The following is a 90,651-nucleotide window of genomic DNA, read 5'->3' as shown; positions in this document are numbered from 1 at the left end:
TCTGCTGGAAGGTTGTAATGAATGGCCGTAGTGATGCTATCCGGTTTCCACAGATACGAATAAGGAGGTGTTCCGAGAGAAACGTCTATGATGGCCGCTCCTCGTCCCTGTCCGCAGGTGTCGGTATAATAGCGACCTTCCCTTGTAATTCCTTCTTCTTGTAAACTCCATCTTTCCGTATATACTTGACCACCCTTTTCCAGTTCCATACCAGCTCCTCGCTCCCTATGTGGCCGTGATAGCCATCTTTTCACAGAGTGTAATGTGTTGAAAAGCATTCCGACCACTGCTCCACCGTCAGGTCATCCAACCTACTGTTGTAATACCACATGCTTCGGTGAAGCGATACCACGCTACAGGCTCGTATGATCATGACCAAGGATTCATCGAACAGATACTATGTACCATCCTGCGCCTCGACTTTTTCAAGCGGCTTTTTCAACAGTTCGTGATCAAGGCCATACTCAATCTTCATCCGCTTCAAACGTGCGTCCTCCTCCAATATGGCCTTGAGCTCATCAAGCTGCTGTGTGACCATGCCCCGTATTCTTGTACGAGTTGTGTTTGTTTTGCAGGTATCATTGCCTTAAAAATTTTATCCTCAGTAATTACTTTTAGGCTATGCGTAAGCTACTCATTTTGTCGTTCGTTCTGATTGGACTTCAGTTAGAGACCGTAAGTGCTGCGAACCGCAGTACGGAGCAGATAGCCACCTTCTGTAAGGTGTGGGGATTTCTCAAGTATTATCATCCTGCGGTTGCCCACGGTAAGTTCGATTGGGACCGTGAGTTCATGGACCGGGTAGAACAGGTCGCTAAACTTCAAGACAAGGCTGAAGTGAGCGCATTCTATTCTGAATGGATAGGAAGCCTTGGAACTGTGAAGGATTGCCGCAAGTGTGTGAATGACCTTCCAGATAGTTGCAAACGGAATCTTGATATTGACTGGATAACAGATACAGCACTTTTTTCCAACGACCTGATTCAGGTTCTGACCCATATACGTGATAACCGAAACCAAGGAAGGAATCGATATGTGAGCAAGACGCCTCTTATCGGAAACACATCTTACCGTAGGGAAAAACCTTACAAGGACTCGGTTTATCCCATTAAGGCGATGCGGTTGTTGTCTCTTGTCCGGTACTGGAATGTCATCAACTATTTCTATCCCTACAAGTATCTGATGGATGTGCCATGGGATAGCACCTTGACCTATATGATTCCTAAGTTCCGCGATGCGGCTAATGTGATGGACTATCATTTAGCCTTATGGGAACTAACTGGTCGCATAAATGATAGCCATGCATTTTTTGATACGCCATACGCGAGCAAATACATTGGTTATCAAACTCCACCATTTACCTATAAAGTGTATGATGACAGGGTTGTGGTCAATGGAGTTTATAATGATTCCCTGACTCAATTGAATGGCATTCAATTGGGAGACGAGATAACCGATTGGGATGGGAAGCCTATTGCTGATCTTATTCTCGCAAGGAGTCGTTATGTGGCTGCTTCAAACCATGCGATAGTACTGCGAGAGATGTATGATCTACTTGATGGCAATACCGATTCTGTTGAAGTCATCATTGAACGGGAAGGTGTCCAAATACGAAAAAGGGTGGCCAGGTATTTCTATAATGATCTTCATTATGACTGGCGAAAGGAGGACGAAAGTAAAGGCGATCTCTATAATGTGCTTGAAGGGAACATTGGGTATATGAATCTTGGCAAACTCAAATTCTGGCAGGTGAATCATGTGTTCCGTAAGCTAAAGGATACCAAAGCTTTGGTGATTGATGTGAGAAATTATCCGATGGGTACAATGAGCGGAATTTCTCGGCATTTGAATACGGAGCGGTTGCCGTTTGCCTTCTTCACAATTCCAAATTTGAAATATCCAGGCGCATTTCGCTATACAAAGTCTGATCTAACTGGACATCATAATAAACATCCATACAAGGGAAAGGTCATTTTGCTTTTCAATGAGGAAACGCAGAGCCATGGAGAGTTTACGCTCATGGCTTTGCAAACTGCACCGAGTGTGGTCGGTGTCGGAAGTCAGACCGCAGGAGCGGATGGCAATGTCTCTTGGGTGAATTTCCCAGGCAATTACAGAGCCTACTTTACAGGATTGGGCGTGTACTATCCCGATGGTCGAGAGACCCAGCGCATAGGTATTGTGCCTGATGTTGTCGTCAATCCCACGCCAAAAGGAATCCGAGATGGTAGAGATGAGATTCTGGAAAAAGCCTTGGAACTATTGAAGGAGGAATAACAGGTGAGGTCAGCAAAAGAAATATGCCTGTTTAGGGAAAAATTGGTGGGTGAAAATCATCATGATTTTTCCTGTTCAAAAAACAAACCTCAATCCGCCAGTAGAATACCCGCCAGTTGCTTTACCAGCAGTTCGGCATTCTTGGCGTTGTACTTGGCTTGACTGTAGCTGTTCTGGGCGTTCAGCATGTTCACCTGCGCAGTACGGAAATCGATAGAGCTGATCTGTCCCTGCTGGTACATCTCGTTGCTGCGGTCGAAGTTACGCTGCGTAGTGGCCAGATTGGCCTGCTGCGCCTCCATTACAAACAGCGCATTCTGGTAGGTGGAGTAGGCGTTAAGCACATTCAGCTGCACCGTTGTGGCGGTCTGTTCCTGCTGTATCTTCTGCGTTTCCAACGCGATCTTGGCGTTCTGCATCTTGGTCTTGGTGGTACCACCGTCAAAGATGTTCCAGCTCAGGCTCAGCCCAGCCTGCGGACCGTACGTGGTGCTTCCCGTCAAAAACGCCCCGTTCGGGTTCTTGGAACCCTGATAGGCGTAGGCCGCATTGGCCGATAGGGAAGGAAACCACCCTGCGCGACTGGCCTTGATGGCATATTCGCTGTTCTTCAGTTGGCTCTTGGTCTGCTCTATCTGCACGTTGCGCTCCAGCGCCTTGGCCGTCAGTTCCTCCTTGGTCAGTGCCATGGCAAAGACCACGTTGGTATCTACGGAAAAATCCGTTTCCAGCGCGCGACCCATGATGAGATTGAGGTTGCGTTTGGCATTCTCCAATTGCTGCATGCTATTAAGCAGGTTGATGCTGTCGTTGTTCACGTCCACCTCCGAGTTGAGGATGTCGAGCTGGGTACCCTGTCCGTATTCGAGGTTGTAGCGGGCACGTTCCATCCGCTTGCGCGAAACTTCCAATGCACTTTTGAGGATACGCACATTCTCGCTCAACTGCGCAATGTCGAAATAGGAGCTGGAGAGTTGCAGCATGGTGTTCTCAATGATCTGCTGCGCCTGTAGATCGGTAAGGTGGTGCTTCTCCTTCATTTGTCTGTAGTTGTACATACGCCCCAATCCGTTGAAGATGACATAATTGACACCCGCAGAAGCATTGTAGCTGTAAGCATCGGTGGGCTTGTAGGTACGGTCGCCCTGCACGGTCTGGTTGGTACCCGCGTTGTAGGTCACCGTTCCGCCACCCGATGCGGAGGCCGTGGGCAGAAAGCCGCTGTTGTAAATGCTGGCGTTGTTCTCTGCCGTTTCCACGCTTTTCTGCGCCACCTGAATGTCGTAGTTGTGCTCCAAGGCCAACTTCATGGCATCATCGCGTGTAAGCAGCTCTTGGGCGAATAAGCCCGATGTGAACATGGTCAGAAACATCCACACCACGGCCAAACGTTTGTTCAAGATTCCAAGTTCAATGTTCAAGGTCTTTGTCATGTTTTAGAGGTCATACTTCTCCGATTCCATTTCCTGAATGGCGGGTTCAACATCTTCCTTAGTGGGCTTTTCTCCTTCCCACAGCCAGGACAAATAGACCTTGGCCGAGTTGGTGACCGATAGCAGCATAGGCAGCATGATGAGTGTAAGTACCGTGGCAATGGCAATGCCGTACGCCACCGAAATAGCCATGGGAATTAGGAACTGCGCTTGGCGGCTTTTTTCGAGAATGAGCGGTGCCAGACCTGCTACAGTGGTTACCGAGGTAAGGAAGATGGCACGGAAACGCGAACGCCCAGCATCCAGCACGGCCTCGTCAAATGACATGCCTTCCTTGAGGGCCGCATTCAGCTTGCTGATGAGCACCAGCCCATCATTTACCATGATGCCGATAAGGGCAATGATGCCGAGGAAGGAAAGCACGTTCACAGGAAAACCGTGGATGTAATGACCCCATGCCACACCGATAAGACTGAACGGCACCATCAAGATGAGCAGCAACGGCTGCGCATAGCTTCGGAAGGTGAATGCAATGATCACGTAGATCATGAAGATGATGACGGGGAAGACCTTTCCTGCAGAGCCCGTCACCTTGCTCGCTTCGCGGTTCTGGCCTTCGTAGAGTGCAGAAACGGTCGGGTATTTGGCTTTCAGTTCAGGCATCACGGTCTGTTGGATATCCTCCAGTACGGCCGTGGCACTTTCCTTCGGATTCTTGAGGTCGGCCTCCACTTTTATCTCGCGTTTTCCGTCCAAGTGATTGATGCTGATCTCGCCACGTTCGATGGAGTAATCGGCAATTTCGCTCAGCGGCACGCGCTCTCCCGATTTCGACACAATGCGCATGTCGTCAAGGTCTTTGATGGAAGAGCGGCCTTCGCGTCCATAGCGCACCCACACGATCACCTCATCCTGTCCGCGTTGGAAACGCTGTACCTGCAATCCGTTGAAACCAGCACGTACCTGCGCGATCACATCGTTCAGTGAAAAGCCCATCACATACGCCTTGTCTTTCAGTTCTAAGCGGATCTCTTTGATACCTGCGGGGTCATTGTCGCTGATGTCGCGCAGCAGGGTGTTTTCGGCAAGTCGTTCTTTCAGTTCCGCCTTGGCCGCTTTCAGTTCGCTAATGTTATAGCTGAGCAACGATACCGAAACGGGCTTACCTCCAAAACTGCTTCCCGCATCGAATATCACTGATTCCGCCAACGGGAATTGCCCCGCCTTCTGCGCAATGGCACTTGCAATATCCGAAGAGGCGAAGTCGCGTTCCTCACCAGGCAGCAGGTTCACTTTCACAGAGCCGTTGGCTGTTCCAGGACCGATGCGCTTGATCACGTTCTCCACCACCTGTTTGTTGCCCGTCTGTTTGGCGGTGTATTCCTCATTGATGTCCCACGCCACATTCTCGATCACGGTCAGTACCGAATCGGTGATGTCGGGATTCGTTCCCTGTGGCATTTTTACGGTCACGTTCACCTGATCGGAAGTGATGACAGGGAAGAAGGTGCCTTTGATGATTCCGCCCTTGAACGCCCCGATGGTGATGGCGAACAGCGCGATCATAATAGCAAAACCGATGGGTTTGTACCGCATAAAAAATCGCAGCACCGGCATGTAGGTCTTGTCGCGCATCAGGTCCATGGCACGTTCGGCCTGTGCATTGAACCAGTAAGTTTTCTGATCGGGCGAAAGTGCTTTGGAATGCGCCACGTGTGCCGGAAGGATGATGATAGCCTCTACCATCGAGAAGCTCAACGTAAGAATGACCACGGTCGAAACTTCCCCGAAGAATTCTCCGATCCTGCCGTCCAGAAAGAAGAAGGTTGAGAAGGCCACGAGCGTGGTAAGGATGGCCGAAACAATGGCCGGAAGCACTTCCATCGTACCATCAATGGCCGCGCGTATGCGGTCTTTTCCCAGTTCGTGGTGGTGGTATATGTTCTCCGCGATCACAATACCGTCATCCACCAGAATACCCAGTACAATGATCATCCCGAAGAGTGAGAGTACATTGATGGTGATGTGGAAATACGTGGCAAGCATAAACATGCCAAGGAACGACATGGGAATGCCGAACGCTACCCAGGCGGCCAACCGCGGACGTAGGAACAAAGACAGGAAGAAAACGACCAAAAGGAGACCACCTGCACCGTTCTTCAGTAACAGTTCCGTACGCTGGATGATGATCTCCGAACGGTTACTGGTCACGTTCAGTTGCACATTATCGTGTAGCTCATTGAACTCATCGCAGTACTCGATTACCTTATTGGCGCCAAGCACAAGGTCTTCATTGTTCGTGGTGTTCAGTTCCACCTGTATGGCGGGTTGTCCATCGTAATAGATCCTGTCGGGTGTCTCCGACCACGTATCCTGTACATGCGCCACGTCCATCAGTCGGATAATGGCCCCGGATGCATCTGTCTTCAGAATGATGTTGTCCAGCTCATTGGCATAGTACGAACGGGCGTTCACGCGTATCAGGTAATCTTCCGCCTCAGTTTTGATGGAGCCTCCCGTTACCAGCAGGTTATTGCTCGCCACCGCCATCGACACTTCTGAGAAGGTGAGTTCATACGCCCGCAACTTGTCCTCATCTACTGATACCACCAGTTCCTCATCGGGGAAACCCGTAAGCGTAAGCTGCGAGATGCCGTCAATGTTGCGCAGATCGGTCTCCACTTCGCGTGCAATGGATTTCAGGGTCTTGAGGGTGATGTTCTCTCCCGTTACAACAAATTCGATCGCCTTGTTCAGGTTTTCCTGCTTGGCCACTACGGGCGGCTCCATCTCGCTTGGGAAGGAGGGAACCTTGTCCACAGCATTCTTCACATCGGCCAGCAGCACATCAATGTCGTAGCCTTTTTCGGCCTCCACGGTAATGACTGCCGTGTTTTCTGAAGATGCGGATGTGAAACGGTCAATGCCTACCAGTCCGCGCAAGTTGTCCTCAATTTTTAGCACCACGCCTTCCTCCATCTCCTGAGGTGAGGCGCCTGGGTAGGCGATGGTGATGGTGACCACCTTGGAGTCCTGCAGCGGGAAGAAACTCGACTTCAGTGACAGCAGGCCTGCGATACCGAGAAATGCGAACATGAGTATGGTCACGTTCACCGCAACCGGATACTTGATGAAGTGGGAGATGATTCCTTTCAAAACGGGAGATGGTTCAGAGTTAATTGTTCAAAGTGTACCGTTGCCTTAGTTGCCAAAAATGGTGATGCGCATGCCCGGATAAGCTCCCGGAGGCATCTTGGTCAGCACTTGGTCACCATCGGCCAGACCGGAAACGACCACGGTCTTCTCGTTGTAGTACTGTGGCTGTACCTCCTTCTGCACCAATAGCGAATCGTTGGCCACATACACTTGCCCGTCATCGAACAGCACACTTCTGTCTATCTCAAATGCATTCTGAATGTGAGTGGCGTCTATCTGCGCTTCTAAGAACATGCCTTCCTCAAGCCCGTTTCCGCTCACTTCAATGTAAATGTTCACCGTTTGCGTTCCGGCATTTACCATGCTATTGATGCGGGACACGCGTCCTTTCCACTTTTCGGTGGAGTGTGTGCTGGTCAGCTTTACACTTTCGCCCACTTTCATGAACTCCAGCATCGAAACAGGCACGGGCGTTTCCATCTCATAGACACTTGGGTCGATGAAGGAGCCAAGCTTCTGACCCGGACGGATCAATGTTCCCGTGTTGACGAGCGCTTCCGTCAGTACACCATCGTACGGTGCATAGATGTCGTATTTGGCCAAGGTCAGTTCCGCATTCTTCACATTATAGTAGGTGGAGTAGATGTTGCGGCCCGTGATGAACATGCGCTCCTTGTCATCGGCAGGTTCGGGCAGTTCGACCACAGGCTTGTTCACATTGAAATTGCGTGAGTACGCCTCCCATTTTGCAAAGCTGTTCGGATAATCGAGTTTCAGATCGGCCAAGGCCGCTGTTATCAGGTTCTGCAGGCTGCTTTTCTGTGCTTTGAGGCTGGCGCGGAAAACCTCACCGTCTATCTGCACCAAGCGCGCGCCTTTGTCAAAGCGTTCGCCTGCTTTGAAATTGCCATCCGAATCGAGCATAATGCCCTGCACTTCAGCATACAGTTCAATGCGGTTCTTGGCAGTCAGTTTTCCAGTTGCCGTCAGACGAATGGGCACATCACCGTTTGCAACCGTAGTAGTAAAAACGGTGGTGATGTGCTTCTCTTTTTTCTTCTCAGGTGGCTTTTTACTGTCGGCCAGTTTTCCCGAGAGGGCAAAGCCCCCAACAAGGATGAGAACGGTTACAAGTGTGATGATGATTTTTCTTACCATTTCTATTTGTTGCTGCTGCAACTATTTACGTGTTTTCCTATGTTCTCTTGAATCTGTTTCATTACGCGTATCACAGCTTCCCTATCTTCTTCAGACACCCCTTCTTGAATCTCTTGAATGATTGACAACACCTTAGGTGCAATTTCGTTCAAAACCTTTTCACCATTTTTTGTGAGGTGTACCAGATTGACCCTTTTGTCTTCTGAAGAAGCTATTCTGGCAACCAGATTTTTCTTCTCCATTCCGCTCAAAAGCCTTGTCAGACTTGTCTTGTCGCGTTCTGTGAGGAAAGCCAGGTCGTTCTGAGGAAGCGGCCCGTCTCTTCGCAACACCTTCATCAGTACCAACTGCTGACGGGTAAGATTTATACCCACTTCGCTCAGTTTGGAGGAAATGAAATGGTCCATGCTTTTCATGGTCTTGCCCACCCATGGAACAATGGTCTGGTCAAGCAGAAGAGGTATTTTTGAATCTGACATTTCGGGGCAAAAGTAGTCTAATAGTTGAATATGCAACTAATTAAATGTTAAAACATTGAAATTGTTCGTCCGACCCGCTTTTTGCACAGGTGGTTGCATACCTTCGCAGCAATAAAATGAGTAAGAAAGACCCGTACGCAGCCCTTCGATTTCCGCAGTTCCGAATTTTCATGGCGTTGCGTTTCGGACTGGTTCTGGCGTGGGCGATGCAGTTCGTTGTGGTAGAGTGGGAGGTCTATCGGTTGACGAAAGATCCGCTTTCGCTCGGTTTCATCGGGTTGATGGAAGTAATGCCCGCCATGTCACTTGCCCTGTATGCCGGTCATATTGTGGACCGCTCAGAAAAACGCAATTTGTTGGTCAAAGGATTGCTGGCATTTCTGAGTATCAGTTCTGGACTCTTCCTCCTTACATGGCCTTGGTTCGCGGAGCATTTTCAAACACAGACGTTGATCTGGGGCATTTACGGACTTGTGTTCTTGGGTGGCTTTGTCCGTTCGTTCATCGGGCCTACCATTTTCTCACTTTTCTCATTGCTTGTTCCGAAAGAGGTTTACCCGAATGGAGCCACATGGAGTAGCATGGCATGGCAATCCGGAGCGGTTGCTGGACCCGCCATCGGTGGGCTTGCCATCGGTTTCATGGGGGTGCATTGGTCCATGCTCATCATTGTAGGAATTGTGCTCATTTCTTTGCTCTTGCTGCTACGGATTCCGCCTCAGGATGTGAAGAACAAGGACAGCAAAGAACCTGTAGGACATAGTTTGAAAGAGGGGATCCGCTTCGTTTTCCGCACCAAGGAGATTCTGGGCGCCATCACGCTCGATATGTTTGCCGTACTGTTTGGTGGAGCTGTGGCGCTGCTTCCCGTCTTTGCGCAGGATATTCTGAAAGTTGGTTCGGTCGGTTTCGGTTTTTTGAGGGCCGCGCCAGCGGTCGGCTCATTTCTCATCATGTTGGTGGTGGCGTATTTTCCGCTCAACAGAAACGCAGGAAAGAAGCTATTGGCGGCTATTTTCGGTTTCGGGGCGTGCATCATCGTCTTCGGACTGTCGGAGATTTATTGGGTCTCTCTGTTGGCACTCTTCCTAAGTGGCGTTACGGATGGAGTAAGTGTGGTGGTGCGGCAGACCATACTGCAACTCTACACGCCCGATCACATGCGCGGCCGTGTGGCTTCGGTCAACTCCATGTTTGTTGGTTCGAGCAATGAACTCGGTGCGTTTGAGAGTGGGCTTACCGCACGATTGTTCGGAACGGTGAATGCCGTTGTTCTCGGAGGAACCATCACACTACTAACGGTTATTGGAACGGGCGTACTTATTCCAAGTCTCCGCAACTTGGATTTCAACGAACTGCTGGATTCCGAAAAGGAGTCCTAATTGTACAGGAGAATGTAGGCATTGAGCGAAGTGGCCACCAGCAGCCACGCAAAGTAGGGAACTACGAAAAGCACTTTCCATGAGAGCTCTTGCAAGTAACCAATGAGAAAATAGCCGACAAGTAGCGTTAAACTCATTATGATGACAAGCCCTGGTGCAACATAATGAAGTGCAAAGAACACGGGGTTCCAAAATACGTTGAGCACCCATTGAATCCCGAAGAGAATCAGGAGGTTCCGCTTGTTCTTAACATGTTCCCAAGCAAGCGTCATGTAAATGGTGAAACAGAGCATGATGGTGGTCCAAGCAGCACCGAAAACCCATCCCGGTGGAGTCCAAGGAGCCTTGTTCAAGGAGAGATACCAATCTCCGGTCACCTCACCGTTCATCAGGAGACCTCCGAGAAGCAGCGCTCCGAAATTCAGTACCAGAAATAAAATGACCCTCCGTATCATCTGTGCTTAAACACAAGAAATTGGCTATTGTTCTTCAAGGATTTTCTTCAGATTCTCTAACCCTTGGTTGAAATCGTCCCCAATGGCCTTGTCAAAATCCGTGGCAACCAACATCAGGTTCATTGGGTATTCCATTCGGCCCCGGAATGACCAAGTAACTTCCGTCCGCTCATCACCCACACTTTCTGTAGACAGCGATGCGAAGTTTGTCGCTTGCCAAGGTTCGAGGAAGCGCAGCTCGAAATCCACCTTTTCACCGTCAATGATGGCCGTGATCTCCTGTTCCCCTTTTCCAACATCCGGATTTTGACTTTCCCATGCCGAAATGAACCCAACCGTTGCATCCGTTCCTGAGAATGTCTTTTTCATGTTCGGATCCATCTGCCCCCACTTGCTGAAATTGTCCTGATTTCGAAGGTGCTTGAGGTAATCGAACACTTGCTCTTTAGGTCGTTCAATAATGATGGAGCGTTCAACAGAAAAGTCTTTCTGCACAAATAGTGCGGTAATGGCAGGAATGGCAATAAGCACAACGACTGCAATAAGGATGTATTTAAGGGCTTTCATGCATGAAAATTAGCACATCTCACCTTACTGTGCTGCACATAGGTCAAATAATGTTTCACAAGTATATTCGTGCGATGATCGGTCTTCAACAACTGAGCTCGCGGCAGCAGGGATTCTTAGCGCTGGCAGTTCTTTTTGTCATCAATCTTATTTCGGGGATCATTGCCGTTACCAATACTCCGATCGGGTTGGATGAGCCATTCTCAATTTTTCATGCACAGGCTTCTGTCGGAGAGATCATTGCCGAACTGCAAAAAGGCAACAATCCACCGCTTTACGAGATGGTACTGCACTATTGGATCGATCTCTTCGGAATCGGTCAGGTCTCGGTACGAATGCCTTCGCTCATCTTCAGCATCTTGACCGTTTTCGGGGTCTTTTATCTTATTCGGCTCATTGCTGATGTATGGAATGCACTGTCTGTGGCGATCATGTATTCGCTCTGCAATTACTTCATTTATATATCGCACGAGGCGAGGGCTTATGCGCTCTTCTGGTTTCTGATGGTTCTCTCATTCAACCTTGTTCTACGGTTGATGAGGTCGGAGAATTTGAGGCCCGTGAGTTTGGTACTCGCGTTGGCGGTGGTCAACATTTTGATGCTTTACACGCATTATTTCGCCATTCCCATTGTGTTGATGCAGTTTGCCGTCATCAGTTTCATGTATGGAAGACCGTTTGCCCGACTGAAATGGTTGCTGTTGGCGTTTGGGGTTCAATTCGTTGGCTTCATTCCATCTCTAAGCGTATTTGTAGGTCGGTTTTCCGATTCTGCCTCCAACGGAACTTGGATAAAGCCCGTGGAAAATCTCGGCCACTTGCATGAGGTCATCTTCTGGTTCTCGAACAGTCAAGAGTGGCTTTATGCCATTTTACTGGCGCTTCTGTATGGTGCTGTTTTCAAGTGGTCGCTGGTGGAATTGAGGTCGATTCTCTTTAGAACAATAGTTCAAGTGGTGATACTCGTTCTGTTCGTGGTCGGGCTTTCATTCTTTATACCGATGCCTTTCATTTGGCATGTAACGGCCTGGAAGCCCTTCACCTTCATCTTCATCGGATTACTTGCTTTATTGGTTGCCATGTTGTTTTTCCTGTCGTATCGCAAGTATCCGATGCGGTCTCTCTTTCTGATCATGTTTGTGGTTCCGTGGCTTTCGATGTTTGCGGTTTCGTTCGTGGTTCCGGTATTCATCGACAGATACATTCTTTTCATTGCCCCGTTCTTCTTCGCAACATTGTTCGTGGCTGTCAATTATCTTTTCGGAAAAAGAACGTTTTACGTACAGTTGCTGCTCATCGGTGGAATGCTTGCTGCGACATCGCCTTCATTCACGTTTCATCCGAACTTGAACAGTTTGATGGCTTTGGTAAAAGAGAACAAGCAAGCGGAGACCACGGTCATTCTCAATCCTGCATATTTCGATGTGACCTTCGCTTATTACTACGACCAAGAGATATTTAAGGATTACCGGGATATCTCAGAACGGCTACGTTCCAAGAATATTTACAGCGTGTATGATGCGAACGGACTTCCCGAAAAAATGGGAAATAGCGTTGTATTGGTTGATGCTTACGGTTCCGAATTCTTTCCCGAAAACGGTATTCGGGAACAGCTCGAAGACGAATACGAATTAGAGAAAGAAGAACGTCTTCCTTCGGGAATGTGGGTTTACGTTTACCACCGGATCAATGCGCAAAATCTGCCGTAAGCGTGTAATTGATCTGGGTGGCGGTATCGCGCTGAGCGTAACTCAATCGCATCAGGTCTTCGCTGATCTTCAACAGATCATAGGTGATGGTGTCTTCTTCCACCCAAACGGTGATCATATCCTCAGATGCAGATAGCAGCCAGTTTCCCTGCTTGGTCTGCGGGTCGCTTGGGTGTTCCTTCAGCGCGCCCTCATCAGAAATGTAGGTGCCGTCCGTTCGGAAGCGCAGAATATTGTCCTTGTCGTAATCGTACAGCTGGCTGTAATAATCGGTAATGGCCACGTTATTCACAATAATGGCCGGGTCGATCGTCAACGCGGTCATGTGCCAATCAGCATCGGTCAGCATTTCATTCACGGTAGGGTCTTTCTTGCATGATTGCAGCGCAAGGGTAAAACCCAGTACGGTCAAAGCGAGTTTTTTCATGATATGAGGATTTAAAACGGTTCGAGGTGATCTGCTACCAAATATCATCAAAATCCACCGTGACCCGTGCCGTTTTCGGATGTGCCTGGCAAGTGAGAACCAATCCTGACTCCACTTCTTTGTCGGTGAGCGAATAGTTGAGTTCCATGGAGACTTCGCCTTCTTTGACGCGGGCCAAACACGTGCAGCAAACACCTCCTTTGCAGGAATAAGGCACGTCCAGCCCTTGGCTGTCGGCAGCATCCAAAATGGTCATGTGGCCAGGTTCCATTTCAAAATTGAACTCGTCTCCGTCCATCACTACCGTGATGTGGCTTTTAACCGATTCGGTGCTTTCTTCCTCTACCACCTGTGCAAAACCTGATGTCGGATTTGGCGTTCCGAACAGTTCGTAATGGATCTTCTCTTCCTCCACGCCTTTTTCGGTCAGTACACTCTTAGCTGCATGGATGATCTGTTCGGGCCCGCAGAGGTAGAAACCATCCACTTGCGTTGGGTCGAAAAGCACTTCGCTGTATTTGCGGATCTTGTCCTCATCGATCCGCCCACGGAAAAAATCTGAACCCATTTCCTCCTTGCTCATCACGTAGTGGATCTCCAGCCTATCGGGGAAACGGTTCTTCAACGCGTTTATCTCATCAAAATAGATGATGGTGCTGGCGTAACGGTTTCCGTAAAAACAGGTGAATTTGCTTTTGGGCTCGGTTTCAAGCACGTGCTTCATCATGCTGATGATGGGCGTAACGCCACTTCCAGCACAAAAGGCCATGTAATGTTTCTGGTTTGCGGCTTCCGTTTGAATGATGAACCGTCCTCTTGGCGCAAGCGTATCCAGTACATCCCCGACTTTCAGCTCGCGATTGGCGAATGTGCTGAAACGGCCGTCAGGCACTTCCTTCACGCCTACGCGCAATTCTCCTTCGCCTGGTGAAGAACTGATGGAGTAGGAGCGTTTCAATTCCTCGCCATTGATGGTCTGTTTGAACATGACGTACTGCCCTGGAATGAACTTGAATTCCTCTTCCAGTTCTTTCGGAATACGCAGCTTGATGGAGACCGCTTCTTCGGTTTCGCGCTTAATGTCAACAACTTCTAATGGGTGGAAATGAGCCATGTGCGATATTTGGGGCGAAAATAAGGCTATTCATTCCTATTGATTCAATGATCACGGTCATAACGCGCTTCTTCAACCTCGCCATCATCTTCATTTTCACAGCGATTTTCGCTGGAAAAGTTTGGGCGCAAGAGGACGTTGACACCATCTACACCGAAATCCGTTCTTACGGAACAAGCTGTTTTACTGTTCAGCGGGGAGATGTGGCGCTGCTCACCGATCCGTTCATCAGCAACCCGTCTGCCACGCAGGTCATGTTCGGTAGAGTGCAGACAGACCAGGACTACGTGGACCTATATGTCAATACAGGAACCTTTCGCAAGGTGAAAATGGTCATCGCAGGCCATTCGCACTACGACCACCTGATGGATCTGCCGTTCCTCTCCAAGTATCTTCCCAAAGAAACGCCCGTTGTGCTCAACGAAACGGGAAAGCATATTCTCTCGTGGTACAACTTGCCGCAACCGCTTATAGTGGCCAACGATAGTTTGGGCTCGGCAGAGAAGGAAGGGAAATGGATCTATGATGCAGATAGTACGCTGCGCGTGATGGCGCTCCAAAGCCAACATCCACCACATTTTGCAGGCATCAATCTGATGAACAAGCGCTACACCGAAGATGTGCGCACAGAACCCGTGATGATGAAAGACTGGCAGGAAGGTAAAACGATGGCCTTTTTGGTCGATTGGTTGGAAGGCGATTCCATTACGTATCGCATCTACTTTTCAGGTTCGCTGGCCAAAGCACCTTTTGGCATGTTCCCGAAAAAACTGTTGGACGAGCACCCCGTGGATGACCTTTTCATCAGCGCAGCCTTGTTCGATGATTTCGAGAAAGCACCCAAACCCATCATCGACCTCTGCAAGCCCAAGCGGGTCATCCTCATGCATTGGGAAAACTTCTTCCGCTCCAAGGAAAAAGAGGTGAAAGCCTTGAACGAAAAGGAATTGGAGGAACTGATAACGCGACTGCAAAAGGAGTACGGAAACCGCATCACCATCATCAAACCCGAACCGCTCAACTATTATTAGTGTGGCGTGTTTGGATTGAAACGGATAATGACCGCGGTCAATGTCCGATGTTGATTATTGACTAAACTTGTTCACAAATTCAAAAGCATGGCCCAAGAAAAAGACCTGCAAAAGATCTTTGATGAGAAGATCGAGAAAGAGATAAAGATCGAGCCGAAGGATTGGATGCCAGATGAGTATCGCAAGAATCTCATCCGCCAGATGGCGCAACATGCCCATTCCGAAGTGGTGGGAATGCTTCCTGAAGGAAATTGGATCACGCGTGCTCCAAGTCTGCGAAGAAAAGTAGCACTATTGGCCAAGATACAGGATGAGGCAGGTCACGGACTGTATCTCTATAGCGCGGCAGAAACGTTGGGTAAGGATCGCGAAACAATGGTTCAGGAACTTCTTTCAGGAAAGGCCAAATACAGCAGTATTTTCAATTACCCAGCATTGACGTGGGCCGACATCGGTGCCATTGGTTGGTTGGTGGATGGCGCGGCCATTGTCAACCAGATCATGTTGCAGAAGACCAGTTATGGCCCGTACTCTCGCGGTATGATCCGTATCTGTAAGGAGGAAAGTTTCCATCAGCGCCAAGGATATGAGATTCTGCTCACGCTTTGCCGCGGAACGGAAGAGCAGAAAGCCATGGCGCAGGATGCGCTGAACCGTTTCTGGTGGCCAAGTCTGATGATGTTCGGACCTTCTGATAAAGACTCCGCCCATTCTGCACAGAGCATGGCGTGGAAGATCAAGCGGATGGGCAATGACGACCTCCGTCAGAAGTTCATCGATCAAACGGTTCCCCAGGCAGATTTCCTTGGATTGACCATTCCCGACCCTGAATTGAAGTGGAACGAGGAGAAGCAATCGTACGATTGGGGCGAGATCGACTGGACGGAATTCTACAATGTGATCAAAGGCAACGGCCCATGCAATAAGGAACGATTGGCGGCACGACAGGCAGCGTATGATAACGGTGCTTGGGTTCGCGAAGCAGCCACAGCCTACGCCAAAAAGAAAGCAGAACGAAAAGCGAAAGACGCAGCGTAAATCAGCCCCTCCTAACCTCCCCAAAGGGGAGGAATTCCCCCTCCTTTGGAGGGGTCAGGGGAGGCCAAATTGAACTAAATGGAAAGAAAAGACTGGCCTCTTTGGGAGGTATTCGTAAGAAGCAAGGCAGGATTGAGCCATAAGCATGCAGGAAGCCTTCATGCCCCAGATGCAGAAATGGCCATCAGCAACGCCAGAGATGTGTACACACGTAGAAATGAAGGCGTAAGCATTTGGGTGGTTGAAAGCAAGTACATCCACAGTACGCAGGAATCGGATGTGGAATCGATGTTCGATCCGAATGAGGATAAGATCTATCGCCACCCGACATTCTATGATATTCCAGACGAAGTAGGCCACATCTGATATGCAGCAGAAAGAAGCATTGTTCAATTACCTGCTGCGCTTGGCAGATAACGCAGCGATTCTCGGTCACCGATTGAGCGAGTGGTGTGGCCACGGACCCGAATTGGAGGAAGACATCGCCATCATCAACACGGCTTTGGATCTTTTGGGGCATGCACGTTCGTTGTACAGCTACGCTGGAGAAGTGGAAGGAAAGGGCCGAGACGAGGATGATCTCGCCTATTTGCGCATTGAAAGAGAATACCGAAACGCGCTTATCTGCGAACTTCCGAACGGACATTACGGAGACACCATTGCACGGCAATTTCTGTTCGACCAGTTCAATTATCTATTGTTCTCCGAATTGGTGAACTCAACGGACGAAACTGTTGCAGCGATTGCGGCCAAGGCCATCAAAGAGATTCGTTATCACTTGCGCAGAAGCACCGAATGGACGCTTCGATTGGGCGATGGAACGGAAGAGAGTCACAACCGCATCCAGCAATCATTCCATGATGTTTGGATGTACACAGGCGATCTTTTTGTACAGGATGAAAGCGACAAAGCTGTGATTGAAGCAGGCATCGGCCCAGACCTTGAGAAGATCTACCCTGCATGGCAGGAAAAGGTGAAAGAAGTCTTAACAGAAGCTACGCTCGAAATGCCAGAAAATGGCTGGATGCAGAGCGGAAGCAAGCAAGGAAGACACACGGAACATTTCGGTTACGTTCTCGCTGAATTGCAATACATGCAGCGGGCATATCCCGGTTGTGAGTGGTAAAGCCCCTCCTGACCTCCCCAAAAGGGAGGAATGGCGGCTGTCAATTCCTCCTTTAAAAGGAGGTGCCGAGGAACGGCCGATGCTGAGCCTGTAGAAATATGGCGGAGGATTGATTTTATCACCATGAACGAAAAAGAACTTTGGAATCTACTCGATGAAGTGATGGACCCTGAAATCCCGGTTCTCAGTCTGGTGGATCTTGGTGTGGTTCGCGAAGCCAAAATCGTCAACGGAAACCCAGAGATCATCATCACACCGACCTATTCTGGTTGTCCGGCCATGAAGGTAATGGAAGAAGATATTGAAGCAGTTCTGCAAGGTGCTGGTTTCGATGAGTACAGGATAAAAACGGTGCTTTCTCCTGCTTGGACAACCGATTGGATCTCTGAAAAGGGAAGGAAGGCACTTCAGGAATACGGCATCGCACCGCCAGAGCAGGCCACGTCAGACAAGAACGTGCTTCTCAGCCATCCGAAAGAAGTGACCTGCCCGCATTGCGGATCGCGCCAAACAAAAATGTTGAGCCAATTTGGCTCAACACCTTGCAAAGCATTGTATCAATGCAACGACTGCAAAGAGCCGTTTGATTATTTCAAGTGCATTTGAGGCTTATTTGCTCAGCCACACTTTTACAAAGCTACCTTCTTCCTGAATGAAAACGGCCTTACTGAGGTCGTAAGAGTGCGTCACTTTCCCCCTTGTAAAGGTCAATGTGTGATCACCTTCAATCGTCATTGTGCTGATCCAGTTACCAACATACTTGTATTCCCAACCCGGCATGTTGATCACAATCTCATTGTACGTTTCCAAAATACGCTTCATGTCTTCTTTTTTGTACATGGCGTTCTGCGCGTCCGCATTGAATGGATTGGAAAGTGCAACTACCAATCCGAGAGCAAATAGATACTTCATTTTTAATGGTTTTTAAGGTTGGAACTAAAGTACCGTAAGGATTTCACAGCGCTCTGACCGAGGTCATGTTTCCAATTGACCGTTCACCGATTTGACGTATTCGGGTGGCTTTCTACCTTAGTCGCAAATTCTGAACAATGACCTTCGAAGATCTTCGTTTCCACATTCAGGATGGCGTGGCGCTCATAGAGCTCAACCGTCCTGACAAACTGAATAGTTTCAATAACTCCATGGGATCCAACCTGCAAACTGCTTTGGACCATTGCATGGAGAATGATGAGGTTCGATGCGTGTTGCTCACAGGCGCAGGCCGAGGCTTCTGCGCAGGCCAGGATCTGGAAGAGGCCGTTTCTGGAATTTCCGAGATCGAAGAACACGTGGAGACCAAATACAATCCGATCGTGAGGAAGATTCGTGCCATTGAAAAACCTGTAATAGCTGCGGTGAACGGAGTTGCGGCTGGCGCAGGAGCCAACTTGGCCTATTGTTGCGATATTGTGCTGGCAACCGAAAGCGCCAAGTTCATCCAATCGTTTGTTAATATCGGATTGATTCCAGATACTGGTGGAACGTATTTCCTTCCGCGATTAGTCGGCTTGCACCGAGCCTCAGTTATGATGATGTTGGGAGAGAAGATGACAGCGGAGGAAGCCAAAGAGCTTGGTCTTGTTTACAAGGTATTTCCAGATGGCGAGCTGATGAGCGGTGCGCTGGAATTGGCCAAGCGCATGGCGCAGATGCCAACACGCGGTATCGGCCTCACGAAGAAGGCGCTGAATTACTCGCTTCATAATACCATGAACGAGCAGTTGGCCGTGGAGCGTGACCTTCAGGGTGAGGCAGGTCGCACGGCCGACAATGCAGAAGGCATTCTTGCCTTTTTAGAGAAACGTAAACCAGTATTTATAGGGGAGTGAAATTCTACAGGACCTTCAAGGTTTTCAAAACCTTGAAGGTCTTGGTGCTCTTTGCGAAATCTCCGCGCCTTTGCGGTTAAAGAATAGAATAAGATATGAGTGAATTAATTGTAGGTGTGGTCGGATCGGGGTCAATGGGAGCTGGAATTGCCCAAGTTGCATCTCAGGCTGGCCACAAGGTTTTTCTGAATGATAGCAATGCTGATGCGTTGGAGAAAGCAGCAAAGGGCCATCAGAGGATCTTTGCCCGCTTGGTGGAAAAGGGAAAATTGACCTTTGATGAGGCCAATGCTTGCGCCAAACGAATTACTTACACCCGTAGCATCGATGACCTTAAACGATGCGGTCTCGTGATTGAAGCGATCATCGAAGACCTCGAGATCAAGCAAGGCTTGTTTCAAGAGTTGGAAATGATATGCGATGAAGAGGCAGTTTTGGCCTCCAATACTTCCACACTTCCAATTGTAGCCATTGGCGGAAAGCTGAAGGACCCAAGCCGCGTTATCGGAATTCATTTCTTCAATCCAGCCCCGCTGATGGCGTTGGTGGAGATTGTTCCAAGTATGCTTACGCGAGATGGCTTGGCCGATGAGATGAAAGACCTGATGAAAGCGTGGGGAAAGGTTCCTGTCATCGCGAAAGACACGCCTGGTTTCATTGTAAATCGCGTAGCGCGACCATTTTATGGGGAATCTATCCGAATACTTGAAGAAGGTATTGCCGATGAAGCGACCATCGATTGGGCATTGAAGGAACTCGGAGGTTTCCGAATGGGGCCGTTTGAGTTGATGGATCTGATCGGCAACGACATCAATTTTGCGGTTACGTCAACGGCTTTTCAGTCGTTCTTCTACGACCCGCGTTATCGCCCTTCGGTCATTCAGCAGCGATTGGTTGAGGGCGGATTGCTTGGGAGAAAATCAGGGCGTGGTTACTACGATTATTCCGAAGGAGCCGAAAAACCCGAACCGAATACCAACCGTGCCTTGGGTGAGATGATCGTGAACCGCGTGGTCGATCTGTTGGTCAATTCAGCCATTGATGCCTTTCATTTGGGCATTGCTTCCAAAGAAGACCTCGACCTTGCCATGACCAAAGGGGTGAACTACCCGAAAGGGCTTTTGGCTTGGGGAGATGAGCGCGGTTTGGAACATGTGCTGCATCGCATCGATTCGCTTTATGAAGATTACCGCGAGGAACGTTATCGCGCCTGTGTGTTGCTTCGAAGAATGGTGAGAGATGGCCAGAAATTCTACAACTGATGGCTGAGGAGAATTCACTTCCAACACGTGTTGTCGACCGCATGTACAACAACGATCCATTCAGCAAATGGCTCGGAATTGAACGTGTGGAAGATGGTGCAGGAAGTTCGGTTCTCCGAATGATCGTCCGTAAGGAAATGCTGAACGGTTTTGATATTGCTCATGGTGGCATCACCTACAGTTTGGCGGATTCCGCTTTGGCTTTCGCCTCAAACGGCCATGGCATTCAAAGCGTAAGCATCGAAACATCCATTTCACACACCAAGCCCGTGAAAGAAGGTGATCAGCTAACGGCCGTTGCCATTGAGAAGAACCTCACCAAGAAAATTGGTATTTACGAAATTGAGGTGAAAAATCAGCGTGAGGAAATTGTGGCGCTTTTCAAGGGTACCGTTTATCGAACTGGAAAAGAGTGGGAGGTTTGAATAGAAGATTTATCTTAGAAGTTTCCCATTAAGAAAGGCATAAGTTAAGATATGAGAACAATTCAGCTTCATATACCTGATGGTTCAGAACTTTCCGAACATGATCTTCTAATGATTCTGGCATCCAAACTCTATGAGGACGGTAAACTTTCAGCAGGACAGGCTGCCGCCATGGTTGGAATCTCCAAAAGGACATTCATTGAGCTTTTAGGGAAATACGGTGTGTCGGTCTTTGGAACTACCGTGGAGGATCTGAACTCGGATATCGCAAATGCCTAAAGTTGTCATTACCGACACCAGCAGCCTCATTCTGCTGCACAAAATAGAACAGCTGCGCATTCTGAATGATGTATATGGAATCGTGTACACGACCATAGAAGTTGCGAATGAGTTTGGAGAACCGCTTCCTGATTGGATTCATATTGAGGCAGCCAAGGACAGAAAGTACCAACAGTTTCTGGAAACTCAGTTGGATCTGGGAGAGGCAAGTGCCATTGCTTTGGCGCAGGAGATGAATGATTCTCTGTTGATATTGGACGACCTGAAGGCGAGAAAACTGGCCAAGCAGCTCGGATTACATTTTACAGGCACCTTGGGAGTTATCCATAAAGCGAAACAGATGGGGAAGATTCCATTGGTGAAGCCGATCATTGAGAAGCTGCTGAAAACAGATTTTCGGATCTCCGAACAAGTGGTGAAGGAAATTCTGAAACGGAACGGAGAATGATGCAGCGCCTTTGCAATGGTCTTGGTCAGCCTTGGTTTACAACGGTAATGAAGATTACACGGAGACTAATTGAGTAAAAGAGATGCACAGAGACTGTTTTGTAGCGCACTTTGCTTAAACTTTGCGTCTCTGCGGTTAAGAAAAACAAAATGGCCGATCTGCTGACCTTTTCATTATCCGTTTTCACAGGGTTTTTCGCCATCATGAACCCCATTGCGGGCGCACCCATTTTTATCGGGTTGGTAGAAGGTTCTGACCGTGAGACGAAACAACGGATCAACCGAACGGCAACGGTCACGGCATTTGTCATCGTGGCCATTTTCGTTCTGCTGGGCAAGTTCATCTTCGAAATGTTTGGCATTACCGTTCCTGCTTTCAAGATCACGGGTGGCATTCTCATCTTCTATGTCGGTTTTGAGATGCTGATGTCCAAGAAATCGGACGTCAAGCACATTCAGAATGCGAATGTGGATGAGAACATCGCCATTTCGCCTTTGGCCACACCATTTCTTGCGGGGCCAGGAACCATTGTAACTGCCATGAATTACACGGACAATACCGATTTTCTGCACATCGGAGTGGTCATTATCATCTTCGCACTCATGTGTCTGATCACGTATTACGTTTTCAGCCTGAGCGAAATTCTGGTAGTCAAACTGGGTCGGAACATTATTACGGTGGTCGGAAAATTGATGGGACTTATCATCGCCATTATTGGTGTGGGAATGGTGATCGAGGGCGTCAAAATTTCGTTTGGGATATGAGCCGCCACTTGGGTAATTTTTCCGACTGAAACATCAGTTTTCTATGACACCAACGATCATACTTGTACTGGGAATTGCGCTGGTGCTGTTGTATGATTTCACCAACGGATTTCACGATGCGGCCGATATGGTTGCAACGGCCATCGCCTCGCGCGCCATGTCACCGACAATCGCGATTGGATTGGTAACGGTTTTCACGTTTCTCGGTCCGTTTCTCGGTGGTTTGGCCGTGGCAAATACCATCGGAGAGTTCGTGAGCATTGGCGAAGTGGATGCGTCTATTGCTCAGGCCGTGGTGCTTTCGGCTGTGCTTGCCGCCATCAGCTATAATCTCATCACGTGGAAACTCGGATTGCCTACATCTTCTTCCAACTCGCTTACCAGCGGATTGATCGGTGCCGCGTTGGTCACAATGGGAAGTTCATCGGTCAATTGGGGTTTGGAAGCGATCGAGAGCGGTCATATTGAAGGTTTTATGAAGATCATCACGGGTATGATCTTTTCGCCCTTGGCGGGATTTTTTGTGGGGTTTCTCGTAATGAAACTCTTCTTGTTTCTCTTTAAGCGGCTGAGCATGCATTCGAAACCTGTCTTCATTTTTACGCAATACATTTCGGTGAGCTGGCTGGCGTTCAGCCACGGCACCAACGACAGTCAAAAAGGAATGGGAATACTTGGCATGTTGCTGCTCGCCACCGGCTATTATTCCACATTCACCGTTCCAGATTGGGTCATTCTCATCTGCGCCAGCGCCATTACGCTTGGTACCATGTTCGGTGGTTGGAACATCATCCGAACCGTTGGTTTCGGCATTTACCGTGTGCGGCTCATCCATTCCATTGCCGATCAGGTTGGGGCTGCGGCAGTGATTCTCGGTTCATCCTTGATCGGTGCGCCCACTTCAACAACACAGGTTGTCACCACCACGCTGGTTGGTGCAGGTGCGGCTGAGCGGCCCAAACATGTACATTGGATGGTCATCAAGAACATCATCGCGGGTTGGGGATTCAACATTCCGATCTGCATGGGACTTGGTGCCGTCTTTTCATTCATCCTAATGAAACTGCTATGAAAGTTTTGCAATGGCTCAAGAAAATGGTGCTTCCTCAGGTCACCGACTTCTATGCGGAAATGACCGCGCAATGCGAGATGACGCATGAGATCATCGCGGAGCTGTATGATCTGCACACGCAACATCATTTTACCAGTTCGAAGAAGATCTTGAAGTTGGTGGATGATGCCAACAAGAGCAATCGCAAGCGGATGAGCCAGTTGGAGAACACGTTCATCACGCCTTTCGACCGTGAAGCGATTGCCCGCGCTTACCTGCATTTGCATTGGGTGTGTCTGAGTACGAAACACCTCGTGGTGGAATTGGACACGTACGAGATCACCCAACTCAATAATTATAAGGCCATTCTTGAACTGCTTGATGAGGAAATGACCGATCTGAAAAAGGCATTCGCTTCGCTGGAGAAAAAAGATGCGGCAAAAACCATGAAACTGCTGGCCAATGTGATACATGCGGATGACAAACTCATCAAGGAATATGCGGTGCAGTTGAAGCAACTTTTCAAAGGCAAAGACATGGAGAATATTCTCCAACAGCGTGAGGTTCTTTCACAGCTCAAGGAGATCAGCAAGCGTATTCACATCTGTGCCAACCACGTGGAGGACATTCTTTTTAAGATGAATTAGAAACCTCCGTGTTCTCTGTGTCTTCTTGGTGTTCTCCGTGGTTAATCTCATATTCGTACCCATTCGTAATTAGAATCAATCCATGAAAGAAGCATATATCGTTGATGCCATCAGAACACCGATCGGGAGTTTTGGCGGAACGCTTTCGCCCGTTCGGGCAGATGACCTGGCGGCCATTCCGATCCGCGAGTTGATGAAACGGAACCCGAATGTGGACCCAGAAGCCGTTGAAGACCTGATCTTTGGCTGTGCCAATCAGGCTGGTGAAGACAATCGGAATGTTGCTCGTATGGCTTTGCTCTTGGCTGGTCTTCCATGGTCAGTTGGTGGCGAAACGGTGAACCGTTTGTGTTCATCTGGAATGGCATCAACCATCAACGCGGCTCGCGCCATCCAAACTGGTAATGGCGACCTCTACATTTCGGGAGGTGTGGAACACATGACGCGCGGACCGTGGGTCATTTCCAAAGCCAGCCAGCCGTTTGGAAGAGATAGTGAGATGCACGATACAAGCTTCGGTTGGCGGTTCATCAATCCTAAAATGCAGGAATTGTATGGAACCGAAGGCATGGGCCAAACGGCCGAAAATCTGGTGGAGATGTATGGAATTGAACGTGAGGCGCAAGACCTTTTCGCCTACAATTCGCAGATGAAAGCGGCCAAAGCACGTGAAAACGGAAGGCTGGCCGAAGAGATAGTCCCTGTGGAAATTCCGCAGCGTAAAGCCGACCCGATCATCTTCGATAAAGACGAGTTCATTCGTCCGAGTACAACACTCGAAGTTCTCGGAAAACTCCGCCCAGCTTTCAAGAAGGACGGTTCGGTGACGGCTGGAAACAGTTCTGGATTGAACGATGGTGCAGCAGCAATTCTGGTGGCGTCCGATCAAGCGTTGAAAGACCACAACCTCAAGCCGATGGCGCGAATCGTTTCTGCTGCTGTGGCGGGAGTTGAACCGCGTATCATGGGAATTGGACCTGTTTATGCTTCCGAGAAAGCGTTGAAACGTGCAGGTTTGACGCTTGGTCAAATGGACATTATCGAATTAAATGAGGCGTTTGCTGCTCAGTCGTTGGCGTGTACGCGCAAGATGGGACTGGCCGATGATGATCCGCGTATCAATCCGAATGGTGGAGCCATTGCCATCGGGCATCCGCTTGGAATGAGTGGTGCTCGAATCCTCCAAACCGCAGCCATCGAGTTGCAAAAAACGCAGAAACGCTATGCGTTGGTCACCATGTGTATCGGTGTCGGGCAAGGCTACGCAACCATCATAGAAAGAATTTGACCATGAACCCGAAAGTTGATGCGTACATGGATAAGAAGGCCAATGATTGGCAACGTCCGATATTGGAAACACTTCGCCAATGCATTCTCGATTGTGGACTGAAAGAGGAGATAAAGTGGGGTGCTCCGACCTACACACATCATGGAAATGTTGTAGGATTCTCCGCATTCAAAAATCACTGTGGGCTTTGGTTTTTCGAAGGAGCAATGCTGAAGGATAAGGCCAAGGTTCTGCAGAATGCACAGGAAGGAAAGACACAGGCGTTGCGACAATGGCGCTTTCTGGAAGGTGACAAGGTGGACGAGGAACTGGTGAAGCAATACGTTCGCGAAGCTGCACTGAACATGGAAAAAGGTGTCAAAACCCTAAAGAAAAAGATTGAAGTGGTGGTGCCGAAATTGTTGCAAGATGCGTTGGATGCCGAACCGTCCGTAAAGGAATTTTATGATTCCATGGCACCTTCTCATCGCAGGGAGTATGCCGACCATATTTCTGAAGCGAAGCAAGAAGCTACTAAACTCAGGAGATTGGAAAAGTGTATGAATATGCTGCGTGATAAGAAAGGTCTTCACGATAAGTACAAGAATTGCTGACTTCAGTTTATGGAGTTGACAAAGATTATAGAGTTGACAAAGTTGACTGAAACCGATCAGTCTGATGGTCTGATTCTCCCCTTTGGGGAGATGTCGAAGGCAGAGGGGCTTTTAAATCGAAACTTAAAATGATCTACGAATTCAACGGCATGCGGCCGAGCATTCACCCAACCGCATTTGTGCATCAAACGGCAAGCGTTATCGGTAATGTTCAGATTGGGAGAAATGTTTACATCGGCCCAGGTGCGGCCATCCGTGGCGATTGGGGCAGAATTGTGATCGAAGACGGCTGCAATGTCCAAGAGAATTGCACCATTCACATGTTCCCAGGAACGACCGTCTGGCTGCACGAAAGTGCGCATGTCGGTCACGGGGCTATCATTCACGGGGCAAAGCTTCTACGGAACTGTCTGATTGGAATGAATGCCGTTGTGATGGACGATGCGGAGGTAGGCGAGGAAAGCATTGTCGGAGCGTTGTGCTTCGTTCCTGCCGAGATGAAAATTCCATCACGAAAGATCGTGGTCGGTAATCCTGCCAAGATCATCAAAGATGTTTCGGATGAAATGGTAGCTTGGAAAACGGAAGGCACCAAGCTGTATCAATCTCTTCCGAAGGAAAGTCACGGAACGTTGAAGGAACTTGGTTTGGAGGATGTGCTTTCCAACTCTCCAGTTCCGAAAGAAGACCCTTACAACGGCCAGCAAAAAGGTCTTTTTGAGACTTGGAAGAAAACGGGTGAAAGTTGACGGAATTGATGAGATTGATTCGAGTATTTTACTTTTTCGGACTGATGGTTTCAGCGGTTTCATGTCGTAACGGTCAGTTTTCGGACAAGAACAGTCTCAGCAATGAAAAATCGGATTCGGTCATCAAGGAGTTTCCTGAGGTCAAAGAGGTCGTAAAACCCTTACCAAAACCGAATTCGGGTAAAATAGAATACGGCCAAATTTCAGATGAAATATTGGTTGAAGATTTGGACGGTGATGGCTATCCAGAAGTTGTCTCGTTGGTTTCAGGGTTAACGAATAAACAAATTGGAGTTCGAGTTTTGGACGGGAAAGATTCCAATAATGTTGTTGTTTTTGGAGCGGGCAATGAAGTTGATGGAATGACAGATTTGAGTTGGATTGAGATTATGAATGTTATTCCTGTTGGAGACACAATTGCGCCCACGCTGGTTGACCAGCATTCTGGAAATATTCTTGGACCTGATGAATCACGTTGTACAATCCTGGATAATCCAGCAATATCTTTTCGACAAAAAGAAGTCTGCGGTGGGGGAATCTTGTATTGGAATGGGACAGAATATGTCTGGTTGCATATAGAATGAAAAAAGCCCGCTTGCCATGGAGAACAAGCGGGCCACGTGTGAAAACAGACCCCATTTACTGCTTCACAAAACGTTTCGTTATCTCGGTTTTCTCGAATGAGAATTTGATGAAATAAGTTCCGGCCGCCAAGCCTTTCAGGTTCACCTGTTGGTGGTTGTATGGTTCAACCCGAATGGTTCGTCCCATGCTGTCCAATAAGGTCACTTCTGTTGGGTGCAGTTCCTGCTTTCCATTGAACTGAACATTCAAGAAATCGCTGTTCGTGGGAATCGGAAAGATGACCAATCGGTCGCTGAGTTCCTCGGCCGATACATCCACCGTCAGAGCCGAGCAATAGGATTCTGCATCTGAAACTCCGCAGCCGGCAAAGGGAGGGCCAACAGCAAACGACATGTCGGGTGTTCCTGCAAAGCATCTTGGAACCACAGGGAAATCCGTTGTAAGCACGTAATAGTAAGTGCCGTTCGGGAAATCGGGCGTTACACCATAGCGGCCGTTGCATTCGTCCAAAATGCAGCCTCCCATCGAACCGTTGTATTCGTAATCCTCCACATACGTGCCATCGTAAGCCCCATCGGGTGCCGTGGTTCCGTCACCCGGGCGCGTGCCGCTTTTCAGTTGGAAACAACTGTTGGCTTCAATAATTCCACTGTTTGCGTCCATGGCATCAGCATACACATATTTGTAGTAGAGCGGGAAACCATCAGCGGCCCAGCCAATGATGGGCGAATGCTGACTGGAAGTGATGCCAAGATTGGTAATGAAATTGGCAGGGTCGCCATGATAATGATACTTGCCGGTTGGTTGCACGTGCGCATCGTTCATGTCTGTTCCAAGATTAACATTCGGGCTGAGCGGATTCTTGTTCCAGTCGTAATTCAACTGGCCGTTGTTCGGGTTGGAGAAGAATTCTGCGGCTATCGGGTCGAACTCGATCCCGTTGGTGGCAATGCCGAACTCAAAGGTCGGGCAGCTACCCATCGCATTGAAACCCGCAATGATCAGGTCCGTGAACTGCCCCGCCTGAACAGGGTAGGCGCACATGGCCAGATCGGTCTGCTGGGCCGAGATGGTATTTGGGTTTGAGGGGTTGGGAAAGTTTCCTGTAACATGATCGGGAATGCTGTTCGAATACCAATGTTTTACCACACCGCTAACTTCAGAACACACCTCGTTGGTAGTAGTGTTGTTCCAGATGGTAGTTGTATTGCATTGCGCCCAAGCACCAAAAGCACATAATGTGAATAGGAATGTCAGTTGCGATTTCATGATCTGTTTGTCAATTCGATTTTGATATTGGTCCGTAATTCGTTCATCATATAGCCTTGGTCAACGCTGCCAACCGATATCTGAACGATATTATCGTAGGTGTCGAAACTTCCGAGAAAGCATGTGTTTGAGACCTCAAGTGTTTTGCCTTCTTTGGGCGCTGTCCCCAATGTGTATCTGAGAATCAGATGACCCATTTCGGTGTAAGAGCTTTCAAACTCCTTTGTAATTTCCTTTCCATCAATTTTCACAGCAAGCAGACCGCTTGTCCACTTGGCGGCACACCATTTCAATTCTTGATCTGTGCCACAGACATTTTCCTGTTGAAGACAAACCTCCACATCGGGCATGTCCATTTTTACGGTCAACACCAACTCGCCATTTTCTTCCGTTATCCGATAGAAAGCCTGATGTCCTTCATGACCGAACGCTTGAAGGGTTGCGACCAGTAAGAATATGATTGCTGCGAATCTCATGGTACAAGTTTAGTCAGCTTGTTTGGTGTGTGATTTACAGGTTTCCAAGTAGGTTTTATAAGATTCGTATCAGTCTTTGACAATTATCATTCAAACAGGCAATTTTCAGAACTAACTTTGGTTTAATATTTGCTTGTTGATCAACCCTTAACTTTGCAAACGAATTGTTTGCTTCAATATCGAATCAAACCCAAATAACTATTATGAAAAAGTCAATATTTAAGGTGGCGACCATTGCTGTTGTTGCCGCTTCACTTATTACCGGATGCGGCATATTCAAGAAACTTCTTGATGCCAAGATCCAGCAGTTCAATCAGGATTCCAATACATACAAGGCCGAGTTGGACCAGGCCGATGACGACATCAATAATGCCCTTTCTGATATTGATGGTTTTGGAAAGACCGATTATCACGATGAGGTCTTTTCAAGTCCGCTGTGTGGCGTAACCATCGATTGTACGGATGCCGCTCAAGGAATTCTGTATTTCAATTTTGATGGTGTGACGCCATGTTTCTCTCCTTCGCGAACGCGTTCCGGACAGATCAAAGTTCAGTTGATACACGGAAGTGCTTGGGCAGATGCCGGGGCTGTTCTTGAAGAGACCTTCACCGATTTCAAGGTCACGCATTTAAGTAGTGGTCATTCCATTAAGTTCAACGGCACCAAAACCTTGAAGAATGTGAATGGACACGATTGGTGGCAGTTCCTTCTCGGAAATGCTGATTTCACATACCAGGCAAGATCCAACGACATGCTGGTATCTTTTGATAATGGCGCAAGTGCTGCTTGGAACCATGCGCGAACAGTTACTTGGAGTTATTCGCCAGCAGGTTCTGACCCGAATGTTCCTTACGCCTACATTGGTTTTACAGCCAATGGAGACACTACTTTGAACGGTACGGCAACGGTAGATTCTTGGGGAGTGAACCGCTACGGAAGCGATTTCATCACGTACTACACGCAACCGATCGTTTCCAACACGTACTGCGGCCTGTGGAGATTCAACTCCGGGCAATTGGTACACGAGGTTGATGGTGATCAGTACACATTGACCTTGGGTGTCGATCAGAACGGTGATCACGCTTCAACTTCCTGTGCTTACGGTTTTGAAGTGAGTTGGGACGTCAATAATCACGCGAACAGCGCAGTATTCAGTTATTGATTTGTTGAGAACGGATTGCGAAAGCGAGGTGGTATCATCTCGCTTTTGTTTTACCCGATTGTTCGTTTTTGATGCGATTTGACTAACATTACAAGAACATTTAACCTAACATTCATGGAAGATCAGAATTTTAATTTCGGCCAAGGACAATTGGTGGCCGATGCATCTGCCGAAGTGCGCGCAGAATTTTATCGCAAAACATATTTCCACTTGGCGTTGGCTTTTTTGGCGTTCATTGGGGTAGAGGCCGTTTTCCTTTCAACTCCTGCCATTGTCAATATCGGTCTTGCCATGACGCAAGGTTGGACGTGGATGATTGTGCTGCTCGGTTTCATGTTCGTGACCAACATGGCTGAGAATTGGGCCATCAGAACGGACAACCGTTCAATGCAGTATGCAGGTTTCGGACTATACATTCTGGCAGAGGCGTTCATTTTCATCCCGATGCTTTACATCGCCATGTCCATTTCGGAGGATGGTTCGCTGCTTTGGAAAGCGTTGAGTGTGACCGTGGCCTTGTTCGTTGGACTGAGCGCTGTGGTTTTCGTTACCAAAAAGGATTTCTCGTTTCTGCGAAGCGCAATTATGATCGTTAGTATTGTTGCTTTAGGTGCCATTGCTGCTGGAATGCTGTTCGGGTTCGACCTCGGACTTGGGTTTTCCATTGCCATGGTGATGTTGGCTGCAGGATCCATCCTGTACCAGACTTCGAACCTCATATATCGCTATCATCCATCGCAGTATGTGGCGGCTTCACTTGGCCTGTTCGCTTCTTTTATGCTGTTGTTGTGGTACATCATTCGCATTTTCATGAGCCGCGATTGACCTGATCGCTGGAAAAATTTTGAAAGCCCTGTCCATTTCGGCAGGGCTTTCTTTTTGCTTCAAATAGTACACGCCTATATTTACGGTCAAACATTTTGATGATGAAACTTCAGAACTACATAGCAGGAAATTGGATAGAGGGAGATGGTGATGGAAGTCCGCTTTTCAACTCCGTAACAGGAGAAATGGTGGCAACGGCCACAACCAAAGGGTTGGATTTCGAACAGGCCCTACAATACGGAAGAGAGAAGGGAAGTGCGTTGCGAAAAATGACCTTCCAAGAGCGCGGATTGATGGAGGGGGTAAAGAATATCGGAGTTTCCGACTTTTCGTTGGAGTCAGCGTTTTTCGATTGAATCCCCTACTCCACCACTTCCAATTCGAGGGTCATGTCAAGCGGCTCGCCATTGAGGATGGCCACCACTTCCGTAACCTCTTTGAAGCCTGGGAAAGAGAACCGTGCCAAGTAAATGCCTTCTGGCAGATCGGTCATTTTAAAGTAGCCTGTAGGCGAAGTGATGTACGTTTTGCCTGTTCCGAGCAGTTCTACCACACAGCCGAATACCCGGGCACCCGTTTTGGAGCTCACCACTTTTCCTTTGAAAATGGCCTTTTCTGAACCTGCATTTTCTGGCTGAGCGATGAGATGAATCAATTGCTCCAATCCTTGTCCGAACGTGTTTTTTTCTGTCGTTTTCATGATCGTTGGGTTTTAAATGGTTAAGTAGCTGTATTTCATCTACTATTGTTAACACCAACTGAAAGCCAATTATTGTGCCGATCCATTTTTTCAGGCTACTTTTAAGCTATTGGTAAACCAATTGACAAAACATACGTCTTAGGCACATATCATATTCCATGAAAAGGTTTTTACTCTCAGCCACGCTTACTGCACTTATTGGTCTTTCTGCCATTTCGCAGACCGTTCCTACCTACAATCAACAGGTTTCGTGCATTCTATTTGAGCATTGTACCACTTGCCATCACGATGGTGGCATTGCACCCTTTTCGTTAATGACCTATGGCGATGCCTCTGCAGCGGCATACGGCATGCTCGGGTCGGTCACGTCACGCATCATGCCGCCATGGCCACCCAACCCTGACTACAACAGCTTGGCGCACGAGCGATTGCTGACACAGGAAGAAATAGACATCGTTGCCAACTGGGTGAACGGTGGCTTCCCAGAGGGAACAGGCACTCCGCCCCAAGCACCCTACTATGGCAGCTCTGAGGTGATACAGAACCCCGATCTGGTGGTGACCATGCCGCAGTACACTGTAAGCAGCCAGAACAATGACGTCTATCGCTGCTTTGTGCTTCCTACCGGTCTTGCTCAGGATGTGTTCATTACTGAGATCGAGGTGATACCGGGCAATTTTGAAGCGGTGCACCACGTATTGCTGTTCCGCGATGGCACCAATGTACCGGCCCAACTGGATGCTCAGGACCCGGGGCCGGGCTACACCAGTTTCGGTGGAACCGGTAGCAATGATTCGGAATTGATCGGTGGTTGGGTACCCGGACAGTCGGCAAAAATATATCCGGCCAACTTCGGTGTTCGGCTTCCTGCGGGATCCAATATCATTATGCAGGTGCACTATCCTACCACGGCCAATGGCCAGTCAGATCAGACAAAGGTCAATATCAGATACAGTTCGAATGTGACACGCGAGGTATACATCAATCCACCATTGAACCACGCCACACTCAATGAAGGAGCGCTGATCGTCCCTGCAAATCAGACCCGAACATTCACGTGCGATTATCAAGTTCCCAACCAGTTTGATGTTACTATTTTGGATGTGGCGCCACACATGCACCTGATCGGAAAATCGATAAGCGCCTGGGCTACCACCCCGACAAACCAGACAATACCGTTGATCGAAATAGAGAACTGGGATTTCCATTGGCAGGGATTCTATGAGTTCCGCCAGCCGATAAAGATCCCCGCGGGAAGCGTGCTGCACAGTTCGGCCACCTACGACAACACCACCAACAATCTCAATAACCCGAACAACCCTCCGCAATTGGTAACGGCCGGTGAGGCCACCACGGATGAAATGATGCTTATCTATTTCTCTTATGCGCTTTATTTCCCAGGTGATGAGAACATGGTTGTTGACACGGTCACGGTTCATCCATCGCATGTTTGCGAACCACTCAGCGTAGGTCAGCAGGAGCTTGATATGGAACACCTTACCGTTTACCCGAATCCGACCACCGACAGACTTTACTTGCAACTCCCGGTTCAGGAATATGAGCAGATCTCGGTAACGGATATTCAAGGTAAAACGGTTCTCAACTTCAGTTCTACAGACAGAAACTTGGATGTCTCTTCGCTTTCAGATGGCATTTACATGCTACAGATAGCCTCCAGCGGTGGCATTGCCACACGGAAGTTTGTGATAAGGCGTTAGATAGCGGTTAGGAATACGTGAATTAGCGAATATCTCTCTGTGTCTCAGTGGCTCTGTGTGCAAGTAGCCATTAGCTTTCGGCCGTTAGCCGTTAGCGAAATACGGAATCCTTGGCGCCTTTGCGTCTTGGCGAGAGCCATCCGTGAGCGAAACGAACAAACTCCGCTTTTCTGCGGCTCTGTGTGAATAAAAACACACCCCTCAATCCCCTCTCAAGAGGGGAAGCTGCAACATCAGACCATTGCTCGAAACTGAATGCTTGAAAACTTTGGCGTCTTGGCGTCTTGGCGAGAACCAACTGTGAGCGTAGCGAACAAACTCCACTTCTCTGCGGCTCTGTGTGAAACCAAACTGAGCGAAGCGAATCCTCTGTGCGTCTCTCCTTCTCCATTCTCCTCTGTGTAAAAAAGGCTTTGCGCCTTTGCGTCTTTGCGAGAGCCATCCGCGAGCGAAGCAAACAAACTCCACTTCTCTGCGGCTCTGTGTGAAACCAAACTGAGCGAAGCGAACCCTCCGTACATCTCTCCTTCTCTATTCTCTCGGTGTAAAAAACACTTTGCGCCTTTGCGGCTTTGCGAGAGCCATCAGTGAGCGGAGCAAACAAACTCCACTTCTCTGCGGCTCTGTGTGAAACCAAACTGAGCGAAGCGAATCCTCTGTGCATCTCTCCTTCTCCATTCTCCTCTGTGCAAAAAACACTTTGCGCCTTAGCGCCTTTGCGAGAGCCATCCATGAGCGAAGCGAAAGAGAAAGGGCCGACCATCTTGCGACAGCCGACCCTCTCATCAACCTAAGTCCTCCAGAGCGGAGGACTCCAACCTACCTAAAAACCGATTCCAAGTCGAATACCTGGTATGATCAGGTGTCCGACCTTATGCTGCGTTACAACACCTGTTATCTGGCCATTGTTGTCCAGAATGATATTGTCTGTTTCATATTTCACCTGCTTGTAATTCACATTGAAAAGCAGACTGAAATGCCCACGGTGTCTGCGTGAATGCACTTTGAAACCGAGACCCATACCTGCAATGACCCCACCTTGCAGGCGATTGCCGTAATCATCCACGTTCAAATTCTTATTTCCCCAACCTTTAAAGGCCATGGCATAACCGGCCTCTACTGCATAGAACGGAGAAATGCGCCCTTTCATCGGGCCATCGCCAGCATGATACAGATAAAGCGGCATGTAAACGCCTGCAAGCGCCTTCCTGGCCAAACCATTCACCTTCGGATTGAACGGATTGGAGAAAACACGGTCAACACCTACTCCAACTCCCAAATAGCCATAGCGGCCGAATTTATATCCGTTCACAAAACGGACACCTCCCTGCACATTCTCAACCAGTACCTGAAGTTCATTGAAATACCCACGTCTGTTGGGGTCATACATCATCGTGTCTTTCGGCATGTGATTCCAATGCCCCCATGGACCATAGGAAGGATGTGGTGGGTGTTCCATCTTCTCTTTGGTGATTTTCTCCACATCTCCCACCTTCACAGCATAAACGTTTCCATCGCGGGACTTGATCTTATAACTCACGTTCGGAACCTGCTCAATGATGATTCCTCTGTAAATGCTGCCATCTTTCAGGTAGATCGCATCCTGCATTCCTTCCTGTGCTATTGCACCGAGAGGCAAAACGAATACCATCAGCAATAGAAATCTTTTAAACTGTCTCATGATGCCATGTTTAGTCTGTGAAACAACGATGAAGTGCGTTTGTTTGATCGTGCTACGTGATTCTCGATAAAGATCTTCCAAGAAATTCGCAGAGAAGATGATGTTGAACTACCTAATGGTTGACTTTTGTCAGATATTCTAAACGGTTCGGAACGCTAACAGCAGATTGTTCCTTAACTTTCGGTGCTATCCGCACCACCGAATTGACCGACCTTAGAAAATCCAAGAAGGAGACTTCAGAACTGGTGAAGTTTGCGCTGTACGGTGCCCTTTTCGGTTGCTGTTTTCCCATTATCGGAACACTCATTCAGAGCTATGCCACATTTGGAGACACCAGTTGGCAACACCTGATCGAAAGCCAGCGCATGGCGCCCCTTCTGTGGATCATTGACACCGCGCCTGTCTTCCTCGGTCTGTTCGCCTCGTTCGGTGGAAGACAATTGGACGTGGTCAAATTTCAGAATGACATTTTGGAGGAGAAGTACGACCAGATGAACGCCCTGCGCGAGATGGCTGAAGCGGCCAATCGTGCCAAAAGTGATTTTCTGGCCAACATGAGCCACGAGATACGAACTCCGATGAATGCCATAATCGGATTGAGTTATCTGACACTCAAGACCGCATTGGAACCAAAGCAACGTGAGAACCTGCTGAAGATCCAACGTAGCAGCGAGTCGCTGATGCAGATCATCAACGACATTCTCGACTTCTCGAAGATCGAAGCAGGAAAGTTGTCTTTCGACTCGGTCAATTTCAACTTGGAATCGTTGGTGAATGATGTGGCCGAACTGGTCAACGTAAAGCTCCGCAAGAAACGCGACATCGAATTCATCATCGAGTTTGACAGAAGCATTCCTCACGAGCTGAAAAGCGACCCGCTGCGCATCCGTCAGGTATTGCTCAACCTCTTGGACAATGCGGTGAAATTCACCGAAAAGGGAGATGTGAAACTTATTTGTCGCACCAAGAAAGCAGAAGACGAAGGCATCTGGTTGCATTTCTCGGTATCTGACAGTGGTATTGGAATAAGCCCCGAACAACAGCAATTGCTCTTCTCGGCCTTTCAGCAGGCAGATATTTCCACCACGCGTAAGTTCGGAGGAACTGGTTTAGGACTTACCATCAGCAGCAGTTTGGTGGAAATGATGGACGGAAAACTCAAAGTGCGAAGCGAGGCTGGAAATGGAAGTGAGTTCTATTTCGATGCATTCCTCGCATACGCAGATGCCGAACATGTGGCAAAAGCAAAACGTCCTAAAAGTCTGGATGGCATCCGCGTGTTGCTGGTGGATGATTCTGATACTGCCCGCAAAGTGCTGAAGGACATGTTGCTCTCCTTCGGATTTGATGTGCTGGAAGCAGAAAATGGCAACGATGCCATTGAACTTTACCGCAGGGAATCGGAGAAAGAACCGATCTCGCTTATCGTAACCGACTGGTCGATGCCCGACCTCGATGGAATTGAAATGCTTGAACTGCTGCACAGGGAAAAAGTGAAGACGAGTCCGAGCGTGCTGATGGTGTCTGCCTATGGCGCGGATAATATTGGTATTGCGGCTCATAACAAGGATCTGGTGGATGAATTTCTGGTGAAACCGATCAGCCCATCTGTTCTTTTCGATGCCATTCAGAAGGCGCTCTACAAAAACAAATTTGCTACACTTAGCGGGAGTGCTGAGTCTGGCGACATTGACCACTTCAATAAATTGCTGAAAGGCAAACGCGTGCTTTTGGTTGAAGACAATGAGATCAATACCGAACTCGCCATCGAGCTATTGAAGGACGTGGGTATTGAAACAACCCACGCGGCCAATGGGCAATTGGCCATAGACATGTTGCAGGAAGATGATTTTGACTGCGTGCTGATGGATATTCAAATGCCCGTATTGGACGGATTGAGTGCCACACGGAAGATCCGCGAGATGCGAATCCACGACAGCAAACCAATTATTGCAATGACGGCCCATGCCATGGCTGGCGAGCGCGAGAAAAGCCTTGCGGCAGGTATGAACGAACATATCTCCAAGCCGATCAACCCAAAGAAACTCTACCAGGTGCTGGTCAATTTTCTTTCGGACAAACAGGTTTTCTCTGAAATTGAAGAGGATGAGATCAACCAGCCTACAGAGGAAACGGAAAGCAAGAGGCCGACCATTTTCCCCACAATTGATGGCATTGACGTGAAGGATGGTCTTAGCCGCTGTGGCAACAAAGTAGAATTTTACAACAGGATCCTTCTGCTTTTCGCAAACAAGTATGCAGACGCGAACAAACAGGTGTTGCAACTTGTGGAAGAAGGAAATGCAGACGAATTGGGTTCTTACATGCATGCGTTGGCGGGGGTTGTCGGCAACATAGGAGCGCACGATCTGGGAAAACGGGCGCGCTCATTGTCGCATTCATTCCATTCTCCCGAAGATCTGGATGTTGACATGCTTTACGTGGAAGCAACAGATCTGGGAACGACCGTTTCAAAACTCAGCACGGTCATAAAAGGGAAAATAGCAGATGAAACCAGTGAAGATGCTGAACTTCCCATCATCGCATCGGAAGCGCTTGAAGCGCTGCTTGAATCCATAAAAAAGCGAATTGCTGATAATGATCCTTCAGCAGTTGACGTGCTGAACGAAGCCATGGGTAAACACGATTTCGGTTCGAATGCCGCGACCATGAACGAAGTGCGCGAGCTTTTGGAGGAGATGGAGTTTGACGAAGCTGCCGAGAAACTCGAAACGGTAAAGAAATGAGCAATTTCGGGTTGGCCATTTCCGACAGGAAGACGATTCTGATCGTGGATGATTCGGTTGAGAATCTACAGCTTCTCACCGCCCTGCTTAAAGACGATTACCGCATCAAAGTGGCCAAGAACGGACAGAAGGCGGTTGACATTGTGACGCGCGATGCCACCATTGACCTCGTGCTGATGGATGTGATGATGCCCGAAATGGACGGGTATACTGCCTGTAAGATCCTGAAGGAAAACGAACTGACCGAGCCTGTACCGATCATCTTCCTCACTTCACTGAATGAGGCTTCGGACGAGACCAAAGGGTTTGCCATCGGTGGTGCCGACTTCATATCCAAACCATTCAACGCGCAGGTGGTGCGTGCGCGCATCAAAACACACTTAGACCTTCAGGAAGAACGGAAAAAGGCCGATGCACTGCTTCGCTACCTCCTGCCCAATACGGTCATTCAGGAACTGAAAACCACAGGCAGTTACACGCCTGTCATTCACCAGCATACCAGCATCATGTTCTGCGATCTGGTGGACTTCACCACCATCGCATCGCGTTTGGACCCGACCCATCTTGTAAACGAACTGACCGAACTATTCACCGAGTTCGATGAGATCGTGACCACCAATGGTGGGCTGCGCATAAAAACCTTGGGAGACGGCTACATGGCAGCGGCAGGACTCGGGTCAAAAACGGATAATGCCCATGCCGAAAAACTGGTAACGGCCGCGTTGGAAATGATCGACTACCTGAACAGGCGCAATCAAGAGAACGAATTGAAATGGGAATGCCGTATCGGCATCCACTCAGGACCGATCATTTCTGGGGTGGTTGGTAAATCCCGTTGTCAGTTCGACATCATGGGAGATAATGTGAACATTGCATCGCGGGTTGAGAGCAATGGACACCCGATGCGCGTAACCATTACGGAAGACACGGCCTCTCTCCTATCTTCTGATCGGTTTCATCTTGAACCGCTCGGTAAAGCCGACCTGAAAGGCAAGGGAGAAATGTCGTTGGTTAGCGTAACTTTGAAATGATTTGGCCGGTTTGGGTCAAGCCAACCTAAACCCACTTTTTTCGTTAAAGCAGCATAACCCCTGAATCTGAACCCCTTACGTGTCTTTCCTAAAGACATATTTCATTTTCCTGACAACCGTTTGGAGCGTTCTCACACTCCAAGCGCAACCCGTTTTCCAGAACCCTTCGTTTGAGGGGACTCCTGCAAGCGGAGCCGTACCCCCGAACTGGTTCATGTGTTCTGGTTCGCCCGATATTCAACCAGGTTTTTGGGGCACTACACAGACACCATCTGATGGGAATACCTATTTGGGGTTTCATCACACAGAATCGGTATCGGCCAATTTCACCAATGGATTGGGTGCGTGCAGTCAGCTGAATTTCAATATGGACGTGAGCATTGTCCCGTTGAATCTGCCGGGCAATCAATTTTGGGTGGACAACAACCAGGGCGTGAATGACGGATACATCTGCATTTATGGTGGCTACACCAATTGCGACAATCAGGAACTTCTTTGGCAATCGCCACTCATCACCAATATAAATACGTGGCAAACGCTCTCCATTCAACTGAATCCATCGCAGAATTACACGTATCTGAACTTCGTGCCTTGCATCAATAATGCGGGTACATACACGTATTTCGGAATCGACAATATTGTGGTTACCGACCAATTGGCATTCGTTGACCCGCTTCAGGATCAAACACTCTGTGAAGGCGATGACATTGCAATAAATCCAAGCGGGAACTACTCCGCTAACGCTACTTTTCAATGGACAGGTCCCAACGGTTTTTCAAGTACCGATGAGAACCTGCTCATCTCCAATTCGACCTTGGCCGATGATGGCCAATACACGCTGACCGTAACAGATGGAAGTTGTACGGGCGACCCTGTGAGTGTAAATGTCACCATAGTAGATTGCACTCCGAACCTTTCCTGCAACCTACTTTGCAATACCGATTTTGAAGACCAACAGGTAACCTCTCCAGGAAGCTACACCATTCTCAACCAAAGCAACGTTCCGTGTTGGAACACCACCGCATCCGACCAAATGGTAGAAGTTTGGGGAACGGGGTTCAATGGCGTGCCTGCCTATTCAGGAAACCAGTTCATTGAGCTGAACGCCAACCTTGTTTCTACTCTCTATCAGGATTTTCAGGCGTTGCCTGGAAGTACTGTCGATATTTCGTTTGCACATCGTGGCCGCGCAGGAACCGATGTGATGAGCGTGAGCGTTGGTCCCATCGGTGGCCCGTATGTCAATCTCGGAACGTTCTCAACTGGAAATACGGCCTGGCAATATTATACGGTCAGCTACACCTTCCCTCCCATCCCGCAGGTCAATTATTCGTTAAGGTTCAATTCCGTTTCGGCCGCTGGTGGCAGTCAAGGCGTAGGAAATTTCTTGGATGACATTTCCATCACCATGCCGCAACTGGTTGTCAATGAGACGGTGACAGACCCAAGCTGTAGCATGCTTTCTGATGGCCAAATAGATGTCACCATCAGTGGCGGCACACCACCCTATTCCATCTCTTGGGATGCGCCATTGAACGCTACGACCACTTCTGTTACCGATCTTGCAGAAGGACAATACACCTACCACATCACCGATCTTTATGGCTGCGAATACACAGATGTGGTTTCCCTCACCACTCAGCATTCGGAAGAGCAATCATCTTCAACAGAAACCATCTGTCAGGGAGAGCAATTTGTCTTGCCGAGTGGAATTTCCGTAAGCAGCGCTGGAACCTATGTAGACACACTTAGCACGATCTATGGCTGCGATAGTGTCGTCACTACCCAATTGACCGTGAATCCTGTGTTCAGCAGCAACCAGTCTGTTTCTATTTGTGATGGAACGACCTACACCTTACCTGGCGGGATGGCGGTAAGTACTGGTGGCACCTATTCCGATACGTTACAGACAACATTGGGATGTGACAGCATCATCAACACGGATCTTACTGTAAATCCTTCGCCTGTCGTCAATTTGAGTGCGAGTATTTGTTCTGGGCAGAGCTATTTGGCAGAAGGTTCGCAACAGACACAGACGGGAATCTACCATGACACGCTTTCAACTTCTTTCGGTTGCGACAGCGTCATCATCACCGACCTGACGGTTCTGCCATTGATCGTTCATATCATTGACACGGCCGTATGTGTGGGTGATTCCATCCTGACCGGAGGAACCTGGAAGTCGCAGGTTGGCAGCTACAATGATTCGTTGGTCACGCCTAACGGATGCGACAGCCTTTTGGTAACAAATCTGAGCTTCTACGCGCAACCTGCTTCGGGCATCAGCCTTTCCAATAGTTGTTTGGATGACCCATTGACCGTATCTGATGCTTCAACCATTCCATCTGGCTCTATTGCGGGTTGGAGTTGGAATTTGGGGAACGGAAACGTTTCGTCTTTGCAGCAACCTCTTCCACAATCCTATCCTGCGGCTGGAAATTATACTGTCTCGCTGATCGTTACCTCTGACAATGGATGTATCGATTCAACCCAAGAGAACGTGGAAATATATCCGTTGCCAATTGCACTATTTACATGGGACAGCGTGTGTCATCAAGCAGCCAATCAGTTCACCGACCTTTCAACGGCTGTTGGTTCGTATCCGCTTACACAATGGTCTTGGGTCTTCAGTTCAGGACAAACTTCTACGTTACAGAATCCGACCATAACCTTCAATCAACCAGGAACTTATGACGCCACGCTGACCGTGACCACTTCGGTGGGATGTAAAGCCGATACGAGTTTGGGTTCCGCGCTGGTTTACCCGAATCCGGTTGCTGTCATCGACCCTCTTTCCGGTCATTGCCTAAATGATGAAATCCAGCTGCTCGAATCATCCACCATCGACAACACTTGGGGAGATTCTATCGTTTCTTGGGATTGGTTGATAGAGCCAAGCGTCTCAAGCTCAGATCAAGAACCTACCCATGTTTTCACAACAAGTGGCATGCATTCGGTGCAATTATCTGTTGAAACAGCAAACGGCTGCACGGATATGACAACCGCAACGGTAGAGGTCTATGACAGACCTCAGGTTGCCCTATCTCTTTCCAAAACTGAAGGTTGCGAGCCGCTGACCGTTGACTACAACGATGAGAGTTCCATCTCTTCGCCTTACAGTATTGCACAATGGAACTGGCAATTGGGGCACGGTGAGACAAGCTCTGAATCGAATCCATCATTCACCCACAATTACCAAGGTGCCGATGGCATTACGCCAGATACATTGGATGTCAGTTTGAATACTGTTTCGTCCAAAGGTTGTGCAAGTGAGGACACGGCCGAAGCGACCATTGTTGTATATCCGCTGCCAACAGCAGCTTTTCAAAGTGAGCCATCTACTGTGAACATGGTCGATCCAACCGTGGACTTTACCGACCAGTCCACGCTCAATGTTGTCCTCTACAACTGGATGTTCGGAGATGGGCAGATCTCATCTCTCACCAACCCTACTTACACGTATTCAGACACGGGAAGTTATTCGGTGAACCTTCATGTGGAAACTGCTTATGGCTGTACTGACGCAACCATGGGTAAAGTAATTGTGGAGCCATACTTCTCATTCTTCATCCCGAACACGTTCACCCCAAATCAGAATGGCAGAAATGATGTGTTCAAAGGTTATGGAGAAGGTTATACCTCCGTGTCCATGTCCATCTTTGATAGATGGGGCGAACGAATCTTTTACGGAGTTGACAATGGTGCTGGTTGGGACGGCAACTACCGAGGTGCACCTGTGGAAGTAGGTGTTTACATCTATGTCTTCCTCGTAACTGATTGGGAAGGAAACGAAAGGCGCTTTACTGGAAATGTGAATGTTTTGCGCTGACCTGTTCTATTTTTTCCGATACAGACAATACCCCAACCACACAGAAAGTAGAAGAAGCATTATGGACACGACAATCACGATGCGAAACCATCTTTTTGCATTGCGCTGCTCCTTTCTCAGTTCTTTTCGAATGTCCCATTCTCTTTGAACACGGGCAAATTCCGCTTCAATCAGGGTGGTTATCATCAAACGTTGGGTTTCCTGTTTACGAAGAAAATATCGCTGCTGCCATGCATTGGTGCTGTCTGCTGCTCGAAGCTGTTCTTCCGAATCATTCAATCCAACATTCAATTTTCGGAACAACTTCCAATAGGTAATGGCCTGCTCCAGCTCATCGATGTCCAAAGTTTCCTTTCCGAAAAGCAATGGATATACGGAATCGAACTGTGTCTTTGCTTCCTGCATGGACCCGAGCAACATTAACGATCGGGCCTTCCCCAGGTAGGATTTCACCAGTTGTAGCGAATCGTGGAAGGCCAGATAACGCTTGATGTTCTCGTTATACAACTGTAATGCAACGTTGGCATCTTCATTTACCTGATGCCATTGCGCAAGATTGTCGGTAATGTTTCCGAGCAACCGCTGGTGTTCCGGCTCTGCAGCATTCAACCCGAAAATGGCATTATTGAAACAGGTGAATGCAGAGTCCGCGTTTCCCAATCGGGTCCATACCATTCCTAAGTTGTTGTATGACGAAGCATGCCATATCGGATTGGCTATGGTGTCGGCATAGTTCTCAGCCCTTCGGAAGTAATACAATGCGCTGTCCAACTGATCGCTGATTAGGAAAAAGCTACCGAGTTTGCCCAGATGATTGTATTCTTCGGCCTCATTGAAGCTGCCACAGAGATCGGCCAGCTGCATAGCTTTGTGTGTAGATCGGATGGCCGCATCGGCAGAATTGATCTGCATCAATAATTCCGAGATCCTATCATACACCAAGCTCAATTCGCAATTGGCATTACGCGAATAGGATTCGAGCAGCACGGCCGTATGTAAAAGCGAAACCTTTTCGGCAAGGGATGAGGTAGTATCTGAACGCTGTTCCAATTGGCGGATGGTCTGATCCACTTTTTCGGGAACACGAATAATGCGTTGAATGTCTGCCTCTGACAGATACAACGCTTCTGACTGTCCCTTGACGAGCAGTCCGATTCCCATAAAACAGGTGATCAGAAGAAACCGCATACCGCCCCAAAGGTAGGGAGCGCAAGCCCGCTGCAACAAACATTTCACGATTATCTGATGAACGACAATTCCACGGACCGATCTTGCGAGAAGCGTTTAAAAATGACCATTGCGTTAAATCACACCTGTATCTGACGAACATCAGAACAGCCAACGTAATTGGTGTTCACCTTCGAATCGAATTTCATTGAACCTATGAAACAACACTATCAAAATCATGCATCTGGCGGAGCGGTATATGGCCTCGGTTTCATTGGTGCGGCCGTTTATTTCATTTCGCATTCGGTTGGATTCTGGATGGGCGTGGTCGGTTTTTTGAAAGCCATGGTATGGCCTGCATTCTTGGTTTACCACTCATTCCAATATCTATTATCATGAAGAAACTATTGATCATCTATACCACCACAGAGGGTCAGACCGCCAAGGTGGTGCGTCATTTGGAAAAATGCGCCATAGCCAATGGTGTGGAGGTTACCGCTTATAACGCCATAGAATACCCCCCATCTCCTCACGGTTTCGATATGGTAATACTCGCAGGCTCGGTGCATATGATGAAATATCAGTCGGCCCTGGTCCATTATGCCACAGAAAATGCCAAGGCTCTGAGCGAGCGACCCAACGCGTTCGTTTCTGTAAGCATGGCGGCAGCACACCTGACCGAAGAGAGTGCCAGCGAACTGCAAGAATGGGTTGGGGAGTTTGAAGAGGAAACCGGCTGGGGACCACAGCGAATTGAGCACGTGGCCGGAGCTTTGAAGTACGTGGAATACAATTGGCTGAAACGGCAGGTGATGAAGCAGATCGCTAAGAGCACAGGAGAATCAACGGATACTACTCAAGATCACGAATACACCGATTGGGATGCCTTGGACAGATTTATGACTGAGTTCTGTCATCAGTAAATGATCGTCTTTTGGTAAAATCGGTTATTAACTTTCCGATTATTCAACTTACCGAGTATCAGTATTAGGTCGGTCAAATAGGCTCTGCTCAAAACAGGTATTTTAGAGCCCTCGTAACTGTTTTGTATGCAGCGTTTGCTTAAACCTACCATTATACTTGTCATCTGCGGAGTGGCCTATCTCGCGGCCATCGCCAACTACCAATGGACAGATGCACAGGCTTACCACGGTCCAAATGAGTTGGATTTTTTCCGGGACAATGGTGTAAGTCTTCCGCTTAGCGATAACGGGTATTTCAAAGGTTCGGGAAATTGCGATGGCTGCCATGGAATGGATGAAACGATGCATGCCAACGTCAATGAAATGGGACATGACATCAGCCCGGTAAGCATGTGGCGCGGCACCATGATGGCCAACTCGGCCAAGGACCCGTTCTGGCGTGCCAAAGTAAGCCATGAAGTGACGGTAAACCCGCAACACCAAGAGGCGTTGGAAGACAAATGCACCTCGTGCCATGCACCTCTTGGTAGATATTCGTACCAGGAATTCAACCTTGGACCGTACGGCATTGCCGACCTCGAAACCGACTCGTTGGGGTTGGACGGGGTTTCGTGCCTCGCATGCCACAAACAGTCGTCACATCAGTTGGGCAGTCTGAACTCCGGAAACCTCAACTTTGCTCCGCAGCCGCTCGCCTACGGACCGTTTGAAAAACCGTTTGAACCGCCTATGCAGGATCTGGTCGGTCTCCTTCCTGTTTACAGCAGCCACATTTTGGATGGTGGTCTCTGTGCGGGATGCCACACATTGCTTACCGAAAGCGTTGACCTGGATGGGAATTTTACCGGACAGACCTTCATTGAGCAGGCAACCTACCACGAATGGCTCAACTCATCTTACAACGATGGCCAGGCCAATGCCACCACATGCCAAGGCTGCCACATGCCAACTGTTGCAGAGGAAGTGGTGATCTCTGCCAACTATGCCGAACTGTTCGGGCGTTCGCCTTTCTCTAAGCACGAACTGGTGGGCGGCAACAGCTTCATGCTGAAATTGATGAAACAGAACGCTGGAGTGCTCAGTATTGCGGCATCGGATGACATAATGGACTCCACCATTGCGCGCACCGAGCACAAACTCCAACATCAGACCATGAACCTCGACCTGCAGTTCAACACCTTCGACCATGACACCGGATATTTTGAGGTCCGGTTGGAGAATTTGGCCGGACACAAATTCCCATCGGGTTACCCTTCGCGCAGAGCGTATATTGAGTTTTTGGTAGTGAAGGAGAATGAAGACACACTCTTCCAATCCGGTGTTCTGCAACCCGATTACGAGGTTTTTGGACAGAACGCTACCTACGAACCGCATTACAACGTCATTACCGATGAACAGCAGGTTCAGATCTATGAAATGGTGATGGGCGATGTGAACGGAGATGTGACAACCGTGCTGGAGCGCGCTTACAGCACCATTAAGGACAATCGGCTGGTGCCGATAGGTTTTACTACTTCGCACAGCGTTTACGATACGACCGCTGTTTACGGGACGGTTCTCAATGATACCGATTTCAACTTCGATGGATTTGAAGGTTCAGGAACGGACGTGGTACGTTATCACGTTCCACTGAACGGATACAACGGCTCGATCAGAGTTTCGGCCAAGGTTTTCTATCAGTCGGCACCACCTAAATGGATGCAAGAGATGTTTGCAGTTTCCACACCGACCATTGATGCATTTGAGAACATGTATTCCAATGCCGATCGCATGCCTGTGTTGGTTGCTGCGGATTCCATTGTAAACATGTCGGTGGTCACCAATGTCATCGAAGCACAGGAATGGAGCATAACCGCATATCCCAATCCTACCGAAAATGGGGTGGTTCGGCTACGCGGAGATCACGTGCCAAACGTGAAAAACATTGAAGTGTTCGACATGCACGGAAAGCTCATTGCATCTTTCAACCGCTATCCGAACGGTGGAATAACTCTTCCTGAGAGAGCTGGTATTTATCTGATCAAAGTGGAAGGTGAAACTGCGGAAAAGACCTTCCGCGTTCTACGCAATTAAGAACCAATGGCTTTAGAAAGGTAATTCCGCATCGGTTCGCTGGCGCTGAAGTAATTCATCACCACATCTGCAAGGTTTTCTTCCAGAATGGTTTCCGGTGGCAAGGTTGCGAAGAAGTAGAACTGCTTGTTGAAAAGGTATGGTTGTTTCTCGGCCGCAGCCTTGAATTCTTTCGGGAGGATCTTATTCTTCTCCCCTCTCAACTCACCGAAATTCTCCACGAACTTCTTGTCTGAAAGCAGTTTGTCCAACTCCGTGAGATTCTTGAGAATATACTCCCGGATGCGTTGAAGAACGTCCTTGTCGGGCAAGTAAACCCCGCTGTAAAAACGGAAATGCTCCGGTCCCAACTCCAAATACATTCCGGGTGAGGTGACATCCTTTTTGCCTCCGGGCGCGATCACCGCTCCCATCTGCAACTTGTAAGGTGTTTTGTCCTTACTGAAACGTACGTCCTTGTAAATTCGGAAGACGGCATCTTTCGCAAGTCCCGCAAAACGGTCATCGGTCTTGGCTGCTCGATCAATGACGTCTTGCACAAAGACATTGAACGGTTCTTTTACCGATCGTTCGTAGCGTTTCTTGTTTTCGGTAAACCAATCTCGGTTATTATTCGCAGCAAGTTCTTTAAAGAAATCGAGGAAATCGGGAGTGAAATAGGGCATTTTTGTCAGATAGAAATTCGGCTGAAAATTACTTGAATTCCTTCTTGATGTCCTTCATAACTCTTCCTCGGGTATACTTGAGCCAGTTGTAAATGGCACCCGCCCAATAATTTCTGAATCCGAAACCACTTGCATCTCCGATCAATTTGTGCGTGTACAACACCTGTTTGGTGCCAATATCGAAGAATGTGAGATATCCGAAACCCTGCTCCTTGATCTTATCGAACGATTCCACCAAGATCACAATACCAATGCCGTCCTTGTAATCTTCGATGGTGTAGGCTTTCACCGCGGATTTGATGTCATCTTCCGAAATACTGTAAGATTTATTGATGACCAACGATTTCACTTTCACTTGGTCGTTGACCACATCCACTACGCCATAATCGTATTTCAGGTCTGCGATCAGAAGCGCTTTTCCCCATTCGTACTTGTCACCTTCAGATATCATCAGATGATTCCACTTGCGGAAATAGTCCTCTTTGATGGCCACAGGATCGTGGAACCCCTCTTCTCCGATCATCCTCGCTTTGGTGAAATCCAAACCGAACCAGACCACATCGCAATTTTCGTTCATAAAATCCTTCATGGTACGCTGACCGAAAGAGATCAACGGACTCGCTATCAATGCCAGAAATACAATTCGTTTCATACTGTTATTCATTAGGGTCTGCACGAAAGTACAACGATTCATTTTTATGTTTTGGCTGCCGTTCAATCGATCATCCGATCAAGTAATCTTGCGCGGATTTTCATTTTAAACCATCGACCTCCGCCATAGTCGTAACGGCTTATGTTTCCAAGAAGTATGCGCGTTTTCCTTTTCGTATTGATGATGCTTGGCCTGCATCGCGCATTTGCGCAACAACCGGGCCGAGGTGATGGAGAACGCCCAATGGGACGGACCGTTTCGGGAATTGTGCTGGATGAGAAGGACAATCCGATCCCGTATGCTTCGGTGGCGTTGCGCTCGAAGCGCGATTCCACGTTCCTGCGCGGAACGGCAACCGACCTCGAAGGCCATTTTGAACTACAGGTACGGCCTGGCGTGTACGAACTGACCGCTTCTTTCATTTCGTACGCCAATAAGACCATGGATGTGGATCTGCGCCAAGCGGATGTCGATCTTGGAAAACTCAGCATGGAGCCCAAATCCGAACTCATTGATGAGGTGGTGGTGAATGCCGAGAAGAGTTACATGGAAATGAAACTCGATCGCAGGGTGTATAACGTGAGCAAGGATCCGAACAATGCAGGAAGCAATGCGCAGGAAATTCTCCAGACCGTTCCGAGTGTAACGGTAGATGTGGATGGAACCGTAAGTCTGCGCGGAAGTTCCAACGTCCGTATTCTCATCGATGGCAAACCTTCGGGATTGACGGGCATCAGCACACAGGATGCGCTGCGGCAACTGCCAGGCAACATGATCGAACGCATTGAAGTGGTGACCAACGCTTCTGCAAAATTCGATGCGGAAGGCGATGCAGGCATCTTGAACATCGTTCTTAAAAAAGACAAACGAGCGGGGCTGAACGGCTCGTTCGATGTGAATGTCGGTTATCCGCACAACTACGGTGGTTCTGCCAATCTCAACTACCGAACGGGAAAAGTGAACTTCTTCGGAAGTGCGGGAATCCAATACCGAAAAAGCCCTGGAGTTGGGGATTCGTATCAGAAGTTTTTTCAGACAGACACCACGTTTGCCTACGACCGCACGCGGAACCAGATGCGTGGCGGACTTTCGGCCAACGGCCGCTTCGGCATTGATTATTTCATCGATAAGAAAACCACGCTCACGACTTCGGGCATGTACAACCGTTCGTGGAACGACAATCACAGCGCATTGAAATACACCGACATTGATGAGAATGGAATCGTGTCGCGAACGGTTGACCGCACCGAGGATGAATCTGAAAAGGAACAGAACATTGAAGCCAATCTCAATTTCAGGCGCACCTTCAAAACCGAAGACCAACTGCTGACCGCGGACGTCCGCTGGTTCGTAAGTGATGACATCGACAATGCCGATCTGGCCGAGGTCGGCCCGGATTATAGGCTCGATCAGCGAACTGCCAATACGGAAAACCAACGCAACTGGCTTTTCCAGACCGATTATGTTCACCCTTTCGGGGAGAAAGTGAAACTGGAAACGGGCGCCAAGGCCACGCTCAGGCGCATTGACAACAAGTATCAGGTGGACCAAAAAAATGATTCCACAGGCGCGTGGGAAATTCTGAACAAGTACGACAACAATTTCATCTTTGATGAGAACGTGTATGCCGGCTACCTGATGGCCAGCGGCAAGATCAAACGGTTCTCACTCCAAGGAGGATTGCGTGCTGAATATTCGGACATCACCACCCAATTGATCAAAACAGCTGAACAGCACCATTGGCGTTACATCAGCTTCTTCCCTTCCGCACATCTGAGCTATGAGTTCGGTTCAAACAACTCGCTGCAACTGAGCTACAGCCGAAGGATCAGTCGTCCGCGTTTCCGCGATCTGCTTCCGTTCTTCAGTTTGTCGGACAATCGGAATTTCCGTTCAGGAAACCCTAACATTCAACCTGTATTCACACATTCTGTGGAACTCGGCCATCTGAAAACATGGGAGAAAGGCACGCTGCTTTCCAGCATCTATTACCGCCACAGCGATGGCGTGGTTCAGCGTATTTCGCAAGCTGATTCTACGGGTCTTATTGTCACGTATCCGATCAACCTGAGCAAGCAGAATTCAGCTGGCTTCGAGTTCAATTTCTCTTACGGCCTCTTTAAGTGGTGGCGCACCACGCTCAACGCCAACATTTTTTACTCGGTGACCGATGGTAAGTATGAGGATCAATCCTTCTATGCCCAAACCTTCAGCGCCAACGGCCGCTTTACAAGCAAATGGACGATCCTGAAAAAACTGGATCTGCAAACGGCTGTCATGTATCAGGCTCCGCAGAACACACCGCAGGGAAAAACACTGAGCATGACCTGGTGGGACGCGGGATTGACCATGGACGTGCTGAAAGGCAATGCCACCATTACGTTCAGCGTGAAGGACATTCTGAATTCGCGTAAAAGACGTTGGGAAATTGATACGCCCACGCTCTACTCCACCAACGATTTTCAATGGCGAAAACGCCAGTTCGTTCTCAGTTTCACCTATCGTCTTAATCAGAAAAAGAAGCGCGACCGAGGCGACCGAGGCAATGCTGGCGGTGGCGAAATGGACGATGGCTATTAATCGCGCTCGGTAGGCAATTTCAAGGTCTGCAACATTTCAATACAGGCCGATTCTCCGAAATTCGGTAGCGTCTCATCCAAATAGAAATCCCTCAGAAGCATGTCGTAATGGATGTAAAGCAGGCACTCAATGTTCGGTCCCTGTCGGAAATCGCTCAACGTGGCCATCATGATGATCTGCTGTGTCACACCATTCAATTCAAGGTCTCCCTCTATCTCAAAATGTTGCGGTGCCTTGGCCTGAACCGAAAGTCGGTCGATGTCCAGAACACCATCGAAGGTTACCGACCGGAAATTTCCGTTTTCCAGTTTCTCATCAAGCGAATCGACACCACAATGGAACGTGGTCGGATCCACTTTTATCTTGATGCGTTTGGAGTGATAATCGATGAACAGCCACAGTTTGTTGCTTCCGAAATCGAGCAACGTGTCTTGAACGTAAACGCTGATGCCGATGCGACCATCGCGAATCTCGTACCCTTCGGTGTTCTGAGCGGCTGCGCTAAATACTACGGACGTCAATAAAACAAGTAGAAGTGTTCTCATTCATCATCGGTTTTCGTTGACCTTTTGTCAATCAGAATCCGCGGCTTCCGCTCGTTCTCATCGAATTTCAAGTAATTGATCTCCTCATTTGTGGCGAGGATCAACCTTGGTTTTACACGCAATTTACCACTCAAATGTTCCAAAACATTGGTTTGGGCGTTCTCGCCTTGCAGCAATGCCCGAATCACCACTTCATCCAAACCAAGTTCATCACTTTGCAACTCAACCACGAAATTCACCACTTCCTTCATGGCATTCAGTTCGTCAATGATGGCATTCGGGTAAAGTGAAGTTCCTTTCAGTTTGATCATCTGTTGCTTGCGCCCGATCACAGGTCCTAAGCGTGGCGTGTTTCTTCCGCAAGAACATGGATCATCGTAATAATGACAGATGTCTCCCGTTCGGAAACGAAGCACAGGACTTCCTTCCACGCCCAAAGGCGTAACCACTACCTCCCCGCTCTCACCATTTTTCACCTGCTCGCCATCCTCATTCAGCACTTCGGCAAACATGAGTTCTGGCTGAAGATGAACGCCATTCCCCGCCTCGCATTCTGTGAAAGCCGTGGCCATTTCGGTACTCGCATACGTTGAAAACAACTGCATATTCCACTGATCCGTAATGCGCTTGGCCAAGAAGTTCGGTTGAAGTTTCTCGTCACGGATGGCTTCACCGATACAGATGATCTTCTTTACCGAGCTCTTGTTCGGGTCAATGCCGTTATCGAGTGCATACTTGATCAATCGTGGAATGAAACTCGGCACCGCAATTAGCACGGTTGGCTCAAAACGCTGGATGCTTTCCCATTGCAACTGCAACGCGCCAGGTCCCGAACGGATCATCCGCGCACCAAGTGTGTTTGAACCAAGAAAATAGGCCAAACCCGCCATAAAACGCTTATCGATGGTGGTCAGCAATTGGAATGTGTCTTCGCTTGTGCAGCCTGCCAAACGGTACGAACCCGCTTCATTTTCACCGAGTCTGTTAAGGTCTTTCTCGGTCAGAAAACTGGCAACCGAACCGCCCAACGTTCCAGATGTGGTGACGATATCTCGCACCTTTTGCATGGGCACGCACAGAAAATCCTGATTGCGGCTGGCAATATCATCCTTCTCCGTAAACGGGAAATTCTTGATGTCGGAAAGTTCCTCCAGCTCACTTGCCTCTGGCCCAGCCCAAACCAATTGGTCTTTATAGTACCAACTGTTCTTTCGCAGATAAGCAATATGCTCATTCAGCGCTTTCAGCCAGTAATTCTCTCGCGCCAATGCGCTGGTTTCCAATTGGTTTAGAGGCATTCTTTCAAGTTCTGTTCAATTTTCTCCCTTTCCTGTTTTGAGGCCACTTCTTTGCTCAAACTCATTTCATAATACGTTTTGGCCTTAGGCAAATCGCCCTGCTCAAGATAGTAATCACCGAGCATAGAATACGTAATGTAACTTTCAGGATTGCTATTTATGAATTCCTGCTCAAGCTCATCATTCCATTCGATGTCTTTGCCCAATGCCACTTTATCGAACAATCGGTTTTTCAATTGCTTGTAGCGAAGAAAGCGTTGGAAATCTTTCGATTGAAGAAATTCATCTGCGGGAATTGTGAGTGAATCAACAAACGAAACTTCCGATCTTTTTTCTTTTTCCTTTTTCCAAAAAACTTTATTAAGGTCGTAACAAAGGAATTCACCCAACTGAAACGGGTTCGTGCTCACCCACATCAATCGTTTCTCTGGCTGAAAAACAACTCCGTGATGCGCCAACAGTTGATTGATCGCTTTCGGATTTCCCATTCCAAGTTCAGCACCATCAAGTCCTTTCTGATTGCGAAGGATTTGAACCGATTTTTCTGGGTTCATCGGGTATGTGCTATCAATCAGCTGATTCATCCGTTTGAATCGGTATTCCGAGTCTGAATCCTCTATGTTTTTCAGGTTGACGGGGTCATTTCGGAACGCCTCACTTTGGTAGTGATTGGCACACACCAAACGCGTGTCATTTGGTCGATAGATGTCAATTCGGTCAGGTGATTTCTCAATGATGGCTGCCGCATGATCTGCAGCAGAACCAACCAGAATGGATTCGGAAACAAACGTGTTGCGCGATTTCGCAATCTCATAGGCTTCGTCAATGGTTCTTGCATATTGCAGAATCTCCCTTGCCAAAAGCGAAATAGGTGTTTTCGCTCCGTTCGGAATTGAACTCTTTGCTGCGTTCAGGGTCACAGTCAGACCATGTTCATTCATACCCGAAACCACGCCCATAAAACCCGCCCACGTAATGCTGGCGAATGCGTAACCGCTATCAGGTTTTATAAACAGAATGATCTTGTCCTTGGCAAAATCATCGCCCATGTAGAAATCGAAATTCCGCCCGATGACAAGCGAAGAATCTGCACTGTAACGGTCCCAAGCGGCAAAACTGGTGCAGCCTACAATACTCAGATCCTGAAGCGCATGACCGATGTCGTGAGCCGCGTGGTAATTGAGAATGCGGCTGTATTTTTCACCAATGAAATCGTAATCATCCGAAAACGATTCAGAAACACCATAAATCTCTTTCTGGTATTCCTCGGTCACGTGTTCATCCAAGTTCCTGTTGAAGAAAACGATACCGTATTTCAACGTATTAAGGAACCATTCTGATGGAATCAACTTGCGTATCTGTGCGATAAAACTGACTTCCTGCGAAACGATCTGTTCTCCGGCCAGTAGTCCAAAAGTTCTTCCGCGTTCGTACGGTTTTCCTTCGATGTACGCTTCCCAAAGCCCGTATTGATTCTGGTGGTACCAGCTATTGTTGAGAATACGCGTTCCACTCTTCTCGGTCACGGAATTCTCCGAGATCGGAATCTCCTTCACGTGAGGTGGATCAAGTTCCAGCAAGCTGTATGATAGCTGCAATGCCAGCCACCCGACCAACACCAAGCCGGTAAGCACAAATAGGATCTTTCTCAGCCACTTCATCATCTCGCCCCGAAGTTAAAATTTGCCAACCGTTTCAACTGGTTACTTTTGCCACCAACGGAACAATGCACCAAAGAATTTGATCAAATGAGCAGTTGGATAAACATTGCAGCAGATAGCGACTTCAGTTTGGATAATATTCCTTTCGGAGTTTTCAGTTCGGACGGAAAACCGAGAGCGGCTACGCGATTAGGTGACAACGTCATTGACCTGGATGCGCTGCAAAAGGCTGGTTTTTTCGCTGGCATCAACTTGCCTGACGACATTTTCAGCAATTCAGTTCTGAACGATTTCATTGCGCTTGGAAAGCCAGTCACTTCCGCCACGCGCAAGCGTATTCAAGAACTTTTTGCGGCCAACAATGGCGAATTGCGAGACAACGAATCTGTTCGGCTCAATGCCATCCGAAAAGTGGAAGAGGTGCAAATGTTGATGCCTGTGCGGGTTGGCGATTACACCGATTTCTACAGCAGTAAGGAGCATGCGACCAATGTTGGAACCATGTTCCGCGACCCGAATAATGCACTTCTTCCAAACTGGCTGCATATTCCTGTAGGTTACCACGGCCGCGCTTCATCTATTGTGGTAAGCGGAACTCCGCTCCATCGTCCGAAAGGACAGACAAAAGCCGATGACGCTGACAGACCGACCTTCGGCCCATGTCGCTTGCTCGATTTTGAGTTGGAAATGGCCTTTATCGTGGGAAAAGGAAATGAAATTGGAACCTCCGTTTCGGTTGAAAATGCCGAAGACCACATTTTCGGGATGGTCGTGTTCAACGATTGGAGCGCACGCGATATTCAGAAATGGGAATACGTTCCACTCGGTCCATTTTTGGCGAAGAACTTCGGTTCGTCCATCTCTCCTTGGATCATTACCATGGAAGCGTTGGAGCCTTTCCGCGTAGCGGGACCAAAACAGGAACCTGCCGTTCTCCCCTACTTGGAAATGCAGAAGAATCACAGTTTTGACATCCATCTTCAGGCTGCCATCGAAACAAATTCGGGCGTAGCCAAAACAGTTAGCAACAGCAACTTCAAGTACATGTACTGGAGCATGGCGCAGCAGTTGGCGCACCACACGGTGAATGGCTGCAATATGAATGTGGGCGACATGTGCGCGTCTGGAACCATTTCGGGACCAACACCCGAAAGTTATGGTTCGATGCTGGAGATCACCTGGCGCGGTTCAAAACCCATTGCCATGCCTGATGGAACCGAGCGCAAGTTCATTCAGGATGGCGACTCGGTGGTGATGAGCGCTTACTGCGAGAAAGACGGAAAACGTGTTGGTTTCGGGGAAGTGAGAACGAAAGTTCTTCCTGCGGTGGAATGATCTGATGGCAATGCAGCATCACACTCATTGCCTCAATTGTGAAGCCCCGCTTCGCGAAAACGACAGATTCTGTCCGAACTGCGGGCAAGAAGACCGAGAACTTGAGATCCGCTTTACGGAACTGGTAAAGGAATTCCTGTCGAGCAATTTCAATTTCGATACGAAACTCGGTTACACCATTCGCGACCTGTTGCTGAAACCTGGCGAGATCACGCGACAGTTCCTTGCTGGAAAGCGCGTTCGATACGTGAAGCCGCTGCAACTCTACTTCTTCATCTCATTCGTGTATTTTCTTCTGCTGGGAATAAGCACGGAAACCTCACCAAATGACTCTTACAATCCGAAAGTTCATTTGAACGAGGTCAAGGATCGATCATCCGTTGAAAATCAGCCCGCCATCGTATCTACCGACAATCCTTCGGCCTTGGATTCCTTGGCGAAGGTTTACGATGCTGATGCAAGTCCATGGAAAAAGCACTTGGTAACTCAGGCCAAGAAATCGCTGAACCCTGAGTTTGAAGAACGTTTCACCAACGAACTGTTCAGCAATTTCTCAATCAGCATGTTTCTGCTGCTTCCCGTATTTGCACTTATCGTTTGGCTGTTCTCCAAAAGGGAATCGCCTTATTTTATGAATTCGGTGATCTTCTCCATCCATTTCCATTGCGTGGCATTTCTGCTCTTTTCGTTGGATATGATCATCGGCTTCTTTGCCGACCATCTGGCTACAACGCTGGTGTTCTTCGTTCTGATTCCGATCTATCTCGTTCTGGCCATGAAACGGGTTTTCGACCTTTCTTGGCTCCGTTCAATTACACGAACATTCGGGGTCTTTGTGGTTTACCTCTTCTTCTTTGCCGTGAGTATTATTGGAATACTTGCCGTAAGTGTTTGGAATTACTGAAAGCAAGAAAGGCCACCTCAAATGAGATGGCCTTTCAAGAATTCTGAAAGAATTGATCTTAGTGTTCTGCAGCTTCGTGCTCCGCAGCCTCGTCTTCAGCACTTTCTTCTTCCATATCCATGGCAGTACTGTCAGCAGGCTCCTCAACTACTTCAACTTCAGTTACCTCCTCAACTACTTCAGTTGGCTCTTCTGTTGCTTCTTCTTTTGGCTCATGAGAACCGCAAGCAACAAATGCAGCGCAGAAAGCAGCAAGGAAAAGATTTGAGAAAAGTGTAGATTTTTTCATCGTGGTGATTTGGTTAGGTTAATCGAAGGGCGAAAACTACCAAAATATGAACGAACCATATTCTAAATGTTAATAACTAAAGCCGATTTGGTCAAAAGTCCCGAACAATTGCTGTTGCCTTTTTCAACAGTCAAGGCTGAATACTTCTTCGGCTTATACCGCGTTCTGGCTTCCATGGCCGATACATTTGTTCTTGATTCATGATCTGGTTCAAGAGAATAGCTTTCATCCTGTTCGTGCTGCTCATCCTTTTGGCAGGTCTTGCTTGCATTATCGTCTTCAAGTATGAGGATGATATGAAGGAATATGCGTTGGAGATGGTGCATAATTCCATTGAAACGGAAGTGTCGTTCAATGAGAATGTGGTGCTTTCTCTTTGGAAGGATTTTCCACTTGTGGCGGTAGAGATCAACGATATTCAGATTCAGGATTCGTTCCGTAAGGACACACTTCTCAAAGTTGAAAAAGCATTTGTTCAGTTTGATGTTTTCAAACTTCTCCAGAACAGATTCACCATTGAAGGAATCCGCGTAACGGATGGTTTTCTGCGATTGCGCAGGAGCGAAAACAACCGTTGGAATTTTCGGGTTTGGAAGGAACAGGAGAAAGATGCGCCTTCAAAAACCGACTTCAGCATCGAGATTCTCACGCTACAGAATGTGCATTTGGATTATGATGACCGCGTTATCGATCTGAACATCCAGTTCTACTCCGAGAAATCGCGATTGAAGGGACGTTTTACGAATGAGAACACGCGCTTGGGATTGAGCCTGAACGGTTTTATGGAGCGGCTAACGACCACGGGTGATGACCGTATCGTTGAGCTTCCGCTGAGTTTGGCGGGTGTGCTCAACATCAATTCAAAGGATGGCATTTACACCATCGAAATGGGAAATGCCGTGCTGGCGGGCAATGAAATGGTGCTGGACGCAGAATGGAAACGCGTTGAAAATGGTACCGACATGCAGATGAAAGTGCATGCGGGCAATATTGAACCTTTCGTGCTGCTTCCGCACGTTTGGCCACAGATGCCTGAGAACATCCGCAAACTCGGCCTTTCTGGCCGTGCCGATCTTATTTTCTCACTCAATGGGCCGTTCACCAAAACACAGGGGCCGCAGTTGGATGCCACCATTCGCATGCGTGATGGCGGTCTGATCTTTCAGGAAACGGATGTTCACGACCTGAATTTTGAAGGCAAACTTTACATGAAGGACATCAAACGTTCGAAAGCGATGCAGATCGATTTTGATTCGTTTGAGTTGCGAACGCCCGAAGGAAACGTGCAAGGAAAAGGCACGCTTACCGATCTTTCCGATCCGCGTTTGCGACTGAACTGCACGGGAAGTTCGCGCATTGAAGAGATCGTTCGCGTAGCGCAGATAGAAGAACAACTGAAAGGAAACGGACACATTTCGTGGACGTTGGATTTTGAAGGTCCGCTCGGACACGAATTCAAAACCACGCTGAATGAACTGCGCGATATGCGCTGGTCGGGAAATGTGCAACTGTCTGAAGCGCAACTACAGTTCAATTCAGGCATTCCGCCCATTGAAAATTTGAACGCGAGCATCGACATGAAATTGGGTGGCACGCGAATCACCGAATGTTCTGGAAAGATCGGTCACATGCAATTTGATGGTGAAGTGGAGATCGCAAGGCTCAAAGACATTCTCACCGAACCTGATTCTAAGATCGAACTGGCTGGAAATATCCACATCCAAGAATTGGACGTTCAGCAGCTACCGAAGGAATGGCAGTTCGAATCGGAAACGAACGCAGAAAGCGGTTCGAGCAGACCTGTTTCGGTAAAAGTGAACGCCACGATCGACCGCATACTTTTCAATGATTTCACGGCTTCTTCCGTTTCGGGAATCGTAAACATGGAGAATGAGAAATTGGACGTTTCGAGCCTGCGCTTCATGGCGCTGGACGGCAACGTTCGGGCAAATCTCACTTACCAACCAACCGCAACGGGTTACTTACTTGGCCTGGATGGCGAACTGCACAACATCGATATGAGCCGCACGCTGGCCGAATGGAATGAGTTCGGACAGACCACGCTTACTTCCAAGAACCTGAAAGGACGTGCTTCTGCGATTCTTGAAGCAGACATCTACCTCGATAAAGACCATCAATTACAGAAAGATCTGCTTCGTGTGGAAACAGATATCGAAGTGAGCGGTGGTCAACTCGTCAAATTCGAGCCGCTGCTGGCCATGTCGCGCTTCATCAGCGTAGATGAACTCAACGAAGTGAAATTCGACACGCTGCGCAATCAGCTAAGCATTCGAAACGGCAAGATCTACATACCGAGAATGACCGTTTCGAGCAGCATTTTGAACGTGATGGTTTTCGGAGAGCACGGTTTCGATCAGGAAATGGATTACCACGTGAACCTGTTGATGAACGACCTGCTTCGCAGAAAAGCCAAGAAGAAGGAAACGTTCGATGGCCATGAGATCATTGACGAGAAAGGTAAAACGCGGCTTTTCCTTTGGATACGCGGCAGGCCAGGCGATCTGAAGGTCGGTTTCGACAAAAAGGAGGTGAAGCAGAAGATCAAGGATGATCTGAAAAAAGAAGGCCAGGCCATCAAAAAGTTGTTCCAAGATGAGTTCAGCGGAAACGGCAATCAGCAAGTAGAGCAACCAGAAGTTCAGTTCAGATTGGAAGATGATGGCATCAACACACCCAAGAAGGAAACCGAGGAACAGCCAGAGACCAAACCTGTAACGAACGAGAAACCGAAGAAAAAGAAGGGATTCTTCAACACCGAACCTGAGAAGGAAGAAACCGAAGGAACGTTCGAAATTGAGTTCGACCCGTAGTTAAGCTTTGATGCAGCAAACCCTAACAGGCGTTTCCTTTAATTTGTAAAGATCAAATCCGACACGTGTCCAAGTGAACATCTATTCGAAGAAACAACGTTGGAAACAACTGCTGGTCGTAGTGGCGCTCATCATTGGCGTTGGTTCGCTTTTCTACACCAACCAATTGGTAAGCAGATTGGCCATTCAGGAACGGCACAAGGTGGAACTTTGGGCAAAAGGGACGAAATTTTTGGCCAATTCGGCCGATCAGAACACGGATCTCAGCTTCGTTTTTGAGGTCGTAAAGTCAAATACAACTATCCCGCTCATCCTTACAGATGGTGAGGAAAACATCATTTCACTCCGAAATTTTGACGAGGCGAGAAGCACGGATTCCGAATACCAGCAGGAACAACTACGTAAGATAAAAGGTCGCAACGACCCGATTGAGATCGAACTTTTCGGTGGCACCAAGAATTACATCTTCTACGATAATTCCGACCTCTATTATCAGCTCAAATACTATCCGTACGTGAGTTTGGGCATCATTTCCATCTTCATTCTGGTGGCGTATTTCGCGTTCAGTTTTGCTCGAAAGGCCGAGCAGGATCAGGTTTGGGTGGGAATGGCCAAGGAAACAGCCCATCAACTTGGCACCCCACTTTCATCGCTCATTGCGTGGATCGAATACTTGCGCACGAAAGAGGTTGATGCATCCATTTTGGATGATATGAAGAAGGATGTTTCCCGCTTGGAAACCATTACGGAACGCTTCTCTAAGATCGGTTCCGTTCCAGAACTCGTTCCTGAAAACATGGCCAGCGTACTTCACGACAGCTTGGATTACATGCAAACGCGAAGTTCCAAAAAGATCAAGTTCTCATTAAATACCGAAGGTGCCGAGAATGTGAGCGTTCCACTGAATATTCCGCTGTTCGCTTGGGTGATCGAGAACCTTTGCAGGAATGCGATCGATGCCATGGAAGGTTCGGGAGAGATCAACGTCACGCTCATGGATGGCACTTCGCAAGTGACCATTGATGTGAGCGACACAGGAAAAGGCATACCGCGCTCGAAGTTTGAAACCGTGTTCCAACCAGGTTACACCAGTAAAAAACGTGGTTGGGGCTTGGGACTTTCGCTCACCAAGCGTATCATTGAGCAATATCACAACGGGAAGATCATTGTGAAAAGCTCCGAACTCGGCAAAGGCACCACCTTCCGTATTACGCTGAACAAGGCCTGATGGCAGGGATTTACATTCACATTCCGTTCTGCAGGCGCGCTTGCCATTACTGCGATTTTCATTTCACTACAAACCTCAAGAACGCACAGGAACTTGTCGATGCGATACTTCGTGAAATAGAACTCAGAAACGATTATCTGAGCGGAGAATCCATCTCAACCATTTATTTCGGAGGTGGCACTCCTTCCCTACTTCCAACATCGGAGTTGGAACGGATAATTGATCGGATCTCAACCTTTCATCCGTTGGAGAATGATCTGGAACTGACCGTTGAGGCCAATCCAGAAGATCTTTCAACCAACAAATTGAAAGAACTGAAGAACATTGGCGTGAACCGTTTGAGTTTGGGAACACAATCGTTTATTGATGCTGAGCTGAAATGGATGAACCGCGTGCATACCTCAGAGCAGGCCAAAACTGCCATTTCTGAAGCTCAGGGTCTTGGTTTCGACAACATCAGCATCGATCTGATCTTCGGACTTCCCGATCAAACCATTTCCGACTGGGAATTCAATCTTTCGGAAGCCTTGAAATTAAACGTTCAGCATATTTCAAGCTATGCACTTACCGTGGAGGAGAAAACCGTGCTGAATTCCCGAATCAAGAAAGGAATGCAAAAGGCACCTGATGATGAGCGCACCATGGAGTTTTTCAGAATGAACATGGACTTGCTTCCGCAGAACGGGTTCGAGCATTATGAGATCAGCAATTTCGCGAAGGAAGGGTTCATCTCGCGTCATAATTCATCCTACTGGAAAGGAACGCCTTATCTCGGACTTGGCCCATCGGCCCATTCCTTTATTGGCACAACGCGGCAATGGAATATGCGCGCAAACGCAGGTTACATCCGAACAATAAAGAATGTTGAATCCTTTTTCTTCCAAGAGCATCTTTCAGAGAACGATCGATTGAACGAGAACATCATGATCGGACTACGCACCAAATGGGGAATCGAAAAAGACCGAATGGAACGGATAAAAACTGGAAGTTGGCTGCAACTGATTTCAAATCTCAATGATTTGGAACCCGACAATTTCATTATCGCATCCAACGCCATTCGATTGACAAAAAAAGGGATGCAGCTGGCGGATGGTCTTGCTGCTGAGTTGTTCTTCGAGTAACAAGTTTACCTTTGGTTTCCGTGGAATTACTGAAGCGCAATAAAGAACTTGTCCTGTTTCTGCTGAAGCTTGGCATTCTTTGCGGCTTCTACTTTTGGTGGTTCGTTCCAAATGTGTGGCAGCTACCAGTTATCAGCACATATTACGGTCATTTCATCCACTACATATTAAAGTTTTTGGTGGAACCGAGTGTTTGGATTCTTCATCTACTCGGATATGGAGCTGATGTGGTGAACATGCGCGATATTGACATGTATGACCTGGAGTTCAACGTACACGTGAAAAATTACTGTTTGGGAACAGACATGATGTTTACGTTAGTAGCTCTGATCATTTCATTCCCCGGAAAGTGGATCGATCGTGTTTGGTTCATTCCTTTGGGGTTGTTGGGCATCCAAGCCATCAATATTACAAGGGTTGTAGGTCTCTGCCTCTCCTGGGTGAAATTCGGTAACGATGGACCGATCGATAACCATGATTTCTTCAACGTGATTGCGGTGATCTTCATCTTTCTTCTTTTCGTTGCCTGGGTCAAACGATATGAAAAAAGAGAACCTGCTTAAAGCAGGTTCTCATTGATCGCTACGCGTACCAGTTCTGCAAAATTCCCGCACCTCGAACGATTGAGCATGTTCTTGCGATGATTGGTGATCGTGTGGGTACTCAGAAAGAGTCGTTCCGCGATATCCTTGGTAGTGCATCCAAAGGAGATAAGTTGAAGGATCTCCATCTCTCGTTCAGAAAGTTCCGTGGCAGTTTTTCCAAAGACCGGGACGTTCATCTGGATGACAACCGCTGAGCCTTTCTTCGAGTTCAATTTCAACGTTCGGAGCCATTTACGGTGTCTTTCGTCCTTGAGTTCCTCCAAACTTGGACGTTTAGTTCTTGGATCGTTCATGGCTGTAAGCTTGCGGTAAGTGAACCTCTGGTTTTGGAGCCATTTGCTGCCAGCAGTTGTCGCTGTACGGCTATTAGTTGAATCACAGATCGCTTATGCTCCAAAGAAGCCAAAGGAATGCAACTCATATAGTCGCGGTAAGCATCTATCGATTCCTTGTGGCGACCCAATTCTGAATACACCTCTGCCAACAGAAACCAAGCCTTTGCTGGAACGGACCGATCGTTCACATTTCCATGCTCGTGGTAGTAATTGTAGCTCTTGGAAGCTGACAGCAGCAACGGAAGGGTTCCGCCAGCTTCCATTTTCAAATTGTGCCTACAGATGGCAAGTAGATATCCGACCTGAGCGTGTTCCGGGTCGCTTTGATGAAGCTGCTCCAACAGCGGCAACGCTTCCTCGTAGTCAGCTGCCACTACATTGGCAAAAGCCTGATTGAATGTCTGTGCAAACTTGTATGGACTCATCTGAGCGTAAGCTTCTGTAGTGAGTACAAGCAGGGCAAATGCTGCTACCATCTTGAAATTGTTCTTTATCGTTTCCATGATTTCTTGCTCTTATTTGTTGAATACCACGTTTTGACCGGACATATCATCCAATTCCTGAACAGCAGCCACTCTGCACCGGTCAGCATTTCTCCCGATCATGGCATACATCCTACTTCCGTTTCTTGAACCCTGCTCCAGGTAAGTAAGGAACTGTTGGTAAGAATCTGCAGCCTCGGCATAGTTGCCCAATAACTCTTGGGCCTTTGCCAAATGATAGGCCGTTTCAATCGGTGCATGGATCTCGTCCATGTCCCATTCTTCGAAATCTGCCGAAACATGATCTGCGGCTCGGGAAAGGTAGAAGGCTGCTTTCTCCGCATCGTTGAAGCCGTAGAGGTAGCACCTGCCGAGCATCTGGCTCACATTTGCATTTTCGGGTGTGTTTGCCCTTACTTCAAGCAACTTGGTCACAGCCTGGCCATACTGTTCGCGTTCCATATCCAGCATTGCCTGTCTTAAAATAATGCGGCATTGCGTGGAGTCTGGAGCCTGGGCTGATGCGGAAAGAGCAAGCCCCATAGTAATGATCATGAACAGCACGATCACGGCATTCATTGTCCGGTCAGAGATTCCATCATCATCACCGATCCTTGGACGTGATGACCTTTTTTCATTCAGCGGAGCCTTGACCATGTCAGCACTCCATTTTCTTTGATTTAAAGTTTTCATAATTAGAGGTTTAAAGGGTTTGACTTTTTGGCGCCTATTGTTTGAATTCGACACCAAAGGTTGCTGCACACCCTCCCTCAGTCCTAACCATCTTTTTTGCGGTTTTAGGAATTCTGACCATGTCATTCATCGAAATAGCCAAAAACAACTAACTGACATACGAACTTGATTATCAAGTATTTACGCATGTTTAATGATTGAAAACGGCCAATTTTCCATAAGGAATTCTGGAGCCGTTAAAAAGTCGTATTTTGTAAGAAAATCTATGCGTTATGGCTGCTCAGGACGACCTCTTTCAGCTGATTCAAAGCCTCAACCCTTCGGAGAAACGCTACTTCAAAGTGAATGCCTCAAAAGGAGGCGATTCCAAAAGCAACTACCTACAGCTTTTCGAGGCATTGGACGGATTGGACGAATATGATGAGGCCGCCTTTAAAAAGAAGCATGCCAAGAAGCCTTTTATTAAATATCTGTCTGCGGAGAAAAAGCAGTTGCGCGGGCAGATAATGAAACAGATGCGGAGTTTCCATGGAACAAGAACCATCGATACCGCCATAAACGAACTGCTACAGGATGAGCTTTTTTACATGGACAAAGGCCTGTTTGACCATCGCGAAAAAGCACTGCTCAAGGCCAAAGAACTGGCCACGAAATATGAGCGTTATCATTTGCTGAAAGAGATCATTCACAGGCAGATTGCACATACCACGGAGTTTGAGAAAAAACAGATCATCAACCCAGTTCTTGAGCTTATCAATGAACAAAAGGCCATTGCCATTCTGGAAGACACCTACACGGATCTAACCATTAAGAACGGTGAACTTTTCACGTTATATCGATCTGGGTCTGACATTAATAGCCCATCCGTAAAGAATCGTGCTGATAGTCTCATCAACGATGTGGAACGCTACAGATCACGTATCGGAGTTTCTTTCAGGCTCAATTCTGTATTCAATAGGGCACATGGAAACTACAACCACCTGTTCAAAAACAGACAGGCTGCGTTTGAAGCAAGTTTGGCTGAATATGAATTGTATCAGCAATTCTCCTTCATGAAGGATGAAGAGTCCAAAAACTATAAGATCTGCTTGGAAAACCTAATATCAAGAGCACTTACTTCTAAGAATTATGACTGGTATTTGAAGGCATTGGAAGAAATGAAGACAGTACCCGTAACCTCATTTGATGAAGAGGGGGAGGTCTTTCAGAACGTCTATTTTCAGGAGCACTTTTACTACATCAACATTGGTGAATTTGAAAAGGCGGCATCACTCGTTCCTACTATTGAAAACGGACTCATCACCTATCAGCCAAAGATCAATAAGGCACGGGTGCTGGCCTTTCAGTTCAATATCATGGTAATGTATTTCATCATGCATCGGTTCAAAGATGCGCTCAGATGGATGAACCCACTTTTGGCGGACAATAGTGAAATAAAGCAACAGCAAAAATTTGTTACGCTTTTACTTCAACCAATCATACATTTCGAACTTGGGCATGAAGATCTGGTTGAATCGTACACGAGATCTGCATATAGATTCATCCAAAAAAAAGAAAGGCTACACCGATTTGAGAAAATCGTTCTAAAGTACTTTCAACAAATGCCATTTAATTCGAGCCACGAAATGTTCAACACTAACCTTGAGCAATTGATCATTGAGCTCAATCAGCTTTCGATGCAAAAGAACCATGAGTCGGTTTTGGGTATGGAGGAAATTGAGCTTTGGGCAAAAAGCCATCTGACAGGTCAGAAAATGATCAATCTCCTTCGATCAAGGTGATCTTACCAATGTCTGCGTATAGCACCTAATCCCGGCATAGCTCTTCGAGTTATACAGCCCCTCAACCCACTTCACATTGTAACCGCAACTTTCATACGTGTTTTGAACATCTGTTCTTAGCTGTGCGGTGTTCAACCCCGCTCTATAATTGTTGTATCTGACATCCTTGTAATCATAATCTGTCAAATATATATTCTTAACCCAAGCCCCATTTCTCTCAAAACATTCAACCAAAGCATTATTAAATGTCAGAATACCATTGATTTTATGGCTTCTGGGATAATGAAGTGGTACAAGAGGAATCCTTATTGTTTTATAGCCCCAAGACTGCAAAATACCAACCACACTATCCAACCTTAGATTAAGTTGACTCAAAGCAGATGAATCCTCTAGTGTCAAACCCGTGTTCAAATAATTACCACTATAGTATTTCATCTTAACTTCCCCTACGAACGCAGTCCATTCATCATTTTCAGACAGTCCGAAATTCATGAATAGATCCATGTGATGTAATGGGATGCTAATACTATCCCGACCTCCGACATCCAGAGGATTCGGATATAACGAAAGGGATAACCAATCTATGCGTTGGTTGTCGAACAAGCGCTCAAATCTATCTTGTAACTTCAACAACGATCTTCCATTGTCAGGGCATACTTTAGTACTGAATTTCAATACATCTCTTGCAACAATAGTTCTGTTTGACCTAAAAACATTGGCCCCATCAAAACACACTTCAAATCCAATAATGGTATCCACCAGTCCATTTTTCTGAAGTTTGGAGGAAATCAAAGCACTTTCCAAGGAAAGATCTCCCCTACAAGAGAACAATGAAAATCTGCGACCATTGATTCGACCTGTCATGATCTTGTCCTGTACCCAAGTGACCTCCCTCATCCTGCAAACTTTCGAACAAGGGTCGCAAGCATCTGGACACGTCCTATTTAAAACATCATAGGCTTCGCTTCGCTTTGATGTCAGCCATGTAAGCCTGTTCCATTGATCATCAGATAGGCTATCCTTCAAATAAGTACGGAATAATTCTAAATCGTTCAACCAATTTTCGGCAATCACCGAATCGTTCATTTGTATCACCTCAACCAACGTGGATTCCAGAGTCGTCATGCCCTGGTGTCGTAATTCATTCGATCGCGTGGTGCATTCATAAAACCGAATAAATTGTTCCCAAGACGAGTTTGAACTTTTCAGCTTTGAAATCATACTAAGAATCAGTCGCTGATAAGCTGTGTCAGCATTCAGTGAGATGAGCCAGTTTCCGTAATCATCAAAGATTTGATTTTCAGTCCGTTTTGGATGAACCGAATCTTCTTGAATTCTCAAGACCGGATTGGCCACCTATGTTGAATAATAAGTTGGACCGGCATCAACATATGTATGTATGACCACGTCCATTGAATCTAAGAGAACACTGATCATGTTCAATAGTTTCGGCCGATATGCGGAACTGAGTGTAGTTGGTTCTGTAAGATTTATCAGAATACTTTTTATCTCACCTTTCGCATCAGAGGTCTTGACAAATCCTTTTTTATTTGAGTTGCATGAAATTGCTAGAACACCAACTACCACGAATACAAACCGAATATTAAACATGCTTAACCGGGTAAGATCTGCGTGGTGTGGATAAATCGCGTATCAGCCTACAGGCTCAGTAAAAGACTTTCTTGATGTAATGGTATTCGGCATCTTTCGGAGTCGGAAAGTCTTTAGGATCCCCGGTGTGCAAATATGCTTTGCCGATACCGCTTTTAGAATATGCAATGTAAGTGTCAGGAGATTCGAATTGTAAAGCAGCACTGTCCGTTGAAAAGATAAATTCTTGGCCTGCTGGAACATATGATGCCTTTGTATCCAATGAATCCCCTTCCAAAGCGGCCTTCTTGATTAAAGCACTTGCTCCACGCACATCATCAATACCAATGAATCTGAGTTCATTTGAACCTCCAGACTTTTTCATACCGGCAATAAAGACATCCTCTTTCGTATCAATCTTAACAGATTCAGAAGTTGTTTTCTTCTTAAACTCACTCAATGTCACAATGTTGCCTTTCACTTGGATTGTGATACCGATGGCCAAGTCGCAATCGCACGTCACCCCATTATCAGTTACTTCCATCATTTTTTTATTGATGTGAATTGACGAACCGGACTTACTCAGATCAACCTTATGCCCTGATTCGCAGGCACTTTTAGTATCTGCGAGACGATTTTCCTGCCCACACCCCGCAATAAAAATCACGGCTGCCAAAGCCATAAAACTGAATGATACATTTTTCATAGGTCGAATAGGTTTATTGGTTTATGCTCCAATACTACCTATTCGTCCATGAAATAACAACTTTGGTCGTCAAAATGACTAAAAACAGCTACGCGATTTAACGTTGAACTAACGTTGCGCGGAAACTTGGTCAGCAAAGGATGTGAAAGTCAATTCGGTCAGCTCATCAGAAACGGCTTTTACGGAGATGCTGCCATCGGCTATTGAGATACGCGTAAGTTTTCCATCAGCCCCTTTCACAAACCGAAGTTGATCGAGCAAGGGTGTATTGCCACTCGATTTGAGCAGCGCTTCGAGCAGCACATACGATTGTTGAACATTTACGGGAAGTAACAATTTTGAGGTAGTTCGCTCCGATTGGCTCTCCGATTCCAGTTCAACACCTTCTGCAAACTTCATCATGCTGTAAAAAAGCGTGTCGCCAGTTCGAGTGCGCTCAGTGGCAGCAACTGCATCGCCTTCTTGCGTAAGTACGTCTTTGCAGTATGCAGGCAATACTTCTGATAGCGAGGAAACCTGAACGGCCAAAGGTGCTGGTAGCGAACTCAAATAGCCACCGAAAATGAAACCTTCGCGACCACGGAAACGCACCTTATACCAATGGTCTGTTATCCACCCAAGTTGCAATTCCACATCCGTTTGTTCCAAAATTTCAACCTGTTTGCCAAAGGGAACTTTGGTCACCACCCGCGAGTGTCCATCTGGCTGCGAACGCATGTTCAGACCATTGACGGCCATCACGTTCAAGTGCTTCGGTGTGTTTTGGGCTGTGGTTTGTAAACCTACCAGCGAAATGAGAATTACCAGTAACTTTTTCATGACTTTCAGATTTTGGTTCAGTTACTGAACGCACACCTGAAAGCGGTTATTGAACTGATGTTGTGAGGATTAACATTAATTGGCTCAGGCTTCTTTCACCACCTGAATGCGCAGGGTAAGCAATGCGCCAAGCAGCATCAATCCTCCACCCAGCATTACGGCAGAGAGGCGGTCGTTGTGCAACACAGACTCCATTACCCAACCGAAACCAAGGCTGGCAATGATCTCTGGCAAGACGATAAAGAAGTTGAAAATGCCCATGTAGATTCCCACTTTGTCTTTGGGGAGGCTATTGCCCAGCATGGCATAAGGCATGGAAAGAATGCTTGCCCATGCTATGCCAACACCTGTCATGGAGGCATAGAGCATGTAAGGGTCGGTGATGAACCGCACCGAGATGAGGCCGATACCACCCGCTGTCAGGCACAGCGCATGCGTGAATTTCATGGAAATCCGGTCTGCTATATATGGCAGAAGAAATGCAAATCCAAACGTGACGAGGTTATACCAAGCAAAGGTCAGCCCTGCAAATCCCAAGCCCTCGGCATAGACTTCACTGCGCGGTTCTCCACCGAAAATGTCTCCAGCCACAGCTACCGAATAGTAGAACCACATCAGGAACAGACCAGGCCATGTTAAGAACTGCACCAACGCCACCTGACGCATGGTCTTGGGCATGTGGGCAATGGATGAAAAAATCTCTTTTGCAGCCTTTCCTATACCTTTCTCTGCCTGTTGCTTCCTGCGGAATTCCTCCATATCGGCAGGCGGATAGGGTTTAGTCGTGATGATGGTGATCAAAACCGCAGTGATGAACGCAAATGCTCCTAAGTAAAATGAATATTTGACCGAATCCGGAATTTTTCCCATTTCTGCCGTAGTCTCAAACCCGAACCAGTTGCTCATCATCCAAGGCAAGGCCGAAGCGATAACCGCCCCAAGACCGATCATCAGGCTTTGCATGGCGAATCCCTTGCTGTGCTGTTTTTCGGGAAGCATGTCCACCACAAAAGCTCTGAACGGTTCCATCGACACATTGATGGATGCATCGAGTATCCACAAAAGTCCAGCAGCCATCCAAACGGCCGATGAATTGGGCATCAGCACCAACGCAATGGAACTGAGAATGGCCCCGACCAAAAAGTACGGCCGTCTGCGCCCCAATTTGGTCCATGTTCGGTCACTCATATAACCGATAATGGGCTGGATGATAAGTCCTGTTAAGGGCGCGGCCAGCCAAAGCATCGGAATCTCTTCTGGTTTTGCGTCCAAGTACTCATAAATGGCGCTCATGTTGGCCATTTGAAGTCCCCAACCGAATTGGATTCCCATGAAGCCGAAGCTCATATTCCATATCTGCCAGAACGAAAGGGTCGGTTTTTCCTGTTGCTTCATATCCTTGAAATGACTTAGTGTAAATGTAACACTTAGGGGCAATGACCGACATATTTCCAAAACCGCAAACAAAAACACTTAAAGGCCGTATTGCGTTTCTTTAACGAGAACTCGAAAATGTACCTTTGAAGCATGTCCGATAAGATGCCAGCGATAGATCCGGAGAAGGAGAAACAGGATATTCTGAAAGCCTACAAAAAGCTTTTGCGCTCCACCAAGCGCCACGAGGCAAAGGGCGACCTGAAGATGATCCGTAAGGCGTTTGATGTGGCATTGGATGCGCACAAGGACATGCGCAGAAAGTCGGGCGAACCGTACATCTACCACCCTATTGCGGTGGCGGAGATCGTCACGTCAGAGATCGGTCTGGGTGCCAAATCAATCGTCTGTGCGCTTTTGCACGATACGGTTGAGGACACCGACCTGACCGTGGAGGACATGCGCAGAATGTTCGGGGACAAGGTGGCACAGATTATCGATGGTCTGACCAAACTTTCCAGCGTACTCGATATTCAGGAAGACAAGAGCCTGCAGGCTGAGAATTTCCGAAAGATGTTGCTGACGATGAGCAGCGATATTCGGGTGATTCTTATCAAACTGGCCGACCGACTGCATAACATGCGTACGCTCGATTCGATGCGGAGAGACAAGCAGTTGAAGATCGCATCAGAAACCATGTATCTGTATGCCCCGCTTGCACACCGTTTGGGGCTTTACGCCATCAAGACCGAACTGGAGGATCTTTCGTTCAAATACCTTGAGCCTGAATTGTATGAGAGCATCGTAAACAACCTGCGTGAATCTCAAAGGCAGCGTACGCGATTCATCAACAAGTTCAGTCTTCCTATCATCAACTCGTTGAATGAAGCAGGTTTGGAATACGAGATCAAAGGCCGTACAAAATCGGTGTATTCCATAGCACGGAAGATGAAAGCGCAGGGCGTACCGTTTGAGGAAGTGTACGACCTTTTTGCCATCCGCATTATTACAGAAAGCAAGCCTGATCAGGAAAAATCGGACTGCTGGAAGGCCTATTCCATCGTTACGGATCACTACGTTCCGAATCCGAGCCGATTCCGAGACTGGGTGAGCAAGCCGAAATCAAACGGTTACGAATCATTGCACACCACCGTAATGAGCGATACAGGTCGTTGGGTGGAAGTTCAGATACGTACCAGACGCATGGACGACATTGCGGAGAAAGGATTGGCCGCGCATTGGAAATACAAGGCCACAAAGAAGGGAGAAGACCAGGCGCAGAATGCTGAAAGTAGTTTTGACGAGTGGCTGAATAAGATCCGTGACCTGCTCGAAAGTCCCGACCCGAACGCCATCGATTTTATTGATGACTTCAAACTGAACCTTTTTGCGGAGGAGATATTCGTATTTACACCTACTGGTGAAGTGCGGACGCTACCTGCAGATGCCACTTCGCTGGATTTCGCTTTTGACATCCATACCGAAGTAGGTATGCGCTGCATTGGAGCGAAGGTGAACGGAAAACTCTACCCACTGAGTCACAAACTTCAAAGTGGCGATCAGGTGGAGGTCCTCACGAGCAACAAACAGAAACCGAAAGAGGATTGGTTGACGTTTGTGGTAACGGCCAAGGCCAAATCCAAGATCAAGCAATCTCTTAAAGAGGAGAAAAAACGGATTGCAGAGGATGGTAAAGAAATTCTGGAACGCAAGATGAAGCAACTGAAGGTCAACCTCGATCACGACATGCTTCATAAGCTGCACAAGCATTTCAAGGTCAAGACGAGTCAGGATTTTTTCATCGGCATTGCCAAGAAGACCATCGATTTCAAAGACGTTAAAGAGTTCATTGAGAACAGCAAAAGCGCTTCGAGATGGTATAACGTCCTTCGAAACCGTTTGACGGGAACTGGCACCGAGACCAAGAAATCGGAACCTTCACCAAAGCCAAAACCGAAAGACAAAGGCGATACCATCGTTATTGGTGATGCCAGCCAAAAAATGGATTACGTGCTTGCCAAGTGCTGTACTCCAATCCCAGGAGACGACATATTCGGCTTTGTGACCATTAATGAAGGGATCAAGATCCACCGCACCAACTGCCCCAACGCCATCAACATCCGAAGCAATTACGCTTACCGCGTAGTACCGGCAAGTTGGGCAAGCAAGGAAGACCACACTTCATTTGTAACAGGAATTCTCATTACGGGAATCGATGATGTCGGATTGGTGAATGCCATCACAACAGTCATCTCCAAAGACCTGAATGTGAACATGCAGAGCATTGCATTTGAAAGCAATGACGGGGTTTTCGAAGGCCGCATCAAGGTAATGGTAGAGGGCATTCATCACCTCAACAATCTGGTGGCCAACCTTAAGAAGGTGAGCGGAATCAAGAAGATCATTCGCGAGGACGAATTGGAAAAATGATGGAAGTGATCGCCACCAATAGAAACGCCAAGTACGAGTACGCCTTTTTGGAGGAGTTCACGGCCGGATTGCAACTTTTTGGCACCGAGATAAAGAGCATTCGTCAAAAAGATGTGAGCATTTCAGAAGGCTATTGCGCCTTTCATGGCGATGAACTGTACATCCTGAACATGCACATCGGAGAATACGAGCAGGGAACCTACAACAACCACGAACCCAAGCGGGAGCGCAAACTGCTCCTCAAGCGTCAGGAACTGAAAAAACTCCAGAACAAACTCAAAGACAAAGGATTGACCATCATCCCTACCCGACTCTTCATTTCTGATGGCGGCTACGCCAAGTTGAACATTGCCTTGGCCAAAGGAAAGAAGATCCACGACAAGCGCGACAGCATCAAAGACCGGGACGTGAAACGGGAAATGGACCGTGCGATAAACCGTTGATGGCTTTCCTACATTGGCACGCAAGCCATTGACATACCTTTGACCTGATGAAGAACATCTTGGCCATAAACGGATCTGCCAGTGCTGAAAGTGCAAATCTTCTTCTGCTTGAAACGTTGAAGAAAGTTTTCTCCGAATCATTTTCAATATCGGTGGTTGATGGCCTTTGGGAATTGCCTCTGTATACTCCGCAACGCGAAGAAGCAGGAATTCCTGATTCTGTACAAAAGCTTAGGAATAGGGTTGCGAAGGCAGATGCGGTAATCATCTCCACACCGGAATACTTGCACAACATTCCAGCCGTTCTCAAAAACGCCTTGGAATGGATGACCCATTCGGGCGAATTGGCCGACAAACCTGTTCTTCCGATCACGTTCACGCCTCACGAACCACGTGGTGCGTATGCTATGGCATCGCTTACAGAATCGCTCAAGGCAAGCAAAGCGAGAGTCGTGGCAGCGTTGCCTCTCTACAGAACGGAACTTCCCATTGAGAATGGCGAGATAAACTTGGATGAAGACATAAAGCAGCTTATTTCGGAAGCACTTTCCTTATTTTGAGATTGAATGAAACCAGAGATACAAGCCTACAACGAACGCCAAGCCTCAGAACAAAAGCCCATCTGCGACAGGTTGGCAACAGAGATCGACCAACATCTACAGGAAGCAGAGAGCAAAATATGGCACGGGCATCCCGTTTGGTTCTTGGATGGCAATCCTGTAGTCGGGTACAGCAAACAAAAATCCGGCATCAGGCTCATGTTCTGGAGCGGAGCAAGTTTTGATGAAGAAGGGTTGAACGTGCGTGGACCGAAATTCAAAGATGCTTCTGTCTTCTTTAATGCTGTGGAGGATATCGAAAGTCAGCACCTACAACGGTGGCTCGAAAAATCGCGCAACATCCAATGGGATTACAAGAACATTGTAAAGCGCAAAGGCGTGCTTGAGCGACTGAAGTAAAACCAAAATGCTTTAATGCTGCTCCACCTCGCAGGAGTCCCTACTTCATAATTTCTTCCCCGCTATCGTTTTGGCCGCAATGCGTGCGGTGAGCACACAGCCACCAAGGAATGTACCTTCCAGGGCACCTTTGCCATGCGACCCACCGCCACCGAAACCGGCTGCTTCGCCAATGGCATAAAGCCCCGGAATAGGTTCTGACTTCCCGTTGACGGGTATGCTCATGACGCGACCACCGAGGTCGGTCTGAATGCCTCCCAATGTCTTGCGCGATAGAATGGATTCGCGGATGGCCACCAGCGGCATCGCCTTTGGATCCACGATCTTTTGGAACTTGCAGGTACGCACCTTGTCGCCACGGTATTGGCGAGCGTGTGCAATTCTACGAAGCTGCTCATCATCATGGAAGGTCGGGCCACGGTCGATCATGGCATCGTAAGGCAGCACACTTTGCTTCACGTGCTCCAGTTTTACATCGTCCGTTCCCTGTAGGGCGTTCATCTTGTCCACCAGTTCCTCCAAGGTGTTGGCCGTTACAAAATCGGGACTGTTGATCATGTCGTTCACCAGTTTTGTATTGCCGAGAAGGATGTCTTTGAGGAAGCCCACCAGGTTCTTATCGCGGATGGACTCATTGCTTTCGGACCCGCTGATGGCAAACTCCTTGATCATGATCTTCATGTTCAGTATCTGCCAACTGTACTTCTTCTCCTGCTTGCAGATCTCCTCCACCGTCCAACGGGTATCATAAGCGGTAATGAGTGGATTCGGACCAAAACGCTTTCCGGTATGATCCAGCCATAAGGCCGATTTGGGCGGCACGAGGCTAAGTCCGTGGTCTTTCCATTTCGGACGTGGGTGCCGCACCCCTGCCGCATAGTGCCAATGCCAGTCCAAGTGCGTCACGTTTCCGTTGGCGCGCCCTACGGCATCGTGCATATCGCCCAACGCGTACGGATGCGACCCGTTCAGGATCACCTCTGGTGGTTCGCCCCACGGCTTGTACCACGTATCTTTTACACGCTGAATGTTGCCACCCATGCCGCCTGTGGCCACCAGCACGTTCTCGCCCTTGGCCACAAAAGGCACATTGGCTTCCTCGTCCATTCCGGTAACGCCAACCACGCGACCGCCCTCCACTATCAGTTCCTCTGCCTTGTGGCGATACACCATTTGCAGATGCGTAGCGGTCTTGGAATGGTTGCGCAGGCTTTTGATAAGGTCATCGGTCAACCCTTTTCCCGTACCCCACACCATGTGGAACCGTGGGTAGGAATTGCCCGGTTTGAACAATCCGCGCTCCACCCAATGCACCACGGGAAAGAACTTGGTGCCGTGCTCCTTGGTGAGCCAACGGTAAATATGGTCGGTGCACATGTTCACGTACTGCTCGGCCCACGCCTTCGGCAGAACGTCTTCCTCCCCGAAATCGGCCACTGAATGCCAATCGCTCAAAGCAAGGTCCACACTGTCCTTGATACCGCCTCTGCGCTGTAGGGGCGAATCCACGAAGAACATCCCTCCGAAGCTCCACTTGGCCAGTCCACCCAGTTCGGCCTCCACATCGCGGTCTATCACCAGCACTTTCTGTCCTTCATTCAGCAGTTCGAAGGCTGCGGCTATGCCTGCAATTCCACCACCTACAATCACCGCATCGGCTTTGTATTCTTTCATCATGTAGAGATTATGCGGCTAAAGTTATCATATCCCGCCATTGTCAGAAATGCGGACGGGCAGCATTACTTGTCGGAATCGAATGGCCGCGCCATGTACGAAGGCGTTATCTTTAGCGGAAACGTTTTCATCCTGCTGAAAAAACAACCGAATGAAGAGCAACATTATCAAAGGAATTACATTATTTCTGTTCTCAACGCTGATCATTGCCTTCGTGGCGTATAGATCAGGGTATTTTGGTGGACCGAGGACATCACACCCGGTAAGCCCCAATGGAAGTGCCTTAAGCAATCACGCAGACACGTTTCCAAAAGCCGAAACTCCGGGTGGAATTCAAATGTTGTCGTCATCAAAGGTTATTATCCTTACAGATCATGCGTCTCAGACCAAGGATTCCAACGGTGTCAAATTAGATTCAACCTTTATGATTGACCCTATGATGGTCAGTTCAAAATCCGGTTATGTTTTTAAAGCGGAGGATATGCGGAAATTAAAGTTGGATTCGGTTCTGATGGACTCTTTGAACAAAAAATGACAGGGGAATCTCTCATTGATACAATAGAGGCCACGGCCATCAGTCTGTGCTTTCTGACCTTGGTGTTTCTGCCAATGGAAAAGGTCTTTCCTGCAAAACAGGGACAAAAAGTATTCAGGATCAAATGGTTTTTGGATTTCTGCTTCTTTCTGGGACAATATGTGCTCTGGTCGGGTTTGGTTTTCTGGGTTCTGAACTTATTTGGCAAGCACCTGACTTCGATGGTTCCCGATACTTTCCAAGCATTCATTAAAGAACAACCATTTCCAATTCAAGTATTTGAGGTACTATTTTTCAGTGATCTCTTGATATACTGGGGACATCGACTACAACATAGGGTTGATTTTCTTTGGCGATTCCATAAGGTGCATCATAGTGCAGAACACCTTGATTGGCTGGCAGCACATAGAGAACATCCGATAGACTCTCTTTATACGATCGGACTGATAAACTTACCCGCGTTCATCATGGGATTTCCGCTGGAATCTATCGCAGGTGTCATTGCCTTTAGAGGAATATGGGCAATATACATTCATTCAAATGTAAGACTACCTATTGGACCTTTGAGAGTTTTGATCGGAGCACCAGAACTCCATCATTGGCATCATGATCTGGACAGAAAGGCAGGAAACTACGCCAACATTTCACCGATCATGGATGTGATGTTTGGCACCTATAAATGTCCTGACCACGAACCGGAAAGATTCGGAATCAACGAAGAATCACCAAGTTCTTACCTTGGACAAATCATCGAGCCATTGGTTCCAAAGAACCTTTGGGGTAAGTTAAAACGCGTATCGACCAATATTAAACTCAATGCTTAGGATGGTACCCCAGTCAATCTCAATCCAGCTCTTTGCTGTTCGTACAAAGCGAAATGGTCGTGATTAACTAACGTATTATTTTTAGTGGAATGTCAGTAAATGAAATACTTACTTGTAACCGCAATTTTGCTCTGCGTGACAGTGATTCTATCATGCTCAAGTAAAAAACTGATTCTGTGTGGAAACGCTATTTCTCTCAAAATAGAAAGTCAGTTGGCAAGAATAAACGTGTCAACACAGAGTGAAAGGGATATTTGTATTGTCTCTGGTTCTGTTAGAGAAAAACATGTTACTGGACATCCCGATATTGGGTTTGCAACCATATTAATGATCAATCAATCGACAAAACGGGAGTATTCTGCTTTTCTGGATCTGAATAATGAATTCAACATGACAATCATTCCATATCCTGACACATCGAAGTTTGAACTGATTGTTGAAGCTATGGGTCTGACCACCTTGGTGGCCGAAGGAATTCGAATTCAGAAAGGACAGGAAGTTCATTTGGAAATTGTACTTGGAGAATGCAATCATCAGGATACGAGTTTCTTTAAGATCATCGAAAATAATCTGGTAACCAAAAAGGAATGAAACTAATGACACTCCAACACCTACTGAGCACAAGAACAAACCACCAAAAAACCACCATTATCTTTGCGCCACTTTTAATTGAACCAAAGTAACCGTATGAAGATCTTCCGCACCCTTTCCTTGCTTCTGCTGGCTGCGCTGGCAGGACAGACATTCGCACAGGATACCCTCACCAACAAGAAGGGCAGCAAGTACGTTTTCGACCTGATAAACCGCTACGATGCCACGCCCATCGAGAACCAGAACAACACTGGCACCTGCTGGAGTTTCTCCACCCTCTCCTACTTTGAATCGGAACTGCTGCGCAAAGGCAAGGGCGAGCACACGCTTTCTGAAATGTATGTGGTGCGCAAAGCCTACGAGGGCAAGGCCGAGAATTACATCCGCATGCATGGCAACCACAACTTCGGTCCCGGTGGTGCCTTCCACGATATTCCGTGGGTGATCCGTCATTACGGCATTGTGCCGCAGGAAGTATATAAGGGTCTCGAATACGGTTCGGAAACGCATAACCATGAGGAACTGGACGGTATTCTCACGGCTTCGGTCAAGGTAATCAAAGACAACCCGCAAAAAACGCTGACGCCTGCTTGGAAGAAGGCCATTTCGGGTGTGTTGGACGCCTACTTGGGCGATGACCCGAAGGAGTTCACCTACAACGGCAAGAACTACACGCCCCGCTCGTATGCCGATGAGCTTGGTCTGAACATGGACGATTATGTGGCCATCACCTCTTACACGCACCATCCGTTCTACTCACAGTTCGTACTCGAAATTCCCGACAACTGGGCATTCGGGTTGTGCTACAACGTTCCGTTGGATGAACTGATGCAGGTAATGGAACATGCCGTAAGCAGCGGTTACACCTTTGCGTGGGGAGCCGATGTTTCGGAAGACGGGTTCGCTTTCCGCGAAGGGTTGGCAATTCTGCCTAAGGATGAAACTACCATCAAGAAAAGAGGAAAGGACGGCAAGTATTACAACGATGGTGGTGCCGAAAAAAGCAGCAATGCGTTTGAAGAGCCTGTGGAGCAGTGTTGGGTAACGCAGGAAGAACGTCAGGAGGCGTTCGACAACTTCGAGACCACGGATGACCATGGCATGCACGTAACAGGGCTGGTGAAGGACCAGATGGGCAACAAGTACTTCATTGTCAAGAACTCATGGGGGTTGAAATACAACGATTGTGATGGGTATTTCTACGCCTCAGAGGCCTACGCCCGCTACAAGACCATGAACATCTTCCTGCACAAGGATGCCATTCCGAAGGACATCAAGAAGAAGCTGGGGATTTAGAAATGGTTATTGGGTTATTGGTTATTAGGGTTATCTGATAGTTGGGAGTGATATCGAAGATGCAGAGAAAGACCATTATTTTTTTCTTCGCTCTGTTTGGAACAGTGTATTCTAATACTGTAGCCGGACAAGACACCACAGCACAAGAGGTCACAGAAATGACGGTCTCTAATATGCCAGACAACCACGAAGCCATTGAGAAACAAGTATTCAAAACGCTTGCAGAAAACCTGAAGTATCCTGAACTGGCAAAATCGGAAAAGATCGGAGGAATAGTTTATGTCCAATTCATTGTTTCCAAGACTGGAGAGCTAAGAGATTTTGAAGTTGTCCATGGAGTTAGGGAGGACATTGATAGAGAAGCGCTTAGAGTAGCAAAACTGTTGACTTCTTTGGACTGGAAGCCATCAACTGATCTGAATGGAAAGCCTTTAGACACATTCTATACTGTTCCAGTAACGTTTGAACCATAAGAATTACTGTGCCCAACCTCTAAGTATCGAATGTTCACAAAGTTCTTTTCGTTCCTTCTGATCCTGCCGATCAGGTTCTACAAAGGCGCCATTTCGCCTTGGTTGCCGGCTACCTGTAGGTACACGCCCACGTGTTCCACCTATGCCATGGAGGCCATTCAGGTATGGGGGCCGATAAAAGGACTGTGGTTGGCCATCAGGCGCATTTCCTCCTGCCATCCGTGGGGCGGGCATGGCTACGACCCGGTGCCGAAACGAGATGAAAAGCCATGAGACAATGGCTCAGACGCATCGGTGTTCTCGGTTTCCTTTTCTTCTTGGTGAAGGGGCTTATCTGGCTGGCCGTGCTCTTCGGACTGTTCGAATACTTCGACCTTGATGTGGATTAGGCCGTTGCGGTTCTGTTCCAGATGATGGAGATCGTCATACCCGAAATGATGTGCCAGATGCCCCACATGGCGCAAAGCAGGGCCATCTCCCCTATTTCCGGAAAGAATTTGAAGCAGATGATAAGCCCCAAGGCTGAGTTCTGAATACCTGTTTCAATGGCCAACGAACGTGAGGCGGGTTCGCCCAACCTGCCTGCCTTTCCTACCAGATAACCTGTGGCAAGGGCCAAAAAATTATGAACGATGACCAATGCCAAGGCCAATTCTGCATAGGCAATGAAGTTGTCCTTGTTCTTCAGAAATGCCACCACAATAAATGCAATGAAGATGAGCATGGAAACCCAACGGATGGGTTTGAGCATCTTACCCGTAAGCACAGGCTTTTTAGCACCAACGAACATGCCGATGAAGACCGGCAGTATGAGAAACAGAAAAACGGTTTTGAAAAGCTCGATGGCATCCAAACTCACAGATTTGAGCAAATTCCCTGTATCAGGGTAAAGCCCACTCCACAGTTCGAAATTGAAAGGGGTGAAGAACACGCAAAGCAAGGTGGAAATGGCCGTTAGCGTAACCGAAAGTCCCAGGTCGGCCTTGGCCATGGAACTCATGAAGTTCGATACGGTTCCACCCGGACAGGCGGCTACCAGAAACATTCCCAATGCCAATCCGGGAATCGGGTTCCAGACCAATGCCAGAATAAAGGTGACGGCTGGGAGCAGGATGAACTGAGAGAACAGTCCGAGCAGCGTTGATTTTGGCTTACGGAATGCACGCGTAATGTCTGACCATTTCAGATCCAACGCCACCCCGAACATGATGAACGCCAATAGGAAATTGAGCGCCATTTGGCTGTTCGGATCAAAGTTGATGGCTATTTTTTCTTGCACGGTCTGAAATTCGAAGTCGCAATTACGAATTATTAAAGCTGATTTGAAAATGAATACGATCGGAGATATCGTATATGGAAAACGAAACGTTTCTGCATCCATGGAAAAACACAAATTCCACCAACATGAAAGGTTCTCTATTTCTCCTCTTTCTTTTCGCTGCCAATTCCGCCTTGTGCCAAGAAGCCATCAATCAACTTGATACGCTTGGTAAGAAGAACGGTAAATGGACCGTTTACCTTGATGAACGCTGGAATGAAGTGAAGGACAGCACCAAAGCCGTTTATTATCGGTACACCTACTACGACCATGGGGCAAACACCATACCTCTCAGTTCAAAAGGCATGAGCCCGAGAGCCAAGGCAGAAAGACCTTCAAGAGAGATACTTGAAATCGGGCATCCTATTCCAATGGATGGTACTTACAGGTGGTCGGACAGAAAGGGCACCATAGGATTGCAATATGATGTGAAAAAGGGCGAAATGGTCGGTTACAGAGAATATTGGAGAAACGGGAAGATCCGTCTTGAAATTGATTACACGCATCAATTCATAGAGCAGCCCTATACCTACGAGATGTGGTTTACGGACAAAAAAGGAAAGCGAGGTCATTATTTCCATCAAAAGGTTGGCAAGTGGGGTTGGATAGATTATGAGGCACCTTTAGAACCCGATTCAATAACCAAAACCGTCATGAGAAAAGATGCGGACACACTCTTCGTTTCAGAAAATTGGTACTGGAAAGGACGGGCTCACATTGAAGCTGAAAAAATCTATTTCAAAGACAAGGGACACGGTTTTTTTGATGGAATGTACCACGGAAAAAATGTCGAATGGTCAGCAAACGGGCAAAAGCTACATGAAGGCGAGTTTCGTTTCGGTGTTGCCATGCCGGGTTGGAAAAGATGGAATCCCGATGGAACGCTGAGAGAAGAGAAATAAAATGCTGTAATTAGCACAAGTCGATGGCCTACCATATTCAAATATACCGTATACCCGAACTGAATGGTAGTGCCATGGCTTTTCGGATTTTTGTGGACGGTGAAGAAACTGCGCGGATCAAAAGCATTGACGAGACCATAGACCTTGAATTGGAGGATGGTACACACTTCATTCAAGTAAAAATGTGGCCCGACTATTACAGGTCAACCCCCATTCAAGTTGACAGCAGGATAGCCGCAGCAAATCCTATTCTGTTTGCAGGTTTCACAGGAAAACTTGGATTCAGTTCGTTAAGGCGTGATGAACTGAAGCTCTTACCCGAAAACGAATTCAAAGAAGTTGTAAAGCCAGCCAAGCCTTGGCCCAAACTCAGTTCGATGAATATGGCCTTGGTCACTCTTGTAAGTTTGTTGATTGGCGGGTACATCGTATTCGTTTCACAATCTACTGCGCAGAATGAGGACAACTCTTTCCTTGCACTTCTTCTTGGGGTCGGTACGGCAATTGGGGGCGTCTCAGCTTTTTACTTCAATCGGTCCAAGACCAACTCGAAATTTGCTTACAATAAACCGCTGTTCGATGCTATTTCGTTGCTTATTCTTCCAATGCTTCTCAGCATATCCGCAATGGAATGGTACATCTCGGTAGGGTTGACCGTCATTGGTGTTTGTCTTTGGTTTTACCTTATTTCTGTTAAGAACAAGCGGATGGTCATCTGACCCTGATAAGAACACAGCCAAATCAGGCGCTCCAGGCCACCAGAATGTCGCGTGGGCCTTTGTATGGCAAACGGCCGTGCGAGGTGCTGAAATTGTCGATCATCAGCACGTCTCCCAATTTCCATGGGGTGGCCACAAGGTTGTCCCAAATGAGTTTTTCCACGTGCTCCACATACGAACGCGGAATCTCACTTCCATCGGCAAAGACCATGTGCATGGCCTCGTCCTCTGTCTTCTTGAAGATGCGCTTGAAGAACGTGATGGTCTTCAGCGCTACCAGATAGCGCAGCGAAAAGAAATCGCCTCTGCGTTTATAAATGTGTTCATATTCGATGGCAGCCGCTTCGCGATGGAAGACCTGAAGGTGATTGAACCACACCATCTCACCCGTTTCGGGATGTTTCTGTACCGAAGGGCGGTCATTCACCAAACGGAGACGGTCATCCGGCAACCATGTTGGATGTAGATCATTCTTCTTGCACTCCTCTTCCACCTTTTCGTGGTCGGTTGTCTTGAATAGCTCATCCCACTTTTTGAGTTGGTAGACATCGTTCCTTGACTTGGAGTTTGGCCCCGTGTAGTTACGGATGAGTCGCACACCTTTCTCCTCAAAGTCTCTTCGGATTTTTGGATCCATCTGCTCATACACCTTGCGGAAATCACAAATGGGCGTCTCGCCTCCATCTTTTGGTTCCACGTAGCAGAAGAAGAACAGGTAGCGTGGTGCCGTTGGCAGAAAGCTCATCTCGCAATGTTGCATGATGGGGTAATGCCCTGGCAACTCACTGGCCGAATGCACAAACTTGGTTCGACTGTTTCGTGGCGAAGTCCCTGCGTAATTGTTCTGAAGTCCAGGCTCCAAGGCCAAGGCCACTGCCTCAAAATCTTCGGGTGTGCGGATATTGTACCCACGGAACATGATGGCTCCGTTCTTCAACAGTTCCTGTTTCAGGGAATTCTTCTCGCTGGCAATGCGCGAGACCAACGTTTCCTTCGAATCGTCCCCGTTGGGAGATACAGTATATAATGTGTTCGGCATGTTCTGGGATTGAAGTCCCGAAATTGCAAAATGCCAACAGCATTAACAATTATTATCAGGATTCCATAGGTTTGGCACGGTTATCCTTCCAACCGAATATCCGTACTTTGTGAAACCAATGAGGAAACTTCTTTATCTCGGAATGGTGCTGTTGTATTTCGGCTCTGCCCAAGCGCAGAACCGCGATGTGGATCGCGTTCTGCTTGGAGGTATCATCAAAAACAATCTCACTTCCGCCCCCGTTCCTGCGGTGCACGTTCTCAATCTGACCGATTCACTCGCCACGATCACTTCGCCCGAAGGAGCTTTCAAAGTTCCGGTAGATCTGGGCGACAGTCTGGTGTTCAGCTCCATCGGGTATCACAGCAAAGCCCTCATCATTACCCAAAAGGAAATGGAGGCCGACTACATTGAGGTACGGCTTTCCCCGCGCGATTATCAGCTCTTGGAAGTGGAAGTGAACCCATTCGGCACCAAGGAACAGTTCCGAGACCGCTTCATGGATCTGGAAACCGATGACGGAACGGTGAAGATCGTGGGTATCAAAGCTCCACCGAAAGACCCGCGAACCATTCCCGTAACCGAAGATGCACAGGAGATCAAAAAGGCGAAATACCTTCTCAACCCTGCTTCATTCATCTACGGAAACCTGAGCAAAGAGGCCAAGGCACGGCAGGAATTGCACCGTTTGGAGGCGCAGCAAGAGAAGCATCGTTACAACTATCAGAAGTTCAACGATGAGGTCGTTAATCGAATAACTGGCTACGAAGGAGACGAGCTGCACGAGTTCATGGACTATTGCAACTTTTCAGAGGATCAGATCTATCGGTACACCGAATACGAACTGACCGTTGCCATTCTGAACAAACAACGTTCTTTTGAAGCTTCGAAGAAGGAAAAAAGCAACTGAGGTTTATCAAATATCGGTTGTTAAAAATTGTGTAATCCCAAATTTTCGGCATCCACGTTATTAAAGGCAAGAATACTATCTTGCACCGCAATTGGAGTTTTGATGAGATACGTTTATCTATTGCTCTTCTGCCTGTGTTGTGTATCGCTGCACGCTCAAGAAGCTGGAACCGCAGGTTCGGAGAAGCCCGAGTCGTCTATGACCAAGGAAGAGAAGATCGCTGCGGCCAAAGCCAAGGCCAAAGCTGCTTCCGATACCACCGATGCTCCTCCGGCCATGACCCCATACGAAGAAGCAGCCAAAAGCTACGATCTGGCGCTTACGCTGAAAGAGCAGCGCAAGTATGATGAAGCGCAGGCCGAATTTGACAAGGCCATTGAGGTTGATCCGAACTTTGTAGAAGCGTATGTTGGACGTGGTGGCATCAAATTCCAGAAGATCGAGTTTCCTGCTGCCATGGAAGATTACAACCGTGCGGTGGAAATAGCGGAGAATCTGGTGGAAATGCACGAGTACAAGGCATCTATCAAAAAGGTTCTGGCCGATTATGAAGGATCCAAGATCGAGGGAAGCAAGGCTGAATACATGAAATCGCGCTTGGCAGAAGCGCTTTATCATCGGGGGCATCTTAAGCGCTTTATGGAAGACAATGGAGGTGGCTGCCAAGATCTGAGAAAATCATTGGACCTTGGTTATTCCCGGGCTAAAACTGATTGGCCAGACCTCTGTCAATAATCTCTTTTCCGGAATTTCCCAAAATCACACACACTTTCTCCTTGAAAGTGTTGATTTCTATCGCTGAGAAGTATCGGACGTACATTTTCTGGAGTGGATTACGATAAGCCAACGAGTATCTTCTCGATCATTACTGTGATCGATTGCACGCAAAAAGAAAGCCCCTCCTCTTTCGAGAAGGGGCGGGAACGTCAGGGCACCATCCAACCCTTGAGCGTTCCGTTGGCGTTAGCCAACTTCCTGTTCCATAAATGCTGCTTGATCGTTCTGCTCGGAAAGCGTCCAACCATCGGTTGCAGAAGTCTCCAGCCAAACCTTTCCCGATCTGCGAAAAACCTGAACCGCTATCCCGAATTTCTCTTGGAAACCGCTCTCCACTTCAGCCACCGTTGAGTCTTTTGTGATGGTAAGCTCTCCCTCATTGTGTGCAGTTCTCCACTTTCCAATCGGAGAATCGGTTGGCAGCATGTCTTCTTTTGCAGAAGTCTCACCTGCTTCATGCGGCTTCTTGAAGAATTCGATCTTCAGATAAGGGAAGCCTTTGCTGAATTCCTCCTGAATAGCGGAGATGATCCGCTTGTCGTCTATGTGCAACTTCATGGCTGGCTCCTTTATTACATCCACTTGGCCACGAAAGCCATGAACTCATCCTTCAATTCGCGGTAAAGTTTTTCGTACGTGTTCACCTCTTCACGCAATTTGGTATGGTCGGCAAACAGCACATGATCAATGGCAATTGGATGGTCTTTTGCCTGATTGGCAAGAAACTTCTCGTGATCTCCACATTTGCTGATCAACTCTTCTGCTACTTCTCGCTGACGGATAAACTGATTCTGAAAATGCTCTATCTGAGCCGTTACTTCCGTTTTACTGTTCTTCTGAACAAGTTCACCCAATCGGTTTTCAAAGATCAGAAGCTCATCCAGATAGAACTTCATATTATTCGTCCACACGCGATGCTCGAAATGCAGTTCGTCAATGTGTTTTTTGGGGGCAGTTGTTGTTGTCATGATGGTGTTTTTAATGATTAACTTCTGGAAGCGAAGTAACCCCACATCACTATGACCAACTGTGACCTCGGTCGTTGAAAAAACTGATAAAAGTCTGTAAGCGGAACAGCTTGGCCTTAACGCTTAAAGAAGCGGCTCTGAAGAGTTGCATCGTCAGCAAGTACGGTGATCACGTAGATACCTGTTCCAAGTTCCGACACATCGATGGTTCCAATACTCTTCCCGTGCATCACCTCTCTACCCGCCATGTCGGAAATACGATAACGGATGTTGGTGTAGTTTTTTCCAAGATGAAGTACATTCTCCACCGGATTGGGATATACGGTCAAGTCCTTTGTTGCATCTTTGGATGGCTCGTTGACGCCAGCAACCAAGTTGGAACCGAAGACCCAAAGCCCCGTCTGCATGTCGGACGCAAGAATATGCCCCGAAGGCAACAGCGGATAAACGCCCCAGCAACCACGGTACAGTCCATTGACATGCGGTTCGGTGGATGTATCGTAAAACCCCGCCAACTGTGGGTGGGTCGGGTCAGAACAATCGAACATGTACAGTCCATCGAAGTAGTATGAGATGAACAACTGATCTCCCCTATATATAAGGTTGTGAGGAATGGAGTTCTCATCCACGCCAGAGGTAATGGTGTCCACCACATGCAGATCGGCCATATCGGACACATCCACGATCTTTACGTCCTTCCCAAATGTTTCATCGGCCAAGGCATAGTACGGTTTGTCGGCCATGAGCCAACCGCTGTGGTTGTAGCCACTCTGCGGGTACACATCCATGGAACCGATCATTACAGGGTTGTTGATGTCATGGAAATCGACCACGAAAAGTCCGTTGGTTCCTGCATTCAGATAGGCCGTATCGCCACGCACGTAGGTGTCGTGTACATAACCGATCGGTCCCCAGAACGGAACATCCAACGGACAATTGAGCAATAGCGTTGGTGAGGTCGGATCGGCCAACGAGAAAACGGCAAACAGCAGTGGTCCACCGCACACGTACATCCGTGCGCTGGAACTATCGATGAAAATATTGTGCGACCTTGGGAACAGCTCCCCGCTGTCATAAACCAACGGTGCCGAATCGGGTAAGAAACGAAGGTCGGCTATCTGCAAGGAGGCATTTCCCTCATCGGAAACCATGTAGAGACAATCATCAAAATCATGGAAGTCGCGATGAACCACCGTTGAGCCAGTTACTTTCCCTTCAATGAAAACCACCTGCTCCGACTCGGCCGGAACCGTCACATCAAAAATGTGCGTGCCCTTGGAGCTGCCAATGATGGCATACTCCTTCCCATTCTTGGCGTAGCCCCATATCTCGTTGTAGCGATTATTGTGTGCCGTGGAAGGAATGATGGTCGAATCCTGCCAATTGAAAAGCGAATCGATATTCAGACTTCCCTGCGCGAAAAGTGAATTTGCAGCTACACAGAAAAGAATGGTGCAAAGGTGTTTCATGCGGCCGAAAGTAACTCAAAGTTCGCAACGGAATAACCCGTCAAAAGACCGATATGAGAGATACTTCATTATTAATGTTGCCCGCAATTGGCGCAGTTCACAACAATTCGGCAACTTGGCGGCTTAATTCAGAATTGCATGAAGCGAACGCTCATTTTGCTTGCCATCATTCTCGCAGCTTTCACAGGAAGGGCGCAAGAATATTTTCTCAAGTCTCCAGATGGAGACATCAAAGTGGAGATCCTGGTCAGCGCTAACACGGTCTATCGGTTGTATTACCGTGGGAAATTGATCATGTACGGAAAGCCGATGGGACTCCTGATCGGCAAAAAGAACCGTTTGGGGCACAAGGAATTCGATGCCAAGTCGAGCACCAATTCGGTTGACAGAATCGTGAAACCCATTGTACCGTACCGCTCAAGCGAGATACATGAAGGCTACAACGAACTTTCCTTGGAGTTTGAAAGCGGCCTGAGCATCGATTTCCGATGTTATGATGAAGGCTTCAGCTATCGTCTTCGCACCTCATTCGAACAGGAAGTGACCATCAAAGAGGAAATGATGGGTTTTGAACTGACCACCGACCCCGAAGTGTGGTATCCGAAGGAAACGTCCTTCTACTCCAGCAACGAGCAGAAATTCATTCCTACCAGTAGCATGCAATTGCGGAAAGGTGAAAAAGCAAGCCTTCCCGTATTATGGAAACGCGACAATGGCACGTTCATCATGTTCACGGAGACGGATCTGCACGACTATCCCGGTCTGTATCTGAAAACAGATGGCGAAGGTGGCTACAAAGGCATTCATCCACCGTACCCAGCCTCAGAGATCAAGTTTTTCGACCGTTTCGAGATGGCTGCATTCAAGCACAATTGGATCGCTCGCACCAATGGCAACCGAAGCTATCCTTGGCGCGTGTTCACCATTGCGGATGATGAGGAAGGACTTTTTGCCTCGAATCTGCCTTGGTTGCTTGCCTCCGAAACGGAAATGATTGATACCGAATGGATAAAACCCGGTAAAGTGGCGTGGGACTGGTGGAATGCGCTACAACTGGAAGGTGTGGATTTCAAACCCGGCCTCAACACGCAGACCTACAAATACTACATCGATTTTGCTTCGAAGAACGGTCTCGAATACATCGTGCTGGATGAAGGCTGGTACAAATTGGGCGATCTACTGAAGGTGAAAGAGGAAATTGACATCCCCGAACTGGTGCGCTACGGCAAGGAGAAGAATGTGAATGTGATCCTTTGGGTGGTTTGGAAAACCCTCGAATCGCAGTTTGACGATGCTTTCAAGCAGTTTTCCGATTGGGGAATTGCGGGCATTAAAATGGACTTCATGATGCGGAACGATCAGGAGATGATCGCTTTTTATGAGAAAGTGGCCAAGGAAGCTGCCGCCCGCAAAATGCTGGTGGATTTTCATGGAAGCCATTGCCCGAAAGGTTTGCAACGCACCTACCCGAACGTGCTGACCTTTGAAGGTGTGCGCGGATTGGAATGGAACAAATGGAGCAGCGCCATCACGCCTACGCATGATGTGACGCTTCCATTTACCCGCATGCTTGCCGGGCCGATGGACTACACTCCCGGTGCCATGGAGAATATCGGCAACCCGAAGAAGCATCATGGCAATTTCAAGCATCCGAAAAGCATAGGCACCCGCTGCCACGAGTTGGCCAAATATGTGGTTTTTGAAAGCCCATTGCAGATGTTGGCCGATGCACCCACCGCCTACGAAAAGGAACCTGAGTGCATGAAATTCCTGGCCGCAGTACCCACAACCTGGGACGAGACCATTGTGCTTGATGCCAAGGTCGGAGAACACATTCTATTGGCACGAAGAAAAGGCGATACATGGTTCATTGGCGGCATGACGGGAGCCGTTGGCCAGACCATCAGCATCGACCTTGCATTCCTCGGTAGTGGACAGTATGAAATGGAGCTTTGGCGCGATGCGGAGGACACGCGGAAGAACGGTTCGAGCTACGAATACTTCAAAGAGACAAGCATTGTTCCTACCATGAAATATGTGATATCGATGGCCGAAGGTGGCGGTTGGGTAGCGGTTATCAGAAAATCAGGAACTTAGGGCATCCATCAACCAGATAATATGAAGAAGGTCTGGCTCATTGCTTTCAACATCATCACGCTGCTGGCGTGGTCGCTCTTTCTGTTCCATGTACTATTGCATGGTCTGGCATTCGATGAGCAGAGTTTATTGATGCTGACGTTCGCGCAAGCGTTGGCCATCTTCGAGATCATGAATGCGGTGATCGGTATTGCAGGCGCCAATTGGCTTCTCACGGCCATGCAGGTCTTCTCGCGCCTCCTTATCGTATTCATCCTCAACTGGATTCCAGCTGATCTGCTTCATGAAACCGGTTGGCTTTCGGGCTTTGCCTTGGTGAGCATCGCGTGGGGCATTACCGAGATCCTCCGCGCGTTGTACTACCTCACTGAGATATTCAAATTGAATGTTGGCTTTGTCACCTTTTCGCGCTACACGTTCTTCATTCTGCTTTATCCGCTGGGTGTCACAGGTGAGTTCATGGTGATGTTCACCTTCTGGAAATGGCGGGCGTTCGAGTTCAACCTTATCAATGTGGCACTTGCGGCCGTGGCCCTCTCCTACTTCGTTTTCTTCCCAAAACTTTACGGCCACATGTGGAAGCAGCGCAAGAAGAAGCTGACCTGATGTGATGGAACAGAAGGAAACTTCCAATACAAGATAACTCCTTGGAACCGCAATTTACCTTGGCCGACACGGCTCTCATTCTCTAATGATGGACTAAACGACTATGTACTAAAAGTCCATAGGTTTGATTGACGACTGAAAGTCGTCTTTCACTCAATGATGAAATTGCTTCCGCCATTGTCATCACTCCTTCTGTGATGCTCCAGATATTCATTCACCATTTCATCTGTTATGTTGCCTGTACTCCAACACC

The 90,651-nt window shown here is 47.9% G+C and carries 89 protein-coding genes; 54 read left to right on the top strand and 35 right to left on the bottom strand.

Translation table 11 applies throughout. The features are described from left to right. The coding region (locus GC178_09730) for a hypothetical protein (protein MBI1287847.1) at positions 1-254 on the bottom strand (254 nt) is incomplete at its 3' end. Between the two features lie 367 nt (positions 255-621). Between GC178_09730 and GC178_09725 the strand changes: the two genes are divergently transcribed. Next, positions 622-2,277 (top strand): hypothetical protein, encoded by a 1,656-nt coding sequence (locus tag GC178_09725; GenBank protein ID MBI1287846.1) that lies wholly within the window; start codon positions 622-624, stop codon positions 2,275-2,277. 89 nt (positions 2,278-2,366) lie between these two features. Here GC178_09725 and GC178_09720 read toward each other — a convergent pair whose 3' ends face one another. Genes GC178_09720 through GC178_09705 form a run of 4 tightly spaced genes read right to left on the bottom strand, consistent with a single transcriptional unit; the run spans position 2,367 to position 8,503 of the window. Then, positions 2,367-3,710 carry a TolC family protein gene (locus GC178_09720; GenBank protein MBI1287845.1) on the bottom strand — a complete coding sequence of 448 codons (1,344 nt, stop codon included), beginning with the start codon at positions 3,708-3,710 and terminating at the stop codon, positions 2,367-2,369. Between the two features lie 3 nt (positions 3,711-3,713). Beyond that, positions 3,714-6,866: an MMPL family transporter gene (locus tag GC178_09715; protein ID MBI1287844.1), complete on the bottom strand. Its 3,153-nt coding sequence runs from the start codon at positions 6,864-6,866 to the stop codon at positions 3,714-3,716. A 45-nt stretch (positions 6,867-6,911) separates the two neighbouring features. After that, positions 6,912-8,024, bottom strand: coding sequence for an HlyD family efflux transporter periplasmic adaptor subunit (locus GC178_09710; protein MBI1287843.1), 1,113 nt, complete (start codon positions 8,022-8,024; stop codon positions 6,912-6,914). 2 nt (positions 8,025-8,026) lie between these two features. After that, complete coding sequence (locus GC178_09705; protein ID MBI1287842.1) at positions 8,027-8,503, bottom strand: MarR family transcriptional regulator; 477 nt, start codon at positions 8,501-8,503, stop codon at positions 8,027-8,029. 116 nt (positions 8,504-8,619) lie between these two features. Between GC178_09705 and GC178_09700 the strand changes: the two genes are divergently transcribed. Beyond that, complete coding sequence (locus GC178_09700) at positions 8,620-9,885, top strand: MFS transporter (GenBank protein MBI1287841.1); 1,266 nt, start codon at positions 8,620-8,622, stop codon at positions 9,883-9,885. Here GC178_09700 and GC178_09695 read toward each other — a convergent pair. Continuing rightward, positions 9,882-10,340, bottom strand: a complete 459-nt coding sequence (locus GC178_09695; GenBank protein ID MBI1287840.1) for a tryptophan-rich sensory protein — start codon at positions 10,338-10,340, stop codon at positions 9,882-9,884. The genes GC178_09700 and GC178_09695 overlap by 4 nt on opposite strands. Before the next feature lie 24 nt (positions 10,341-10,364). Further along, positions 10,365-10,907 (bottom strand): polyketide cyclase, encoded by a 543-nt coding sequence (locus tag GC178_09690; protein MBI1287839.1) that lies wholly within the window; start codon positions 10,905-10,907, stop codon positions 10,365-10,367. A 2-nt stretch (positions 10,908-10,909) separates the two neighbouring features. Between GC178_09690 and GC178_09685 the strand changes: the two genes are divergently transcribed. Further along, on the top strand, positions 10,910-12,616 hold the full coding sequence (locus GC178_09685; protein MBI1287838.1) for a hypothetical protein: 1,707 nt from the start codon (positions 10,910-10,912) through the stop codon (positions 12,614-12,616). Here the strand turns inward: GC178_09685 and GC178_09680 are convergent. Continuing rightward, positions 12,594-13,043 (bottom strand): hypothetical protein, encoded by a 450-nt coding sequence (locus tag GC178_09680; GenBank protein ID MBI1287837.1) that lies wholly within the window; start codon positions 13,041-13,043, stop codon positions 12,594-12,596. The two genes, GC178_09685 and GC178_09680, sit on opposite strands and share 23 nt — an antisense overlap. A gap of 34 nt (positions 13,044-13,077) precedes the next feature. Further along, the gene (locus tag GC178_09675) at positions 13,078-14,157 is read right to left on the bottom strand and encodes a 2Fe-2S iron-sulfur cluster binding domain-containing protein (protein ID MBI1287836.1); all 1,080 of its coding nucleotides are present in this window, start codon (positions 14,155-14,157) and stop codon (positions 13,078-13,080) included. Positions 14,158-14,204: 47 nt separating this feature from the next. Here GC178_09675 and GC178_09670 point away from each other — a divergent pair, with 47 nt between their 5' ends. The 5 genes from GC178_09670 (at position 14,205) to paaJ (ending at position 17,958) form a co-directional block, all read left to right on the top strand. Further along, positions 14,205-15,188: a hypothetical protein gene (locus GC178_09670; GenBank protein ID MBI1287835.1), complete on the top strand. Its 984-nt coding sequence runs from the start codon at positions 14,205-14,207 to the stop codon at positions 15,186-15,188. 87 nt (positions 15,189-15,275) lie between these two features. Next, positions 15,276-16,226 carry a 1,2-phenylacetyl-CoA epoxidase subunit A gene (gene paaA / locus GC178_09665; GenBank protein ID MBI1287834.1) on the top strand — a complete coding sequence of 317 codons (951 nt, stop codon included), beginning with the start codon at positions 15,276-15,278 and terminating at the stop codon, positions 16,224-16,226. A gap of 78 nt (positions 16,227-16,304) precedes the next feature. Continuing rightward, positions 16,305-16,592, top strand: a complete 288-nt coding sequence (locus GC178_09660; protein ID MBI1287833.1) for a 1,2-phenylacetyl-CoA epoxidase subunit B — start codon at positions 16,305-16,307, stop codon at positions 16,590-16,592. 1 nt (position 16,593) lies between these two features. Further along, on the top strand, positions 16,594-17,352 hold the full coding sequence (gene paaC, locus GC178_09655; GenBank protein ID MBI1287832.1) for a phenylacetate-CoA oxygenase subunit PaaC: 759 nt from the start codon (positions 16,594-16,596) through the stop codon (positions 17,350-17,352). Between the two features lie 123 nt (positions 17,353-17,475). Further along, positions 17,476-17,958, top strand: a complete 483-nt coding sequence (gene paaJ / locus GC178_09650) for a phenylacetate-CoA oxygenase subunit PaaJ (protein MBI1287831.1) — start codon at positions 17,476-17,478, stop codon at positions 17,956-17,958. A 3-nt stretch (positions 17,959-17,961) separates the two neighbouring features. Here the strand turns inward: paaJ and GC178_09645 are convergent, their stop codons facing one another. Then, positions 17,962-18,264, bottom strand: coding sequence for a hypothetical protein (locus GC178_09645; GenBank protein MBI1287830.1), 303 nt, complete (start codon positions 18,262-18,264; stop codon positions 17,962-17,964). A 137-nt stretch (positions 18,265-18,401) separates the two neighbouring features. Between GC178_09645 and GC178_09640 the strand changes: the two genes are divergently transcribed. The 12 genes from GC178_09640 (at position 18,402) to GC178_09585 (ending at position 27,271) form a co-directional block, all read left to right on the top strand. Next, a complete protein-coding gene (locus tag GC178_09640; GenBank protein ID MBI1287829.1) occupies positions 18,402-19,181 on the top strand; it encodes a 2-(1,2-epoxy-1,2-dihydrophenyl)acetyl-CoA isomerase in 780 nt (259 codons plus the stop codon). Between the two features lie 95 nt (positions 19,182-19,276). After that, positions 19,277-20,443 (top strand): 3-hydroxybutyryl-CoA dehydrogenase, encoded by a 1,167-nt coding sequence (locus GC178_09635; GenBank protein MBI1287828.1) that lies wholly within the window; start codon positions 19,277-19,279, stop codon positions 20,441-20,443. Continuing rightward, complete coding sequence (locus GC178_09630) at positions 20,443-20,868, top strand: hotdog fold thioesterase (protein ID MBI1287827.1); 426 nt, start codon at positions 20,443-20,445, stop codon at positions 20,866-20,868. The genes GC178_09635 and GC178_09630 overlap by 1 nt, the downstream gene beginning before the upstream one ends. A gap of 51 nt (positions 20,869-20,919) precedes the next feature. Then, positions 20,920-21,147, top strand: coding sequence for a UPF0175 family protein (locus GC178_09625; GenBank protein ID MBI1287826.1), 228 nt, complete (start codon positions 20,920-20,922; stop codon positions 21,145-21,147). Beyond that, a complete protein-coding gene (locus GC178_09620; protein MBI1287825.1) occupies positions 21,140-21,595 on the top strand; it encodes a DUF3368 domain-containing protein in 456 nt (151 codons plus the stop codon). Before GC178_09625 ends, GC178_09620 begins: the two co-directional genes overlap by 8 nt. Before the next feature lie 149 nt (positions 21,596-21,744). Further along, on the top strand, positions 21,745-22,359 hold the full coding sequence (locus GC178_09615; GenBank protein ID MBI1287824.1) for an NAAT family transporter: 615 nt from the start codon (positions 21,745-21,747) through the stop codon (positions 22,357-22,359). Positions 22,360-22,402: 43 nt separating this feature from the next. Continuing rightward, the gene (locus GC178_09610) at positions 22,403-23,431 is read left to right on the top strand and encodes an inorganic phosphate transporter (protein MBI1287823.1); all 1,029 of its coding nucleotides are present in this window, start codon (positions 22,403-22,405) and stop codon (positions 23,429-23,431) included. After that, positions 23,428-24,057 carry a hypothetical protein gene (locus GC178_09605; protein ID MBI1287822.1) on the top strand — a complete coding sequence of 210 codons (630 nt, stop codon included), beginning with the start codon at positions 23,428-23,430 and terminating at the stop codon, positions 24,055-24,057. Before GC178_09610 ends, GC178_09605 begins: the two co-directional genes overlap by 4 nt. A gap of 82 nt (positions 24,058-24,139) precedes the next feature. After that, a complete protein-coding gene (gene pcaF / locus GC178_09600; GenBank protein ID MBI1287821.1) occupies positions 24,140-25,345 on the top strand; it encodes a 3-oxoadipyl-CoA thiolase in 1,206 nt (401 codons plus the stop codon). Between the two features lie 2 nt (positions 25,346-25,347). After that, entirely contained in the window at positions 25,348-25,938 is a 591-nt protein-coding gene (locus tag GC178_09595; GenBank protein ID MBI1287820.1) for a hypothetical protein, read from the top strand. 128 nt (positions 25,939-26,066) lie between these two features. Beyond that, positions 26,067-26,687, top strand: a complete 621-nt coding sequence (locus GC178_09590; protein ID MBI1287819.1) for a gamma carbonic anhydrase family protein — start codon at positions 26,067-26,069, stop codon at positions 26,685-26,687. Between the two features lie 8 nt (positions 26,688-26,695). Further along, on the top strand, positions 26,696-27,271 hold the full coding sequence (locus tag GC178_09585; protein ID MBI1287818.1) for a hypothetical protein: 576 nt from the start codon (positions 26,696-26,698) through the stop codon (positions 27,269-27,271). Positions 27,272-27,326: 55 nt separating this feature from the next. Here GC178_09585 and GC178_09580 read toward each other — a convergent pair whose 3' ends face one another. Together GC178_09580 and GC178_09575 are read right to left on the bottom strand one after the other, a co-directional pair. After that, entirely contained in the window at positions 27,327-28,541 is a 1,215-nt protein-coding gene (locus tag GC178_09580; protein ID MBI1287817.1) for a YHYH protein, read from the bottom strand. Further along, positions 28,538-29,017 (bottom strand): hypothetical protein, encoded by a 480-nt coding sequence (locus GC178_09575; protein MBI1287816.1) that lies wholly within the window; start codon positions 29,015-29,017, stop codon positions 28,538-28,540. Before GC178_09575 ends, GC178_09580 begins: the two co-directional genes overlap by 4 nt. A 203-nt stretch (positions 29,018-29,220) precedes the next feature. Between GC178_09575 and GC178_09570 the strand changes: the two genes are divergently transcribed. The 3 genes from GC178_09570 to GC178_09560 all read left to right on the top strand — a co-directional run bounded on the left by GC178_09570 (position 29,221) and on the right by GC178_09560 (position 31,361). Further along, the gene (locus GC178_09570) at positions 29,221-30,180 is read left to right on the top strand and encodes a hypothetical protein (protein ID MBI1287815.1); all 960 of its coding nucleotides are present in this window, start codon (positions 29,221-29,223) and stop codon (positions 30,178-30,180) included. Positions 30,181-30,294: 114 nt separating this feature from the next. Then, positions 30,295-31,005, top strand: coding sequence for a permease (locus GC178_09565; GenBank protein ID MBI1287814.1), 711 nt, complete (start codon positions 30,295-30,297; stop codon positions 31,003-31,005). A 101-nt stretch (positions 31,006-31,106) separates the two neighbouring features. Then, complete coding sequence (locus GC178_09560; protein MBI1287813.1) at positions 31,107-31,361, top strand: hypothetical protein; 255 nt, start codon at positions 31,107-31,109, stop codon at positions 31,359-31,361. 5 nt (positions 31,362-31,366) lie between these two features. On the opposite strand, the gene GC178_09555 is transcribed toward GC178_09560, so the two are convergent. Next, entirely contained in the window at positions 31,367-31,705 is a 339-nt protein-coding gene (locus tag GC178_09555) for a hypothetical protein (protein ID MBI1287812.1), read from the bottom strand. A gap of 158 nt (positions 31,706-31,863) precedes the next feature. Between GC178_09555 and GC178_09550 the strand changes: the two genes are divergently transcribed. Continuing rightward, positions 31,864-33,423, top strand: a complete 1,560-nt coding sequence (locus GC178_09550) for a T9SS type A sorting domain-containing protein (protein ID MBI1287811.1) — start codon at positions 31,864-31,866, stop codon at positions 33,421-33,423. Positions 33,424-34,246: 823 nt separating this feature from the next. Here GC178_09550 and GC178_09545 read toward each other — a convergent pair. Next, positions 34,247-35,104 carry a hypothetical protein gene (locus GC178_09545; GenBank protein ID MBI1287810.1) on the bottom strand — a complete coding sequence of 286 codons (858 nt, stop codon included), beginning with the start codon at positions 35,102-35,104 and terminating at the stop codon, positions 34,247-34,249. Positions 35,105-35,223: 119 nt separating this feature from the next. On the opposite strand from GC178_09545, the gene GC178_09540 reads away from it, so the two are divergent. The 3 genes from GC178_09540 to GC178_09530 all read left to right on the top strand — a co-directional run bounded on the left by GC178_09540 (position 35,224) and on the right by GC178_09530 (position 42,711). Then, positions 35,224-37,851, top strand: coding sequence for a response regulator (locus tag GC178_09540; GenBank protein MBI1287809.1), 2,628 nt, complete (start codon positions 35,224-35,226; stop codon positions 37,849-37,851). After that, a complete protein-coding gene (locus GC178_09535) occupies positions 37,848-38,882 on the top strand; it encodes a response regulator (protein MBI1287808.1) in 1,035 nt (344 codons plus the stop codon). Before GC178_09540 ends, GC178_09535 begins: the two co-directional genes overlap by 4 nt. Before the next feature lie 79 nt (positions 38,883-38,961). Continuing rightward, positions 38,962-42,711, top strand: coding sequence for a PKD domain-containing protein (locus GC178_09530; GenBank protein MBI1287807.1), 3,750 nt, complete (start codon positions 38,962-38,964; stop codon positions 42,709-42,711). A gap of 6 nt (positions 42,712-42,717) precedes the next feature. Here the strand turns inward: GC178_09530 and GC178_09525 are convergent, their stop codons facing one another. Next, a complete protein-coding gene (locus tag GC178_09525; protein ID MBI1287806.1) occupies positions 42,718-43,899 on the bottom strand; it encodes a hypothetical protein in 1,182 nt (393 codons plus the stop codon). A gap of 195 nt (positions 43,900-44,094) precedes the next feature. Between GC178_09525 and GC178_09520 the strand changes: the two genes are divergently transcribed. From GC178_09520 to GC178_09510, 3 genes are all read left to right on the top strand, one after another. Beyond that, a complete protein-coding gene (locus GC178_09520) occupies positions 44,095-44,277 on the top strand; it encodes a hypothetical protein (protein ID MBI1287805.1) in 183 nt (60 codons plus the stop codon). Beyond that, positions 44,229-44,801, top strand: coding sequence for a protoporphyrinogen oxidase (locus GC178_09515; protein ID MBI1287804.1), 573 nt, complete (start codon positions 44,229-44,231; stop codon positions 44,799-44,801). Before GC178_09520 ends, GC178_09515 begins: the two co-directional genes overlap by 49 nt. Before the next feature lie 126 nt (positions 44,802-44,927). Further along, a complete protein-coding gene (locus tag GC178_09510; GenBank protein ID MBI1287803.1) occupies positions 44,928-46,874 on the top strand; it encodes a T9SS type A sorting domain-containing protein in 1,947 nt (648 codons plus the stop codon). On the opposite strand, the gene GC178_09505 is transcribed toward GC178_09510, so the two are convergent. Together GC178_09505 and GC178_09500 are read right to left on the bottom strand one after the other, a co-directional pair. After that, entirely contained in the window at positions 46,871-47,539 is a 669-nt protein-coding gene (locus GC178_09505; protein ID MBI1287802.1) for a TIGR02453 family protein, read from the bottom strand. The genes GC178_09510 and GC178_09505 overlap by 4 nt on opposite strands. A 28-nt stretch (positions 47,540-47,567) precedes the next feature. Further along, on the bottom strand, positions 47,568-48,191 hold the full coding sequence (locus GC178_09500; protein ID MBI1287801.1) for a hypothetical protein: 624 nt from the start codon (positions 48,189-48,191) through the stop codon (positions 47,568-47,570). A gap of 141 nt (positions 48,192-48,332) precedes the next feature. On the opposite strand from GC178_09500, the gene GC178_09495 reads away from it, so the two are divergent. After that, on the top strand, positions 48,333-50,771 hold the full coding sequence (locus tag GC178_09495) for a TonB-dependent receptor (protein ID MBI1287800.1): 2,439 nt from the start codon (positions 48,333-48,335) through the stop codon (positions 50,769-50,771). Here the strand turns inward: GC178_09495 and GC178_09490 are convergent. From GC178_09490 to GC178_09480, 3 genes are read right to left on the bottom strand one after another with little or no spacing between them, the layout of a single operon-like run. Further along, the gene (locus tag GC178_09490) at positions 50,768-51,316 is read right to left on the bottom strand and encodes a hypothetical protein (protein ID MBI1287799.1); all 549 of its coding nucleotides are present in this window, start codon (positions 51,314-51,316) and stop codon (positions 50,768-50,770) included. The genes GC178_09495 and GC178_09490 overlap by 4 nt on opposite strands. Next, positions 51,313-52,614, bottom strand: coding sequence for an AMP-binding protein (locus GC178_09485; GenBank protein MBI1287798.1), 1,302 nt, complete (start codon positions 52,612-52,614; stop codon positions 51,313-51,315). Before GC178_09485 ends, GC178_09490 begins: the two co-directional genes overlap by 4 nt. Further along, complete coding sequence (locus tag GC178_09480) at positions 52,605-54,278, bottom strand: hypothetical protein (GenBank protein ID MBI1287797.1); 1,674 nt, start codon at positions 54,276-54,278, stop codon at positions 52,605-52,607. The genes GC178_09485 and GC178_09480 overlap by 10 nt, the downstream gene beginning before the upstream one ends. Positions 54,279-54,362: 84 nt before the next feature. On the opposite strand from GC178_09480, the gene fahA reads away from it, so the two are divergent. Both fahA and GC178_09470 read left to right on the top strand, forming a co-directional pair. Continuing rightward, positions 54,363-55,610 (top strand): fumarylacetoacetase, encoded by a 1,248-nt coding sequence (gene fahA / locus GC178_09475; protein ID MBI1287796.1) that lies wholly within the window; start codon positions 54,363-54,365, stop codon positions 55,608-55,610. 4 nt (positions 55,611-55,614) lie between these two features. After that, entirely contained in the window at positions 55,615-56,514 is a 900-nt protein-coding gene (locus tag GC178_09470; GenBank protein MBI1287795.1) for a DUF3667 domain-containing protein, read from the top strand. A gap of 58 nt (positions 56,515-56,572) precedes the next feature. Here the strand turns inward: GC178_09470 and GC178_09465 are convergent, their stop codons facing one another. Continuing rightward, positions 56,573-56,803 (bottom strand): hypothetical protein, encoded by a 231-nt coding sequence (locus GC178_09465; GenBank protein MBI1287794.1) that lies wholly within the window; start codon positions 56,801-56,803, stop codon positions 56,573-56,575. A gap of 200 nt (positions 56,804-57,003) precedes the next feature. Between GC178_09465 and GC178_09460 the strand changes: the two genes are divergently transcribed. From GC178_09460 to GC178_09445, 4 genes are all read left to right on the top strand, one after another. After that, entirely contained in the window at positions 57,004-59,634 is a 2,631-nt protein-coding gene (locus GC178_09460) for an AsmA family protein (GenBank protein ID MBI1287793.1), read from the top strand. A gap of 73 nt (positions 59,635-59,707) precedes the next feature. After that, the gene (locus GC178_09455; GenBank protein ID MBI1287792.1) at positions 59,708-60,862 is read left to right on the top strand and encodes a hypothetical protein; all 1,155 of its coding nucleotides are present in this window, start codon (positions 59,708-59,710) and stop codon (positions 60,860-60,862) included. Continuing rightward, positions 60,862-61,983: a radical SAM family heme chaperone HemW gene (hemW, locus tag GC178_09450; protein ID MBI1287791.1), complete on the top strand. Its 1,122-nt coding sequence runs from the start codon at positions 60,862-60,864 to the stop codon at positions 61,981-61,983. Before GC178_09455 ends, hemW begins: the two co-directional genes overlap by 1 nt. A gap of 20 nt (positions 61,984-62,003) precedes the next feature. After that, the gene (locus tag GC178_09445; protein MBI1287790.1) at positions 62,004-62,546 is read left to right on the top strand and encodes a hypothetical protein; all 543 of its coding nucleotides are present in this window, start codon (positions 62,004-62,006) and stop codon (positions 62,544-62,546) included. Here GC178_09445 and GC178_09440 read toward each other — a convergent pair. From GC178_09440 to GC178_09430, 3 genes are read right to left on the bottom strand one after another with little or no spacing between them, the layout of a single operon-like run. Then, positions 62,543-62,881: a hypothetical protein gene (locus GC178_09440; protein MBI1287789.1), complete on the bottom strand. Its 339-nt coding sequence runs from the start codon at positions 62,879-62,881 to the stop codon at positions 62,543-62,545. The two genes, GC178_09445 and GC178_09440, sit on opposite strands and share 4 nt — an antisense overlap. Continuing rightward, the gene (locus GC178_09435; GenBank protein MBI1287788.1) at positions 62,878-63,426 is read right to left on the bottom strand and encodes a tetratricopeptide repeat protein; all 549 of its coding nucleotides are present in this window, start codon (positions 63,424-63,426) and stop codon (positions 62,878-62,880) included. The genes GC178_09440 and GC178_09435 overlap by 4 nt, the downstream gene beginning before the upstream one ends. Before the next feature lie 12 nt (positions 63,427-63,438). Further along, positions 63,439-64,098 carry a hypothetical protein gene (locus GC178_09430; GenBank protein MBI1287787.1) on the bottom strand — a complete coding sequence of 220 codons (660 nt, stop codon included), beginning with the start codon at positions 64,096-64,098 and terminating at the stop codon, positions 63,439-63,441. Between the two features lie 272 nt (positions 64,099-64,370). Between GC178_09430 and GC178_09425 the strand changes: the two genes are divergently transcribed. Then, positions 64,371-65,879, top strand: coding sequence for a hypothetical protein (locus GC178_09425; protein MBI1287786.1), 1,509 nt, complete (start codon positions 64,371-64,373; stop codon positions 65,877-65,879). Here the strand turns inward: GC178_09425 and GC178_09420 are convergent. From GC178_09420 to GC178_09405, 4 genes are all read right to left on the bottom strand, one after another. Continuing rightward, complete coding sequence (locus GC178_09420) at positions 65,871-67,235, bottom strand: hypothetical protein (protein ID MBI1287785.1); 1,365 nt, start codon at positions 67,233-67,235, stop codon at positions 65,871-65,873. The genes GC178_09425 and GC178_09420 overlap by 9 nt on opposite strands. A gap of 310 nt (positions 67,236-67,545) precedes the next feature. Continuing rightward, the gene (locus GC178_09415) at positions 67,546-68,175 is read right to left on the bottom strand and encodes a hypothetical protein (protein ID MBI1287784.1); all 630 of its coding nucleotides are present in this window, start codon (positions 68,173-68,175) and stop codon (positions 67,546-67,548) included. Between the two features lie 108 nt (positions 68,176-68,283). Beyond that, positions 68,284-68,994, bottom strand: a complete 711-nt coding sequence (locus GC178_09410; protein MBI1287783.1) for an SH3 domain-containing protein — start codon at positions 68,992-68,994, stop codon at positions 68,284-68,286. 84 nt (positions 68,995-69,078) lie between these two features. Beyond that, entirely contained in the window at positions 69,079-70,389 is a 1,311-nt protein-coding gene (locus GC178_09405) for an MFS transporter (protein MBI1287782.1), read from the bottom strand. 132 nt (positions 70,390-70,521) lie between these two features. On the opposite strand from GC178_09405, the gene GC178_09400 reads away from it, so the two are divergent. The 4 genes from GC178_09400 to GC178_09385 are packed head-to-tail and all read left to right on the top strand — an operon-like array spanning position 70,522 to position 74,200. Then, positions 70,522-72,798 carry a RelA/SpoT family protein gene (locus tag GC178_09400; protein MBI1287781.1) on the top strand — a complete coding sequence of 759 codons (2,277 nt, stop codon included), beginning with the start codon at positions 70,522-70,524 and terminating at the stop codon, positions 72,796-72,798. Then, a complete protein-coding gene (gene smpB, locus GC178_09395; GenBank protein ID MBI1287780.1) occupies positions 72,795-73,241 on the top strand; it encodes an SsrA-binding protein SmpB in 447 nt (148 codons plus the stop codon). Before GC178_09400 ends, smpB begins: the two co-directional genes overlap by 4 nt. 47 nt (positions 73,242-73,288) lie before the next feature. Next, on the top strand, positions 73,289-73,801 hold the full coding sequence (locus GC178_09390; protein MBI1287779.1) for an NAD(P)H-dependent oxidoreductase: 513 nt from the start codon (positions 73,289-73,291) through the stop codon (positions 73,799-73,801). A 6-nt stretch (positions 73,802-73,807) separates the two neighbouring features. Then, positions 73,808-74,200: a DUF1801 domain-containing protein gene (locus tag GC178_09385; GenBank protein ID MBI1287778.1), complete on the top strand. Its 393-nt coding sequence runs from the start codon at positions 73,808-73,810 to the stop codon at positions 74,198-74,200. A 45-nt stretch (positions 74,201-74,245) separates the two neighbouring features. On the opposite strand, the gene GC178_09380 is transcribed toward GC178_09385, so the two are convergent. After that, positions 74,246-75,874, bottom strand: coding sequence for an FAD-binding dehydrogenase (locus GC178_09380; protein MBI1287777.1), 1,629 nt, complete (start codon positions 75,872-75,874; stop codon positions 74,246-74,248). 151 nt (positions 75,875-76,025) lie between these two features. Here GC178_09380 and GC178_09375 point away from each other — a divergent pair, with 151 nt between their 5' ends. The 6 genes from GC178_09375 (at position 76,026) to yidD (ending at position 79,866) form a co-directional block, all read left to right on the top strand. Next, positions 76,026-76,409 (top strand): hypothetical protein, encoded by a 384-nt coding sequence (locus GC178_09375; GenBank protein ID MBI1287776.1) that lies wholly within the window; start codon positions 76,026-76,028, stop codon positions 76,407-76,409. Next, on the top strand, positions 76,406-77,233 hold the full coding sequence (locus GC178_09370) for a sterol desaturase family protein (protein ID MBI1287775.1): 828 nt from the start codon (positions 76,406-76,408) through the stop codon (positions 77,231-77,233). The genes GC178_09375 and GC178_09370 overlap by 4 nt, the downstream gene beginning before the upstream one ends. 99 nt (positions 77,234-77,332) lie before the next feature. Further along, on the top strand, positions 77,333-77,824 hold the full coding sequence (locus GC178_09365) for a hypothetical protein (protein MBI1287774.1): 492 nt from the start codon (positions 77,333-77,335) through the stop codon (positions 77,822-77,824). A 96-nt stretch (positions 77,825-77,920) separates the two neighbouring features. After that, on the top strand, positions 77,921-79,120 hold the full coding sequence (locus tag GC178_09360; protein MBI1287773.1) for an aminopeptidase: 1,200 nt from the start codon (positions 77,921-77,923) through the stop codon (positions 79,118-79,120). Positions 79,121-79,179: 59 nt separating this feature from the next. Beyond that, complete coding sequence (locus GC178_09355) at positions 79,180-79,593, top strand: TonB family protein (GenBank protein ID MBI1287772.1); 414 nt, start codon at positions 79,180-79,182, stop codon at positions 79,591-79,593. A 30-nt stretch (positions 79,594-79,623) separates the two neighbouring features. Then, a complete protein-coding gene (gene yidD, locus GC178_09350; protein MBI1287771.1) occupies positions 79,624-79,866 on the top strand; it encodes a membrane protein insertion efficiency factor YidD in 243 nt (80 codons plus the stop codon). Positions 79,867-79,978: 112 nt separating this feature from the next. Here yidD and GC178_09345 read toward each other — a convergent pair whose 3' ends face one another. Further along, a complete protein-coding gene (locus GC178_09345) occupies positions 79,979-80,974 on the bottom strand; it encodes a bile acid:sodium symporter family protein (protein MBI1287770.1) in 996 nt (331 codons plus the stop codon). 23 nt (positions 80,975-80,997) lie between these two features. On the opposite strand from GC178_09345, the gene GC178_09340 reads away from it, so the two are divergent. Then, positions 80,998-81,813 carry a hypothetical protein gene (locus GC178_09340; protein MBI1287769.1) on the top strand — a complete coding sequence of 272 codons (816 nt, stop codon included), beginning with the start codon at positions 80,998-81,000 and terminating at the stop codon, positions 81,811-81,813. A 23-nt stretch (positions 81,814-81,836) separates the two neighbouring features. Next, positions 81,837-82,532 (top strand): hypothetical protein, encoded by a 696-nt coding sequence (locus tag GC178_09335; GenBank protein MBI1287768.1) that lies wholly within the window; start codon positions 81,837-81,839, stop codon positions 82,530-82,532. 22 nt (positions 82,533-82,554) lie between these two features. Here the strand turns inward: GC178_09335 and GC178_09330 are convergent, their stop codons facing one another. Next, positions 82,555-83,571 (bottom strand): taurine catabolism dioxygenase TauD, encoded by a 1,017-nt coding sequence (locus GC178_09330; GenBank protein MBI1287767.1) that lies wholly within the window; start codon positions 83,569-83,571, stop codon positions 82,555-82,557. A 118-nt stretch (positions 83,572-83,689) separates the two neighbouring features. On the opposite strand from GC178_09330, the gene GC178_09325 reads away from it, so the two are divergent. Both GC178_09325 and GC178_09320 read left to right on the top strand, forming a co-directional pair. After that, a complete protein-coding gene (locus GC178_09325; GenBank protein ID MBI1287766.1) occupies positions 83,690-84,481 on the top strand; it encodes a hypothetical protein in 792 nt (263 codons plus the stop codon). A 102-nt stretch (positions 84,482-84,583) separates the two neighbouring features. After that, positions 84,584-85,216: a tetratricopeptide repeat protein gene (locus tag GC178_09320; protein ID MBI1287765.1), complete on the top strand. Its 633-nt coding sequence runs from the start codon at positions 84,584-84,586 to the stop codon at positions 85,214-85,216. 228 nt (positions 85,217-85,444) lie between these two features. On the opposite strand, the gene GC178_09315 is transcribed toward GC178_09320, so the two are convergent. The 3 genes from GC178_09315 to GC178_09305 all read right to left on the bottom strand — a co-directional run bounded on the left by GC178_09315 (position 85,445) and on the right by GC178_09305 (position 87,695). Then, on the bottom strand, positions 85,445-85,816 hold the full coding sequence (locus GC178_09315; protein ID MBI1287764.1) for a hypothetical protein: 372 nt from the start codon (positions 85,814-85,816) through the stop codon (positions 85,445-85,447). Between the two features lie 14 nt (positions 85,817-85,830). Then, positions 85,831-86,226, bottom strand: coding sequence for a hypothetical protein (locus GC178_09310; protein MBI1287763.1), 396 nt, complete (start codon positions 86,224-86,226; stop codon positions 85,831-85,833). Between the two features lie 116 nt (positions 86,227-86,342). Next, positions 86,343-87,695: a choice-of-anchor B family protein gene (locus GC178_09305; protein ID MBI1287762.1), complete on the bottom strand. Its 1,353-nt coding sequence runs from the start codon at positions 87,693-87,695 to the stop codon at positions 86,343-86,345. Positions 87,696-87,833: 138 nt separating this feature from the next. Between GC178_09305 and GC178_09300 the strand changes: the two genes are divergently transcribed. After that, positions 87,834-89,792 carry a glycoside hydrolase family 97 protein gene (locus tag GC178_09300; protein MBI1287761.1) on the top strand — a complete coding sequence of 653 codons (1,959 nt, stop codon included), beginning with the start codon at positions 87,834-87,836 and terminating at the stop codon, positions 89,790-89,792. Positions 89,793-89,813: 21 nt separating this feature from the next. Further along, positions 89,814-90,398: a hypothetical protein gene (locus tag GC178_09295; protein ID MBI1287760.1), complete on the top strand. Its 585-nt coding sequence runs from the start codon at positions 89,814-89,816 to the stop codon at positions 90,396-90,398. A 149-nt stretch (positions 90,399-90,547) separates the two neighbouring features. Here the strand turns inward: GC178_09295 and GC178_09290 are convergent. Beyond that, the coding region (locus GC178_09290; GenBank protein ID MBI1287759.1) for an IS200/IS605 family transposase at positions 90,548-90,651 on the bottom strand (104 nt) is incomplete at its 5' end.

This window comes from Flavobacteriales bacterium, from assembly GCA_016124845.1.
Taxonomy (GTDB): Bacteria; Bacteroidota; Bacteroidia; order UBA10329; family UBA10329; genus UBA10329.
The sequence above is the reverse complement of the archived record's forward strand: the minus strand, read 5'-3'. Positions and strand labels throughout refer to the sequence as shown.

Bases quoted from the DNA above. Each gene is read 5' to 3' on its own strand.
- GC178_09355 (MBI1287772.1), top strand. From the start codon at position 79,180: ATGCAGAGAAAGACCATTATTTTTTTCTTCGCTCTGTTTGGAACAGTG.
- GC178_09495 (MBI1287800.1), top strand. From the start codon at position 48,333: ATGTTTCCAAGAAGTATGCGCGTTTTCCTTTTCGTATTGATGATGCTT.
- paaA (MBI1287834.1), top strand. From the start codon at position 15,276: ATGGCCCAAGAAAAAGACCTGCAAAAGATCTTTGATGAGAAGATCGAG.
- GC178_09570 (MBI1287815.1), top strand. From the start codon at position 29,221: ATGAAAAAGTCAATATTTAAGGTGGCGACCATTGCTGTTGTTGCCGCT.
- GC178_09635 (MBI1287828.1), top strand. From the start codon at position 19,277: ATGAGTGAATTAATTGTAGGTGTGGTCGGATCGGGGTCAATGGGAGCT.
- GC178_09670 (MBI1287835.1), top strand. From the start codon at position 14,205: ATGATCACGGTCATAACGCGCTTCTTCAACCTCGCCATCATCTTCATT.
- GC178_09375 (MBI1287776.1), top strand. From the start codon at position 76,026: ATGAAGAGCAACATTATCAAAGGAATTACATTATTTCTGTTCTCAACG.
- GC178_09460 (MBI1287793.1), top strand. From the start codon at position 57,004: ATGATCTGGTTCAAGAGAATAGCTTTCATCCTGTTCGTGCTGCTCATC.
- GC178_09335 (MBI1287768.1), top strand. From the start codon at position 81,837: ATGGCCTACCATATTCAAATATACCGTATACCCGAACTGAATGGTAGT.
- GC178_09555 (MBI1287812.1), bottom strand. From the start codon at position 31,705: ATGAAAACGACAGAAAAAAACACGTTCGGACAAGGATTGGAGCAATTG.
- GC178_09310 (MBI1287763.1), bottom strand. From the start codon at position 86,226: ATGACAACAACAACTGCCCCCAAAAAACACATTGACGAACTGCATTTC.
- GC178_09685 (MBI1287838.1), top strand. From the start codon at position 10,910: ATGAAAATTAGCACATCTCACCTTACTGTGCTGCACATAGGTCAAATA.
- GC178_09620 (MBI1287825.1), top strand. From the start codon at position 21,140: ATGCCTAAAGTTGTCATTACCGACACCAGCAGCCTCATTCTGCTGCAC.
- GC178_09695 (MBI1287840.1), bottom strand. From the start codon at position 10,340: ATGATACGGAGGGTCATTTTATTTCTGGTACTGAATTTCGGAGCGCTG.
- fahA (MBI1287796.1), top strand. From the start codon at position 54,363: ATGAGCAGTTGGATAAACATTGCAGCAGATAGCGACTTCAGTTTGGAT.
- GC178_09625 (MBI1287826.1), top strand. From the start codon at position 20,920: ATGAGAACAATTCAGCTTCATATACCTGATGGTTCAGAACTTTCCGAA.
- GC178_09585 (MBI1287818.1), top strand. From the start codon at position 26,696: ATGAGATTGATTCGAGTATTTTACTTTTTCGGACTGATGGTTTCAGCG.
- GC178_09325 (MBI1287766.1), top strand. From the start codon at position 83,690: ATGAGGAAACTTCTTTATCTCGGAATGGTGCTGTTGTATTTCGGCTCT.
- GC178_09580 (MBI1287817.1), bottom strand. From the start codon at position 28,541: ATGAAATCGCAACTGACATTCCTATTCACATTATGTGCTTTTGGTGCT.
- GC178_09660 (MBI1287833.1), top strand. From the start codon at position 16,305: ATGGAAAGAAAAGACTGGCCTCTTTGGGAGGTATTCGTAAGAAGCAAG.
- GC178_09465 (MBI1287794.1), bottom strand. From the start codon at position 56,803: ATGAAAAAATCTACACTTTTCTCAAATCTTTTCCTTGCTGCTTTCTGC.
- GC178_09640 (MBI1287829.1), top strand. From the start codon at position 18,402: ATGACCTTCGAAGATCTTCGTTTCCACATTCAGGATGGCGTGGCGCTC.
- GC178_09360 (MBI1287773.1), top strand. From the start codon at position 77,921: ATGAAGATCTTCCGCACCCTTTCCTTGCTTCTGCTGGCTGCGCTGGCA.
- GC178_09595 (MBI1287820.1), top strand. From the start codon at position 25,348: ATGAACCCGAAAGTTGATGCGTACATGGATAAGAAGGCCAATGATTGG.
- GC178_09365 (MBI1287774.1), top strand. From the start codon at position 77,333: ATGAAATACTTACTTGTAACCGCAATTTTGCTCTGCGTGACAGTGATT.
- GC178_09705 (MBI1287842.1), bottom strand. From the start codon at position 8,503: ATGTCAGATTCAAAAATACCTCTTCTGCTTGACCAGACCATTGTTCCA.
- GC178_09315 (MBI1287764.1), bottom strand. From the start codon at position 85,816: ATGAAGTTGCACATAGACGACAAGCGGATCATCTCCGCTATTCAGGAG.
- GC178_09380 (MBI1287777.1), bottom strand. From the start codon at position 75,874: ATGAAAGAATACAAAGCCGATGCGGTGATTGTAGGTGGTGGAATTGCA.
- GC178_09470 (MBI1287795.1), top strand. From the start codon at position 55,615: ATGGCAATGCAGCATCACACTCATTGCCTCAATTGTGAAGCCCCGCTT.
- GC178_09565 (MBI1287814.1), top strand. From the start codon at position 30,295: ATGGAAGATCAGAATTTTAATTTCGGCCAAGGACAATTGGTGGCCGAT.
- GC178_09330 (MBI1287767.1), bottom strand. From the start codon at position 83,571: ATGCCGAACACATTATATACTGTATCTCCCAACGGGGACGATTCGAAG.
- GC178_09575 (MBI1287816.1), bottom strand. From the start codon at position 29,017: ATGAGATTCGCAGCAATCATATTCTTACTGGTCGCAACCCTTCAAGCG.
- GC178_09550 (MBI1287811.1), top strand. From the start codon at position 31,864: ATGAAAAGGTTTTTACTCTCAGCCACGCTTACTGCACTTATTGGTCTT.
- GC178_09385 (MBI1287778.1), top strand. From the start codon at position 73,808: ATGAAACCAGAGATACAAGCCTACAACGAACGCCAAGCCTCAGAACAA.
- paaC (MBI1287832.1), top strand. From the start codon at position 16,594: ATGCAGCAGAAAGAAGCATTGTTCAATTACCTGCTGCGCTTGGCAGAT.
- GC178_09725 (MBI1287846.1), top strand. From the start codon at position 622: ATGCGTAAGCTACTCATTTTGTCGTTCGTTCTGATTGGACTTCAGTTA.
- GC178_09505 (MBI1287802.1), bottom strand. From the start codon at position 47,539: ATGCCCTATTTCACTCCCGATTTCCTCGATTTCTTTAAAGAACTTGCT.
- GC178_09590 (MBI1287819.1), top strand. From the start codon at position 26,067: ATGATCTACGAATTCAACGGCATGCGGCCGAGCATTCACCCAACCGCA.
- GC178_09515 (MBI1287804.1), top strand. From the start codon at position 44,229: ATGGCCTGCATTCTTGGTTTACCACTCATTCCAATATCTATTATCATG.
- GC178_09320 (MBI1287765.1), top strand. From the start codon at position 84,584: ATGAGATACGTTTATCTATTGCTCTTCTGCCTGTGTTGTGTATCGCTG.
- GC178_09700 (MBI1287841.1), top strand. From the start codon at position 8,620: ATGAGTAAGAAAGACCCGTACGCAGCCCTTCGATTTCCGCAGTTCCGA.
- GC178_09425 (MBI1287786.1), top strand. From the start codon at position 64,371: ATGGCTGCTCAGGACGACCTCTTTCAGCTGATTCAAAGCCTCAACCCT.
- GC178_09485 (MBI1287798.1), bottom strand. From the start codon at position 52,614: ATGCCTCTAAACCAATTGGAAACCAGCGCATTGGCGCGAGAGAATTAC.
- GC178_09720 (MBI1287845.1), bottom strand. From the start codon at position 3,710: ATGACAAAGACCTTGAACATTGAACTTGGAATCTTGAACAAACGTTTG.
- GC178_09510 (MBI1287803.1), top strand. From the start codon at position 44,928: ATGCAGCGTTTGCTTAAACCTACCATTATACTTGTCATCTGCGGAGTG.
- GC178_09345 (MBI1287770.1), bottom strand. From the start codon at position 80,974: ATGGATGCAGAAACGTTTCGTTTTCCATATACGATATCTCCGATCGTA.
- pcaF (MBI1287821.1), top strand. From the start codon at position 24,140: ATGAAAGAAGCATATATCGTTGATGCCATCAGAACACCGATCGGGAGT.
- GC178_09440 (MBI1287789.1), bottom strand. From the start codon at position 62,881: ATGAACGATCCAAGAACTAAACGTCCAAGTTTGGAGGAACTCAAGGAC.
- GC178_09545 (MBI1287810.1), bottom strand. From the start codon at position 35,104: ATGAGACAGTTTAAAAGATTTCTATTGCTGATGGTATTCGTTTTGCCT.
- GC178_09680 (MBI1287837.1), bottom strand. From the start codon at position 13,043: ATGAAAAAACTCGCTTTGACCGTACTGGGTTTTACCCTTGCGCTGCAA.
- GC178_09370 (MBI1287775.1), top strand. From the start codon at position 76,406: ATGACAGGGGAATCTCTCATTGATACAATAGAGGCCACGGCCATCAGT.
- GC178_09390 (MBI1287779.1), top strand. From the start codon at position 73,289: ATGAAGAACATCTTGGCCATAAACGGATCTGCCAGTGCTGAAAGTGCA.
- GC178_09295 (MBI1287760.1), top strand. From the start codon at position 89,814: ATGAAGAAGGTCTGGCTCATTGCTTTCAACATCATCACGCTGCTGGCG.
- hemW (MBI1287791.1), top strand. From the start codon at position 60,862: ATGGCAGGGATTTACATTCACATTCCGTTCTGCAGGCGCGCTTGCCAT.
- GC178_09500 (MBI1287801.1), bottom strand. From the start codon at position 48,191: ATGAAACGAATTGTATTTCTGGCATTGATAGCGAGTCCGTTGATCTCT.
- GC178_09710 (MBI1287843.1), bottom strand. From the start codon at position 8,024: ATGGTAAGAAAAATCATCATCACACTTGTAACCGTTCTCATCCTTGTT.
- GC178_09490 (MBI1287799.1), bottom strand. From the start codon at position 51,316: ATGAGAACACTTCTACTTGTTTTATTGACGTCCGTAGTATTTAGCGCA.
- GC178_09610 (MBI1287823.1), top strand. From the start codon at position 22,403: ATGACACCAACGATCATACTTGTACTGGGAATTGCGCTGGTGCTGTTG.
- GC178_09525 (MBI1287806.1), bottom strand. From the start codon at position 43,899: ATGCGGTTTCTTCTGATCACCTGTTTTATGGGAATCGGACTGCTCGTC.
- GC178_09430 (MBI1287787.1), bottom strand. From the start codon at position 64,098: ATGAAAACTTTAAATCAAAGAAAATGGAGTGCTGACATGGTCAAGGCT.
- GC178_09535 (MBI1287808.1), top strand. From the start codon at position 37,848: ATGAGCAATTTCGGGTTGGCCATTTCCGACAGGAAGACGATTCTGATC.
- GC178_09410 (MBI1287783.1), bottom strand. From the start codon at position 68,994: ATGAAAAAGTTACTGGTAATTCTCATTTCGCTGGTAGGTTTACAAACC.
- GC178_09675 (MBI1287836.1), bottom strand. From the start codon at position 14,157: ATGGCTCATTTCCACCCATTAGAAGTTGTTGACATTAAGCGCGAAACC.
- smpB (MBI1287780.1), top strand. From the start codon at position 72,795: ATGATGGAAGTGATCGCCACCAATAGAAACGCCAAGTACGAGTACGCC.
- GC178_09300 (MBI1287761.1), top strand. From the start codon at position 87,834: ATGAAGCGAACGCTCATTTTGCTTGCCATCATTCTCGCAGCTTTCACA.
- GC178_09340 (MBI1287769.1), top strand. From the start codon at position 80,998: ATGAAAGGTTCTCTATTTCTCCTCTTTCTTTTCGCTGCCAATTCCGCC.
- GC178_09305 (MBI1287762.1), bottom strand. From the start codon at position 87,695: ATGAAACACCTTTGCACCATTCTTTTCTGTGTAGCTGCAAATTCACTT.
- paaJ (MBI1287831.1), top strand. From the start codon at position 17,476: ATGAACGAAAAAGAACTTTGGAATCTACTCGATGAAGTGATGGACCCT.
- GC178_09435 (MBI1287788.1), bottom strand. From the start codon at position 63,426: ATGGAAACGATAAAGAACAATTTCAAGATGGTAGCAGCATTTGCCCTG.
- GC178_09415 (MBI1287784.1), bottom strand. From the start codon at position 68,175: ATGAAAAATGTATCATTCAGTTTTATGGCTTTGGCAGCCGTGATTTTT.
- GC178_09615 (MBI1287824.1), top strand. From the start codon at position 21,745: ATGGCCGATCTGCTGACCTTTTCATTATCCGTTTTCACAGGGTTTTTC.
- GC178_09630 (MBI1287827.1), top strand. From the start codon at position 20,443: ATGGCTGAGGAGAATTCACTTCCAACACGTGTTGTCGACCGCATGTAC.
- GC178_09605 (MBI1287822.1), top strand. From the start codon at position 23,428: ATGAAAGTTTTGCAATGGCTCAAGAAAATGGTGCTTCCTCAGGTCACC.
- GC178_09560 (MBI1287813.1), top strand. From the start codon at position 31,107: ATGAAACTTCAGAACTACATAGCAGGAAATTGGATAGAGGGAGATGGT.
- GC178_09400 (MBI1287781.1), top strand. From the start codon at position 70,522: ATGTCCGATAAGATGCCAGCGATAGATCCGGAGAAGGAGAAACAGGAT.
- GC178_09520 (MBI1287805.1), top strand. From the start codon at position 44,095: ATGAAACAACACTATCAAAATCATGCATCTGGCGGAGCGGTATATGGC.
- GC178_09480 (MBI1287797.1), bottom strand. From the start codon at position 54,278: ATGATGAAGTGGCTGAGAAAGATCCTATTTGTGCTTACCGGCTTGGTG.
- GC178_09405 (MBI1287782.1), bottom strand. From the start codon at position 70,389: ATGAAGCAACAGGAAAAACCGACCCTTTCGTTCTGGCAGATATGGAAT.
- GC178_09645 (MBI1287830.1), bottom strand. From the start codon at position 18,264: ATGAAGTATCTATTTGCTCTCGGATTGGTAGTTGCACTTTCCAATCCA.
- yidD (MBI1287771.1), top strand. From the start codon at position 79,624: ATGTTCACAAAGTTCTTTTCGTTCCTTCTGATCCTGCCGATCAGGTTC.
- GC178_09690 (MBI1287839.1), bottom strand. From the start codon at position 10,907: ATGAAAGCCCTTAAATACATCCTTATTGCAGTCGTTGTGCTTATTGCC.